Origin of the sequence: Chelatococcus sp. GCM10030263, from assembly GCF_042666455.1 — a bacterium.
Taxonomy (GTDB): Bacteria; Pseudomonadota; Alphaproteobacteria; order Rhizobiales; family Beijerinckiaceae; genus Chelatococcus.
In genome coordinates, this window is record NZ_JBHTDB010000009.1 from 168,966 (window position 1) to 282,486 (window position 113,521).

Below are 113,521 nucleotides of genomic sequence, written 5' to 3' on the forward strand. Positions count from 1 at the left end.
TGGTGAAGCGGCCCAGGCGCGTTCTGTTCTCCAGCCAGCAATGCCTCGTCTCGGCCGCGCTCCCGATGGCCGCGCCACCCTGCCGCGCATGCGGTTCTGGCGATACGGCGCTCTGCGTGTTCCGCCATACGCGCAGCGTTGGCCCTCTGGATGAATTCCGCGACGAGGAATGCTCAGGGCCGCTTTGCACAAAGAAGCGGAGTTCCTGATCCGATTGAGAGAGGCGGCGGGCACTTGTGGCGCGACTGCGGAGTGGCGTTCGGCCGGTCGGGAGTCTAGGCTCGAATGCCTGCCAGCACGAAGGGCGCGCCGCATGCCCCGCTTTCTCGCCGTCTACACCATGAAACCCGAAGACCTCGTCCATCGCGGCCTCCGCTTTGGGTGAGGACGTCCGCACCGGCCTGAATGCCCGCTCCGTGAATATTTGCAGTCGGGAGCTGCCGGTCCGCTCCCCGCCCCGTTCCGGAGATGTGGAACTCGGGTTGCGGTGACCACCTGGCGCGCTCCGCCGCCGACCGTCGCGCCCCCTCCCCAAAAAGAACTGCGCAGTTTCCGCCCGTTCCGCGTATAGTTTCGCTATCGCTGGAGTTGGGATGAGCATGACCATGGTGAAACGGCCCGCGGGACGTGTTCTGTTCTTCAGCTTCCCCTTACTGTTCAGTCCCCTCCTCCTCACCGCTGCCGCGCATGCGCAATCCGTGCCAGGGACGCGCGACAAGGTGATGGCCGCGCTCCCGAAGCTCGAGGACATGGCCCGACGCCTGACTGAGAGCAATCAGGTTCTGGGCCTCTCCATTGCCGTCGTCTACCGGGACGAGGTCGGAGAGAGAGGCGACCGCGGTAAGATTGAAGATCTGAATGATATGGGGCTCGGCGTGCTGGAGCGTACCGCACCTTGAGCTCAGCATCGGCCGCAAGTTGCAGAGGAGCGCCGGATGTCCAAGAAAATCGTGGTGGTCGGTGGTGGTTTCGCGGGGCTTTGGAGCGCGGCCAGCGCCGCCCGGGCACGCGATCTTTTTGGCGTACAGGATGAGCTGGAGATCGCGCTCGTCTCACCCGATCCGTTCCACACCATCCGCGTGCGCTGCTACGAGGCCGATCTCGGGCCCGTGCGGCTGCCCCTCGATGAGGTGCTCGCGCCGATCGGCGTCGCCCGCATCGAGGGGCGGGTGACGCGCATCAACCCCTCCGCCCGCACGCTGGCGGTGGAGGGCAGCATGGCGGATCTCGCCTATGACCGGCTCATTCTCGCACCAGGGAGCACGCTGGCGCGCCCGCCCATTCCCATCACCGGCGAGACCTTCGACGTCGACAGCTATGCGGGCGGCGAGCGCCTGGCGGCGCATCTCGCCGCTCTCGCCGCCGGCCCGCGCGACGAAAAAACCGCAACCGCCGTGGTGGTCGGCGGCGGCCTCGTCGGCATCGAGATCGCCTGCGAGCTGCCCGCCCGCCTGCGCGCCGCGCTCGGGCCGGATGCGGCCGTGCGGGTCGTCATCGTCGACCATCGCGAGATAGGCGCCGAGATGGGCGAGGGGCGGGGGGTGATCGACAAGGCGCTCGCGGCGCTCGGCGTCGAGACCCGGCCGCGCGCCCTCGTCGCCAGTGTGGACGCGGGCGGCGTCGCCCTTGCGGATGGGGAACGCATCGCCGCCGCCACCGTGGTCTTCGCCACCGGCATGCGGGCAAGCCCGCTGACGGCCGATCTCGGCGTCGCATGCGACCGGCTCGGCCGGCTTCCCGTCGATCAGTTCCTGGCGGTGGAGGGTGTAGAGGGCGTCTTTGCGGCCGGCGATTGCGCGAGCGCCGCTGCCGATGACGCCGGGCACAGGACGGTGATGTCCTGCCAGCATGCGCGCCCCATGGGCCGGCTCGCCGGGCATAATGCGGCCTGCGATCTCATGGGCCGCCCCGACGAGCGCATCCCGTTCTTCGCACCCGATTATGTGACGATCCTCGACCTCGGACCCATGGGCGCGCTCTATACGGCCGGCTGGGAGCGCGGCCGGCTCGTCGCGCAAGGGGCGGAGGCCAAGGTGACGAAGCAGACGATCAACGGCAGCCGCATCTATCCGCCGCGCGATGGCACCCGCGAGGCGATCTTTGCGGCGGCCGCCCCGGTCATCCAGGCCCGCCCGGCGGTGACGTAGCGGCTAAACCGGCTTCCGATCAAAAGGGATTCGCTGAAAACGCCTCCGTCACCCCCGGGCTTGTCCCGGGGATCCCGATAAGAAGCGCCCTACGAATCGGGATGGCCGGGACGAGCCCGGCCATGACGATGGAGATTTCCGCAGGTCCGACCGGCCGCTTTCGGGCTAAGCCGCCTCTGCCAACCCGGCGCGCATCTGGCCGCGCAGATCGTCGAGCGGAATGCGCCGGCCGTTGCGCTCCAGATACCAGAAGGTCCAGCCGTTGCACGACGGGAAGCCCTGCACGAGCGCGCCGATCTTATGGATCGACCCGACGGCGGGGCCGGCGCTCAAGGTGCCGTCGGCGCGCACGGTGGCGTGGTGGCGGCCGGCATTGTCGGTGACCGTCTCGCCGGGGGCGACGAGACCCGCCTCGACGAGCGAGAGAAAGGGCACGCGCGGCTCGGTGCGCTTGGCGGGGGCGGCAGCGATGGCGCCGGGGTCCAGCCTGCGAACGCCGGCGATGCGCTCGCGCGCCGCCGCCGCATAGGCCGGGTCGCGTTCGAGGCCCACGAAATGGCGGCCGAGGCGCTTGGCGACGGCGCCGGTCGTGCCGGTGCCGAAGAAGGGGTCGAGCACCACGTCGCCCGGATTGCTCGCGGCAAGCAGGACGCGGGCGAGCAGCGCCTCGGGCTTCTGCGTCGCGTGCAGCTTCTGGCCGGAGGCGTCCTTCAGGCGCTCCTCGCCGGTGCACAGCGGGAAGAACCAGTCCGAGCGCATCTGCACGTCCTCGTTGCCGGCCTTCAGCGCTTCATAGTGGAAGGTATAGTTCTTGGCGCCGGCGTCACGCGCCGCCCAGATCAGCGTCTCATGGGCATTCGTGAAGCGCCGGCCGCGGAAATTCGGCATCGGATTGGCCTTGCGCCAGACGATGTCGTTGAGGATCCAGTAGCCGAGATCCTGCAGCGACGCCCCGACGCGGAAAATATTGTGATAGGAGCCGATGACGAAGAGCGTGCCGTTCTTCTTGAGAACACGGCGGCAGGCCGCGAGCCAATCACGGGTGAACGCGTCATATTCGGCAAAACTACTGAACTTGTCCCAGTCGTCGTCGACCGCATCGACGAGACTGTTGTCCGGCCGCGTGAGCGCGCCTTCAAGCTGCAGATTATAGGGAGGGTCGGCGAAGATCAGATCGACGCTCTCGGCCGGCAGTCGGTTCAGCGAGGCGATGCAATCGCCGACAACCACTTGGTCGAGAGGAAGCGAAGCAACCTCAACCGGTTCCACCGATACCCTCGCCCCGGTACGCGAGACCTTTATCCGGGGCGAGGTACCAGCGGCATCGGTACGCATAATACCCATGACGCGATAATCCGGTTACGCAACTGACGCTCCGGAGAATGGCGCATTGAGGTAAAAATCGGGTTAGCTGAAGTATTTCGCAGTGTCCCGTTTTGGGGCTGCAAATTTTGCCGGGTCAGGCGCTCTCTTTGCCTCGCACGGCCCGCACGGGCTTGAAGGGCGCCATGCCGGCCCGCGCAAGGGCATCGACCCGCTCGTTCTCGGCATGGCCGGCATGGCCCTTCACCCAATGCCAGTTGACCTGGTGTCGGGCCTGGGCCTCATCGAGCCGCCGCCAGAGGTCCTCGTTCTTCACCGGCTTCTTGTCGGCGGTGCGCCAGCCGCGTCCCTTCCAGTTGGCGAGCCATTGGGTGACGCCGAGGCGCACATATTGCGAGTCGGTATAGAGGTCGACCGCGCAGGGCCGCTTCAGCGATTCAAGCGCCGAGATCGCGGCCATCAGCTCCATGCGGTTGTTGGTGGTCAGGGCTTCGCCGCCGGAGAGCTCCTTCTCGCGGCCCTTGTAGGCGAGCACCGCCCCCCAGCCGCCAGGCCCCGGATTGCCGGAACAGGCGCCGTCCGTATGGATGACGACGCGCTCGCCGGCGCCGCCCGCTGCCTCCTGCTCCGTCATGGTCATCGCGCGAGCCCATAGTCGCGCGCATCGGTGACGTGGCGGTGGAAGCCGAGCCGGCGGTCGTATTCGAGCGGGTCCTTGGGCTTCACCAGCGCGCCGGGCGGAACGTTCAGCCAGTCCACCAGCCGCGTGAGCATGAAGCGCAGCGCCGCCCCGCGGCAGAGCACCGGCAAGGCCTCCACCTCCCGGTCCGTCAGGGATCTCACCGTCTCGTAGCCGCCGATCATCGCCCGGCCCTTGGTGACATTGAAGGAGTTGTCGGCCTCGAAGCACCAGGCATTCAGGCAGATGGCGAGATCGTAGGCAAAGGCATCGGTGCAGGCGAAATAAAAGTCGATGAGGCCGGAAAGCCTCGGCCCGAGAAAGAAGACATTGTCGGGAAAGAGGTCGGCATGGATGACCCCCTGGGGCAGGTCCGCCGGCCAGTTCGCCTCAAGCGCGCCGATCAGATCGAGCGTTCGCGCGGTCAAGCCGCTCGCCACCCGCTCGGCTCCTTCTCCCGCCTGCTCGAACAGCTGCCGCCAGCTCGCGAGCGACAGGTTGTTCGGCCTCGCCAGCGCGAAATCGGCGCCGGCCTGGTGCAGGGCCGCGAGCGCCCTGCCGACCTCGCCGCAGTGGGCCGCGGTCGGCCGCTTCACCGAGACGCCGTCGAGGAAGGTGACGATCGCCGCCGGCCGGCCGGCGAGCCGCCCGAGCGTCTCGCCCGTCATCCGGCGCACGGGCTGCGGGCAGATGAGACCACGCGCCGCCAGATGTTCCATCAGGCCGAGGAAGAAGGGCAGGTCCGCCTCGCGCACGCGTTTTTCATAGAGCGTCAGGATGTAATGCCCACGCTCGGTATGCAGCATGAAATTGGAATTCTCGACGCCCTCGGCGATGCCCTTCACGGAGAGCACCTGGCCGATGTCGTAGCTGGCGACGAAAGCCGCAAGCTCCTCGTCGCTCACCTCGGTATAGACGGCCACGCAGCTACTCCGCCGCCTCTTCGCGCAGGGCGCGGGGGAGGGGAAAAAAGACGCTCTCGTCGGCAGTCGAGACGGTCTCGACGGTCACCTCGAAGCGCTCGGCGAAGGCGTCGATGATCTCCTCGACGAGGATTTCCGGCGCGGACGCGCCGGCGGTGAGCCCGAGGCTGCGGATCCCTGAGAAGACCGTCCAGTCGATCTCCTCGGCGCGCAGCACGAGGCGCGCGATGTGGCAGCCGGCGCGCTCGGCGACTTCTTTCAGGCGTTGCGAATTCGACGAATTCGGCGAGCCGACGACGATCATCGCGTCGACTTGCGGCGCCACACGCTTCACCGCCTCCTGGCGGTTGGTCGTGGCATAGCAGATGTCTTCCTTATGCGGACTGGCGATCGCCGGGAAGCGGCGCTTCAGCGCTGCGACGATAGCCTCGGTATCGTCCACCGAAAGGGTGGTCTGCGTCACATAAGCGAGATTGTCGGCAGGGGGCGGCACCAGCCGCTCGACATCGGCGATGGTCTCGACGAGCGAGATGGCGCCGGACGGCAATTGCCCCATGGTGCCGACGACCTCGGGATGACCGGCATGGCCGATGAGCACGATGTGGCGCCCGCGCTTGTGGTGCACCTCGGCCTCGCGATGCACCTTGGTCACGAGCGGGCAGGTCGCGTCGATGCCGAAGAGCCGGCGCCGCTCGGCCTCGTTCGGCACCGCTTTTGGCACGCCATGCGCGGAAAAGATGACGGGCGCGGTGGTGTCCGGCACCTCGTCCAATTCGTCGACGAAGACCGCGCCCTTACGCTTCAGGCTCTCGACCACATATTTGTTGTGGACGATCTCATGGCGCACATAGACTGGAGGTCCATAGACCGTCAGCGCCTTCTCCACCGCGTCGATGGCGCGCACCACGCCTGCGCAGAAGCCGCGCGGCGCGCAAATCAGCACGGTCAGCGGCGGTTTGGCGGCGGGCGTTGGCGCGAGAGGCATTATCGATCCCGGTGGGGCTGTCGGCTGGATGTGGCGGCAGGGGCCACCTCCTGTCAAGACGAGCCGGGTGCGGGTAGAAGGCGCGTGTGCGTCGAAGGCGGCGTAGAAGGATTGGCATGACCGGACTGCGGCTCGCGATCTTCGACATGGACGACGTGCTCTGCGTCTATGATCGCGATATCCGGATAGAGGCCCTCGCCCGCTTGAGCGGACGTTCGCCGGACCAGATTCTGCGCGCGATCTGGCATTCTGGCTTCGAAGCATTGTCCGATGCCGGGCGCCTCGATGCGGCCGCCTATCTCGCCGGCTTCGGCAAACGGCTCGGCTATCCCATTACGCGCGCGGAGTGGGTATCCATCCGCAAGCTCGGCATGCGGCCCTCGCCCGAGGTGCTCGCGCTGGTGAGGCGGGTGAAGGAACGGGCCGAGATCGCGCTCCTCAGCAATAACGGCCTGCTCGCCGCGGAGGAGATGGAACGCCTCTTTCCCGAGCTCCCGCCGCTCTTCGGCGAACGCATCTTCGTGTCCGGGATGTTCGGCACCAAGAAGCCGGATCCGGCGATCTACCGGGCCCTCACGGCCCGGCTCGGCTTTGCGCCCGAGGAGGCCTTCTTCACCGACGACAAGCCGCGGAATGTGCACGGCGCGGAGACGGCCGGCCTCACCGGACACATCTTTCGCAATGTGGCGGGGCTTCGGGAAGCCCTTGTCGATCACGGGCTTTTGGCTGAAGAGGGAGCGGCGCCTTTGCCAATCCTTGCAGCGGAGCGCTAAGCTCCGCCAATTCCGCCACGATCGTGACTATCGTTCCCGTCCCAGCCCCGTTCCGAGTCCCCGATGGCCGATGCAGCCTCCCACGCCAGTTTTCTGCCGCCTGTATTGGTGTTCTGCGCCGCGGCGGTCGTCGCCGTTCCGATCTTTCGGCGGATCGGCTTCGGCGCGGTTCTTGGCTACCTCTGCGCGGGCCTTGCGATCGGGCCGGACGGGCTCGGCCTCATCAGCGAGCCGGAAACGGCGGCCGGCGTCGCCGAGCTCGGCGTGGTGCTCCTCCTCTTCATCGTCGGGCTCGAGCTCAATCTGTCGCGGCTCGTGGCCATGCGCCGCAATATCTTCGGGCTCGGTCTGGCGCAGCTCGCACTGACTGCCGGAACGGTGGTCGGTGTGGTCACCATGTCCGGCGTGGCGACGCGCGGGGCCGTCATCATCGGCCTTGCGCTCGCCTTGTCGGCAACGGCGATCGCGCTGCAGACGCTCGAGGAGCGTGGGGACCTGCGCACCCCCTATGGCGAGCGCACCTTCGCGATCCTGCTCTTCCAGGACCTCTCGATCGTCCCGATCCTCGCCCTGGTGCCGCTGCTCGCGACCGCCGAGGATCTCGGCGCGACCGGCGGCAATCTCATCACCACGCTGCTCGCCATCGGGCGCGCCTTCGCGGCGGTCGCGGCGGTGATTCTCATCGGTCGCTATTTCCTGAACCCGTTCTTTCGGCTGCTCGCCACGAGCGGTGCGCGCGAGGTGATGACGGCGGCGGCGCTGCTCGTGGTCCTCGGGTCGGCGCTCGCGATGGAAAATGTCGGGCTGTCCATGGCCATGGGCGCCTTCCTCGCCGGCGTGCTGCTGGCCGAATCGAATTTCCGCCACCAGCTCGAAGCCGATATCGAGCCCTTCCGCGGGGTTCTCCTCGGCTTGTTCTTCATGAGCGTCGGCATGTCGATCGATATCAACGTCGTCTCGACCCATGCGATGCTGCTCGCCTTAGCCGCGCCCGCCCTGGTGGTGGGCAAGCTCGCCATAGGCGCGATCGCCGGGCGCGTCTTCGGTGCCCCCTGGCGCGACGCCCTGCGCATGGGCGCGCTCCTCGGCCCGGCGGGCGAATTCTCCTTCGTCGTCTTCCCGCTCGCGGCCTCACGCGGCGTTCTCGACGAGGAGGTTGTGCAGGTGCTCACGGCCCTGGCGGCGCTGACCATGCTCATCGGCCCGATTCTCGCCAAGCTGCTCGACAGGGTGACGGATCGGCTCCAGCCGCCGGAGCTCGCCGAAGCCGCCGACCTCGACGCCTTCGCCGATGCGAGCGGCAAGGTCATCGTCATCGGTTTCGGCCGTTTCGGCCAAGTGGTGAACCAGCTCCTCCTCGCCAAGCACGTCGACGTGACGGTGATCGATCATAACGTCGACCGCATCCGCGAGGCCGCGCGCTTCGGCTTCAAGATCTATTACGGCGACGGCATGCGGCTCGACGTGCTGCGCGCATCGGGCGCGGCGCATGCCAGCGTGATCTGCGTCTGCGTCGACGATGCCGACGTTTCGCTCAAGATCGTCGAGCTCCTGCGCGCCGAATTTCCGGGAGCCGCGATCTATGCCCGCGCCCTCGATCGGTCGCATGCCATCGCCCTCATGCAGCAGGATGTGGATTACCAACTGCGCGAGACCTTCGAATCGGCCTTGTCCTTCGGTCGCTCGACCCTGGAGGAGCTCGGCTTCTCGCGCGAAGAGGCGATCGCCGTCCAGGATGACGTCCGCCGACGCGATGTAGCCCGGCTGATGCTGCAGAAGAGCGAGGGCCTGCTCGGCGGCGCCGACCTTCTGCATCGCGGCCTCGCCACCGAACTGACGCCCGAGCCGCTGACGGAACCGACCGCCGCGCCGCACGGCATCAATGCCGAGACGCGTGGCATCATCGAGGAGACCGAGGCGGACAAGGAGGCCGCTGCCTGAGGCGGCTTTCGGTCAATCTGCAGCAGCGAGGATAGGCGCCAGCAGCCGTCGGGCCGCGTTGGCCGCGTCGTCCGGCGATTGCTGAACGACGGCGTCGAAGAGGGCCCGGTGTTCCCGCAGGTCGGGTTGCGATCTCCTTGCCTTGCTGCCCGTCTTCGCGAGAGGCCCGCGCCTGTGGTGGGCGGCGCCGGATGCGTAGGCCTGGTCGATGGATGAAGCGAGCAGCCGGTAGAGTGCGCCGAGGGCCGCGTTATGGGAGGCATCGGCGATCGCGAGATGAAACGCCCGGAAACGCTCGTCGAAGAGCATGTCGTGCAGGTTCGCCGGCTGTTCGCTCAAGGCGTCGAGCGTGGTCGCAATCCGCGCGATGTCTTCGAAATCGCGGCGCTCGGCGGCAAGCCGCGCCACGGCCTCGTCGAGGACGAGACGTAGTTCCAGGCGGTCGCGGAGTTTCGCTTCGCCGATCCTGCGGATCGCGTCGGCCGGATCGTTGATATTGCTGACATAGGTGCCGTCGCCCTGGCGGACGTCGAGGATCCCGGCATAGGCGAGGACGCGGACGGCTTCCCGGACGGTATTCCGGCTGACTTTGAGTAAAGCGGCAAGATCGGCTTCGGTCGGCACGCGTGTACCGACAGGCCAGGTGCCGTTTTCAACTTCCGTGCGCATCATGTCGATGGCATCGTCGACGAGCGAACGGCGACGTACATGTGTAAGCATCTGCACCACCCGACCGCTTCCGCGGCATGTTGATCGGTTCAGTCGATCATCGGACGGGTCAGCTTAAGGCTGGGACAAAACGATAGACGGGATTTGATTGGATTATATCGGCTTTATGCCTTTCGACTGTCGATTCGTGCCTTGGCAAGCACTTTGCGCATCAGGCTCGGCAGCGCCTCCTGTCCGAGCATCGTGGCAGCCACCCATCGCATGCCCTCCGGCGCCGGCGTGTCCTGGGGAACCTCGGCGCGAAACACCGTGAGCTCCAGGGGAAAATGCGTGAAGACATGGCGGACCTGGCCGGCAAGCGCCGTCCAGCGCGCCGGCAGTGGCGCCGTATCGAGCACGCTGCCCGCCGGCTCGCCGGCCTGCCAGGCGCTGCCGGGCAGTTCCGCCATGCCGCCGAGCAGGCCCTCGGGCGGGCGCGTGCGCAGGAGGACGGCGCCATCGTCGCGCACCGCGACGAAAGCGGCCCCCTTGCGCAACGCGCCTTCCTTCTTGGCGGTCTTGCGCGGAAAAGTCTCGGCCGTGCCTTCGGCGCGGGCGCGGCAGGCCGCTTGCCAAGGGCAGAGCACGCAGGCCGGCCGTTTCGGCGTGCAGATCGTCGCGCCGAGATCCATGAAAGCTTGCGCAAAATCCCCGGCGCGCTGTGCCGGCACGAGCGCGTCGGCCAGGCGCTGGAAGAGGGGCTTTGCCTTGGGCAAGGGCTCCTCGACGGCATAGACGCGCGCCAGCACCCGCTCGACATTGCCGTCGACGGCCGCCGCCGGAATTTCGAAGGCGATGGCGGCGATCGCCGCCGCCGTATAGGCCCCGATGCCGGGGAGCGCCCTGAGCTGTTCGACATCGGCGGGAAAGCGTCCACCGTGGCGGGCCGTCACCACCTGTGCACAGGCATGGAGATTGCGCGCCCGCGAGTAGTAGCCGAGGCCGGCCCAGGCCTGCATCACCGCGTCCTGCGGGGCCCGCGCCAATTGCTGCACGCTGGGAAAACGGGTGAGGAAGCGTTCGAAATAGGGCTTTACCGCCGTCACGGTGGTCTGCTGCAGCATGATTTCCGACAGCCACACGCGATAGGCGTCGGGGTGCTCGCCGGGCTTGGCCCGCCAGGGCAGGTCCCGCCGGTGGCGGTCATACCAGGCGACGAGGGCGGCGGGATCGACGGCGGCCACGCCTTCGGGCTTCACGCCGGGAACGAGGATGTCTACCATGGACATTCTCTAGTCCGAGACGGTTCAAGGCGGCAATCCATGGCAGACCCGAATTCACCGGCTCGCCCCTTCAGGCCGTCGCGGCAGATGGTGAAGCCGCTCGCCGAACTCATCGACGCCTGCATCGCCCCGGTGCTCGCCAAACAGGGCTTCGCCGCCTCCGACGTGGTGCTCGCCTGGCCGGAGATCGTGGGGGAACGGCTTGCGCGACATTGCGAGCCCGTGCGCCTCGACTGGCCGGGCGGCTCGCGGCGCCGCTATGACGAGGAGGTCGAGCCGGCGACCCTGGTCGTGCGGGTCACGGGCGCCTTCGCCCTGGAGTTGCAGCATATGGCGCCGGTCGTGGTGGAGAGGGTCAACAGCCATTTCGGCTGGCGCTGCATCGGGCGGCTTGCGCTTCGCCAGGGGCCGCTGCAGCGCCGTCCGGTGACGGTGCCGACGATTCGCACGCCGGATCCGGCCGCGGTGCGCATGGTGGATGAGCGGGTCGCGGACATCACGGACGAAGGGCTGCAGGAGGCGCTGCGGCGGCTCGGCCGAGCCGTGCTCTCCGGTTGATAGGCATATCGAAGTCTCGCCATCTTTCCGACAGTTAATGCACGCATCCGTGAGTGGCGGGGCGCTTGCCAGCGCGCCTCCGCTCACTATAGGTGATGGTCGATCAGCCCTGCCGGCAGAAGGCCGGCGACTTCGAGGAGACTGCCGCAATGACGCTCAGCCGTCGCACCTTTGTCACCTGTGTGCTCGGCGCCGTTCTGGTGGGCTCCGGCGCTTTATCCGCGGTGCTCTCGCCGGCTTTCGCCCAGACCGTCTCGGCGGCCGATCTTGCGGAGCAGGGCCCGCTCGGCGACGTGGTTCTCGGCTCGCCCGATGCCAAGGTCACTATTATCGAATATGCCTCGCTGACCTGCACGCACTGCGCGCATTTCCACGAGACGACCTATCCGACGCTCAAGTCGAAATATATCGACACGGGCAAGGTGAAGTTCATTCTGCGGGAATTCCCGCTCGACCCCTTGGCGACCGCGGGCTTCATGCTGGCGCGCTGCGCCGGCAAGGACAAATATTACCCGATGGTCGATCTGCTGTTCGATAAGCAGGCCAATTGGGCTTTCACCGACAAGCCGCTCGACGCGCTGCTGCAACTCGCCAAACAGGCCGGTTTCACACAGGAAAGTTTCGAGGCCTGCTTGAAGGACCAGAAGACCTATGATGCCGTGAACTGGGTGAAGGATCGCGGCGCGGAGAAATTCGGTGTCAATGCGACGCCGACCTTCTTCATCAATGGCAAGGCCGAAAACGGAGCGTTCACGGTTGAGCGTCTCGACCAGCTTCTCACGCCTCTCGTCGGGGGGTGAGGCGCGGCCTTCGTCAGGCCGGCCGCGCCCCGATCCGAGCGGCTGCCCATGGGCAGCTGGTGATGTGGGCGCATGAAGCTCACGCGGCTGAAGATTGCGGGCTTCAAGTCCTTTGTGGAGCCCGTCGAATTTCTGATCGAGCCGGGTCTGACGGGTGTCGTCGGGCCGAACGGCTGCGGCAAGTCGAATCTCGTCGAGGCCTTGCGCTGGGTCATGGGCGAGAGCTCGCACAAGTCGCTGCGCGCCTCGGGCATGGACGACGTCATCTTCGCCGGCACCACGGGCCGACCGGCGCGCAACAGCGCCGAGGTGATGCTCGTCCTGGACAATGGCGAGCGCACGGCGCCGGCCGCCTTTAACGACGCCGACATGCTTGAAATTGCCCGGCGCATCGAGCGCGAGTCGGGCTCGTCCTATCGCATCAATGGCCGCGAGGTGAGGGCGCGCGACGTCCAGCTCCTGTTCGCGGATGCCGCGACCGGCGCGCGCTCCCATGCCATGGTCCGCCAAGGTCAGATCGGCGAGATCATCGCCGCGAAGCCCTCCGCCCGCCGCCGCATTCTGGAGGATGCCGCGGGCGTTGCCGGCCTCCACACGCGCCGGCACGAGGCGGAACTGCGCCTCAAGGCTGCCGAGGACAATCTGCTTCGCCTGGAGGACGTCATCGGCGAAATCGACGGGCAGGTGGAGGCGCTGCGGCGCCAGAGCCGGCAGGCGCAACGCTACCGGGCGCTCTCGGCGGATGTCCGCAAGCTTGAGGCGCTGCTGCTGCTCATCGCCTTCACCGAGGCGCGCGATGCCGCCGCCGAGGCCGAACGGGCCTTGGAGGCGGATGTCCGGCTGGTCGCCGACCGCACACAGGCGCAGGCCGAAACGGCCAAGGCCCAGGCGATCGCTGCCCATGCGCTGCCGAAGCTGCGCCAGGCCGAGGTGGAAGCGGCGGCGGCCCTGCAGCGCCTGGTGCTGGCGCGCAACGAGCTTGATGGCGAGGAGCGCCGGGCGCGCGAGCGCCAGCACGAGCTCGAACGGCGGATCGTCGAAATCGACAAGGACCTGGCGCGCGAGCAGGCCTCTGCGCAAGATGCCGCAACAACCCTTGCGCGCCTCGTCAGCGAAGAGGCGAGCCTCGGCGAGCCGGATGCCGACCAGGCCGAGGCGGCCCAGGCGCTCGAGGTGCGGCTTGCCCAGAGCGGGGCCGAATTGTCCGCTGCGGAACAGGCGCTCGCCGCCTTGCAGGGCGAGGCGGCTGACGCGGCCGCCCGGCGCGCGGCCTTCGAGCGGGCGCTGGCCGACGAGAGGGCGCGGATGGAGCGCGCCGCTTCCGAGCGCGCCGCCATCGAGCGTCAGCTCGCGGCTCTCGACGAAGCCGGCGGCGGCAGCGAGGCCTTGGAACGGCTGCGCGAGGAGATGGCCTTCGCCGAAGAGGCCGTCCTCCTTGCGGAGGAGGCGATGGCCGCCGCCCGGTTGAGAACGGAGGCTGCCCGCGCCGCCGAGGCTGCGGCTGCGGTACCGGCTGCCGAAGCCGAGCGGCGCGCCCAGCGGCTGGAGACGGAAGCGCGCACGCTCGCAAAGCTCGTCGCGCCGCCGGCCGACGGCGAATGGTACGGCATCATCGATGCGGTCAAGGTCGCCAAAGGCTTCGAGACGGCGCTCGGCGCCGCGCTGGGCGAGGATCTCGACGCGCCGACAGACCCGGAGGCGCCCGTCCACTGGGCCGGCAGCGCGCCTGTGGTTGACGACGTGTTATTGCCGGATGGCGTGCGCCCCTTGGCCGAGGTGGTGCAGGCGCCGCCCGAGCTGACGCGGCGGCTCCGACAGATCGGCATCGTGGCGCAGGATGAAGGCGCCGCGCTCTCCCGGCAGCTCAAGCCCGGCCAACGGCTCGTCTCGCCGGAGGGCGCGCTGTGGCGCTGGGACGGCTTCACCGTGGCCGCCGATGCGCCGTCTGCCGCCGCGCGCCGGCTCACCGAGCGCAACCGGCTCGCCGAGCTCGAACAGGAGGCCGCCGAGGCTCGTTCCACTGCCGATAGTGCGACGGCTCAAGCGAAGGCCGCGGCTGCCACCGTAACTGATGCGGCCAGGTCCGAGGCTGCCGCGCTCGACGGCGAGCGCGCCGCTCGCCGCCGCCTCGACAAGGCGCGCGAGGACCTCACCGCGGCGGAGCGCCGGGCGGCCGAGATGGCGGCCAAGCGCTCCGGTTTGGTTGAGGCGCAGCAGCGTCTGATGACGAATGAAGCCGAGGCAGGCGCCAAGATCGATGAGATCCACGCTGCGCTCGAATCGCTGGTGCCGGCGCCGGACCTCGACGAGAAGCTCGCGGCGGCACGAGCCACCGTGGCCGAGAAGCGCACGGCAGTCGCCGATCTGCGCGCGGCGCTGCAGAGCCTGCAGCGCGAGGCGGACATGCGCCGGCAGCGCCAGGCCTCGCTCGCCGCCGAAATCGCGGCCTGGAAGGCACGCTCGGCCCGTGCGGCGGATGCCGCCGCCGAACTCGGCGAGCGTCGCGCCGCGGCAGAAACGGAGCTCGAGCTTCTCGCCGAGATGCCCGACACCTTTCTACTGCGACGCCGGGCACTCCTATCGGAGGTCGCCGACGCGGAAGAACGGCGCAAGGCGGCAGCCGATCGCCTGGCGGAGGCCGAGACCGAGCTCGCGGCGGCCGATCGGGCCGCCAAAGCGGCGCTCGATGCGCTCGGCAGCGCACGCGAGGCGCGGGCCGGCACCGAGGCGCGGCTCGAAGCCGCCAGGGCGAAGCTGGCGGAGGTGACCCGCGCGGTCGCCGAGACGCTCGAATCCTCGCCGGCTGCCCTGCGCGAGCAGGCCGGCGTTGCCGCGGAGGCCACGCTCCCGCCCGCACAGGCTGTCGAGAGCCGGCTCGCCGAATTGCGCGCCGATCGCGAGCGGCTCGGCGCAGTCAATCTGCGCGCTGAGACCGAATTGGCGGAAGCCGAAGGCAAGCGCGACAACCTCGCCGGCGAACGTGACGACCTCACCGAGGCGATCCGGCGGCTGCGGCAAGCCATCGCCAGCCTCAACCGAGAGGGCAGGGAGCGCCTGCTCGCCGCCTTCGAGGTGGTCAACGGCCATTTCCAGAAACTCTTCACCGAGCTCTTCGGCGGCGGCACCGCGGAACTGACCTTGATCGATTCCGACGATCCCCTGGAGGCCGGCCTGGAGATTCTCGTGCGGCCACCGGGCAAGAAGCCCCAGGTCATGACGCTTCTGTCGGGCGGCGAGCAGGCCTTGGCGGCAACCGCGCTCATCTTCGCGGTCTTCCTGACCAATCCCTCGCCGGTCTGCGTCCTCGACGAGGTCGACGCGCCTCTCGACGACGCCAATGTCGAGCGCTATTGCGAGCTGCTGCGCAACATGGCGCGCCAGACGGAGACCCGCTTCATCGTCATCACCCATAATCCGATCACCATGGCGCAGATGGATCGGCTGTTCGGGGTGACCATGGCCGAGCGCGGCGTCTCGCAGCTCGTCTCGGTCGACCTTGAGGTAGCGGAGCGTATCCTCGAAGCGGGGTAATCGGCGCACGCCACCCGGGCTTTTGTCACGATTCTCGCTCGCGACGCTGTTTCCGCTTTAAAATCAAGCGATTAAACTTTCCCGCCGCATTCTTGACACTCTCCGAAGTGGTCACTATTGTGCGCCGCGTTCATGGAGCGTTGAACGTCTTGCCGACACCCTTGACAAAGAGTGCCGGCTTGAGCTTTGCCTGCATGAACCGATTGGTCCGCGCCGTTGTGCGCCGTTCATCAAGGACCCGCCATGGCCGGTGACGAAAAGTCGCCAACCGGGAGCGAGCCTCCGGCCGGGTCCAGCGATCGCGAGCTTGCCAAACGGCTTGGCGATCTTGATAAGCGGCTCGCTGCGGCCGAGAAGGCGACCACGTCCTCTTCGGGAGGGGCTGGGTCTGGCGGTGCGGCGGATGCGTCGTCGCTTGCCGGTGCCTTGCGTCTCGCTGGGGAGTTCGTGGCCGGCGTCATCGTCGGAAGCCTGCTCGGTTGGGGTCTGGACTATGCCCTCGGAACCTCACCCTGGGGGCTCATCGTCTTTTTATTGCTCGGCTTTGCGGCCGGCGTGATGAACGTCATGCGCGCAGCCGGGTTCGTGCGATCGGGGCCGGATAAGCGGACCTGATCTTGGGAGCGGAGTGCGACGGCATCGCCGGCGCGTAAGGGAAGCGGGAGCCGAGCGGCCGATGGCCAGTCCCACCGAACAATTCGCGATCACGCCCCTGTCGGGCCCGCTTTTCCACGTCAACGACACGCCGATCCATTTCACCAATTCCGCCGGCTTCATGGTCGCGGTGGTGGCGATCGTCGCGGTCTTCTGCCTGATGACCTCCGCGCGCCGCGCGCTCGTGCCGGGTCGGCTGCAGAATGTGGGTGAGCTCTTCTACGAATTCGTCGCCAATACGGTACGCCAGTCGGCAGGCCATGACGCGATGGGCTTCGTGCCTTTCGTCTTCGCGCTGTTCAGCTTCGTGTTGGTCGCCAACCTCCTCGGCCTTCTGCCTTATTCCTTCACGGTGACGAGCCACATCGTCGTCACGGCGGCGCTGTCGCTGCTCGTGATCGGGACGGTCATCGTCTTCGGCTTCGCCAAGCATGGCCTCGGCTTCCTCAAGCTGTTCGTGCCCTCGGGCGTGCCGGGATGGCTTCTGCCGATGCTCGTCCTGATCGAAGTGATCTCGTTCCTGTCGCGGCCGATCAGCCTCTCGGTTCGTCTCTTCGCCAACATGCTGGCCGGGCATATCGCGCTCAAGATCTTCGCGGGCTTCGTGACTGCGCTGCTCGCCGCCGGCGCCTGGTCCGTCCTGTCGCCGCTGCCGTTGCTTCTGACTGTCGCGCTCACCGCGCTCGAGATGCTGGTGGCGGTTCTGCAGGCTTATGTTTTCGCCGTGCTGACCTCGATCTACCTGCACGACGCCCTGCATCCCGGCCACTGAAGACGACCGGCCGGCCTTTCCGTCACCCCTGAAGGAGTACGTCCATGGATCCTGTTGCAGCCAAGTACATCGGTGCGGGCCTTGCCTGCTTGGGCATGGCCGGTGCCGGCATCGGCCTCGGCAATCTGTTCGGCCAGTTTCTGTCCGGCTCTCTGCGCAACCCGTCTGCGGCCGATGGCCAGCGTCCGACGCTCCTTCTGGGCTTCGCTCTGACGGAAGCGCTCGGCATCTTCTCGCTGCTGATCGCTCTCCTGCTGCTCTTCGCGGTCTGACGCGCGAACACTGGCGGTGACGGCGGTTGGGCCTTCGGACGGGCAGACGTCCGAGGGCCTCAAGCGCGATTTGGAGTTGAGGAATGGCCGAAACGGTCACGACTGAAACCGGCGTTGCCCATGAGGGCGCGCATGAGAGCGGCGGTTTCCCGCCGTTTCAGACCGAGACATTCGCGTCGCAGCTGTTCTGGCTCGCGCTGACCTTCGCCTTCCTTTATTGGTTCGTGGCGAAAGTCGCCGTGCCGCGGCTCGGTGGCATCCTGACGCAACGGCACGACCGGATCCAGGGCGACCTGCGCGAAGCGATCGCCGCCAAGAAAGAGGCGGAGGCCGCCGGCCTCGCCTATGAAGCTGCCCTGTCGGACGCCAAGGCGCGCTCGCAGGCGATCGCAGCCGAGACCCATCAGCGTCTGCAGGCAGAGACCGAAGGCAAGCGCCGGGAACTCGATGCGGCACTTGCGCAGAAGCTCGCTTCGGCCGAGGAACTCATCGGCCAAACCAAGACAGCGGCGCTCACCCATGTCGAGGGCATCGCCAATGACGCTGCGGCAGCAATCCTGCAGCAGGTCCTCGGCGAACAGCCCCCGGCCGACGAGGTCGCGGCTGCCGTCAAGGCGGCGATGAAGGGCTAAGCCATGGACGCAGAATTTTGGGTTGCGGTCTCCTTCGTCGTCTTTCTCGGCGTGGCGATCTATTTCGGCGCCCACAAGACGGTTCTCGTCTCGCTCGATGCCCGCACCAAGCGGATCGCGGACGAGCTCGAGGAAGCCAAGCGCTTCCGCGCCGAGGCCGAGGCGCTCCTGAAGGAATATCAGGCCAAGCGCGCGGCGGCCGAGACGGAGGCGGAAGCCATCGTCACGAATGCCCGCGAAGAGGCTCAGCGCATCGCCGAGGAGGCGCACCGCCGCATGAACGACTTCGTGGTGCGCCGCACGGCCGCGGCCGAAGCCAAGATCGCCCAGGCGGAAGCCCAGGCGGCGGCGGAAGTGCGCGCTGCGGCCGCCGAGGCGGCGATCCGCGCATCGGAGACCGTGCTCAAGAAGGCCGTGCAGGGCGAGAGGGCCGATGCCATCTTCGAGGCGAGCCTCGCCGGTGTGCGCTCCAAGCTGAACTGAACGTCGCGCGGCCGCCGTAACGGGTGGCCGGTACAGAAAACCCGGTTCCGAGAGCTCGGAACCGGGTTTTTTGTTTGATCGGTACATGGTGCTGACGGGGAAGGCTGAGTGGACCTCCTTCGGGAGGGCCACAGCCATCCGCCAAGGCTCGCCTGGCTACCGCAGGTCCGACCCAGATGCGGCTCCGTAAGCGGTCAGCTCACGGACTTCACATAGTCCTGATAGGCTTCTTCGGTCATGAGTGCCTCGAACTCGGCAATGTCGGCGAGCTTCATCTTGAAGAACCAGCCCTTGCCGGTCGGATCCTCGTTGATCGTTCCGGGCGCCGCTTCGAGGTCGGGATTGACGGCGACGACCTCGCCGGCGAGCGGGGCATAGACCTCACTTGCCGCCTTCACGCTCTCGACCACGGCGGCATCGTCACCCTTGGCGAAGGTGGTGCCGACTTGCGGCAATTCCACATAGACCACGTCGCCGAGCTGCTCCTGGGCGTAGTCGGTGATGCCGACGGTCGCGGTATCGCCGTCGAGGCGGATATATTCGTGGTCTTTCGAGTAACGGGTGGTCATCGGGCTTCTCCGGAAGATTGGCTCAACGTTTATAGCGATGGGCGACGAAGGGCAGGGGGACGATGCTGGCGGGCATGAGCTTGCCGCGGACAGAGAGCTGCACCGTGGTGCCGACGCCGGCGAAGTCGCTCACCACATAGCCCATGGCGATCGGCCCGCCCGCCGTCGGCCCGAAACTGCCGGACGTCACCTCGCCGATGAGCTGGCCGGCTTCATCCACAATCTGCGTTCCCTCGCGCGCCGGAGCACGACCCTGCGGCAGGATGCCGACGCGCTGGCGCAGCGGCCCATCCGCGAGTTCCTGCACGATGCGAATGGCGCCGGGGAAACCGCCTTCCGTGCGCCGGCGTTTCTGGATCGACCAGGCGAGCCCGGCCTCGATGGGCGAGGTCTCCTGGTTGATATCGTGGCCATAAAGACAGAGGCCGGCTTCCAACCTGAGCGAATCGCGCGCGCCAAGGCCGATGGGCTCGACCTCCGCCTCCTTGGCGAGCAGATCCCAGAGCGCAGGCGCGTCGCTGTTGGACACCGAAATCTCGTAGCCGTCCTCGCCCGTATAGCCCGATCGCGAGATGACGGCGGGAATGCCCGCGATGCTCATGGAGGCGACCGCCATGAAGCCCATCGCTCCGGCCTCTGCGGCATGGCGGGCGAGAACCTCGGCGGCTTGCGGGCCTTGCAGCGCAATGAGCGCGCGATCATCGCGCCGTTCGAGCCTCACCTCCTCGGGCAGGTTCAGCGAAAAATGGACGTAGTCCGCCTCCTTGCAATCGGCATTGACGACGAGCATCAGCTTGCCGTCGTCGGCCGGGTCGGACGAGCGCGACACCATGAGGTCGTCGAGAATGCCGCCCTGCTCGTTCAGGAGCTGGGTATAGCGCTGGCGTCCCGGTGCGAGATTGACGATGTCGGCCGGCACGAGCGCTTCCAGCGCGCGGGCGGTCGTGGCGTGGTCGGGGCCGACGAGCACCGCCTGGCCCATATGCGACACGTCGAACAGGCCGGCGGCCGCGCGCGTGTGCAGATGCTCGGCGAGAATGCCCTTGGCATATTGGATGGGCATGTCATAGCCCGCGAAGGGCGCCATCCGCGCTCCATGGGCCACATGCCAGGCGTGAAGAGGTGTTTGCTTGGAGAGGTCGTCGCTAGACTGGCCCGCCATTCCAGATCCTTCCACAAAAGGGACGCTCGTGGACATCGCCGCCGAGATCGGCGACTTGACCCGCAGCCGGGCCCATGCGCACCCCCTCTGTCTCGGGACCTGAGAGATTTCCCGTGGGCGTCCACGGTTACCCCCGTCGGTGGATGGGCCTCCACAGGAGAACCATCTCTTTCCAGAGTGTCAAATCCCACGCGGTCCCTTGTGCCTGAGCGTTTCCGGGGTGGTTGCGCCTTCGGCGCCGGACCATCGGTCCGGGCTCTTCCGCGGGAATGAACGACCAGCACCGTCATAGGGGCTCGGTTCGATCTGTCAATCGCCCTCTGGCCGGCTCAACGCCGCCGCGGCCGGGCGGCGGCTTCTGCCGTATTGCCGAGGCCGACGGCAATCGTCACCGTACCTTCACCAGGCGGCACGGTGATGCCTTCCTCGACGACGTTGAAGATGGCGCGATCCTCGCCGGCGGGGATGCTGACGGCGACGGTCCGTGTGCGATTGGCGACGACTGTCGCGCCGCGCTTCACGAGCACATGCACCGGCACGGAGATGCGACCGACGGGAGCGCCGCCGACACCCAGCAGGGCGAGGCCTTCGACCCCGACCTTGAGCTGATAAGCGCCGTCGCCAGTCGCCGTGCATTCGCGGGCCGTGTCGTTGATCGAGACCTGATAACGCGGATTGTCGCCGCCGGCGCGAATCGCGGCGCCGCCGTCCGTGATGTCGACGGACGGACAATTGACTTCGTACTCCGGGGTCGCCATGGGGGCTGGAACGGTGGCGCCACCGTAGAACAGGAAGTTGCTGAGCTTCGATCCGCCTTCGCCCGTCGAGCCTGTGGACGAGCAGCCCCCGAGCGCCGCGGCCAAGGCCAGAACGATTGCGCTAGTCCGGAGCCCCGGCCCGTCGAGGTGCCACATCCGAGCCATCCCAAGCATACGCGACCTCCGTACGTTCATCAGAACCTTTGCCTTTAGCACTCCTCAGCGGAGAGCCATAGGCAGGCCGTATCGAAAATCGGGGCCGGGAAGGGGCGATTTGTCTCGGAGCGCTGCGGGACAGGCTGCGCAGAAGATCGCCTGGCTTCCGCGAGTGCGCGAACTCACGTGCGCGATGTCTCACGTGCGCAATGTCGGAGGGGGAACAGGTTCATGCGCCTGATCTGGGGCGCCGAACCATCGCGACGCGGCTTGAGCAGCTTCGTCGGCGTTCGGGGCGCCTTCACTGGCCCAGGCGACGAAGCCATCGGGGCGCACGAGCACAGCGCTCAAGCCCAGCCTGTCCTTGGCGTCACTGACTACATAGGTGATCCGATCACCCCAGCGGCTTGCCAGCGCCTCAAGCGGCGCACGAGCGTCAAAGTCCAGAAGAAGGCCTTTGCCGTTCTTGAGGAGCGCGCCAATTTTCGTCCCGTCGACCAGTTCGAACGCGGGAACGCTGCGCCCCACGAGCGGGTGGCCGTCGCCGAGATCGTAGCGGAGGGAAACACCCCACACACGCTCGGCGAAGTAGGTCGCACCGTCGCGCGTGTCGATGAGATCGCGGATAATTGCCTCGAGCGCGCGCGAACTCCGGCTCGGCCGCATGATCGCGACTTGGGCGCGCGACCAGTCGAGGATGTCCGCCCCTACCGGATGGCGTTCACTGAAGTAGCTGTCGAGCAGACCGGCCGGCGCGTCGCCACGAATGGTGGCAGCCAGCTTCCATCCAAGGTTCATGGCATCGCCAAGTCCGAGGTTGAGTCCCTGGCCGCCCAAAGGAGAATGGATGTGCGCGGCGTCGCCCGCGATCAGTACGCGCCCTCTCCGGTAAGCCGTCGCCTGGTAGGCGCGATCCGTCCACGTGGTGGCGAGCTTGAGTTCGGTGACTGTGACATCGATCCCGGAGACACGGCGCAACACCGCCTGCACATACTCGCGCGTGATCGGCTCGATTCGGTGGAATGCGCCCCCGTCGAACTCGACCATCGCGATCGTTCCGGGCCGCGCGTAGGTATACATTCCGGTCGGCGTGTAGTGGCGGCCCAAACGGAGCTTGTCCGGATCGGCCATCTCGACTTCAACGGAATAGCCGGTGAACTCGGGAGCGGTGCCGACGAACTCGAAGCCCCCGACGCGGCGAACGGTGCTGCGGCCGCCGTCACATCCAACGAGCCAACTTCCGCGGAACGTCTCGCCGCCGGCGCGAACGGTTACATTGTCGTCCGAGGGGTCGAGGTCCTCGACGCCGAGGCCGCGCTTGATCTCGGCTCCCATCGCGCTGGCCCGTCCGGCCAAAGCGGATTCGAGGGACTCCATGTCGACCGCCATGCTCGCGCCAGCCGGACTTGGCAAGCGGTAAGGCCACTTCGACGGGTCGATGTCGTCCTCGTAGAACTGTATGCCGGCGAAATGACCGGCGGGGCGGCGCGGCTGTTGCATCCAATGCGCACCCGCCAACGCACTTCTGCCAGAGGCATCCCTCGCGCGTTGCGCCGCGGCGATGTCGTCCAGCAACCCGCGACGGTAAAAGGCTTCGACGGTGGGCACCGAAAGACCGCGCATGCCCAACGGAAGCCGCTTCAAGGGCGAGTGCGGATCCTCGGCTCGTTCCAGCACCAAGACCGAGAGATCTGCAAGGCGCAGTTCACAGGCGAGAAACAAGCCGACGGGGCCGGCTCCGGCGATCACGACGTCATAAAGGGGGGAATGTCGATCGTGCATGGACTACTCCTGGTCGATGTTCGACCGGAGCGTTCCTCGAGCTTGAACACCACACGGACGAACGATTGGACGCTTGAGCAGCGTCCGATGTTCGTCGTGGGGATCTCGTGCACGAAGCCGAAGACCAGAGCTTTCGTTACCGAAAGGACTTGGGCTTACCAAACCAAGTCTGCCTTTTCCGACGCGGCTTTATAGCGTGGTGGCTATCGCTCTGCAACGGACACGGCTGCGACAGCTGGGTACTGCCGGTCATCACGGGCGGGCGCGGCCGGTGCCGAGATTCAAAACGATGCTACAGCACGACGGCGCCGAGGCACGCCGACCTATACACGTCAGGGCAGGCTGGTGAGGCCCTTGTCGAAGCCGTTGAGCGAGACGGGAATGCCGATCCCTTCTTCCGGCGTCTGGAAGACGATGAAGGTCGCCGCCTTGCCGTTCCGCAGCTGGTCGGTCAGCTTTTCGTCCATGACAACCTCTGCCACACAACCGGTGGTGAGGCATCGCACGAACCCGGCGCGGCCCACATCCGCCTGATCGATCTTGAGGCCGAGGCCGGCCGGGAGAAGCACACCCAGCGGCGCCACCACGCGCAGGAGCCTGCTTTTATTGTCGGCGGTCTTCAGCACGATCACGAGGAGCGTCACATTCGGCCGATCTTCGGCCGCGACGCTCTGCACGAGCGCACATTGTTCGTTCTTGGCGCCTGGGGGCACCTCGCAGCGCATCTGCCACTCGCCGAAGCTGCCGCGGACCACCCCCTGGGCGGCCGCGGGCGCGACGCTGCCGATGCTCGCGGCGAGCGCGAGAGTCACAAGAGAAAGGGCCAGTCGTGCCGTCGCCAATTGCGATCCCGATCCCATAAGCCGTCGAGCGACCCGGGCTTTCCAGCGGTGCATGATGGACTGGTCCCCTGATGCGCTTGAAGTCGAGATGGCGCGCCCGGAGCGAATCGCATCCGGGCGCGCCATGAAAGGTCATGACGTCAGTTCGGACCATGACGCAGGTCCGCTGTCAAGGAACAGAACCACCCGGTGATTGCGGCGCCAGCATGGCGACAGCACCGCGCGTGGCTAGGTCGCATCTGCCATTTTCGGCCGATGCCACCCTGCGCTGACCTTCGCGCTTTTATGCCGCATGAATGGCTGAAGCAATGGACATTGCGCCGCGCGCCCTCTTGTGATTTGTGAGCTCAGTCAAGTAGGTAGATGGCGCGGGAGCGTCTTGCATGCTCGCGGTCGGGAGTCGCGCAAGCGGCTCGACAACGACCGGTGTCGCGCTCCGCCAGCCATGGGAGCTCCGGACGACCGATGGGAATGGACAGTCTTCGTTTGCGGTGCCTCGCCGTTTTCGCTGCCGCGGCTGCGGTCCTTGCCGGGACCGGCACAGCCTTTGCGGCGATGGGGCAGCCTTCTCCCTGGCAGACGGGGCTGCAGGTGCCGGCCACGGAAGTGGCCGAATATATGCACTGGTTCCACGACGGCCTGTTGTGGATCATCACCGTCATCGTGCTCTTCGTGCTCGCGCTCATCGTCTATGTGGCGGTGCGCTTCAACGAGAAGCGGAATCCGGTCCCGTCGCGGACGACGCATAACGCCTTGCTCGAGGTCGCCTGGACGGTCCTGCCGGTGCTCATCCTCGTGGTGATCGCCGTGCCGTCCTTCCGGCTCCTGCGCGTCCAGCTCGTGACGCCGCCGTCGGACATCACCATCAAGGCGACCGGCCATCAATGGTATTGGTCGTTCGAATATGCGCAGGACCAGGCTGGCGGCTTCTCCTTTGATTCGAATCTGAACCCCGACGGGCAGCCGCGGCTGCTTGCTGTGGACAACGAGGTCGTTCTGCCGGTCGGCAAGACCATTCGCGTGCAGGTCACGGCGGCGGACGTCATCCACGCTTTCGCGATGCCGTCCTTCGGCCTGAAGATCGACGCCATTCCCGGCCGTTTGAACGAAACCTGGTTCAAGGCGGACAAGGAAGGCGTTTTTCATGGCCAGTGCTCCCTGATCTGCGGCCAGAACCATGCCTATATGCCGATCGTTATCCGGATCGTGAACGATCAGCAGTATGCGGCCTGGCTCGCCGAGGCGAAGCAGAAATTCGCGTCGAACAGCCGTGCGCCCGTGGCGGTCGCCGCGCGCGGCGATGCGGCGAAGGCGGAATAAACAGGTGTGATTGCGCGCCCCGGGTGCGGCGCAGCGAGAAGAAGATGGACGGAGTAATCTGATGGCTTCGACGGCGGCCCATGCCCACGACGGCCACGCCTATCCCACGGGATGGCGGCGGTGGCTGTTGTCCACGAATCACAAGGATATCGGCACGCTCTATCTTCTCTTCGCGCTCGGCGCGGGGCTCATCGGCGGTGCCTTGTCGATTCTCATGCGCATCGAGCTGCAGGAGCCCGGCCTGCAGATCTTCGCCAATGGTCAGGCCTATAACGTCGTCGTGACCGGCCATGGCCTGATCATGGTGTTCTTCGTCATCATGCCGGCGCTCATCGGCGGTTTCGGCAACTGGTTCGTGCCGCTCATGATCGGTGCTCCCGACATGGCCTTCCCGCGCATGAACAACGTGTCCTTCTGGCTGACTGTGGCCGGCTTCTGCCTCCTGATCCTCTCCCTCTTCGTGGAAGGCGCGCCGGGCACGCCGGGCTTCGGCGGCGGCTGGACGGTTTACCCGCCGCTGTCGGTGTCGGGGCATCCAGGGCCCGCGCTCGACTTCGGCATCCTGGCGCTGCATCTGGCCGGCGCCTCGTCGATCCTCGGCGCCATCAATTTCATCACCACCATCCTCAACATGCGTGCGCCGGGCATGACGCTGCACAAGATGCCGCTGTTCGCCTGGGGCGTGCTGGTGACCGCCTTCCTGCTGCTGCTGGCGCTGCCGGTGCTCGCCGGCGCGATCACCATGCTCCTGACGGACCGCAATTTCGGCACGACCTTCTTCGATCCGGCCGGCGGCGGCGACCCCGTGCTCTACCAGCATCTCTTCTGGTTCTTCGGGCATCCGGAAGTCTACATCATGATCCTGCCGGCCTTCGGCATCGTCAGCCACATCGTGTCGACCTTCTCGCGGAAGCCCGTCTTCGGCTATCTCGGCATGGCCTATGCGATGGTCGCCATCGGCCTCGTCGGCTTCATCGTCTGGGCGCACCACATGTATACGGTGGGGCTGTCGCTCGACACGCAGCGCTACTTCGTCTTCGCGACGATGGTGATCGCGGTGCCGACCGGCGTGAAGGTGTTTTCCTGGATCGCGACCATGTGGGGCGGCTCGATCCGCTTCACCGCGGCCATGTTGTGGGCGATCGGCTTCATCTTCCTCTTCACGGTCGGCGGTGTGACGGGCGTCGTGCTCGCCAATGCCGGCATCGACCGCGAACTGCACAACACCTATTACGTGGTGGCGCATTTCCACTATGTGCTGTCGCTTGGCGCGGTGTTCGGCATCTTCGCCGGCTGGTACTACTGGTTCCCGAAGATGACCGGCTACATGATCCCGGAATGGATCGGCAAGCTGCACTTCTGGCTCGCCTTCATCGGCGCCAACGTGCTCTTCTTCCCGATGCATTTCCTCGGCCTCGCCGGCATGCCCCGCCACTATGTCGATTATCCGGACGCTTTCGCCGGGTGGCATTTCGTGGCCTCGATGGGCTCCTATGTCTTCGCTTTCGGCCTGGTCGTCTTCTTCTACGGGATCTATGTCGCCTTCTCCCGCAAGGTGCGGGCGGCCGACAATCCGTGGGGCGAGGGTGCGACGACGCTCGAATGGACGCTGTCCTCGCCGCCGCCGTTCCACCAGTTCGAGACGCTCCCCCGGATCACCGGCTCGGGGCATTGAGAATGCGGCAGCGTCTGGCCCACAGGCCGGGCGCTGCGCTGGATGTCACTAGGAAATCCGCATCGGCGCTTTAGTCCGACGCGGTCGTGAGAGAGCAAGGGTCTTCGGGGCCGGCGCGAGCCGGCCTTGAGGTTTGATGCCATGGCGATGTTGAGGGATGATCTCGTGAATGTCGGCGGTGCGGCCGCACCCGGCGACGTAGCCGGGACGCAGACGACCCCCGCATCGCTGCCGGCGATGTCCACGGGCGAGATCGGCGATTTCGTAAGCCTGCTCAAGCCGCGGGTGATGTCGCTCGTGGTGTTCACGGCGCTCGTCGGCCTCGTGGTGACGCCGGGCCATGTCAATCCCGTGCTCGGCTTTGTCGCCATTCTCGCCATTGCTATCGGCGCCGGTGCCTCCGGCTGCCTCAACATGTGGTGGGACGCCGATATCGATGCGCTGATGACGCGCACCCGCAACCGGCCCATCCCGGCCGGCCGCATCGCACCGGGCGAGGCGCTCGTCTTCGGCCTGATGCTCGCCGGCGGCTCGGTCGTGGTGCTCGGGCTCGCGGCCAACTGGTTCTCGGCCGCCTTTCTCGCCTTCACGATCTTCTTCTATGCCGTGATCTATTCGATCTGGCTGAAGCGTTCGACGCCGCAGAACATCGTCATCGGCGGGGCTGCCGGCGCTTTCCCACCCATGATCGGCCAGGCGGTGGTGACGGGCAGCGTGACCTGGGATGGTCTGGCGCTCTTCCTCATCATCTTCCTGTGGACGCCGCCGCATTTCTGGGCGCTGGCGCTTTTGAAGTCCGACGACTACGCGCGCGCCGGCATTCCCATGCTGCCCAATGTGGCCGGCCCGGACGCCACCCGGCTGCAGATCCTCGTCTATACCCTTCTGCTCGTGCCGGCGGGCGTGCTGCCCGCGGTGCTCGGTTTCGGCAGCCTGATCTATACGGGCGTCGCGCTCGTCAGCGGCGCGGCCATGCTCGTGCTCGCATGGCGGGTGTTCACCCGCCGCGAGGGACAGGCTGCGACGCGGGCCGCACAGCACCTCTTCGCCTTCTCGATCCTCTATCTCTGCCTCTTGTTCGCGTCCTTGCTTGCCGAACATGCCTTCGGCCTCGGCCGGGAGCTCGGAGGAAGCGGCCCGGCGGTCGCCCATGCGGTCGCTGAGTGGCTGGCGGGGAGCGCGTCATGAGCGCCGAGCCCCCCGTCCGGCCGGATGCCGAGAAGAGCTCCAAGGAGCCGCCGGCTGGCGAGCGTGACGGCGTCGTCTTGAGCGCCGCCGAGCAGCGCCGCCGGCGCACGCGCAACATCGCGATCGGGGTGACGCTCGCGGCCCTCGTCGTGCTGTTTTACGTGATGACCTTGGCGCGGCTCGGGTCGAATGTATTCGACCGGCCGATGTGAGCATGCCGATGCCGGAGACCAATGCCATGGACAAACCCGATCGCGAAACGCCGGTTGCGATGACGCCCGAGCAGAAGCGCGCGACGCGTGATGCCGCCCAGCGGGCTGTGCGCCGCACCGCGGTGATCTGTTGCGTGGTCGTGGCCGGGATGGTCGGGCTCTCCTTCGCTGCCGTGCCGCTCTACAACCTCTTCTGTCGAACGACCGGCTTTGCGGGCACCCCGCGCGTCGGCACGGCGCCGGCCGAGACGGTCAGCAGCCGCTCGATGACGGTCCGCTTCGACGCCAATCTGTCGCAAGGCGTGCCTTGGCGCTTCCAGCCGGAGGTCGAGTCGGTCAAATTGAAGCTCGGTGAGACGAAGACGATCTTCTACAAGATCGCCAATACGTCGGACCGCGAGACCACCGGCATTGCCGCCTTCAATGTGCAGCCGGACCAGGCCGGCGCCTATTTCGTGAAGATTCAGTGCTTCTGCTTCACCGAGCAGACGCTGAAGCCGGGCGAGGTGATCGAGGCGCCGGTCGTCTTCTACGTCGACCCTGCGCTCGACAAGGATCCGGATCTGCGCGATCTCTCGACGATCACGCTGTCTTATACGATGTTCCCGTCCAAGGATGGCGCGCCGGTGGCCGCCGCCGAGGGCGACAAGTCGAAGTCCAAATTGTGAGGGCGCCGACCTCACGCTATCACGAGGCACCGGAGAACAAGGATCATGGCTGAGGCGCACGCCAAGCACCACGATTATCACCTGGTCAACCCGAGCCCTTGGCCGCTCGTGGGGTCGCTGAGCGCCTTCATCATGGCGGTTGGCGCGGTCCTGTGGATGAAGACGCTCGAAATCGGCGGTCTGCACCTCGGGCCCTATATCTTCGGAGCCGGCTTCCTCGGCGTTCTCTACACCATGCTCAGCTGGTGGACGGACGTGGTGCACGAGGCCAACACGGGCGACCACACTCGGGTGGTGCAGCTGCATCACCGCTATGGAATGATGATGTTCATCGCCTCCGAGGTGATGTTCTTCGTCGCCTGGTTCTGGGCCTATTTCGACGCGAGCCTCTTTCCGAACGAGCTGCATCAGGTCGCCCGTTCCGAGTTCACCGGGGGCGTCTGGCCGCCGAAGGGCATCGAGACCTTCGACCCCTGGCATCTGCCGCTGTTCAACACGCTGGTGCTCCTCACCTCCGGCACGACGGTGACCTGGGCGCATCATGCGATGTTGCATGGGGACCGCGCAGGCGTGAGGCAGGCACTGTGGATCACCGTCGTGCTCGGCCTTCTCTTCACCTGCGTGCAGGCGGTCGAGTACAGCCACGCCAGTTTCGATTTCTCGGGCAACATCTACGGCGCCACCTTCTTCATGGCGACCGGCTTCCATGGCGCCCATGTGATCATCGGAACGATCTTCCTGGCGATCTGCCTGCTGCGGGTCTATCTCGGCCACTTCACGCCGACCCAGCATCTCGGCTTCGAATTCGCAGCCTGGTATTGGCATTTCGTCGACGTGGTCTGGCTGTTCCTCTTCGCCGCCATCTACGTCTGGGGGGCAAGCCCCGGCCTATAGCGCGCGATAGATCGGCAAACTGGAGCTCCGCCCGTGCGGGCTCCATAGCTACCGACCGAAGCCGGCCTTTCCGGCTTCGGCTTTTTTGCGGCAGAGCGGCAGGCAGCCCTGGCACGCGAGGGGCCTCGTGCACCGGGATCGAATGCCGCCGTGGCGAGTTTCGCAACAAGCCGTCCGGTTTGAGCGGCGGCATCGATCGCGCAGCCGCGTTTTGAAGGAGATCCTGCGATGACTGATCCGTCGGGATCCGACTATCCGCCGCAGCCGCCGATCTCGACCGGGATCGCCGGGCGCTGCCCACGCTGCGGGCAGGGATCGCTTTTTCGCGGTTTTATCGATCTGCGCAAGTCCTGCGAGGTCTGTGGCCTCGATTATTCCTTCGCCGATTCGGCCGACGGTCCGGCGGTCTTCATCATGCTGATCGGCGGCTTCATCGTCTGCGGCCTCGCGCTGTGGCTCGAGGTCTACTACGAGCCGCCCTGGTGGGTGCACCTTCTCGTGACGCTTCCCTTCGGCCTCATCGTCTGCTTGGGCATGCTGCGGCCGCTCAAGGGCATGATGGTCGCCCTGCAATACTACAACAAGGCCGAAGAAGGCCGGATCGAGCGCTAGCCGAGAATGTCCGTAGCGCGCCTCAAGCCGCTTGTCCTTCCGGGCTTTTTCGCGCTGGTCGGCATGGCCATCCTCGTCGGGCTCGGGGCTTGGCAGCTGGAGCGGCTCGCCTGGAAGGAAGATCTGATCACGCGCATCGACGCGCGCATTCACGCCGCCCCGGTGCCGGCGCCGCGCGAGGCGAATTGGCCACGCTGGAACGCGGCCGAGGATGAATACCGGCCTGTTTCAGTCCAGGGCGAATTTCTCGACGAGAAGACGGTCTTCGTCACCGCCAATGCGTCGCTCGGACGGAATGCGGGGGCGACCCTCGGCTATATGGTGCTGACGCCGTTGCGTCTTGGCGATGGCAGCATCGTCATCGTCAACCGCGGCTTCGTGCCCCTGGAGCTGAAGGGCGAGCTCCGTCTCGGCGGGGAGGGGGAGGTTACGGTCACCGGCCTGATGCGCGCGCCGCAGGACCAGGGCTGGTTCGTGCCGAATGACGATCCGGCCAAGGGTGTGTGGTTCACGCGCGATCCGGCACGTATCGGAGCGGCGCTCGGCCTTTCCCGGGTCGCGCCTTTCACGATCGACCGGGCCGCCGATAGTGAGGGCGCGGCTGCAGGCAGCCCCTGGCCGCGCGGCGGGCTGACGGTGGTGAGCTTTCCGAACCGGCATCTGGAATATGCCTTCACCTGGTTCGGGCTCGCCGCCACCCTGCTCGTCGTCTTCGCGGCCTCGGCGGTCAAGCGGGTCAAGAGCCCTGAATCGTGAGACTTTCTTGTCTCGAATGGGACAGGAGCGTAGTGTCCGGCGAGCGTTGAGGAGGCCGATTGTGCTGCATATATCGACCCGTGGGGAAGCGCCCGCCATAGGCTTCACGGAGGCGTTGCTCGCTGGTCTTGCCCGCGACGGCGGCCTCTACATGCCCGAGCTCTGGCCGCAGATGGCAGCCGGCGACATCGCGGCGCTCGCGGGGCGCAGCTATGCGGAGTCGGCAACGGCCATCATCGGCCGGCTGATCGACGGCGAGATCGCCGAGCCTGATCTCGCGCCCATGATCACGGCGGCTTACGAAACCTTCCGCCATCCCGCCGTCTGCCCGCTCGTGCAGGTCGGCGACAATCTCTTCCTTCTCGAACTGTTCCATGGTCCGACGCTCGCCTTCAAGGACGTCGCCATGCAGCTCCTCGCGCGCATGATGGACCATGTGCTGAAGCAGCGCGGGACGCGGGCCACCATCGTTGGCGCAACGTCCGGCGATACCGGCTCGGCTGCGATCGAGGCCTTCCGCGGGCTCGATCAGGTTGATGTCTTCGTGCTCTTTCCGCAGGGGCGCGTCTCCGAGGTGCAGCGCCGCCAGATGACGACGGTCGATGCGCCGAACGTGCACGCCATCGCCGTGGAGGGCACATTCGACGATTGCCAAGCCATCCTGAAGGGGCTCTTCAACAACCACCCCTTCCGGGATGCCCTGCAGCTCTCGGGTGTGAATTCCATCAACTGGGCACGGATCGTCGCCCAGACCGTCTATTACTTCACCGCGGCGGTGAGCCTGGGCGGACCGCATCGTCCGGTCGCCTTCGCCGTCCCGACCGGCAACTTCGGCGACGTGCTCGCCGGCTATGTGGCCAAGCGCATGGGCCTGCCCATCGCCGGCTTCACCGTGGCGACCAATGCGAACGATATCCTCGCCCGCACACTGGCCGAGGGCAGTTATCGCCTGACAGAAGTCATGCCCACGTCCTCGCCCTCCATGGATATTCAGGTCTCCTCGAACTTCGAGCGCGTCCTGTTCGATGCCTATGGGCGGGATGCCGGCGAGATCCGCCGGCTCATGGCACGCTTGTCCCAGTCCGGCGCCTTCACCATCGCCGAGCCGGCGCTCGCCGCCATCCGCAAGGAATTTTCGGCAACGGCCGTTTCCGAGGAGGAGACGGCTGCCGAGATCGCCCGTACGTGGCGGGATGCGGACTATCTGCTCGATCCTCATACTGCGGTTGGGCTCGCCGCCGCGCGCCGCAGGCATCGCGTCGATCCGGCGGTGCCGACGGTCGTGCTGTCGACGGCTCATCCCGCGAAATTCCCCGATGCGGTGGAGCGCGCCTGCGGCGTCCGCCCGGCGCTTCCGGCGCATCTCGAAGACCTCCTCACGCGGCGCGAGCGCTTCACGGTGCTCGCCAATGACCAGGGGGCGGTCGAAACCTTCATCCGCGCCAATGCCAGGGCCGTGAAGGCGGGCGCCGCATGAAGCCCCTTCCTTCGTCGCCGGCGGAGATCGGCCTCGACGTGACGACATTGCCGAGCGGACTGCGCGTCGTCAGCGAGCGCTTCCCCCATGTGGCGACGGCGGCGGTCGGCGTCTGGGTGGGCACGGGGGCGCGGCACGAGGAAGACGGGGAGCATGGCCTGTCCCATCTCCTCGAGCATATGGCCTTCAAGGGCACCCGGCGGCGCACAGCGCGCGAGATCGCCGAGGCGATCGAAGCTGTCGGCGGCGATCTCAATGCGGAAACCGGCGTCGAGCACACCGCCTACACCGCCCGGGTGATGGCCGAGGACATCCCGCTCGCGCTCGACATTCTGGCCGACATCCTGACCGAGTCGATCATCGACGAAGGCGATTTGGAGCGCGAAAAGGCAGTCATCCTGCAGGAGATCGGCGCTGTCGAGGACACGCCCGACGATCTCATCAACGATGTCTTTCTCGAAGCGGCCTTTCCCGCCCAGCCTCTCGGCCGCCCCATTCTCGGCACGCCCGAAACAGTCGCAGGCTTCACGCCCGATGCGGTGAAGCGCTTCCTCGCGCGTGAATACCGCGCCGGACGCACGGTCGTCGCGGCAACGGGCGCCGTGGACCATGACCATCTGGTCGAAATGGCCGCGAAGCTTTTTGCGCCCTTGGCGCCGGGCGAACCGCCTCGGCCACAGCCGGCCGCCTATCGCGGCGGGACGGAGGCGCGGCTCGACCGCGATCTCGAACAGGCCCATGTCCTCCTCGGCTTTGCCGGTGCCTCCTTCCTGGATCGCGATTTCTATCCCTTGCAAGTCTTCGCCAATCTTCTTGGCGGGGGCATGTCGTCGCGTCTCTTCCAGGAGGTGCGGGAGGAGCGCGGGCTTGCCTATGCGGTGGACGCCTTTCACTGGTCCTTTGCCGACAGCGGCGTTTTCGGCCTGTCGGCCGCCACAGCGCCCGAGGATCTCGCCGAGCTCATGCCGGTGGCGCTCGATTGCCTGAGCGAGGCCGCCGAGACCGCCACCGAGGCCGAGATCGGCCGCGCCAAGGCCCAGCTTCGGGTTGCCCAGTTCACCGCCCTGGAATCGCCGACCAGCCGCGTCGAGCAGATCGCGCGCCAGCTCATCGCTTTGGGGCGTGTTCTGCCGCGCGCCGAAATTCTCGACCGCCTCGAAGCGGTCGGCACGGCCGATGTCCGGGCTGCGGCGGCTGCGCTCTTCCGCGCGCCTCCCATTCTCGCCGCCATCGGCCCGCTGCAGGCGCTGATGCCGCTTTCGGCCGTGGCGGAACGGTTGGCTGGGGGGCGGTGATGGCGCTGTTCCGCTTCTCCGCGCCACACGACATCACGCTCGTGGTGCGCGGGGAGGGCGTCTATCTCAGGCCCCCGCAGATGGCGGACCATGCCGCCTGGGCTGCGCTGCGCGAGGAGAGCCGCGCTTTCCTCGAGCCCTGGGAACCCCTGTGGCCGCCCGATGATCTGACGCGCGCAGCCTTCCGCCGGCGGGTCCGCCGCTATGCGGAAGATCTTCGGCGCGATCTTGCCTATCCCTTCCTGTTGTTTCGGCAGGATGACGACGAACTACTCGGCGGGCTGACGCTCGGGCTGGTGCGCCGCGGCGTCGCACAAGCCTGCACGCTCGGCTATTGGACGGGCATGCGCCATGCCCGCAAAGGCCATATGTCGCGCGGGGTACGCGCGGCCCTGCGCTTCGCTTTTCTCGATCTCGGGCTGCAGCGGGTAGAGGCGGCCTGCCTACCCAACAATATTGCTTCGATTACTCTTCTTGAAAAAGCCGGCTTTCAGCGTGAGGGCTATGCGCGGCGATATCTCTGCATCGCCGGTATGTGGCAAGACCATCTTCTTTTCGCCTGCCTCAAAGATGACCTCGTCCTGTAAGTCCCCGAATTCTGCCTTCAGCATGAGGTGGGGACCAATGCCGGGTTCCGCTTGCGCTGATTCGGTTGCACAGCTAGGACTTGGGCTATGAGCCGGGCGCCTATCCGCAAGAGAGTTCCGCATTGCGAGTGATCCGCCTCCTCACCCCATTGATCGCTGGCATCTGGCTCATGCTCGGGGTGCCGCAGGCGCAGGCGGTGGAAGCCGTGCGCGTCACTCTCGATGCCGCCGCCATCGACCTCACGTCGGTGGTGGAGCACTATCACTCCGAAAGCGACCTCATCCAGATTTCGACTGCGCCCGGACCGGACGGGATCGTGCGGCGCATCGCGGTGAAGGCGCGCGAAGGCGGCACGCGCCCGGACTGGATCGTCTTCGCGCTGACCAATGATACGGACGAGCAGATCGACCGGCTGCTCGTCGCGCCGCATTACCGGCTCGTCGGCTCGGGCGTCATCTGGCCGGACCTCGGGTCGAGCCGCATCGCCGCGATCACGGCGAGCCAGGGTATCCGTCCGGAGCGGGAGGAGGCGTCGGATGCCGACACCTTCACCATCACGCTCGACCCCGGCACGACCGTCACCTTCGTCGCGGAACTGCAGACGCCGAACCTGCCGCAGCTCTATCTGTGGGAGCCGGAGGCCTACAAGCACAAGGTCAATGGGCTGACCCTCTACAAGGGCATCATCATCGGCATCGCGGGGCTGCTCGCGCTCTTTCTCACCGTCGTCTTCGTCGTCAAGGGCGCGGTGATCTTTCCGGCCGCCGCGGCTCTCGCCTGGGCGGTGCTCGCCTATGCCTGCATCGATTTCGGCTTCTTCCAGCAGATCTTTCCCATAGCGGCCGCGACCGAGCGCATTTATCGGGCGGCCGCCGAGGCGGTCCTCGCCGCGACCTTGCTCGTCTTTCTCTTCGCCTATCTCAATCTAAGCCGATGGCACGTGCGCTACAGCCATGTGACGCTCGGCTGGCTCGTCTTCCTCGGCGCACTCGTCGGGCTTGCCGTCTTCGATGCCCCGATCGCCGCCGGCGTCGCGCGCATTTCCATCGCCGCCATCGCGGCGGTCGGCTTCGCGCTCGTCGTGCATCTGGCGAGCCACGGCTACGACCGCGCGGTCATGCTCATCCCGACCTGGCTGTTGCTGCTCGTCTGGGTGGCTGCAGCGAGTTTCACCGTGCTGGGTGAGTTGACGCGTGATCTCGTCTCGCCGGCCCTGATCGGCGGCCTCGTGCTCATCGTGTTGCTCATCGGCTTCACCGTCATGCAGCACGCCTTCGCGGGCGGGGCGCTGGCCCAGGGGCTCGTCAGCGACAGCGAGCGGAAAGCCCTGGCGCTCGCGGGCTCGGGCGATGTCGTCTTCGACTGGGATGTGATCGCCGATCGCATTTTCGTCAGCAACGAGGTCGAGCAGCAGCTCTCGCTCCGCCGTGGCAGCCTGGAGGGGCCAGCCTCGGCCTGGCTTGACGTGATCCACCCCTTCGACCGCGATCGCTACCGCGCCACGCTCGATGCCGTGCTCGAGCAGCGGCGTGGCCGCATCGCGCTCGACTTCCGCCTGCGCGCCTCCGACGGCCAGTATTTCTGGTTCAATCTCAAGGCGCGTCCGGTCGTCGGCAGCGACAACGAAGTGATCCGTGTCGTCGGCACGTTGAGCGACGTCACCGAAAGCCGCAATGCCGAGGAGCGATTGCTGCATGACGCGGTGCACGACAATCTGACCGGCTTGCCGAACCGCGAGTTGTTCCACGACCGGCTCGATGCCGCGCTCGTCTTCAGCCGCCGCGGCGGGCTGATCCGCCCGACGGTGATCGTCGTCGACATCGACCGCTTCAAGGGTGTGAATGAATCCGTCGGCCTGTCGGCCGGCGACTCGATCCTGCTCACCTTGTCGCGCCGCCTCGGCCGGCTCCTGCGCCCTCAGGACAGCCTCGCCCGGATTTCCGGCGACGAGCTGGCGCTCATCCTCGTCTCCGAGCGCGAGCCCGACCGCATCATCGCCTTCGCCGACATGATCCGGCGCGCGGTGACGACGCCCGTGACCTTCGCCGAGCGCGAAATCTTCCTCACCGCCTCGATCGGCATCGCGCTGCACGACTCCCAAGAGGACGTGAAAGGCGACGAGATGCTGCGCAACGCCGAGATTGCCATGATCCACGCCAAGCGCCAGGGCGGGGACCGCATCGAGGTCTTCCGGCCGGGCATGCACGGCCAGCGCAACGATCGGCTCGCCCTGGAGAGCGACCTCCGGCGTGCTCTCGAACGCGGCGAGATGAAGGTCTATTTCCAGCCGATCGTACGCCTGGAAGACCGCACCGTCGCCGGTTTCGAGACCCTCCTGCGCTGGGATCACCCGCGCCAGGGCCGCCTGATGCCGCATGATTTCATCCCGATTGCGGAGGAAAGCGGCCTCATTGCCGAGCTCGGCGCCTTCGCCTTGGAGCGCACGGCGCGCGAGCTCTCGGTCTGGCAGCGGGCGCTCGAGGTCGACCCGCCGATCTTCGCGAGCGTGAATATTTCGAGCCGCCAGCTGCTGCGCCACGACCTCCTGCACGACGTCAAGACCGTGCTCGCGCGCACGCCCGTCGAGCCCGGCTCGCTGAAGCTGGAGTTGACCGAGAGCCTCGTGATGGACAACCCGGAATATGCGGCGCAGATGATGAAGCGCATCCGGGATCTCGGCGCGGGCCTGACGCTCGATGATTTCGGCACGGGCTATTCGGCGCTCAACTATCTGCAGCGCTTCCCCTTCGACACCATCAAGATCGATCAGTCCTTCGTGCGCCAGCTCGGCAATGGTGGCCGGCCGGTGATTTTGCGCGCCATCGTCTCGCTGGCGCATGACCTCGGCATGGAGGTCGTGGCGGAGGGAGCGGAGAACGAGTCCGACGCGATCGAGCTCTACCAGCTCGGCTGCGAATATGCCCAGGGCTTTGCCTTCGGCGAGCCGATGACGGCTCATGATGCGCGCCGCCTCGTGGGTGCGGCGCCCGAGGCGGCCTGATAAGAGCGGCGAAAGATGTCGCCTCAGGCGTGACCGGCTTGGCCGGAGAGCATGCCGGGCTCGATGCCGAGCGCCCGCAGGGCGAGATCATAGCGGGCGTCGAGCGAGGCCTCGAAAAGAAGGTTGAGATGGGCGGGGCAGTTCAGCCAGCCATTCGCCTGGATCTCGCTTTCGAGCTGGCCGGGAGACCAGCCGGAATAGCCGAGCGCCAGCATGGCGCTGGCGGGACCCTCCCCACGCGCGATCGCCTTGAGGATATCCACGGTGGCCGTGAGGCAGACGCCGTCGTCGATGGGCAGCGTGGAATTGTCGATGAAGAAGTCGGCCGAATGCAGGACGAAGCCACGGCCCGTCTCTACGGGGCCGCCGCGCAGCACCTGCATGCGCTCGGCCTGGGTTGGAAGCCGGATGACGTCCTCGGGCGGGATGATGTCGAGCTGCACGAGCAGGTCCGGAAAGCTGAGGTCAGGCGCCGGGCGGTTGACGATGATGCCCATGGCGCCCTCGTCCGAATGCGCGCACACATAGATCACGCTCCGGGAGAAGCGCTCATCGCTCATCCCGGGCATGGCGATGAGCAACTGACCGTCGAGATAGCCGCTGGTCTCGCCGCTTCTTGCCTGCTCAGCTCGCATGGTGGGCCCCTTTTCGTTCTATGCTAAGACCATGGGTCAGCTTTTCAACGCATTTTGCACTCATAGGTTCGCGAGGCTCACCGGATCGTGCCTCGCGGGATCAAAATAGAGACGTTATGTCACTGAAATGAAAGATAGAGCAGACGGACTGCGGAAAGGCGTATCGGCATTGGCGGCCCTCTCCTGTGCTGCCTTTGCGATGTTTTTCTCCGGCGCGCGGGCAGAAGAGGCACGCCTCCAATCCCCGTCCCATTCCACCGTCCGGCTGGAGGCGATCGCCGTGCCGCCGGACAGCGGCGACCGCAAGGTGGCGCTCGATATCACGCTCGCACCGGGCTACAAGACCTATTGGCGCACGCCCGGCGATTCGGGGGTTCCGCCGAGCTTCGACTGGTCGAAATCGGATAATCTCGCCTCGGTGACGGTGCGCTGGCCCGCGCCAAAACGCTTTCCTGACGGCGACGGCTACGCCAATGGCTATGGCGGGCGCGTGCGCTTTCCCCTCAACGTCGTCGCGCGCGATAAGGACAAGCCGCTCCTTCTGGCGCTGAAGCTCGACTATGCCATCTGCAAGGACATTTGCATTCCGGCCACGGCCGAGATGACGCTGCGACTGCCGGCGGCTGGCGAGGGCGTCTCGATCCCGCTCAGCCGGGCGGAGGAGGCCGAATTGCCGCGGCGCGTGGCCTTGGGCGAGGCGCTCGACGGTCTCGCGATCACCGCCGCCGAGGGGCCCGTCGATTCCCTTCTCGTCAAGGCGCAACTGCCGAACGGATCTCCCGACGCCGATCTCTTCGTGGAAGGTCCCGATGGGTGGCTGTTCGGCAAACCCGACGTGACCATCAGCAATGACGGGACGGCGCTTTTCCGCGTGCCCCTGACGGATCGTCCCTCCGGGCCGTCGGCGCCCAAGGTGCCCTTGCTCTTCACGCTGGTCGACGCGGGCCGTGCGATCGAGGTGGTGGCGGACCTCGACGCGAGCGGCCCGGCGCGGTAACTCAATGGGGCAACACGACGGCGCAGCCCGATGAGGTCCGGGGCGCCGTTTCCTTCGTGATCCCCATCGTCCCTCAGGAGTCGAGCCCATGGCTATCAAAGTCGGTGATCCGCTGCCGCAAGTGACGTTTCGCATTCCGACCGCGGATGGTCCGGCCGCCAAGACCACGGATGATCTCTTCAAGGGACGTCGGGTCGTTCTTTTTGCCGTACCGGGCGCCTTCACGCCGACCTGCAACAACAATCACCTGCCCGGTTTCCTCGCCAAGGCCGACGCCATCAAGGCCAAGGGAATCGAGGCCATCTTGGTCACGGCGGTCAATGACGTCTTCGTGATGGGCGCCTGGGCCAAGGCGACCGGCGCCGAAGGAAAGATCGAGTTCCTGTCGGACGGCAGCGCCGACTTCGCCACCGCCGTTGGCCTCACCTTCGATGGCAAGGGCTTCGGCCTCGGCACCCGCTCGCAGCGCTATTCGATGGTCGTGAACGACGGCGCTGTCGAGATGCTCAATGTCGAGGACGCGCCCGGCAAGGCGGAGGTCTCAGGCGCCGACGCGCTCATCGAGAAGCTCTGAGTCTGACACAGCCATAGGACCTGGCGTCCCAAGGGGTCGCACCGGTGGGGCGCGCCAGACCGGCTGTTGCCGACCTCGACTCTATAGAAGCTGAACTCGGCAATAGTCCGGGTTCAGCTGCGAGGCGCCGGCTCCGAGAGCCGGCGTTCTCGAATGCCGGCGCTCGACTGCAAGCCCGGAACGCCTCAAGCCGTGATTGATGCGACCAGCGCAATATCCAGCTCGGCCGTGATCTCGACCTCCACCTCGACACCGGGTTTCAGCGGCGCGAAGCTCATGCGGTGGAAGGGGCAGGGGCCGTGGGCGGCGATGGCCGCCCGATGCTCGGGCGTCGCATAGCCCTTGTGCCGCGAAAAGCCATAGGCGGGAAAACGTGTGCACAGCCGGCGCATCATCCGGTCGCGTGTGACCTTCGCCACGATGGCGGCAGCCGCGATCGATGCAACGGTCGCATCACCCTTGACTACGGCCTCGACTGGGCAGGGGGCCGGAGGCCTGTCGATCCCGTCGACGAGGGCCATCATGGGCATCACCGGCAGCGCCCCGAGCGCCCGCCCCATGGCGGTGAGCGTCGCCTTACGGATATCGGTAGCGTCGATGTCGCGGGCCGGCACGCTCGCCACGGCCACATGGCTCGACATCAGGATAAGATCATAAAGCCGCTCGCGTTCCTCGGGCGGCAGCAACTTGGAATCGGCGAGCCCCTCCGGAATACGCTCGGGATCGAGCACGACGGCGGCAACCACGACCGGCCCGGCGAGCGGGCCCCGCCCGACCTCGTCCACACCGGCCACGGGCCAGAGGCCTCGCGCTCTCAGCCGCTCTTCCCGGTCGAAGGTGGGAAGAGCCGGAAGGACGAGCGACAGTTGCTCGATCGTGCTCCGCGACTTGGCCGACGGCTTAGCCGATCCCCTGGCAATCGCTTTTGCTGGCGGCTTGCCCGGCACCGTGGGTGTCTTCGCCTTGGTCTTGGCTGAAGCCTTGGCCGAGGCGGGCGATTCGGTGAGGGAGCGCTTCATGCGCCCATGGTGCCGGTTCCCAATCGATCCTCAACCGAAAAATGCCGCCGGCCTCGGACATTCTGCCTCAGGCCGGGAGCGTGACGCGTCCGGTGGCGTCGAGCGGGAAGAAGGGATTATGCGCGATTTCCCAGGGATGGCTGTCGAGATCGGCGAAATAACCGGAATAGCCGCCCCAGGAGGTGCGCGCGGCGGGCTTCAGGAGCCGCCCACCACCGGCCACGGCAGCAGCCAGCGCCGCATCGACCGCTTCTTCGCTCGGCTTGTTCTGGGCGAGCGCGAAGCCGCCGAAGCCGGGCGGAGTGTCGGCAAGACCGGCGTCGGCCGCGAGCTCGGCCCGCGACCAGAGCGCCAGAACGAGGCTCTCGAGCGCGAAGAAGCTGACCTCGTCGGTGCTCGCGCCGGCCGACCTGCGCCAGCCGAGCCGCTCGTAGAAGGCGGTGCTTCTCGCTACGTCGCTGACGCCGAGCGTGATCAGGCTGACTGATGCGGCAAAAGGCTGTGCCATGGCGAAACTCCCTATGTTCTTCGTCTGTGCCGGCCGCTCAGAACAGGCTGAGCTGCTCGGTCGCGGCTTTCGGGGGCGTGAAAAGATCGGTTCTGAGCCGCGTGCGCTGCTTGTTGAAGCCGATCCGGCTCGCAGCCATCTCGAAACGCCGGCCGATCATCCAGGCATAGGGGCCGCTGCCGACCATGCGCTGGCCCCAGCGGGAATCGTAGTCCTTGCCGCCGCGCGTCGAGCGCACGAGCGACAGCACGTGGCGGGCCTTCCCGGGATGATTGGCGAGAAGCCATTCGCTGACGATGTCCTTGATTTCGAGCGGTAGGCGCAGCAGCACATAGCCGGCTTCGCGGGCTCCCGCCGCATATGCGCGCTCCAGGATCGTCTCGATCTCCGCTTCGTTGATCGCCGGGATGATCGGGGCGACGAGCACGGTAACAGGAATGCCGGCGGCCGCGAGCGCTTCGATCGTCGCGAGCCGTTTGGCGGGTGTCGCCGCGCGTGGCTCCATGCTGCGGGCGAGCGCCGGGTCGAGCGTCGTCACGGAAATGGCGACCTTGGCGAGCCCGCGCGCCGCCATCGGGGCGAGTATGTCGATGTCGCGCGTCACCAGGCCCGATTTGGTGACGATGCCGACGGGATGGCCGAACTCGGCCAGGACTTCGAGCAGGCTGCGCATGATCTTGAACTTGCGCTCGATCGGCTGATACGGGTCCGTATTGGTGCCGATCGCGATTGTGCGCGGCTGATAGCCCGGCGCCGCCAGTTCCTTGGCGAGGAGGGCCGCGGCCTCCGGCTTGGCGAAGAGCTTCGATTCGAAATCGAGCCCCGGCGACAGGCCCATATAGGCGTGGGTCGGCCGCGCGAAACAATAGACGCAGCCATGCTCGCAGCCGCGATACGGGTTGATCGAGCGGTCGAAGGAGATATCCGGCGATTCGTTGCGGGTGATGATCTTGCGCGCCCGCTCGACGCTCACCTCCGTCTTGAACGGCGGAAGCTCCTCCAGACTGCCCCAGCCGTCATCGGCGTCCTCGCGCGTCAGAGGCTCATAACGTGCGGCGGGATTGGTGACGGCGCCGCGCCCCCGGCGGCGATCCTGATCGACCTGCATGTGGGCCAACGGGTCGTCCGGATTAAGTCCCGAGCCTTTGCGTGGCGGACGCCGATCCGCCTCGTCCAGTGCCTTGGACTGCACCCGCTCGGCAGCTTTTGAATGGCCCTTGATCAAGGCTCTTTGAGCCATGATGATCCCTCTTGATGACGTCGGATCTCGGTGAAGTCGGAGTGGTCTCATTATGGGAACAAAAAGAGAACATAGCAAGGGCGTGCTCTGCGGCGCTGGCTGGCGCGCAGCGACTTGCCCGCCGGTTGCGGCCGGTGCGCGATGATCTCTGCAGTCATTCGTGCCGGTGGTGACGGCGAGGCGCTCGGAGCGACGATTGCGGCGCTGGTGCCGGCGGTCGCCGATGGTGTGCTGCGTGATGCCGTCGTCGTGGACGAGGGCGGCGACGCGGAGATCTGGGAGATCGCCGATGCAGCGGGAACGCATTACCTCAAGCTGTCAGCGGGCGAGGATGCCTGGTGCCGCGGCGCGGCGGCGGTTAAAGGGCCCTGGCTTCTGCTGATCGCCGCCGGCGATCTGCCCGAGCCCGCCTGGGCGGTCGCCGCTGAGCGCTTCATCCGCAAGGTCAAGCCTGGAGACGTTTTGGGCGGCGCGCGCCTCACACGGTCCCGGAGCTCGGCCTGGGGCGGTCTGCTGCGTCGATTGGCTCCCCAGTCGCGTGTCACCTCCGGGGTTCTGGTGTCGAAGGACCTTGTCCTGCAGGGCCATCTCGGCCGGGCGCGGCTGAAGCGGCTGGCAGTGGCACTCGACCATTATGGGAGATGAGCAGAATTGGCGCTATTTTGAAGCGATGAGAACGCTATCTCCCGTTGATATCCTGCCATCATTTGGTCACCAGCCGTCAATACTGGCGCCAGCTGAATTGCAACGGAGGTGAGATGCGCGCCATAGAGATCAGCGACGCAAATGCTGTGACGGGTGCTTGGATCGGGGGGGCGAATATTGGGCGTCTAGACATCTTAGGAATCGTACGACCTAATCACTCGAAAGAAAATCTGAGCCCGCCGCTGATGGATCCGGCTTCCTATATCTGGCCAGATCCCAATATCAAGCCGGTCATTGTCGATTTTTCGAAAGCTGGGAAAGGCATCGGAATCACCGTGCCGACCGAAACGCTTCAGGACTGGTTCTGAGAGCGAGCAGAACAATTCGAACGGCCCGGCCTGCGGCGACGACGTCGGTAGCTTTGTATTGGTAGAACTCATGCCTGATGCCGTTCTACTCGGTACATCAGCACAGCGCATGTGTTTTGCACGGAAATGCTCGACTTATTTTTGTCGCAAGTTGCCCATAGAGCGGCCACGTTCCACGATTTTCACAGGAGAGGTGAGATGCGTACTTTGGATGAGACTGCGTCGGGCACAGTGATCGGCGGGCTTGGAAAGAGCACATCGATTGCCGGAGCCTTCGCGCAAGTGGACGGGCACGGAGGCCTCGGCTCCTATGCTAGTTTCAGACTGGTCCGCGAACTCGCCGATACTGCCGCCTTCCACCTGTCGACCGAGACCAAGCCAACGAGGAGGAAAAATTGTCGCGAGGGTGCGATATGGACCGTCATACCGCCGTTCGGGATTCACGTCAGATGCCCCCCCATGGCGACAAGTTAGGCCACGAACCGGTATTGCCGGTGCCGTCTCGCGGAGCCGCTTTCCCTGTGAACAACACTGGCGAGCCGATCAACCGTCGCCGTAGTCACGATCCCTCAATGGCTTGGGTGAGTTCCCTGCTTTACTTAGGATTACCATTCCGGAAAACTCACGTGTTCTTAGTAAGGCTGTTGCACCCTCTACGGAAGATGAAGAAGAAAAATAATTGGATCGAATGTATAGTATAAATCGGTTTAAATAAATATTTTGACTTATTGGCTTGCTTGACGGTAAGCAGCTCCAGGATGTGAGCTAAGGAACGTTCGGCATGAGAATTCTTGACGAAAGCAAAAGCGAACGCGTGGCGGGCGCTGGCGCGGACAGATACAGTTGCGGAACGCTCTCTGCGAGGATCGCAGGCCAGAGCAGGTCCCTTGACTGTCGCGGCTCGCGGCGGATCGTGCGGCAGATCGGAGAGAGGGGCTTTTCCGCTGCGATTGACGAGCGATCGCCGCTTGCCGACGGAGCGGGAACGGTGGCCTGGCAGCCAATGCGGTGATCTTGATCGGCGGGGGTCAGTGATAGCCCTCGCCCTCTGCCAGCTTTCCGCGGAAGGTCCAGTAGACGAAGACCGTGTAGCAGAGTACGAGCGGCAGCAGGAAGAGCGTGCCGATCAGGATGAAGATCTGCGAGGACGGCGCTGACGATGCCTCCCAGATCGTGACGGTCGGCGGAACGAGATAGGGAAAGTTGGAGATCGCGAGCCCCGCATAGCACAGGATGAAGATCCCGATCGTGCCGAAGAAGGGCAGCGCCGTATGTTCCCGCCCCAGCGCCCGCCACACCATGACGACGAGAACGGCCGTCAGTGCCGGGAAGATCCAGAGATAATAGATGTTCGGTGCGGTGAACCAGCGCTCGGCGATATGCGCGAAGATGATGGGCGTCCACAGGCTCACCAGCGCGGCGATTGCCGCCACGGCGAGCATGAGCGGCCGGGCCAGCTGGCGCGCGTGCGCGGCGGCCGGGCCGACCGTGCGCATCGTCAACCAGGTCGCGCCGAGAAGGGCATAGCCCGCCACGAGGCCCACGCCCGTGAGCAGCGGGAAAGGGGCGAACCACTCGAAGGAGCCGCCGGCATAGGCGCCGTTCTCGACGGTGATGCCCTGCAGCAGCCCGCCGAGGATGACGCCCTGGGCAAAGGCCGCGACGATCGAGCCGCCGGCGAAGGCGATGTCCCAGATCGCGTGTTTCGGCTTCGCCACCCAGCGGAATTCGAAGGAGACGCCGCGGAAGATGAGGGCGAGCAGCATCACGATGACCGGTAGATAGAGCGCCGGCATGATGATGCTGTAGGCGAGCGGAAAGGCGACCCACAGGCCTCCGCCGCCGAGCACGAGCCAGGTCTCGTTGCCGTCCCAGAAGGGGGCGACCGAATTCATCATCTGGTCGCGGGTCGCTTCATCCCGCGTGGTCGGGAAGAGAATGCCCACGCCGAGGTCGAAGCCGTCGAGGATGACATACATGCCGACCGCGAGCGCGATGATGGCGGCCCAGATTACCGGCAGATACCATTCCATGGCGAGCCTCCCTCCGCCGCTTCATTCGCCCGGGGTGAGAGCGGCCCGGGTCGCCCCTTCGGCCGCCGACAGCGGGCGGTTGGGCAGGCCCTCTTGTGGCCCGGTGACGTGGGGCACCGGCCCCTTGTTGATGAGCTTGTTGATGTAGCGGATGCCCATCGCGAACACGACGCCGTAGATGAGGACGAAGGCGACGAGGCTCACGAAGACGGTCATCGCCGGCACCGGCGAGCGCGCATCGATGGTCCGCAGCGCCCCCGTCACCACCCAGGGCTGGCGGCCGATTTCAGTCACCATCCAGCCGGAGACGATGGCGAGAAAGCCGAGCGGCCAGGACAGGGCCGCAACCCTGAGATAGAGCCGATTGGTGAAGAGCCTGCCGCGCCACCAAAGGTAGCCGCCGACGAAGGCGAGGAGGATGAGGAAGACGCCGATGCCGACCATGGCGCGGAAGGCGAAGAACACCGGCGGCACGGGCGGCCTGTCCTGCACCGGGAAGGCTTTGAGGCCGGGATAGATGCCGTCCCATTCGTGCAGGATGATGAAGCTGCCGAGATGCGGAATGGCAATCTGGAAGTCGTTGGTCTCCGTCGCCTCGTTCGGCCAGGCGAAGAGCACGAGTGGCGCAACCTCCTGCGCCGGCCAATGGCCCTCGATGGCGGCGAGCTTGGCCGGCTGATACTTGGCCGTGGCCTGGCCGTGGAAGTCGCCGATGAGGGCCTGGACGGGGGCGAGCACCAGGGCGAGGCCGAGGCCCATGCGCAGCATCGTCCGCCCGTCTTCCACATGTTTGCCGGCCAGCAGATAACGGGCGCCGACGGCCAGCACGACGATCGCGGTCGTCAGATAAGCCGCCACAACCATATGCGCCAGGCGATAGGGGAAGGTCGGATTGAAGACGATCTTGAACCAGTCCACCGGATAGGCGATGCCGTCCCGCATCTCGTGCCCGGTGGGATATTGCATCCAGCTGTTGGCCGAAAGGATCCAGAAGGCCGACATGCAGGTGCCGAGGGCGACCATGACGGCGGCGACGAGATGCAGCCAGCGTGGCACCCGGTCCCAGCCGAACAGCAAGACGCCGAGGAAGGTCGCTTCGAGGAAGAAGGCGGTGAGCACCTCATAGGCCATCAGCGGGGCAACGATATTGCCTGCCACGACCGAGAAGCGGCTCCAGTTCGTGCCGAACTGGTAGGAAAGCACGATCCCGGACACCACGCCCATGGCAAAGGACACGGCGAAGATCTTGGTCCAGAATCGCGCCAGCGTCCGATAGCGTTCCTCGCCCGTATAGAGATGGCGGGCGATCAATGTCGCGATGAAGGCCGACAGTCCGATGGTGAAGGCCGGGAAAATGATATGAAAGGTGATCGTGAAGGCGAATTGGATCCGTGCCAGAAGGCTCGCGTCGAACGGCATCCTCTCTCCTTCCGCGGGTAATCGTCATCCCGTATCGGACCAGATAACCTATTCGACCATAAAAGCGGGTTTCAGGCGACCTCTTCTGCTGCTAATCCGCTCGGCGTATTGTCTCACGGCAAAAATGCCGCAGTGCAAAATGCCGCAGCGTCAGTCAACGCGCGGCGGCAATTCCTGGAGAGCCTTCTGCAGGGCACGCAGGTCACGCCAGGCGAGCCGTTTCTGCAAGGGCTGGCGCAGGAGGTAGGCGGGGTGGAGCGTCGCCAGCGCGCGGATGGTGCGGCGTCCGGTGTCATAGGAGAACCATTTGCCGCGGCTGCGCAGAATACCCTCGGTCAGCCCGAGCAGGGCCTGGGCGGAAGGACCGCCGAGGCAGACCAGGATGTCGGGATCGCAGAGTTCGATCTGTCGCTTGAGGAAGGGCTGGCACATCGCCGATTCCTGCGGCGTCGGCGTGCGATTGCCCGGCGGCCGCCAGGGAACGATATTGGCGATATAAACCTGTGTGCGGTCGAGCCCGATGGTCGCCAGCATGCGATCGAGCAATTGCCCGGAACGGCCGACGAAGGGCAGGCCTTGGAGATCCTCGTCGCGGCCCGGTGCCTCGCCGACGAGCATGACACGGGCTTGCGGGTTGCCGTCAGCGAAGACGAGATTCTTGGCGGTACGTTTCAAGCCGCAGGCGTCGAAGGCGGCAAGGCGCTCCCGCAACTCCTCCATGCTCTGCGCCGCCCGTGCCTCGGCGCGGGCCGCAAGTGCTGCATCATCGGCGGTCTCGGCGCCCTGCGGGAAGGGCGGCGGACGGTTCGGCTCCGGGCTCGCCCCGGCCGGTGCGGCTCGCGCGCCGCGGTTGTCGCCGGCCGCCTCGCTCGCTCGCGCCGCCCGCGCGCGACCTTCCGCTTCCGTTTCGGCAAAACGGTCGTGCGGCTCCTCGTCCAAGGCGAACTCGATGCCCGCCTCGGCATAGAAGGCGATGAGCGCCTCGATGGCCTGAAGATCCTGAACGTGAAAGGACATGCCCTATGTTACGTCAGGTACGGCAGAAATGACCAGCGAGACTGCACCTCGATCAGCGCCGATCTGTCGTCGGCAATAGTGCGGCTCGATGGTTTCACTGGCATCGAAAATGTGGCAATCGAGTTTTCCCGGCAAGCGCTTGAGGACAGAAGGATAAAGGCATGGAGCTGCCCGCTCGGGAGGCAATGGACTACGACGTCGTCATCGTCGGGGCGGGGCCCGCGGGGCTCGCGGCGGCCATTCGTCTGAAACAGCTCGCCGCTGACGCGGGGCAGGAGGTCTCGGTCGTCGTGGTGGAGAAAGGCTCCGAAGTCGGCGCCCATATTCTGTCCGGCGCCGTGATCGATCCTTCCGGCCTCGACAATCTGTTGCCCGACTGGCGCGAGGATCCCGAGCGGCCTCTGAAAACAGAAGTGAGTGCAGACCGTTTCTATTGGCTCGGCCCGGCGGGCGGCGTCCGTCTGCCCAATGTGATGATGCCGCGGCTGATGAACAATCACGGCAATTTCGTCGGCTCGCTTGGCAATGTCGCGCGCTATCTCGCACAGCGCGCCGAGGCGCTCGGCGTCGAGATCTATCCCGGCTTCGCCGCCACCGAAGTGCTGTTCGGTGAAGGCGGCGAGGTCGCGGGCATTGCGACCGGTGACATGGGTGTCGGCCGCGACGGCGAACCGAAGGCGGATTTCACCCGCGGCATGGAGCTGCGCGGCCGCTACACGCTCTTCGGGGAAGGCGCGCGCGGCAGCTTGAGCAAGGAGCTCATCAAGCGCTTCGATCTGCAGGCAGGCCGGGAGCCGCAGAAATTCGGCATCGGCCTGAAGGAGCTCTGGCAGGTGGCGCCCGAGCAGTTCCGTCCGGGTCTGGTGCAGCACAGCTTCGGCTGGCCGCTCGACAACCGAACAGGCGGCGGCTCGTTCCTCTATCACTTCGACGACCACCTGGTGGCCGTGGGCTTCGTGGTCCATCTGAACTACGAGAATCCGACCCTGTCGCCCTTCGATGAATTCCAGCGCTTCAAGACGCATCCGATGATTCGCGAGGTCTTCGCGGGCGGCCGCCGTATCGCCTATGGTTCGCGTGCCATCACCGAGGGCGGCCTTCAGTCGGTGCCGAAGCTCGTCTTTCCTGGTGGCGCGCTGATCGGCTGCGCGGCCGGCTTCGTCAATGTGCCGCGCATCAAGGGCAGCCACAACGCGGTCCTCTCCGGCATGCAGGCGGCGGAGGAGGCCTTTGCCGCGCTCACCGCCGGGCGCAGCCACGACGAACTCGCCGGCTATGAGGAAGGCTGGCGCAACTCGGCCATCGGTCGCGATTTGAAGCGCGTGCGCAACGTCAAGCCGCTGTGGTCGCGCTTCGGCACGGCCGCCGGTGTCGCCCTCGGCGGGATGGACATGTGGACCAATGAGCTCTTCGGCTTTTCGCTCTTCGGCACGCTGAAGCACGGCAAGCCGGACCATGCCACGCTGAAGCCGATCGACCGGGTGCGGCCAATCGTCTATCCGAAGCCGGACGGCGTCCTCTCCTTCGACAAGCTGTCATCGGTCTTTCTGTCGAACACGAATCACGAGGAGAACCAGCCCGTTCACCTGAGGCTCGCCGACCCGAGCATCCCGGTGGCGCAGAACCTGCCGCTCTATGGCGAGCCGGCGCGGCTCTATTGCCCGGCCGGGGTCTATGAGATCGTCTATGACGACGAGGCCAACCGGAAGGATCCCCGTTTCGTCATCAATGCGCAGAATTGCGTGCACTGCAAAACCTGCGACATCAAGGACCCCGCCCAGAACATCACCTGGGTTCCACCGGAGGGTGGAGGCGGCCCGAACTATCCGAACATGTGAAGAGCGAAAGACCCCGGCGACAGAGCGGCGCCTTGCCCCCATCCGCCAAAACCGTCATGCTACCCGGGAACCCTATATTGGGCCCTTTGGGCGTGCGACTTCGGACAACACACGTGATCACATCGCTGGCGCGTCGGCGCCTTGTTGCCATAGCCTCCCTTCTCGTCGCCGCTGGCGTCGGCTTGCCCCTGCCTGCGGTAGCGGCGCGCGCCGCCGAGGAACCTCAGACGAATATCGAGCTTCCCAAGGCCGAGAGCCTGGAGGGCGATTTTCTCGCCGCCATCGTGGCCGGTTCGGCCGGCGACACCAATGCGGCCGCCACCTATTTCCGCGAAACCCTCAAGGACGACCCGCGCAATCCGGAACTCGTGGAGCGGGCCTTCGTCGCCTTTCTCGCGGATGGCGCCATGCCGGAAGCCTTCAAGGCGGCCGACTTCATCGTAAGGCGCGAACCGAACAACGGTCTCGCCCGGCTTACGCTCGGGGTGAAGAATATCGAGGCCAAGCGCTATGCCACCGCGCGACGCGAGCTGGCGCGCGGTGGGCGGGGCTATGCCGCCGATATTACTGCGACGCTCCTCACCGCCTGGAGCTGGGCGGGATCAGGCAATCTGAAGCAGGCAATCTCCACGGTCGAGCGGCTCAAGGGCGAGAGCTCCTATAACGTCTTCCGGGACTATCACGCCGGCCTGATCGCCGCGCTGCGCGGTGACGATAAGGAGGCCGAGCAGCGTCTCACCGCCGCCTATAATGCGGAGCGCACGACGTTGCGCGTCGTCGACGCCTATGCGCGGCTCGAAGCGGGCCGCGGCCAGAAGGACAATGCGATCGCCGCCTATGAGGCTTTCGAGAAGCTGATGCCGCGTCACCCGGTGGTGCGCGCAGCCCTCGCCGATCTCAAGGCGGGCAAGCCTTTGCGGCCGCTGGTCGAGACCCCCCAGCAGGGTGCGGCCGAAGTGCTCTACGGCTTGGGAGCCGCTGGCAACAGCCAGGGCGACGAGGTCGCCGCGATGATCTATCTGAGGCTCGCGCTGTTCCTTGCTCCGGATCACGAACTCGCGAAGATCACGCTGGGCGACATCCTCGAGCGCCTGAAACAATATGATGAGGCCATCGCGCTCTATAAGACGCTGCCTGGCGATTCGCCGCTCAAGGCGCATGCCGACGTCCAGGTCGCCATGTCCCTGGATGCGCTCGAAAAGCCGGACGAGGCGATCGCCTATCTCAAGGGCGATGTCGAGCGCAACCCGACCGATGTGGAGGCACTCTCGGCGCTCGGCGGCATCCTGCAGAAGCGCAAGCGCTACGCCGAATCGGCCGAAACCTATACCAAGGCGATCGACGCCCTCGGCACGCCCGATATGGGCAACTGGTCGCTGTTCTATTTCCGCGGCATCGCTTACGAACGCTCGAAGCGGTGGCCCAAGGCCGAGGCCGACTTCAAGAAGGCGCTGGATCTCGCGCCGGAGTCGATCGGGCGCGATCGCGCGCTCATCCTCAACTACCTCGGCTATTCCTGGGTCGATAAGGGCATGAATATCGACGAGGCCTTCCAGATGCTGAAACGCGCGGTGGAGCTGCGTCCCCGCGACGGCTTCATCGTCGACAGCCTCGGATGGGCCTACTATCGCATGGGCCGCTACGACGATGCCGTGCGCGAGCTGGAAAAGGCCATCGACCTCAAGCCCTCCGACCCCACCATCAACGACCATTTGGGCGATGCCTATTGGCGGGTTGGGCGCCGGCTCGAGGCCAAGTTCCAGTGGAACCATGCTCGCGATCTGAACCCCGAGCCCGAAGATCTCGCCAAGATCGTGCAGAAGATCAAGGACGGCTTGCCGGACGAGGAAAAGCCCGCTGCAGCCGAGGTCAAGGAACCTGCCGGTGGCGAGACGAAGGACAAGAACGGCGGCTGACGCCGCGGTCCTTCATGACCAGGGCCATTGTCCTTCAAACTGGTGATGGGCGGCTGGCGACACGTGCGCCGGCCAAGGTCAATCTGACGCTCCATGTCCTCGGTCGCCGTGCGGACGGCTACCACGCGCTCGAAAGCCTGGTGGCCTTTGCCGGCGTCTCGGACGATCTGACGCTCCGGTCCGGCAAAGGCTTGTCTTTGGCGCTTGCTGGTCCCCGCGCCGGCGAGATCGCGGCCGGCGACGGCAATCTCGTGCTCAGGGCCGCCCTCGCCTTGGCTGGAGAAGTGCCGGGGCTCGTGCTCGGCGCCTTTACCCTCCTGAAGCGCCTCCCCATCGCAGCCGGCATCGGCGGCGGTTCGGCCGATGCCGCGGCAGCGCTGCGCCTTCTTGCCGAAGTGAACGGCCTTGCGCGCGACGATCCGCGGCTCGTCGCGGCCGCGCGTGCCACGGGCGCCGATGTCCCCGTATGCCTTGCCGCAACGGCGCGAATGATGCGCGGCGCGGGTGAGGAGCTCGGCCCGGCACTCACGCTGCCGCCGCTCTTTGCGGTGCTCGTCAACCCCGGTGTGGTCTTGGAAACCGCAATGGTCTTTCGCGGGCTGGGCCTTGCACCCGGCGAGGAGAGGGCAGGGGCGGCTCATCCGCTCGTCGAAACGAAGCTGCCGCCCCCCACATTCATCGCAGCGCTTGCCGCCGGACGGAATGATCTCGAGGCGCCGGCGCTTGCCGCTGCTCCCGCGATCGGCGAAGCCTTGGCGCTGTTGCGTGAGCATTCCGACTGCCGCCTCGCACGGATGTCCGGCTCGGGTGCGACCGTCTTCGGCCTGTTCGACGACTGCCGAACCGCGAGCCGGGCTGCCCGGCATATCGCCGCACTTCGACCGGCATGGTGGGTCAAACCGACGGTGCTGCGGTAGGCTACAGGCGCGCGTCCACCAGATGGGCGGCCTGCGCGCCGACTTCGTAAAAAGCTTCCTTGAGCCGCCGCAGGGGTGCTTCGGTCGGTGCCGTCACCGGTAACGGCAGATCCTTTTCGGCGAGGCGACCGCCGATATGCTCGGCGAGGACGCGGCCGAAAGCCGTGCCGGGTGCGATACCGCGGCCGTTATAGCCGCTGAAGCTGATCACATTCGGCGCAAGCCGATGGAATTTCGGCAGGTTGTCGGCCGTCATGCCGATCTTGCCGTACCAGCGCGCGACGAAGCGCACCGGCCCGAGCTGCGGAAAGAGCTTGGCCAGCGCACGCTTCGCCCAGGCCTCGTGCACGGCGGTGCCCGTGCCGCGCAGCGCTCCCACGCTGCCGAAGACCAAGCGGCCATCGCGATCGAAGCGGAAGGAGCTCAGCACCTCCCGCGTATCCCAGGCGCCCTGGCGCTCCGGCAGGATCGTCCGCTGGAGATTATCGCCGAGGGGTTCGGTCGCCATGTTGAAATAGGGCAGATGCACGAGCTCGGTGCGGATCTCCGGCCAGGGCGTGCCGGTATAGGCATTGGTCGCCACGATCACCCAGTCGGCGCTGATCGTCGCCGCCGGCGTGCTGAGGCGACACCGTTCGCCGCTGCGCTCGGCGCCCGTTACCGGGCTGCCGGTGAAGAGCACGGCGCCGGCGTCGATGGCAGCCGCGGCAAGCCCGCGCACATAGGCGAGCGGCTGGATGGTGCCCGCCCGCCGGTCGAGCAGCGCCCCGCGATAGGCGGTGGAACCGGTCTTCTGCGCCGCCTCTGCCGCATCGAGCAGCTCGACCGGCGCGCCGCGCGCCTGCCACTGCGCCGCGCGCTGCTCGATCTCCTTGAGCCCTTCCTCACCGACGGCGCAATGCAGCGTCCCCCTCTGCACGGAATCGCAGGCGATGCCATGCTTATCGATGAGTGAAAAAACGAGCCGCGGGGCATCGCCGAGGAGGGTGAGCAGCCGCTCGCCATAGTCCGGGCCGAGGGCGGCCGGCAGATCGTCCGGCATCACCCACATCCCGGCATTGACGAGCCCGACATTGCGGCCGGAGCCGCCGAACCCGATCTCCGTCGCTTCCAGCACGACGACCCGCGCGCCGCCATCGGCGAGATGAAGCGCAGCCGACAGGCCGGTGAAGCCTGCCCCGACCACGACCACGTCCGCTTCGAGCGTGCCTTGCGCGCGCGTCGTGGGCGGTGCCTGCGGGGCTGTCTCTTCCCACAGGCCGTGGGAGCGAGGGTCGTTCAGCATGGGCTCTAACCGGCGTTGCACTGCCTGCCTTGATGACATCGAGGTCGTGCAACTTCAAATGCGAAAAGGGCAGGCGCACCAATGGCGCGGCAACCAGCCGCCTTATCGACGACGCTGATGTCGTCGCCGGTCACATGAGAGCGTCACAATCGCAAGGCGGGGAGGCTCGCCCGACTAGCTCCGCGGCGAGAAGGTCATCCTCCGTTTGGGCCGTCGGCAGGAATTCTGGCACTGCCGCCCCGGAAAACACCGCATCCGCCGCTCGCCTCAGTTCGACCGTCGAGCCGTCCGGTGCGATCACGTAAGTGCGGTCGCGCAGCTTGATGGTCACGATCTCATCATGCGGCGGCACTTCGAACATGGGCCCGGCCCAGGGGACCATGGAGACCGGTTGCCGCAGAAAGGCCGATTGTGCCACCTCCGTCAGAAGCGCCGGCAAGATCTCACCGATGGTGTCTTGCCGCTCGCCAGGCAGATAGGCGAGTCGCAACTCGCTCAGCGCCGCTCCGAGAACCGCATCGAGAATCGATGCCGCTGTCGGTGCATTGCCCGCGCCGTCGCTCTTCACCTCCGGCAGAAAAATCGGAATGCCGACACCACCGAAGGTCTCCGTTCTCAATGGCGTCTGCGTGTGCTGCGAAACCGCGTCGAGGCCTTCGGGCTCCACGCTCGCGCATGACTGCTGCGCCTCGCGGCCGGCCTGGAAAGCTGCTGCAACAGACTCACCGTCGTTCGCTCCGGCCTTGACCGCATCGCATAAAGTGATCTGCCCGATGGTCTCTTGCCATTCGCGGGAGGTGTTGCCGGCCCCCTCGACTGATGATGTGACCGTTTTTGTCCGCACCAAATTCAGGATGGCTTTGGTCGCGACGAGCGTTTCTGCGGAGAGCGCCTCGCCGGAGTCTCCCGTCGCCGCAACGAGCGCTCTGCCGATTCCGACCTGCCAGCCGAGGTCCTCGAGAGCATCGAAGATGGAGGTGGTCGGGGCGCTGCCCGACATGAATTTGAGCGGTACCCTCGCCATGACCGCGGCGAACAGATCGTCGAGCGTTAGTGCCTTGACGCTTTCGAGCCGGTCCTCGCCGACCAAACTCGCCAGCACCGCATCCACATGCGCCTCGATGTCGATCGGCTTTGCGAGCGTCACGACCTTGCCGTTGAAGAGGAGGCTGTCGTCCGTCCCGAAATTCTCGATCGTGAGCAGGGGCTTACCGTCTGTCCCGGCGCGGCAGCCGGCCAGTTCGACGACATAGGGGAGCGTACCGACGTCGACGGTTCGAGGCTCTGGGGCCCTGATGAGGTGATCGCGCAACTCTATAGCGGCCAGGAGCGATCGCTCATTTCCGAAGAAGGCCCAGTCGTCGCCGTAGATGCCGTCGCTGTCGGTTGAAGATCGCGCTGCAAGAATGAAATGCTTGTCTCGCCAGGAGAACAGATAAGGGGCTTCGGGGCTGATGAGCGTTTTCGCGGTCGCGACGGCTTGAGGGAAGGTCGCATGGCGGGCATCGAACGGGATCAAGGTCGGTACGGCCGAATCGAGATCGAGGACCTCACCCAGGTACATGGGCTTTGCGGTGACCGCCCTCAGTACGGGAACTCCGTTCGAAAGCCCCCAGTGAGCAAAGTCGGTGTAAAATGGTCCTTCACTTCCGTTCGCAAAATCCCAAGGGCGCGCGGAACCTATGAAGATCCGCACCAATTCGCTGACCAAGCTCCTGTCGACCTGAATCGGCATGGGACGGGGAGAACTGATCAGGCCGATGATCGGTTCGTCCGGTTCCGTGACATAACTCGCCCCAACCTCGGCAGATGTTTCCGAACCCATCCAGCCGCAAGCTGGCGGCTGGATGGCGATCGACAGATCGTGGGTATGCGCTAGGAAGACTTCCCGCCTGTCTGCGTCGATCTCGGTATATGACATATATGTCTCCCACGCGTTGCGCATGGGCGGGCAATATCACTTGCGGCTGTTGTCTCTGGAGAAGATTCAGCTTGCGATTTGCGCGGATGACGTAGCCTGTTCCGCAGAAGTACTTGGATAAAAACAGAATTACCTGCGTTTCTGAAAGGATTTCGGACGCAAGCGCATCGGCGGCCTCCTGCAAGCCGAAGGTTTGATCGTGCGCATGTGACGGACCGCGAAGGCCGCAGTCCGTGGTAGACGGCTGGAGCCAAACCATCCGAGCCATGCCGAAAACGGCTAATGCGCCCGGGCGATGCAGAAATCCACGGTGTCGAGCAGCGCCTTGCGCATAGGGCTGTCCTGGAAGAGTTCCAGCGCGTCGCGCGCCATCGCGCCATAGTGGCGGGCGCGCTCGATGGTGTCCTCCAGCGCCCTGTGCCGGCGCATGATGGCGATCGCCGTCTCCAGATCGCCGTCCTCCACCTGTCCCTGTTCGAGCGTACGCCGCCAGAAGCTGCGCTCCTCGCTCGTCCCGCGGCGGAAGGAGAGCACGACCGGCAGGGTGATCTTGCCCTCGCGGAAATCGTCGCCGACATTCTTGCCGAGTTGGGCCGCGGCGCCGCCATAATCGAGCGCATCGTCGACGAGCTGGAAGGCGATGCCGAGATTGGTCCCATAGCTGCGGCAGGCGGCCCGCTCGGGCTTGGGACGGTCGGCCAGGATGGGGCCAACTTCCGCTGCGGCGGCAAAGAGCGCCGCCGTCTTCGCCCTGACGACCGAAAGGTAGTCGTCTTCAGTAGTCGCCGTATTCTTGGCAGCTGCCAGTTGCCACACCTCGCCCTCGGCAATGACGGCAGCCGCATTGGCGAGCACGCCGAGCGCTTCGAGCGAGCCGACCTCGACCATCATCTTGAAAGCCTGGCCGAGCAGAAAATCACCGACGAGCACGCTCGCCTCGTTGCCCCAGAGCATGCGTGCGGCGAGCTTCCCGCGGCGCATATCGCTCTCGTCGACCACATCATCGTGAAGGAGCGTCGCGGTATGCATGAACTCGACGCTGGCCGCGAGCTTGACGTCGCCCTCGCCGTCGTAGCCGGATAAGACGGCGGTCGCCAGCGTCAGCATGGGCCGGAGTCGTTTGCCGCCGGACGAGATCAGGTGGTTCGCAACCTCGGGAATCATCGTGACGTCGGAGCCCGTGCGCGACAGGATGAGGCTGTTCACACGGTCCATGCGCTCGGCAACGAGCTCGATGAGGCCATCGATGCTACCGCGCTCCTGCGGCTTTTCCTCGAAAGGGACGACAACGCCCACGATCCCACCCTCCACCTGACATACGCCGCATAGGGCCGCGGCGCCCGTCGCGGCAGACCATGCACGCCGAGCGCCGTCATCGCAACCTCGCGCATTGCCGCAAGGCCCCCCCAACGCAGGCGAGGTGCTGCGATGCCGGCGGACTTTTCGCACGCGCCGTGGCACAAGGGTGGGATGATCGAACTGATCCGCACCAATGACATCGTGCTCCTCGGCGCCGTGGAGGCCCTGCTGCGCGGCGCCGGCTTTCAGGTCTTCGTGGCCGACGGCCATATGAGCGTTCTCGAAGGCTCGGTCGGCGCCTTGCAGCGGCGCCTGCTCGTCCGCCAGGACGAGGCGGAAGGCGCCCGCGCGCTCCTCGTCGAAGCGGGCTTCGCCGCGGAATTGCGTGATGGCTAGCGCCGTCGGTCCGGATGCATGCACCACCGATAGCCTGTTCGGCGGCCGATTGCGGCTGATCCAGCCGCGCCGTGGGCACCGCGCCGGCACCGATGCGGTGCTTCTGGCCGCGGCCGCGGGCGATGTGGGGGCGGCGCATGTGGTCGATCTCGGCGCAGGCGTCGGCACGGTCGGGCTTGCGGTGGCGCAGGCCTCACCGGCCGCCCGGGTGCGCCTCGTCGAGCGCGAGCCGGCGCTTGTGGCACTGGCTCGGGACAATGTCGCGGCGAACGGGCTCGACGGTCGGGTTGAGGTTGTGGAAGCGGACGTGCTTGCGCCGGCCGCGACACGCCGGGCAGGCGGGCTCCTGTCCCATTCGGCCGACATGGTCGTCACCAATCCGCCCTTCTTTGCGCGGGGGCGGGTCCGCGCCTCACCGGATGCCGGCCGGCGGGCGGCCCATGTGATGGACGAAGCGGCGCTCGAAGCTTGGCTGAGAACCGCCGCCGATCTCGCCGCTCCGGGCGGGCGGCTCGTCATGATCCACGAAGCGCCCGCGCTTCAGGCGATCCTCACCGGACTTGCCGGGCGCTTCGGGGCGATTGCCCTCAAGCCTGTCTATCCGCGTGCCGGGGAGCCGGCGACGCGTCTCCTCGTCGGCGGCGTCAAGGGAAGCCGCGCTCCCTTGCGCCTGCTCCACGGCCTCGTGCTGCACGAGCCGGATGGCCGCTTTACGGTCGAGGCCGAAGCGGTCCACCGTGGCGAGGCGTCGGTCGTACTCGCGTAAGCCCCACATCATGACCTGACGCTGTTGACTTGGGCTCGCCCCCGGCTAGGGTGCGCCGGCTTCGAGGCCACCGTCCAAAGATGCAAGGTTCGGCGATGAACGCGCCCGATTTCATGAATCCGACGCGCTCCTTCCAGGGGCTGATCCTCACGCTCCAGAGCTTCTGGGCGGGGCAGGGCTGCGCCATCCTGCAGCCCTACGACATGGAAGTCGGCGCCGGTACCTTCCATCCCGCAACGACCCTGCGCGCGCTCGGGCCGAGGCCCTGGAAAGCGGCCTATGTGCAGCCCTCGCGCCGGCCGAAGGACGGCCGCTACGGCGAGAACCCCAACCGCCTGCAGCACTACTACCAATTCCAGGTCATCCTGAAGCCGAACCCCCCGAACCTGCAGGAGCTCTATCTCGCCTCGCTCGAAGCCATCGGCGTCGATGCACGGCTGCACGACATCCGCTTCGTCGAGGACGACTGGGAGAGCCCGACGCTCGGCGCCTGGGGGCTCGGCTGGGAGTGCTGGTGCGACGGCATGGAGGTTTCGCAGTTCACTTATTTCCAGCAGGTGGCGGGCTTCGAATGCGCGCCGGTGGCCGGTGAACTGACATACGGGCTCGAGCGGCTCGCCATGTATGTGCAAGGCGTCGAGAACGTCTACGACCTCAATTTCAACGGCCGCAGCGGCGCCGAGAAGGTGACCTACGGCGACGTCTTCCTGCAGGCCGAGCAGGAATATTCGCGGCATAACTTCGAATATGCCGATACCGAGATGCTCTTTCGGCATTTCCGCGATGCCGAGGCCGAGTGCAAGCGGCTGCTGGAGGCCGGCGAGCCGAAGTCCGAGAGCGAGCGGCACATGCTCGCGTTGCCCGCCTATGACCAGTGCATCAAGGCGAGCCACGTCTTCAATCTGCTCGATGCGCGCGGCGTGATCTCCGTCACCGAACGGCAGAGCTACATCCTGCGCGTCCGCGATCTCGCCAAGGCCTGTGGCGCGGCCTGGCTCAAGACCGAAGCGGGTGGGGCGGCATGATGGCATCGCCGCTCCCCCACTCCTTACCCCTCCCCACAAGGGGGAGGGGCGACTGCAGCGCTGCGATCAATCCCGCTCACGGCGATAGCGAACCGCTGGACCCTATGTCGTTGAAACTCGACGCGCACTGCGCCCCTCCCCCTTGTGGGGAGGGGTAAGGAGTGGGGGAGCGGCGATGCCCAAACACTCGACCCCGAAAGAGGCCCTCGCATCGTCGCGCGAACGCGCGCGGCGGCTGCGCCGTGAGCAGACCGATGCGGAACGGGAGCTCTGGTGGCATTTGCGCCGCAAGATGCCGCTCATCGGCACGCATTTCCGGCGGCAGGTGGTGATCGGCCCCTATATCGCGGATTTCGCCTCGCATCGCCTGGGGCTCGTCGTCGAGCTCGACGGCAGCCAGCATGCGGAGGCCGATCACGCCCGGCGCGATGCGCTCCGCACCCGGGTGATCGAAAGCCACGGCTATCGCGTGCTGCGCTTCTGGAACGCCGATGTCCTATCCCACCCTGACAGCGTGCTGGAGACGATCCGCGCCGCTGTCGACAAGACTGACCCACCCCCACCCCTTACCCCTCCCCACGGAAATCGGGTTTACCCGATTTCCGCATGTCAAAAGGGCAACTCGGATGAATCCGAGTTGCCGGGGGGAGGGGCAACTGACAAGCGCTGAGCCATAAAGAAGCGCAGGATCCCATGCCCGATTTCCTTCTCGAACTCCTGTCCGAAGAAATCCCCGCCCGCATGCAGCGCCGGGCGGCGGAGGATCTGAAGAAGCGCGTCACCGATGCGCTCGTCGAGCGCGGGCTCCTTTATGAGGGCGCGCAGGGCTTTGCCACGCCGCGCCGGCTGGCGCTCCACATCGTCGGTCTGCCGGCCAAGCAGCCGGACGTGAAGGAGGAGCGCAAGGGCCCGCGCGTCGGCGCGCCGGAGCAGGCCCTCCAGGGCTTCCTGAAGAGCGCCGGGCTCACCTCCATCGACCAGGCCAAGATCGTCAGCGACGGCAAGAAGGGCGAGTTCTACGTCGCGGTCACCGAGCGGCCGGGACGCGAGACGCCGGAGGTGCTCGCCGAGATCCTGCCGGAGATTATCCGCGGCTTTCCCTGGCCGAAGTCCATGCGCTGGGGCGCGGCCTCCGCTGAGCCCGGCTCGCTCCGCTGGGTGCGCCCGCTCCAGTCGATTCTCGCCACCTTCGGCCCGGAGACCGAGGCGCCCGAGGTCGTCCGTTTCGAGGTCGACGGCATCGCGAGCTCCGATGTCACCCGCGGTCATCGCTTCATGGCCGGACCCGAGCCGATCCTGGTGCGTCGCTTCGACGACTATGTCGCGGCGCTCGAACGCGCCAAGGTCGTGCTCGACCTCGACGAGCGCAAGCGCCGCATCCTGAACGAGGCCAAGAACCTCGCCTTCGCCCAGGGGCTGGAAGTCGTCGAGGACGAGGGGCTGCTCGAAGAGGTCGCCGGGCTCGTCGAATGGCCTGTCGTGCTCGTCGGCACCTTCGAGGAAGCCTTTTTGGATATCCCGCCGGAGGTGATCCGCGCCACGATCCGCGCCAATCAGAAGTGCTTCGTGCTGAAGACCCTCCCCGCAGGGGGGAGGGGCGAAACCCTCGCCAACAAATTCATCCTCGTCGCCAATATCGAGGCGACGGACGGCGGCGCGGCCATCGCTGCCGGCAATGCCCGCGTCGTGCGCGCCCGGCTCTCCGACGCCAAGTTCTTCTGGGAGACGGACAAGAGGCCGCTGCCGGACGCTGCGACTTATGCCGCCGAGGCGGAGCGGCTCGGGCTCGATCTCGCCAAGCCCCTCGACCAGCGCATGGCGAAGCTCGCCCATCTCGGCGTGATCTTCCACGAGAAGCTTGGCACCCAGGGCGAGCGCGTGGAGCGCATCGTGGCGCTTGCCCGCGAGCTCGCGCCCGTCGTCGGCGCAGACGTCGTCAAGGTCGAGCGCGCCGCGCGCCTCGCCAAGGCCGATCTCGTCACGGAGATGGTCGGCGAGTTTCCGGAGCTGCAGGGCCTGATGGGCCGCTACTATGCCGAGGCCCAGGGCGAAGACCCGAGCGTCGCCGCGGCGATCGAGGATCACTACAAGCCGCAGGGCCCGTCCGACCGGGTGCCGACCGACCCGGTCGCCGTCGCCGTGGCGCTCGCCGATAAGCTCGACACCCTCGTCGGCTTCTGGGCGATCGACGAGAAGCCGACGGGGAGCAAGGATCCCTATGCGCTGAGAAGAGCGGCGCTGGGGGTAATCCGAATTCTGCTCGAGAGGAGCATTCGTGCTTCTCTTCCCGGAATTTTTGAGACGGCGCTTCGAATCGGACTGACCGGTCGCGGTGAGGTGCGAGGAGTTGTTCCGGACATCGATTTGGTTGCTGAAGCGTACTATGGCGATACTACTCTAATAGCTACTTCGGTGGGGCGCCGGTCCTCTGAAGAAGAAGCGCGTGGCGAACTTCAGAGTTACCTTGAAGAACACATTAAATGGGTCGTCGAGCGGGAGACAGAGGAGAATTTCAAGTTCTCTATTGACCGTTTAAAAGTCTATCTCCGCGAGAAGGGCGCGCGGCATGATCTCATCGACGCCGTGCTGGCCTTGGGCGCGACGCGGTCTTCCTCCCCCCTTGCGGGGGAGGTGGCTGCGCAGCGGCCGGAGGGGGGTGGTTCAAACCGAGGCGCTACCCCTGAGGCACCCCCACCCCTTACCCCTCCCCGCAAGGGGGAGGGGAGCGGTGGCCGTCAAGCCTCTCGATCGGGGGAGGGGAGCGGAAGTGGCGTGCAAGGCAGCATCCAAGACGACCTCCTCATGATCGTCCGGCGCGTGGAGGCGCTCGGGCGGTTCCTCGACACCGAAGACGGAAAGAATCTGCTCGCCGCAACCAAGCGTGCCGCCAATATCCTGCGGATCGAGGAGAAGAAGGACGGCCGCGCTTATGATGCGCCGCCTGACGCTGCGCTCATCCTCAACGCGGGTGAGGAGGAGGAGCGGGCGCTCATCGAGGCGCTGCGGGTGGCCGAGGAGGGGGCGCGTGCCGCGGTCGCCGAGGAGGATTTCGAGGGTGCCATGCGCGCCTTGAGCCGCCTGCGCAACCCGGTCGACCAGTTCTTCGACAAGGTCACCGTCAATGCCGATGATCCCGCGCTCCGCGAGAACCGGCTGAAGCTGTTGAATGCCATCCGCGCGGCAACGCGGACGGTGGCGGATTTCTCGCAAATCGCCGGATAGGGGTGGCATGGCGCGCATAAAGGCGCGCCGCCGCGCTCATTTCGTCTCAAATCGAGCGAAACTTAATCCTTCCTCGGCACGTTATTGTCGAGCTCGCGTCAGGCGCCGTGGCGGCGCCGGCCCGCGGGCTCGCTGCCCGCGAAGGAGCCTTGCATGGACGTCAATCTCATCGTCATTCAGCCGCTGGTCGCTTTGATCGCCGGCATTCTGATCCTGATCTTTCCGCGCCTGCTGAACATCGTGGTAGCGCTCTATCTTATTTTCATCGGCATCGTCGGCCTGTTCGGCGACCGCATCGGCCCGCTTCTCCAATGAGGCCCATTCCGGGCCGTTGCGTCCTCTGCGACGGCCCGGCATTGTCTTTTCGGCGAAGATGCGCCAAGCGTCATCAGCCGTTCGGTAGCTGTGAGTGAGAGGCGGACGATAACGATGGCGAAATGGGTTTACACCTTCGGTGACGGCAAGGCCGAGGGCGAGGCGGGCATGAAGAACCTGCTCGGCGGCAAGGGCGCCAACCTCGCGGAAATGTCCAATCTGGGCCTGCCGGTGCCCCCCGGCTTCACCATCACCACCGAGGTCTGCACCTATTTCTACGAGAACAAGAAAAGCTATCCGCCCGATTTCGCCGACCAGGTCAGTGCCGCGCTCGCCCATATCGGCGGGCTGACAGGCAAGACCTTCGGCGACCAGGCCAATCCGCTCCTCGTCTCCGTGCGCTCCGGCGCCCGCGCCTCCATGCCCGGCATGATGGACACGGTGCTCAATCTCGGCCTCAACGACACGACCGTCGAGGCCGTTGCCCGGTCGGCGGGCGATGCGCGCTTCGCCTGGGACAGCTACCGCCGCTTCATCACCATGTATTCCGACGTGGTGCTCGGCGTTGCCCATCATCACTTCGAGGAGGCGCTGGAAGCCTATAAGGAGCGCAAGGGCCTCGACCTCGATACCGACCTTTCCGCCGACGATTGGCGCGTGCTCGTTTCGCGCTACAAGGAGATCGTCCAGAAGGAGTTGGGAAAACCCTTCCCGCAGGATCCGCAGGAGCAGCTCTGGGGGGCGGTCGGCGCCGTCTTCGGCTCCTGGATGAATGCCCGCGCCATCAAATACCGTGAGCTGCACGGCATCCCCGCAAGCTGGGGCACGGCCGTCAACGTGCAGTCCATGGTCTTCGGCAATATGGGCGATACTTCCGCCACGGGCGTTGCCTTCACGCGCAATCCCTCGACCGGCGAGAGGGCGCTCTACGGCGAGTTCCTCATCAATGCCCAGGGCGAGGATGTGGTCGCCGGCATTCGCACCCCGCAGGACATCACGGAGGCCGCGCGCATCGCGTCCGGCTCCACCAAGCCCTCGCTCGAGAAGGAGATGCCCGAGGCCTATGCCGAGCTCGTGCGTATCTACGGCCTGCTCGAGAAGCATTACCGCGACATGCAGGATCTCGAATTCACCATCGAGAACGGCAAGTTGTGGATGCTGCAGACGCGTAACGGCAAGCGCACGGCCAAGGCCGCGCTCCGCATCGCGGTGGAGCTCGCGGCCGAAGGGGTGATCAGCGAGGAAGAGGCGGTGATGCGCGTCGAGCCCGCCGCGCTCGACCAGTTGCTGCACCCGACCATCGATCCGAAGGCCGAGCGCAAGCTCATCGCCTCCGGCCTCCCGGCCTCGCCCGGCGCGGCGTCCGGTGAGATCGTCTTCACGTCGGAGGAGGCGGAGGAGGCCAAGAAGGCCGGCCGCAAGGTCATTCTCGTGCGCGTCGAAACGAGCCCCGAGGATATCCACGGCATGCATGCCGCCGAAGGCATCCTGACGACCCGCGGCGGCATGACGTCCCATGCCGCGGTCGTGGCGCGCGGCATGGGCAAGCCCTGCGTGTCGGGCGCCGGCAGCCTGCGCGTCGACCACGCCGCGGGCACGATGTCGGCGGCGGGCGTCACGCTGAAGCGCGGCGAGGTCATCACCATCGACGGCGGCACCGGCCAGGTGCTCGCCGGCCGCGTCAAGATGCTGGAGCCGGAGCTCTCCGGCGAATTTGCCACCCTCATGGGCTGGGCCGACAAGGTGCGGCGCATGAAGGTGCGCGCCAATGCCGAGACGCCGCTCGATGCGCGCACCGCCCGCACCTTCGGCGCCGAGGGCATCGGGCTCTGCCGCACGGAGCACATGTTCTTCAACGGCGAGCGCATCCTCGCCGTGCGCGAGATGATCCTCGCCGACGATGAGGTCGGCCGCCGAGCGGCGCTCGCCAAGCTCCTGCCCATGCAGCGGGCCGATTTCGTCGAGCTCTTCACGATCATGCAGGGGCTGCCGGTGACGATCCGCCTGCTCGACCCGCCGCTGCACGAGTTCCTGCCGCGCACCGAGGAGGAGATCGCCGAAGTGGCGGCGGCGACCGGCACCAGCTCCGCCAAACTCAAGGCGCGTGCGCATGAGCTGCACGAGTTCAACCCTATGCTCGGCTTCCGCGGCGTGCGCTTGGCGGTGGCTTTCCCGGAAATCGCCGAGATGCAGGCGCGTGCCATCTTCGAGGCGGCCGTCGAGGCGGCCAAGACGAGCGGCGAGCCCGTGACGCCGGAAGTCATGGTGCCGCTCGTCATGACCAAGGCCGAGCTCGACATGACCAAGGCGCGCATCGTCGCCATGGCCGAGGCGGTCGCGACCGAGACCGGCACGAAAGTCGAGTACCAGGTGGGCACGATGATCGAGCTGCCGCGAGCGGCGCTCAAAGCCGGCGAGATCGCCGAGACGGCGGAGTTCTTCTCCTTCGGCACGAACGACCTCACCCAGACCACCCTCGGCATCTCGCGCGACGATGCCGCTTCCTTCCTCGGCACCTATACGGCCAAGGGCATCCTGCTGGCCGATCCCTTCGTCACCATCGATGTGGACGGCGTGGGCGAGCTCGTGCAGCTCGCTGTCGAGCGCGGCCGGGCGACGCGTGCCGGCATCAAGCTCGGCATTTGCGGCGAGCATGGCGGCGACCCCGCCTCTATCGCCTTCTGCGAGACGGCCGGGCTCGACTACGTCTCCTGCTCGCCCTATCGCGTGCCGATAGCCCGCCTCGCCGCGGCGCAGGCAGCCCTCAGCGCGAAGAGGTGAGGGAAGTCACCCTCTCGCAACTGCGACGCAGTCATCCCGGAAGCCGCGCAGCGGCTGTCCGGGATCCAGAGTCGATGCCGTGAAGCATTAAGCGAGGGTCTGCCGGCATTGCCGTTCTCGACCTTCATCGATTCTGGGTCCCGGACACCTCACTTCATTCGGTTCCGGGACGAACCCCTGCGCACGCCTTTGCAGCCCGCCCTTAACGCTCTTTCAACGTTACCCGGCGATAAAGGTATCCGAGGGATAGTGCTGCTTTCCTGTCACCGTTTGGCAACAACCGGAGGGCAGGTAGAGTACTACCGGGTGTAACTCGGACATAGTTGTGCCGGTATGCGTCTGCGTTTGCGTCGTCGATCCTTTTTGCCGTCGAATGTGACCTGGGCCTGCGCCACGGTCGCCCCGTGGATATTGGCAGGCGGCGTGCTCGTCTCTTTCACGGCGAGTGCGGGCCAGAGCCCGAATGCCGAGATCGGGATTTCGCCGCTGCGAGCGGCGCTCATCGACCAGTCCGCTGTGATCGTACCCGATGCCCGGCCGCGTCTCGTCGTGCCGATGATCGTGCCGCCCGGTATACGTCAGGCCGCGCTGCAGACGGCGAGCTTGTCCTTCGAGGCGCCCAAGGAACTCGTGCCGAGAGAGCCCGAAGCGCCGTTGAAGGACGAGCTGAAGCCGGCGCATGGCAGCTATCCGGCCATCGACCGCAGCAGCAAGGGCGATCCCCTCATTGCGCTGCGTCCGAGCCTCAGCCGCCGGGGTCTCGAATTGCCCCATGGGGCGCAGGTCGCCTTCAATGTGGTCTTTGCCCAGAGCGAGCGCGTCCTGCCACAGACGATCTTCATGCCGGGATCGGTCGAAATCCCGGCGCCGGACGCCATGCACGCCTTCGAGCCGCTGACGCCGGAGGATCTGACCTTGACCGAGCAGGCGACAGCGCCGCGATCGCCGGAAGCGCTCGCCAGCGTCGGCACGGCGGCGGTTGCCGACGACGGCTCGACGCCCGCCGCACCGCGTGCCGTCGCGCTGGCCTCGACGACGCCGGCGCCGGCCGATGCTGTTCCCATGGAGATAGCCGCCGCTCCCGTCTCGCTGCTGGGCATCCCCGAACATGGTGCGCAGGAGGGCGTATCGAGCGTCGCCAAATCGGAACTCTCGCGTCCCGATTACGCGAGCCTCGTCGAGGCAGACCGCGTCGGCAGCGAGGAGCGTTGCCTTGCCGAGGCCGTCTATTTCGAGGCGCGCAGCGAATCCGAGGATGGGCAGGCGGCCGTCGCGCAGGTCGTGCTGAACCGCGTGAAGAGCGGTCTTTATCCCTCGACGATCTGCGGCGTCGTGTTCCAGAACCGCAACCGCTACAAGGCCTGCCAGTTCTCCTTCGCCTGCGAGGGCCGCTCGCTGCGCATCACCGAGCAGCCCGCCTGGGACCGCGCCCGGCGGATCGCCGACCAGGTGCTTAACGGGAAGATCTATCTGTCGGAAGTCGGCGGCGCGACGCATTATCACGCGAACTACGTGCGGCCCTTTTGGGCAAAGCGCCTGAAGAAGATGGACGTCATCGGCCGGCACATCTTCTACAAGCTTCGGCCCGGGCAGACGTGATCCGATAATCACCGCCGTCATCCTGGAACCGAGCGGAGCGAGGTGTCCGGGATCCAGAACCATTACGGTGCCACGAGAAAGCCGTCCGGCTCGGCTGTCCCACCTGTCGGGTCAGCCGGTGAGGAGCCGATCCTCCGTGAGGTCTTCGTTGCGGACGCGGCGGAAAGCGGCGAGGAGGTCCTCGACGCCGAGGCGCGCCCGTTCGGGTCCGGCGACATCGAACACGATGGCGCCCTCGTGCAGCATCAGCGTGCGCGAACCGATGTCGAGCGCCTGGCGCATGGAATGGGTCACCATGAGCACGGTCAGGCCGAAGCGGTCGGCGAGCTTGCGGGTGAGATCCATGACGAATTCGGCATTGCGCGGGTCGAGTGCCGCCGTGTGCTCGTCGAGGAGCAGAATGCTCGACGGGGCGAGCGTCGCCATCACCAGGGCGAGCGACTGGCGCTGCCCGCCGGAGAGGCTGCCCATCGGCTGATCGAGCCGCGCCTCGAGCCCGAGGCCGAGCTCGCTCACGCGATCACGCATCTGCGCCAGCCGGTCGCGCCGCAGCGCCGAGGCCAGTCCCCGCCGCCGGCCGCGCGCCATGGCGAGGGCCAGATTGTCGGCGATCGAGAGCTCGCTGCAGCTTCCGGCGAGCGGATCCTGGAACACGCGCGCCACATAGCGGGCGCGTGCTTCCGCCGGCATGGAGGTGACGTCGTGGCCGTCGAGCAGAATGCGTCCACGGCTTGCCGCCACATCGCCGGCAATGGCGCCCAGCAGCGTCGACTTTCCGGCCCCGTTCGAGCCGATCACCGCGATGAACTCGCCCTTCTCCAGGCGCAGTGACAGGCCGTTGAGCGCGCGCCGCTCGATAGGCGTGCCGCGGTTGAAGACGACGGAGAGATCCTCGATCGCGATCACGCGAAGACCTTTCGCCGAAGGCGCGGCAGCACCAGCGCAGCGAGCACCAGCAAGGCCGTCGCGAGGTTGAGATCGGAGGCCTGCAAGCCGAGCACATCCGCCGAGAGCGCGGCCTGCACGGCGATGCGGTAGATCACGGAGCCGAGCACGCAGGCGGCGAGGATCACCGGGATGCGCCGCGACGGCACCAGCGTTTCACCGACGATCACCGCTGCGAGGCCGACGACGATGGTGCCGACGCCGGCGGTCACGTCCGCAAAGCCGTTCGTCTGTGCAAAAAGGGCGCCGGCGAGACCGACGAGCCCGTTCGACAGCATCACGCCGGCGATCACCTGGGTGCCGGTCGCCACGCCTTGCGCCCGCGCCATCCGCGCGTTGGCGCCGGTCGCGCGCATGGCAAGCCCCGCCTCGCTGGTGAGGAAGACCGCAAGGGCGGCCCCCACGGCCACGACGATGGCAAGCACGGCGAGGAGGCGCACCGTCTCATCCTCCAGCCCATGACCATAGAAGGGAGTGAGGATCGTGTTCTCGCCGAGGATCGCGATGTTCGGCCGCCCCATCACGCGCAGGTTGACCGAGAACAGCGCGATCATGGTGAGGATCGAGGCGAGCAGATGCAGGACCCCGAAACGCACCGAGACGAAAGCGGTGACGAAGCCGGCCATCGCGCCCGCCAGGAAGGCGGCGAGCGTAGCGCTCCAGGGGTCGATCCCGCCGACGATCAGCGTCGCCGTTACGGCGGCGCCGAGCGGGAAGGAGCCGTCAACCGTCAGGTCCGGGAAATCGAGCACCCGGAAGGACAGGAAGACGCCGAGGGCAACGAGCGCATAGATGAGCCCGAGCTCGACGGCGCCGAGAAAAGCGAACATCGACATGGAGCCGAGACATAGAGCCTTTTCTCGGCCCAGGAAAGCGCAGGGCCTGCTCCCATTCGCGCCCGACGGGCATGATCGTGCCTCACTCCGCCCGCACCATGGGGGATCAGTCGACCACCTTGGAGGCGCGCTTCAGCACGGCTTGGGGCAAGGTGACACCGATCGCCTGCGCCGTCGCGCGGTTGACCGCGAGGTCGCTGCCCGCCGCGAAGACCACCGGAATGTCGCTCGGCTTCTCGCCCTTGAGGATCCGCGCGACGACCCCCGCGGTTTCGAGGCCGACCTGGTGGTAGTTGAAGCCGACCGCGGCGAGGGCGCCGCGCGGCACGCTGTCCGTATCGGCTGCGTAGAGCGGCAGCTTTGCTCCATTGGCGACGCTGACCACGCCCTCGAAGGCCGAGACGATCGTATTGTCCGTGGGCACGAAGAGCGCATCCACCCGGCCGACGAGCCCGCGCGCGGTCGTCTGCACGTCGGCCGATTTGGTCGCCGGCCCCTCGACGACCGTGATGCCCTTGGCCGCGGCCGCTTCCCGGATCGCGGCGAGCGAGGCGACGGAATTCGACTCGCCCGGATTGTAGAGCACGCCGAGGCGCTTCACGTCTGGCGTGAGCTCCGTCACCAGCGCGATCTGATCGGTGACGGGCGAGCGGTCCGATACGCCGGTCACGTTGCCGCCGGGCTTCTGCACATCGGCCACCAGCTTGGAGCCGAGGGGATCGGTCACCGCGCTGAAGACGATCGGAATGTCCTTCGTGGCCGATGCTGCGGCTTGGGCCGAGGGCGTGGAGATGGCGACGATCACCGAGGGCTTGCGGCCCACGAACTGGCGCGCGATCTGCACGGCGGTCGCCGCCTGGCCCTGGGCGCTCTCGTAGGTGAAGTCGGCGTTGATGCCGGCTTTGGCGAGCCCCTCTTTCACCCCGTCGCGAACCGCATTGAGCGCGGGGTGATCGACGATGGCGGTGATGGCGACGCTCGGCGTCTCCGCCTGCGCCGTCGTCAGTCCCGCGATGAGCACCGCTGCAGCAGCGACAATTCCTTTGCGCATGGTCACGTTCTACCTCCCCCGTACGGCTGATGCCGTTTTGGCCGGATTACATCGGCACGACAATATGGCACCGGCGCGCGCGCGAAAAGGCGGGGCTTTCGTGTCCGTCACCCCACGGTCACGTCGAGGCCGAGGTCCATGACCGGCGCCGAATGGGTCAAGGCACCGACCGAGATCATGTCGACGCCCGCTTCCGCGATGGCTTTGACCGTGTCGAGATTGATGCCGCCGGAGGCCTCGGTCAGCATGCGCCGATCGATCATGGCGACGGCCTCGCGCAGGACATCCGGCCCCATATTATCGAGGAGGACGGCGTCGGCGCCCTCGTCGATCACCTCGGCAAGCTGGGCGAGGGTGTCAACCTCGATCTCGATCTTCACCATATGGCCGACCGTCGCCTTGACGGCGCGGAGCGCGGCGGCGATCGAGCCGGCAACCGCGATGTGGTTGTCCTTGATCAGCACGGCATCGTCGAGGCCGAAGCGGTGGTTCATGCCGCCGCCGCAGCGGACCGCATGTTTCTCGAAGGCGCGCAGGAGCGGCGTGGTTTTCCGCGTGTCGACGATCCGCGCCTTGGTGTGGGCGACGCGCTCGACATAGCGGGCGGTGAGCGAAGCCACCCCGGACAGACGGCCGAGAAAATTGAGCGCCACGCGCTCGGCGGAGAGGATGGAGCGGGCAGGCCCCGCCACCCGCGCCACGACGGTGCCGCGTTCGACCTTCGCGCCGTCGGCAACCTTTGCCTCGAAGCGCACTTGCCCGTCGATCTGGCGGAAGGCCTCTTCGGCCAGGCTGAGGCCGGCGATCACGCCGGGGCCACGCGAGGCGATGACGAGTTCGGCCGGTCTGCCCGCTGGAATGCAGGCCATGGTGGTGATGTCGCCGGCGCGGCCGAGATCCTCGGCCAGCGCACGCGCCACCGCGTCCTGCACCAGGAGGGGATTGAGGGGAAGATCGTGCATGGTCATGCTCCCGCCGCCTGCCGTTGTGGAGCGCCGAGCTCGGCTGCGGTGACCGCCTCGAGCGCTTTGAGCGTGGTTGTCGTGCGCCGCGCCAAGGCGGGCTGAGGCGTCGGATAATCCGACCGGTAATGGCCGCCGCGGCTTTCCTCGCGCAAAAGCGCGGTGCCGGCGACGAGAAAGGCGGCTGTCGTCATATGGTCGAGCATCGCGCTTTCTGCGGCCGCGCCGAGGTCGACGATCCGGTGAAGCGCGCCGACGAGCCCGTCGCGTTCGCGGACGACGCCGACATGGCCCTGCATGGTCGCGCGCAGGGTCGCGATTGCGGCCCGGTCGCGCTCTGTCGGCAGGAAGGGAAGGGCAGGGCGGGGCGGTTGCAGCGCGCGGCGCGTGGACGCGAGATCGGCACCGGCGAGGTCCGCCGCCACCCGCGCGCCGTAGACGACGGCCTCGAGCAGCGAGTTCGAGGCGAGCCGGTTGGCGCCGTGCACGCCGGTGGAGGCGACTTCGCCGGCCGCCCACAGGCCCGGCAGCGACGTGCGGCCGTTCGCGTCCGTCATCACGCCGCCCATGTGGTAATGTGCTGCCGGCGCGATCGGGATCGGCGTGACGGCGGGGTCGATGCCAGCTGCCTTGCAGGCGGCGTCAGCCGTCGGGAAGCGCTCGGCGAAATGCGTGCCGATGGCGGCGCGCGCATCGATGAAGGCGCCGCGCCCGGCGGCGATCTCGGCGAAGACGCCGCGCGCGACGACGTCGCGGGGCGCGAGTTCCGCATCCGGGTGCAGCGCCAGCATGAAACGCTCGCCGGCGGCATTGATCAGGGTCGCGCCCTCGCCGCGGATCGCCTCGCTCGCGAGCGGCGCGGGATCGCGGCCGATGTCGATGCCGGTCGGGTGGAACTGCACGAATTCCGTATCGGCGATGACGGCGCCGGCCCGTGCGGCAAGTGAGAGGCCGATGCCGTTGGCATCGGGGGGATTGGTGGTGACCTTGTAGAGATGGCCGATGCCGCCGGTGGCGAGCACGGTCGCGCGCGCCGGAAAGAACTCCGGCCGCTCCGCCGCGCCGCCTTCGCCGCGGGCGAAGACGCCGGTGACGCGGCCGTCCGCGACGGCAAGATCTTCGGCGACATAGCCCTCGCGGACGGTGATCGAGGGCGTCTTGCGCACGGTCGCTATGAGCGCCTGCATCACGGCGCGGCCAGCGGTGTCGCCGCCGACGCGCACGATGCGTCGCGCAGAATGAGCGGCCTCGCGCGACTGCACGAGCCTGCCTTCGAGGTCGCGGTCGAAAGGCACGCCATAGGCGAGGAGCTCATAGATGCGCTCAGGCGCTTCGCGGGCGAGCGCCAGCGCCGCGGCTTCGTCGACGATGCCCGCACCGGCCGCAACCGTGTCGGCCGCATGGCTCTCCGGACTGTCGCCCTCGGCGATCGCGGCGGCGATGCCGCCCTGCGCCCAGGCCGAGGCGGCACCCTCGCCGAGCGGGCGTGGCGACAGCACGAGGACGGGCAGGGGGCTGAGCTTCAGGGCCGCGAACAGCCCGGCAAGCCCCCCGCCGACGATGACGATCTCGGGCTCGGACATGAGGTGCCTTTCCGGTGTTGGCGAGCCGGTTCACCTCTCCCCGCTTACGGGGAGAGGTCGGACGCGAAGCGGCCGGGTGAGGGGCTTCAAATCCCCCTCACCCTGTCCCTCTCCCCACATGCGGGGCGAGGGGACGCACCGCACGCGCGATTGCCCATCCTCGAGGGGAGGGTAGGGGCCCACTCAGCTCTTCAGATTGACCATCCGCTCCACGGAGCGGCGGGCGCGCTCGGCGAGCTCGGGCTCGATCACGACCTCCTCCTTCATGTAGAGCAGGCTGTCGAGGATCTTCGGCAGCGTGATGCGCTTCATATGCGGGCAGAGATTGCAGGGGCGCACGAATTCGACCCCGGGCGTTTCCGCCGCCACATTGTCGGCCATCGAGCATTCCGTGACCATGACGACCCGGCGCGGGCGCTTGGTCTTCACCCAGTCGATCATATGCGCGGTGGAGCCGGCGAAGTCGGCCTCGGCGATCACGTCCGGCGGGCATTCGGGATGCGCGATGATGCTGACGGACGGGTCCGCCTGGCGATAGGCGCGCAGCTCCTCGCCGGTGAAGCGCTCGTGCACCTCGCAGGCGCCCTTCCAGGCGATGATTTCGACCTTGGTCTGCGCGGCGACATATTTCGCGAGATACTGGTCCGGCACGAAGATCACCCGGTCGACGCCCAGGCTCTCGACCACCTGGACGGCATTCGACGAGGTGCAGCAGATGTCGACCTCGGCCTTCACCTCTGCGGAGGTGTTGACATAGGCGACGACCGGCACGCCGGGATAGCGCTCACGCAGCAGGCGCACGTCCGCACCGGTGATCGAGGAGGCGAGCGAGCAGCCGGCTCTGGAATCCGGGATGAGGACGACCTTGTCCGGATTGAGCAGCTTCGAAGTCTCGGCCATGAAATGCACGCCGCCCTGGACGATCACGTCGGCGTCGGTCTTGGTCGCGAGTTTGGCGAGCTGCAGGCTGTCGCCGACGACGTCGGCCACGCAGTTGTAGATCTCCGGCGTCTGGTAGTTATGCGCCAGGATGACGGCGTTGCGCTCTTTCTTGAGCGCATTGATGGCCTTCACGTAAGGCGCAAAGAACGGCCATTCGACCGGGGGGATCACCGTTTTCACACGCTCGTAGAGATGGGCGGTTTCCGCCTCCACCTCGGGCGTATAGGTGAGATCCGGCACGGCGATCGGCGCGAAGCGCCGCCCCTCCCGCTTGGGGGGCCGGGCGACGTCGAGCCGGGTTGCGAGATGTCCGGTCATGGCGTTTCCTTTTGCTCATTTTGAGCATATGTAGGTACGAAAAACATGCGACTACAAGCGTGGTCGCGAGCATTATGCTCATTTCGAGCATAAGGATTGTAGCATTCTGTCCTGGGCTTTTCCAGTGGCAAACAAATCGCGCGCATGCGGAGGATGCGCTGGAGCCATGCCCCTCGTGCAGGTACCGGCAACACTTCTGGCCCCCATTTATCGCATCGCGATCGGTGATGCGAAGCACAATGAATATTCATTATGGTGATGCGACCAGCTAAGAGTATGTTTTGGTCGGCGACCGCAGGCTGTCCCAATCCAGCTCGGGATAGCTGTGCTTCGTGCGGGTGCGAATAATACGGGTCGAATTCCCCAGGTCAGTCCGAGACAACGCTCATGGCTCAACCGTCTCTGTCCGCCGCGTCCCCGCGCCGATTATCGCCTGAGGCGATCGTGTTGGCGGGCTGTATCATCGCCGTCATCTCCTTCGGCCCGCGCGCCTCCGCCGGCCTCTTCCTCCTGCCGATGTCGACTGATTACGGCTGGGGGCGAGATGTCTTTGGGCTAGCTCTGGCCATCCAGAACCTGCTCTGGGGCATCGGCTCGCCCTTCGCCGGCGCCATCGCCGACCGCTTCGGCGTCGTGCGGGTGCTATGTGCGGGCACTGTGCTCTACATGGCCGGCCTCATTCTCATGACGCAGGCCGCAACCCCCGGCATGCTCGACCTCAGCGCCGGCGTGCTCATCGGTTTCGGCCTCTCCGGCTGCTCGTTCAATCTGGTGCTCGGCGCTTTCGGCAAGCTTCTGCCCGAGCGCTGGCGGCCGATGGCCTTCGGCGCGGGAACGGCGGCCGGGTCTTTCGGCCAGTTCCTTTTTCCGCCGCTCGGACATTTCTTCATCGAGAGCTTCGGCTGGCAGGCAACTCTGCTGATCTTTGCGGCGAGCCTCCTGCCGATCCTGCCGTTGTCCATGGCCCTTGCCACCCGCGGCACGGACACGGTCGGGGCTGTCGGTGCGGCAGCCGGGCAGTCGATCCGCCAGGCTCTGTCGGAAGCCTTTCGCCACCCGAGCTATGTGCTGCTCGTGCTCGGCTTCTTCACCTGCGGCTTCCAGCTTGCCTTCATCACCGTGCATCTTCCGGCTTATCTGGAAGACACGGGCCTGCCCGCCTGGGTCGGTGGCTGGACGCTCGCCGTCATCGGCCTCGCCAATATCGCGGGCTCGCTGTCGGCTGGCTGGCTGTCGACGCGCATGCCCAAGCGCTGGCTGCTTTCGATCATCTATCTCGCCCGCTCGGTCGTCACGACGGCTTTCATTCTGTTGCCGGCATCGCCGGCGGCGGCGATCACCTTCGGCCTGCTGACCGGCTTTCTCTGGCTCTCGACGGTGCCGCCGACCTCGGCGCTCGTTATGTTGATGTTCGGCACGCGCTATATGGCGATGCTGTTCGGCTTCGCCTTCTTCTCCCATCAGGTCGGCGGCTTCCTGGGTGTGTGGCTGGGCGGCGAGCTTTATGAGAGCTACGGTTCCTACGCGATCGTCTGGTGGCTCTCGGTTGCGCTTGGCATCGCCTCGGCTGCCATCAATCTGCCGATCAAGGAGCAGGCCGTGGTTCGCCCGCAGCCAGCTTAGCTCAAGACTTATTGTTTGCATCCCTGCAAGCCTTGGCTTGCAAGGATGGCGCTCGCATTGCGCCCATGAGCGCGTATCTGTGGTATGGGAGCCGTGCTTCACGGTTCGACAGGTTACGGAGCTCCATCGATGGCGAAAGTTCTCGTCCTTTACTATTCCTCCTACGGGCATATCGAAACGATGGCCCAGGCAGTGGCCGAAGGCGCGCGCGAGGCGGGAGCCGAGGTGGCCGTGAAGCGCGTGCCCGAAACGGCGCCGGAAGAGGTCGCCCGCGGCGCGGGCTTCAAGCTCGACCAGGCCGCGCCCATCGCGACCGTGGCCGAACTCCCCGAATATGACGCCATCATATTCGGCGCCCCGACGCGCTATGGCAGCGTCGCCTCGCAGATGCGCGCCTTCATCGACCAGACGGGCGGCCTGTGGATGAAGGGCGCCCTCGTCGGCAAGGTCGGCTCGGTCTTCACGTCGTCTGCCACCCAGCACGGCGGTCAGGAATCGACCATCCTCACCTTCATTCCGACGCTCATGCACCACGGCATGGTGGTCGTAGGCCTGCCCTACGCCTTCGCCGGGCAGATGGGCCTCGAGGAGATCAAGGGCGGCTCGCCCTATGGCGCCTCCACCATTGCCGGTGCCGACGGCAGCCGCCAGCCTTCCGCCGTCGAGCTCGAAGGCGCGCGCTACCAGGGCCGGCATGTGGCGAGCATCGCCGCCAAGCTCGCGCGGTAAATCTGACTTACAGTCGCGTAAAGCCGCCGCATAGCACCCCGCCGTACCCCCCTTAACGGCAGGGCTTCACATATCAGCGGCGGGCGCTGGTTTACCTCTCCCCGCAGGCGGGGAGAGGGGACGCGGCTGCCTCGAGCGATCACTTCACATGAAGGTAGGATCAACTCGCGTTGCGTTATCACCGCGGTGCGGCGGCACGGCGCAGGCGATCATTGATCGCCTCGCCAAGCTCCTCCTGCGGAACCGGCGTCGCCGCAATTGCCGCCGCGCCGGTGATGTCGAGCCGGCGCAGATAGGCGAAAAGATTGGCGGCGGCTTCGATGAGATCGCCGTCCTCGCTCAGATTGAGCACAACCGAGGCCCCGTCGATCCCGGCGGGCCGCTCCCTCCCGAACAGCAAGACCGCTTCACCAGGTCTTATCTCCCTGGCATCCATTCTGAGCTGCGCCCGCGGCGCATAATGCGAGGCGAGCATGCCCGGTCCCTGCGGGGCATCCGGCACACTCTCGGGAGCATCGGCGAGCGGCATCCCGACAACCCGCTCGATCGCACCGCGCGTGATGCCGCCCGGCCGCAGCAGCCGCGCGACGCCGCCGAGGCAGGCAACGACCGTCGATTCCACCCCGACCACCGTCGCCCCGCCATCGACGACCGCAGCAATGCGGCCGCTCAAATCCGCGAGCACATGCTCCGCCGTCGTCGGGCTGACGCCGCCCGAGCGATTGGCCGAGGGCGCCACGATCGGCCGCCCGACGTCGCGCAGAAGGTCGAGCGCCACGGGATGGGCGGGAACCCGCAGGGCGATGCTCGTGAGCCCGGCCGTGGCGAGCGCCGATACGGGGCAGCCGGGGGCTTGTTCAACGACGAGCGTCAGCGGTCCCGGCCAAAAAGCCTCCGCCAAGGCCTCCGCAATCGGGTCGAAGCCACCGAGCCGGCGCGCCATCGCGACGTCGCTCACATGGGAGATGAGCGGATTGAAGGCCGGGCGCCCCTTGGCGGCATAGACGGCCGCGACCGCTTCGCCGTTGGTGGCGTCACCGCCGAGGCCATAGACCGTCTCCGTGGGGAAGGCGACGAGCCGGCCGGCGAGCAGGAGCTCGGCAGCGCGCGCCATACCCACCTCGTCTGGCCGCAAATGTTCCGTCGCGGCACGGGTCGCCGTTGATCGCTCTGTCATTATCGTAAGGGCTATCGTGTTATGAGGGTGGGGCTTACGCGCCCGCGTGAGCGCCCGTCAAGCAGGGGTAGCGCCACCATGACGATCTATCGCGCGCCATTGGCCGATATCACCGCCGCCATGCGCCACGCCGCGGGCCTCGACGCGGCCTTGGCCGAGGGACTTTACGGCGATTTGACCGCCGAGGACATCGCAGCCGTCCTGGCCGAGGCCGGCAAATTCGCCGAGGAGGTGATCGCCCCTCTCAATCGTGTGGGCGACCTCCAGGGCGCGCGGCTGGTCGATGGCGGCGTCGTCACCGCCCCCGGCTGGAAGGAGGCCTACACGGCCTGGGCAGCTGCCGGGTGGAACGGCTTGCCAGCGCCGGAGGGCTGGGGAGGGCAGGGCCTGCCGATGATCGTGCAGGCTGCCTGCCTTGAGATCTGGAACGCTGCCTCCATGGCCTTCGCCATCGGCCCGGTGCTTACCGCGGCCGCCGTCGAGGCGCTCGTCGCCCATGGCACGGATGAATTGCGGCGGCTCTATCTGCCCAAGCTCGTCTCGGGCGAGTGGATGGGCACGATGAACATGACGGAGCCGCAGGCGGGCTCAGACTTGAGCACGCTGGCGACACGCGCCGAGCGCGCCGGCGACGGCACATACCGCATCAGCGGCCAAAAAATCTTCATCACCTATGGCGAGCACGATCTCACCGAGAACATCGTCCATATGGTGCTCGCGCGCTTGACGGACGCGCCGCCCGGCACGCGCGGCATTTCCCTGTTCCTCGTGCCGAAATTCCTGGTGAACGCCGACGGCAGTCTCGGCGCGCGCAACGATCTCCACTGCCATTCGCTCGAACACAAGCTCGGCATCCACGGCTCGCCGACCTGCACCATGATCTTCGGCGACGCGGGCGGCGCCACCGGCTATCTGGTCGGCGAGGAGAATCGTGGCCTCGCCTGCATGTTCACCATGATGAACCATGCGCGTCTCGCGGTCGGACTCCAGGGCGTCGGCGCCGCCGAGCGCGCCTACCAGCAGGCGCTTGCCTATGCGCGCGAGCGCCGGCAGGGGCGGCTGCCGCATAGCTCCTCGGACAGCCCGCCCACGGCCATCATCCGCCACGCCGATATCCGCCGCATGCTGATGACCATGAAGGCGCTCACCGAAGCGGCGCGGTCTATCTGCTATCTGACGGCGATCGAGATCGATCGCGCGCGGCTCGCGAGCGATTCCGATATCCGCCGCCGCGCCAATGAGGCGGCCTCGCTGCTCACGCCGGTGGCCAAGGCCTTTGCCACGGATGTCGGTTTCGAGGTGGCTTCGCTCGGCATCCAGGTGCATGGCGGGCTCGGCTTCATCGAGGAAACGGGCGCCGCCCAACATCTGCGCGATGCGCGCATCGCCATGATCTATGAGGGCACGAACGGCATCCAGGCCATCGATCTCGTCACCCGCAAGATCGGGCTGTCGGGCGGCACGGCGATGCGCGCGCGCATCGCGGCCATCCGTCGCACGGCGGTGCGACTGCTGACGGAGGGCAGTCCGGCTTTCGGCAACGCCGCGGCGCGCCTGCGCAGTGGCGCCGAGAGCCTCGACCGCGCGACCAGCGCGGTGCTCACCTCCCTTGCCAACGACCGTCTCGACGATGCGCTGGCGGTCGCGACCCCCTATCTGCGCCTCTTTGCGATCGTCCAGGGGCTGGCTGCCCTCGCCGATACGGCGCTCGCCGCGGAACCGGAGGAGGCCATCGCGAGGGTCGCGCTTACCCGGTTCTTTGCGGAGGCCATTGCAGTCGAGGCCGCCGGGCTGGAAGCGACTGTCATGGCCGGGGCAGGGGGACTGGCCGGCGCCGAGGCGGTATTGGGCAACTGACGCCGTGCCACGTTGACCGCGCGCCGACGGTCGCCTACAGCGGCGGTGGTCACGGAAGGTTCATTCCCAAGCTCCTAATGCTGGACGGCGGCGGCCCGGTCGGCTGCGCCGGCTCGCCCCACACGTCCACCGGATCTCGTCGGGAGAAGCCATGCTCATTGCCTATAAGGCTCCGCCGGAGCGTGTTTCCGGCAGGGACATGCGGCTCGATCGCCAAGTCGTCTCCCCCGATGACGTCATCGTCCCCGGCACGCTGTGGCTTGATCTCGTTTCTCCGACGAACAGCGAGGAGGCTCTTGTCGAGCAATATCTCGGCATCGAGGTGCCGACCCGAGAGGACATGGAGGATATCGAGCCGTCGGAACTGCTCTATGTCGAACACGGCGCGCGCTATATGACGGCGCGCCTTCTCTTCAACGTGGCCGCCGAGCCGCAGATGACGGGTGTCACCTTCATCCTGAAGGACAATGCGCTCGTGACGGTGCGCTATGACGAGCCGAAGGCCTTCGCCATGTTCGCCAATCGCGCCTCCCGGCCCGGTGGCTGCGGGCCGACGGCCGAGGCAATCGTCGTCGGGCTCTTCGAGACGGTCATCGATCGCGCGGCGGAGGTGCTGCAGGGTACGGCCGACCAGATCGACCGAATTTCCAAGGAGATCTTCGAGAAGGAACCTGCCAGCGTGCGCCGGCGCAGCGACTATCAGGAGACGCTGCGTTCGCTCGGACGCTACGGCACGCTGATTTCGATGAGCCGCGAAAGCCTTGTCTCGATCGAGCGGGTTCTGTTGTTCACCTCGGCGAGCTATCGGACCGCCAAGGCGCCCAAGGAATTGCGCGAGCAGGTGCGCACGACGTTACGCGACCTGCAGTCGCTCGAAGAGCATGCAACGTTTCAGGCGAACAAGATCCAATTTCTGCTCGACGCATCGCTCGGCCTCGTCAATCTCGAGCAGAACAACATCATCAAGCTCTTCTCGGTTATGGCGGTGGTGTTCATGCCGCCGACGCTGATCGCGTCCATCTACGGCATGAATTTTCAGTTCATGCCGGAGCTCAACTGGCGCCTGGGCTATCCCATGGCGCTCCTGATGATGGTGGCCGCCGCTATTGCGCCCTATCTCTTCTTCCGCTGGAAGCGCTGGTTGTAGAGCAGGCCGTAGCAGCCGTAGATCGAGCGTCGAACTTCGTGTTTTTGCAACGATTTGCCGGCAAATCCGGAATCAATGTCGCCGAGGTGGCGCCGGTGAATCAAGATATTCGAGATTCGACCTAAGCCCTTAGCGTGGCTTGCAGATTCTGGTGGATCGGCAGAGCTGCGGGCCTTCGAGTTCCGAGTGAGCGAGGTGCTCGGTGCAGAGCTTGCGCGGTGGAAAGCCCTTGCCGGGCGATATCATCGCGCAGCTGCTGACGACCTCCCGCACCGGCCGCATGACGGGCTGACAGACGCGCTCCATCCGGCAGCTCACTTTCTTGGACGGCGTGGACTGGGCCGCCTCGCCGGTCGATGCGCCGGCGCAGGTCAAGGCCGCGATCGCGACGATACGCAACATACTCATGGGCGATATGCTTACGCGCGAACTACTCACCGGCGAACTCCTGAGCAGCCCAGTGGTCAGGCTGGGCTACGGGAGGTCGAGGCTAGTCGCGGGGTGCCAGGCGGACGCGGGAACACGCGCCAAAATGCACGCAGTTGGCGAATCGGGGCGGCTATAACGATCGGATTATTAAAGGATTACCCCGGGATTCAGCAGATTCTTGGGGTCGAGCGCGGTCTTGAGGCTGCGCATCAGATCCATCGCGACCGGGTCCTTGACCCTCGGCAAGGCGGCCCGCTTCAGCCGCCCAATGCCATGTTCGGCCGAGATCGACCCGCCGAGCTTGAGCACGACGCCGTGCACCAGCGCGTTCACTTCGTCCCAGCGGTCGAGAAAGGCCTGCTTGTCCGCCCCGACAGGCTGGCTGAAGTTGAAATGGACATTGCCGTCGCCGAGATGCCCGAAGGGTACGGGGCGAACGCCCGGAATGAGCGCCTCCACCGCCGTGTTCGCCTCGGAAATCAGCGTCGGGATTGCGGCGATCGGCACGGAAACGTCGTGCTTGATGGAACCGCCCTCGCGCCCCTGAACCTCCGACAGGGCCTCCCGCAGCTTCCAGAGGTCCTGGCGCTGGTCGAGCGAGGCGGCGAGTGCTGCATCGGCGACGAGCCCTTCCTCGAAGGCTGCACCGAGGCAGTGTTCGAACCGCGCGTCGAGATCGCCCTCGATCTGCGAGGACAATTCGATCAGCGCGTACCAGGGATGGGCGTCGGCGAGCGGATCGCGTGTGCCGGGGGCATGGCGCAAAACGAGCTCCAGGCCGAAACGCGACATGAACTCGAAGGTCGTGAGGCTCGCGCCGATCTCCGATTTGATCTTCGCGAGCAGCGCAACGGCCGCCTCCGGCGAGGGCATCCCGCAGAAGACGGTGACGCGCTGGCGCGGCAGGGGAAAGAGCTTCAGCACCGCCCCGGTGACGATGCCGAGCGTGCCCTCCGAGCCGATGAAAAGGCTCTTCAGGTCATAGCCGGTATTGTCTTTGCGCAGCTTGCCCAGACCGTTGAGGACACGCCCGTCGGCCAGCACCACCTCCAGGCCGAGCACGAGGTCGCGCATATTGCCATAGGCGAGCACGGCGGTGCCGCCGGCATTGGTCGCGATATTGCCGCCGATCGTGCAGGAGCCTTCGGAGGCGAGCGAGAGCGGAAAGAGCCGGTCGACCGCAGAAGCCGCGTCCTGGGCTTTGAGCAGCGTGACGCCCGCATCGACGGTCATCGTGTCGGTCAGAACGTCGACCTCGCGGATCCTGTCGAGGCGCTGCAGCGACAGGATGATGGCCGGGTGGTTCGCCTCGGGTGTCTGGCCGCCGACCAGGCCGGTGTTTCCCCCCTGCGGCACCACCGCGATGCCGTGCTCCTGCGCGAGGCGCATGACCGCGGCGACCTCCTCGGTCGAGCCGGGGCGCACGATAGCCCTGGTCGTTCCGTGAAACAGGCCGCGCGGCTCGTGGAGATAAGGCTCCATATCCTCGTGGGCCGTCACCACGGCGTTCGCACCGACGATAGCCTTCAGGGCATCGATCAAAGCTTCGTTGTCCATCGCGCGACCAAGGCTGCTCTTACCGTTCAAGGATGCCGACGATCTCCATATGCGGCGAATGGCGGAACTGGTCCAGCACTATGATGTTTCGCACCCGGAAGCCGGCCACGATCAGAATCGCGAGGTCGCGCGTAAAGCTGCCGGCGTCGCAGGACACAGCCAACACGTGCCGGAGCTTGCTCGCGGCAATCTGGCGCGCCTGCGCCTCCGCACCGGCGCGGGGCGGGTCGAAGACGACCGCATCGAAGCGGTCGAGCTCCAGCGGCAGGAGCGGTCGACGGAACAGGTCGCGCACTTCCGTCGTGATGGGCTTGAGCCCTTGGATCGCCCTGACGGCCTTGTCGAGGGCAGCAAGCGCCGGCGCATGCGACTCGACGGCGTGGACCTCCGCCCGTTCGGCGAGGCGCAGCGTAAAGGTGCCGCAGCCGGCAAAAAGGTCTGCTACGCGTTTGCGGCCGGTGAAGGCTTCGGTGACGATCCGCGCGAGCGCCTCCTCGCCCGCTGCCGTCGCCTGCAGGAAGCCGCCGGGTGGCGGCACCACCCGCGCCCGCCCCATGACGAGCGCCGGCGGGCGCCGCTCGACGACGAGTTCGCCGTGGTGCGAGAGCCGCGCGAGATCGAGCCGCTCGGCAAGCCCGACCAGCGCCTGCCGCTCCCGGTTCGCAAGGGGCCCCAAGCCCCGCAGGTCGACATCAAGCCCGCCTTCGGTCGCGGTGATCTGGATGTCGAGCGGCTTGCGCAGGTTGACGGCCGCGGCGAGCGCCCGCCCGACCGCTGGAGCGCGCGCGAGTGCCGGCAGCGAGATCGGGCAATGATCGATCGCAACCAGCTCATGGCTGCGCGCGGCCATGAAGCCGACGGCAGGCCGGCCGTCGATGCGCCGCGCATGCAGGATGAGCCGGCGTCGCCCCGCGCCATGGGCATCGATCAATTCGCCGACCGGCGCCTCGATGCCGGCGCGGGTGAGCGCGGTCATCAGCATGTCGCGCTTCCAGCGGCGATAGAGCTCCGCGTCCATATGCTGGGTGGCGCAGCCGCCGCAGCGGCCGAAATAGGGGCAGAAAGGCTCGCGCCGCTCGGGGGCGGGTGCCTCGACGGCGACAAGTCGCGCCCGGTCCCCCGCGATCTCGGCGATGACCACCTCGCCGGGCAAGGCATAGGGCACATGCACGAGGCCCTCGTCCGTCTCGGCCACGCCGTCGCCGCGCCGGCCGAGCCGCGTGATGGTGAGCTGCTCGCTCATATCGCGCCTCGGCGCGCGCCGATGAGGAATTCTCGATTGCCGTCGCCGCCGGCGATCGGCGAGGGGATGATCCCCAGCACGGCAAAGCCGAGCCCCTGCACCAAACCGGCAATCTCGTCGCAGACCCGCGCGTGCACGGCCGCGTCACGCACGATGCCCTTCGCCACATGGGCGCGCCCGGCCTCGAATTGCGGCTTGATCAGCGCGACGAGCTCGGCTTTCGCAGCGAGCAGCGGGATCACCGTGGGGAGCACGAGCTTCAGCGAGATGAAGCTGACGTCTGCAACCAGGAGTTCGGCTTGCTCGGGAATGTGAGCGCGCGTCAGTCGCCGCGCGTCCGTGCCTTCGAGCGTCACGACCCGCGGGTCGCCGGCGATGCTCGGATGCAGCTGGCCATGGCCGACATCGACCGCATAGACGCGGGCGGCCCCCCGGCCGAGCAGCACCTCCGTGAAGCCGCCGGTCGAGGCGCCAATGTCGAGGCAGACGCGGCCCGCCGGATCGATCGCGAAGGCGTCGAGCCCCGCCTCAAGCTTCACGCCGCCGCGGGATACGTAAGGGTAGGCTGGCTGCGCCTCGATGACGGCATCGGCGGCGATCATGTCGGATGGACGTGCCACGACGACACCGTCCGCCCTCACGAGGCCGGCGGCGATAGCCGCCTGGGCCTTGGCTCGGCTGTCGAAGATCCCCTGCGCCGTGAGAACCTTGTCGGCGCGGTCGCGCGTGCCGGCGGTCATGCCTTGTCTGTCGCGAGGCGCACGGCCCCGCCCTGCGGAAAGGCGCGCATCATCCAGAGCAGCAGGAGAAGGCCCGGCAGCGCGGCAGCCGTCGAGATCAGGAAATAGGTCACCCAGTCCACCCGGTCGGCGAGCCAGCCGCCGCCCGAAGCGAAGATGGTGCGGGTAAAGGCCATGAAGGAACTCACGAGCGCATATTGCGTCGCCGTATAGGCGACATTGCACAGGGAGGAGAGATAGGCGACGAAGGCCGCCGTTCCCATGCCACCGGCAAGATTTTCCACGCTCATGGTGACGACGAAGACCGAAAGGTCGGCGCCCGCCATGGCCTGTGCCACGAAGACGAGATTGCTCGCCGCCTGTAGCACGCCGCAGATGAGGAGCGCGCGCATGATGCCGAGGCGTGCGACGATGACCCCGCCGGCGAGGCCGCCGACGATAGTCATGATCACGCCATAGGACTTCGACACCAGGCCGATCTCGGCCTTGGTGAAGCCGATGTCGAGGTAGAACGGATTGGCCATGACGCCGAGCAGCGCATCGCCGTATTTATAGAGCGCAATGAAGAGCAGGATGAGGAGCCAATGCGGCCGCTGCATGAAATCCGTGAGCGGGGCGGCGACCGCCGTTCGAATCCAGCCGATCGGATCGCGTGTCAGCGAGGCTTCGTCCACCTCAGGGCGGGCCGGCTCCTTGCTGAGGAGCGCTGTTCCCAAGCCAATGCTCATCAGCGCCGCCATCACGGCATAGGCGGCGAACCAGCCAAAGAGATCGGCGATGACGAGCGCGCCGCCACCCGAGACGATCATGCCAAGCCGGTAGCCCAGCACGATATTGCCGGCGCCGGCGCCCAGCTCGCGCTCCTTGAGGATCTCGACCCGGTAGGCGTCGATCACGATATCCTGGGTGGCCGAGGTGAAGGCGAGCGCCACCGCCCAGGCCGCCGTGCCGACGAGGCTCTCGGACGGGTCGGTCGAGCCGAGGCCGATCATGCAGATGGCGGTCGCGACTTGCGACAGCACCATCCAGCCCCGTCGCTGCCCGAGAAGCGGCGTGAGCAGCGGGATCGGCAGCCGGTCGACGAGCGGCGACCACAGCCATTTGAAGCCGTAGGCCGTCGAGGCCCAGGAGAACAGGCCGATCATCGTCATCGACACGCCGGCCTCGGCGAGCCGCGCCGAGAGCGTCGCATAGACGAGCGAGAGCGGCAGACCCGAGGAGAAGCCGAGAAAGAGAATGGCGATGATGCGCCGGTCCGCATAAACGGCGAGCGACCGCAGCCAGGAATTCATCGCAACAGGACCCCGAATCGCCGACACCGGCGGATGGTACGAAAGCCGGGCAGGGTGGCGATGAGCGTCGCGGTGGTCAAGCGCCGGACGAGGCGGTGTCAGGGCGCGAGCGCGGAACGCACATCCGTCTGCGCGAAATCGCTGCCTTTATACAGCAGCGGCACGTCCAGCGACTTGGCGAGCGCATAGGACGCGCAGTCTGCCAGATTGAGTTTGGCGGGATGGCCTGTGCCACGGCCGAAATGCTCGTAGGCGGCACTGGCGATGTCACCTTGACGGCGGTCGAACGAATATTGTTCGACCGTGCCCCACGCGAGCAGTTCCTCGAATGGCGGAAGATAACGCGTGTCCGCGCGTCTGAGCAGGACCGTTCGTGTCTCGTAGACGGTAACTGCCGACGCCAGACGTTGCCCGGCTTCTTCGAAAGCAGCCGCGATCGGGCCCGCATCAGGCTCGCCGAAGAGGATGGCGAGAAAGGCCGAGCTGTCGACGACGATCACGTCTCGTCCGACTCGTCGAGTTCGCCCCACAGCTCGTCGAAGTCACGTTTCGTGATCTTCGGCAGGGGACCGAGCCGTCGCACCCGCTCCTGTATATCCTTCAGCGCCCGCCGCCTGCGTTCGATCTCGTCCTCCCGCTCGGCGCGCGCCTGTTCCAGACGCAGCTCAAGCGCCTTGCGCACGGCTTCCGTAATGGTCTCGCCCGTGAGCGTCGCGACCTCGCGGGCGAGCCGCTCCGTTTCGGCGGATTTGATGTTGAGAGCCATCGCTTTCTTCCTCGGTCTCAGGAGGAAGAATGGGCCTGCAAGGAAGAAAGCACAAGAGGCTGGCTTCGGGGCGACAGGCCTCGCGGGATCTTTCAGTAAGATCGCCGTGTCGTTTCTCGCGTGATCCCCGCCTTGTGCGGAGGATCTCCATCGGAAGGTTTTTTCTTCGAATCGGGATGGCCGGGGCAAGCCCGGCCATGACGAAGAGAAATATCAGTGGCAAATACCCCGCCGGGACATTCAGGCGCTACGCGCCACCTCGGTCTGGCCCAGCGCCGCAAAGACCGTCGCGACGATGCCCGCCGCATCGAGACCTGCCTCGGCATACATACGTTCGGGCTTGTCGTGGTCGATGAAGCGGTCGGGCAGCGCCATCGTGCGGATCTTGAGACCTTGGTCGAGCAGCCCCTCCGCCGCGAGTGCCTGCAGCACATAGGCACCGAACCCGCCCATGGAGCCTTCCTCGATCGTAATCAGGCATTCGTGGTCGCGCGCGAGCCGGCGGATGAGGTCGAGATCGAGCGGCTTGGCGAAGCGCGCATCGGCGACCGTGGTCGAGAGGCCGCGCGCTTCGAGCGTCTCGGCCGCTTTCAGGCATTCGCCGAGCCGCGTGCCGAGGGCGAGAAGCGCCACGCGCGTGCCTTCGCGCAGGACGCGGCCCTTGCCGATGGGAAGCGACACGCCCCGCTCGGGCATGTCGACGCCGACCCCCTCGCCGCGCGGATAACGGAAGGCGATGGGGCCCTCGTCATAGGCCGCGGCTGTCGCGATCATATGCACGAGCTCCGCCTCGTCGGCGGCCGCCATGATCACGAAATCGGGCAGGCAGCCGAGGAAGGCGATGTCGAAGGACCCCGCATGGGTCGGCCCGTCCGCACCGACGAGGCCTGCACGGTCGAGCGCAAAGCGCACCGGCAGCTTCTGGATGGCGACGTCGTGCACAACCTGATCGTAGGCGCGCTGCAGGAAGGTGGAATAGATGGCGCAGAAGGGCTTGTAGCCTTCGGTGGCGAGGCCGGCCGCGAAGGTCACGGCATGCTGCTCGGCGATGCCGACATCGAAGGTCCGCGCCGGAAAAGCCTCGCCGAAGAGATCGAGCCCCGTGCCGGACGGCATGGCGGCGGTAACGGCGACGATCTTCTCGTCCGTCTCGGCGGCCTTGATGAGTTGCTCCGCGAAGACGCGCGTATAGGCGGGCGCATTGGCCTTGGGCTTTGCCTGCGCCCCCGTCACCACGTCGAAGGTGGTGACGCCGTGATACTTGTCGGCCGAGGCCTCCGCCGGGGCATAGCCTTTGCCCTTCTGGGTGACCACATGGACGAGGATGGGCCCGGAGGTCGCGTCGCGCGCGTTCTTGAGCACGGGCAGGAGATGGTCGAGATTGTGACCGTCGATCGGCCCGACATAATAGAAGCCGAGCTCCTCGAAGAGCGTACCGCCTGTCCAGAAGCCGCGCGCGAATTCCTCGGCGCGCTGGGCCTTCTCATAGAAGAACTTCGGCAGGTGCTTGGCGAGCTGCTTGCCGACTTCGCGCAGCGAGCGGTAGGTGCCGCCGGAGACGAGGCGGGCGAGATAGGCCGACATGGCGCCGGTCGGCGGGGCGATCGACATGTCGTTGTCGTTGAGGATGACGATCAGCCGGGCATTCATGGCGCCAGCATTGTTCATGGCCTCATAGGCCATGCCCGCCGACATCGCGCCGTCGCCGATCACCGCGACGACGTTGCGCCTGTCGGCAGGTCCCTTGCCATCGAGCTCCTGTGCCACCGCCATGCCGAGACCGGCGGAGATCGAAGTGGACGAATGGGCCGCGCCGAAGGGGTCGAATTCGCTTTCCGACCGTTTGGTGAAGCCGGAGAGGCCGCCGCCCTTGCGCAGGGTCCGGATCCGGTCGCGCCGTCCCGTCAGGATCTTGTGCGGATAGGCCTGGTGGCCGACATCCCAGATGATGCGGTCGCCGGGCGTGTCGAAGACATAATGCAGCGCCACCGTCAGCTCGACGACGCCGAGCCCCGCCCCGAGATGCCCGCCCGTGACCGAGACCGCGTCGATCGTCTCGGCGCGGAGCTCGTCGACGACCTGCCTGAGTGCCGTCTCCGGCAGGCGGCGGAGGTCTTGCGGCAGGGCGACGGTGTCGAGGAGGGGCGTTTTGACCGGCACGGGGGAACCTCAGGTGAACCGACGGTGCAAGTGAGACATCCCGACCGGGCCGGGCTCAGTTTTCCACGTCGAGGGGCGCGACGCCCGTGGGACGGCCGTCGGCCGAGAGCGTGATCTTCTCGATGCGCTGCTCGGCCCGCTTCAGGAGCGCCTCGCAATGGGCTTTCAGCGCTTCGCCCCGCTCATAGATGGCAAGCGACTCCTCGAGCGGCACGTCGCCACGCTCGAGGCGCTGCACGATCTGCTCGAGTTCCGCCAACGCCCGTTCGAAGGGAAGCGCGGCGATTTCGGCTTTGGACGCGTCGTTGGTCATGGCGGGGTTATCACCCGGTCGGCAGCGAGTTGCAAGGGAAACGGGGCAGTCCGAAAGCAGCGATCGAAGGCCGCTTTCACGAAGGCGCAGGCGGCGCGGCGCGCGTGCGGGCGAGAAGCTTTTGATAGGCGAAGCCTATCCCGACGAGCACGAGACCGAGCCCGATGAAGGACAAGGCCCTGAGCGCGCCTTCCAGGCTGGAGAGGTCGATCAGGAAGACCTTCAGGACCGCGACGAGGATATAGGCGGCCGAGAGCAGCCGTGCGAGGCGGATATTCCACAGGAGGCCGAGGGCAAGCAGGATGACGCCCATGCCGACGAGCGCCACCGAATAGACCCAGAGCTCCGTCTCGCCGGTCGGCTGGTTGAAGCCGATCGTCGGCCCCTGGAACAGACGGCGGATCTCCGTGAGCATGTAGAGAAGCTGGAGCAACAGGCCGAGGCCGGCGGCGAGTTGCACATACCAGCGCGGCCGCGTGCGGCGCGCAGACCAGGCAAGCGCGAGCGCCGCGACGGCCGGTATGAGATAGCCGAGCAGAAGCCCGTTGATGACCGGGCCGCCGGCGATGACCATGCCGGTGATATAGGGATTTTTGGTGATCGCCAGCAGTAACAAGGCCACCACCAGCGTGAAGGCGCCGAAGGCGAGCGAGGCGATGCGATAGACCGCGTCCGGACGCCGCGCATCGAGCCGCACCATGACGAGCGAGAAGAGGAGGCCTGCCGTCGCCATCAGGCCGGCCTCGACGAAGCCGGAGGCCGGCCGAAGAATGTCCCCGTCGTTGATCCAATGGCGGATTTCGAAGAAGACGAGCAGCGCGGAAAAGACGATCGCCAGGCTCTCGCTGAGGCGCGTGATGCGGTCGCGTGCCTCGCGCGCCAGAATGCGCGCCGAGAGGGCGAAGCTCAGCGCCGGCACGCCATAGCCCCAGAGAAGCCAGTTGAAGATGGGCGTCGTGCCGAGATCACCACCGGCAATCGCCGGATCCCAGACGATGCGGCCGAGAACGAGAACGCCGAGTGCGCCCACCACATAGCGCAGAACCCAGATGCGTGTTTGTGCGGCGACCCAGGCCGTGCCCAGCGCGGCGAGCGCGAAGGCCACCGTCAGCATGCCCTTTTCGAGGGCGAAGGTGAGGCCGAGCGCAAGTGCTGCGACCGTTGCCGCGGCGAAAGCGGCGACGCCGAGCGGCAAGGCGCGGGCCTCGCCCTGATGGGCCCTGAGGAAGCCGGCGACGACGGTGGCGCCGAGTGCGAGCGCGCCGGCCGCGAAGGCGAAGGGGATGCTCGCCGCGAAAGCCTCGACACGCCAGTAGGCGACGACGAGGAGCGCGAGCGGCCCGAGCGTCGCGGCCGCGGCGTAGCAGGCCGCCGGCAGGAAGGCGAGCCCGCGTCCGCGTACCAGCCGCCACAAGCAGGCGCCGGCGAGCGCCGCGCCGATCAGGATGCCGAAGCCGAGATAAAGATGAAGCGCGTCCGGCAGCGGCACGCCGCCCGGACCGCCGGGCAGCACGTTCTGCGGCTCGCCCTCGGCGATCCGCACGACCGGCCACAGCGCGAGCGTCGCTGTCGCGATCGCGGCCGCGAGCAAGGCGGCGCCGGCGGCCGGTGCGACAAGGACGGCGATGGCGAGATGCAGGAGCGTCATTCCGCCACCGAACCAGGCCCAGCCCGCGCCTTGAGTGATATTCGTGCTCGCGAGCACCGCGAGCAGGGCAAAGGCGGCGAGCACCCCGAGCGCCAGGAGATCGGGATGAGCCTCCTCGTCGCTCACGCCGCGATTGGGGTCGACCACCAGCATGATGGCGGCGAGCAAGGTTTGAATGATGACGTTGCAGAGCGCCGGCGCGACCTGATCCGCGAAATTGAGGGCGATGACCACGCCCCAGAGCGCCGCTCCGAGCGCCGCCGCCACGGCGAGCCAGCGCCACTGCCGCAGGCGGGCGAGCGCATAGGCCGCGCCGACCGGGAAGACGAGATAGATGACGAGGGCCCAGGGGGCGGGCTCCTGCGTAGAGACGAGCAGTGGCGAGGCGAGGGCGGCAAGGAGGCCGAGCGCCGCGAGCGCCGGCCCGTGCAGCACGGCGGCCGTCAGGGTGGCAAGCGAGATGACGCCGAGCAGCACGAAGGCCGTTGCCGGACTGATGAACGCATAGAGGCCATAGGCCGCGTAAACGGTCGCGAAGGCGGTCGCCGTGCCGGCCGCGGTGAGCACGCTCGGCACATGGGCGGAGGGGATGCCGACGAAGCCCTCGGCGCGTTCGCGCCGCCGGAACCATTCGCCGGCGGCGATGAGGGCAAGAGCGAGAACGGCAGCGCCGAAGAGGCGCATCTCCGGGCCGAAATAGCCCTGCTCGACGGAAAAGCGCACGAGCAGGAAACCGCCGAGGGCGAGCGCGACGCCGCCGACCCAGACCGCCCAGCGCGAGCCGAGGCGCTCTTCGAGGCCAGGACGGGGCGGCTGAGGTAAAACGACATCCGGCGCGGGTGGGGCGGGGGGCTCCTCCAGCGCGTCGTCGGGCTCGTCCGCCTCCTCGACGTCGTCGACATCGGCTTCCGCGGCTTCGGGCGATTCGGCCGGCGCAGGCTCGGCTGCTGCCTCCCGAGGCGCCAGCGTGCCGGCCGCCAGCGCGCGTTCCAGAACCCCGAGACGCTCCTCGAGCTGGCGGGTGCGCGCCCGCAATCCGAGCGCCATGACGAACCCGGCAATGGTCATGATTGGCAGGGCGAGGACGATCAGCCCGAGGAATATATAGTCCATCGATCAGCGGCCCCACGCGAAACAGTCACGCTCAAGAGAGCATCTTGGGCGTGCCGAGGCAATCAGCCCCGCCCCCCGACCCTGAGCCCAAGCGATGGCCGTTCCTGCAGAACCTCCCGCCGGAAGCGAAAAACCGCGGCCGGTCGCCCCGCCGTCTTCGCCACGGCGCCGGTTGGCTCGACGAGCGCCGTGGCCTCCACGAAGCGCCGAAAGTTCTGCTTGTGCAGATGGCGTCCGGCGATCGCCTCGACGGTCCGCTGCAACGCTGTCAGTGTGAAGGTCGGCGGCATCAGCTCGAAGATCAGCGGCCGGTATTTCAGCTTGGCGCGCAGCCGGCTGATGGCGGTCGCGAGAATGCGGCGATGGTCGAAGCGCATCATGGCGCCGGCGGGCGGCAGGCTGGCACGCACCCGTGCGGCGGGGCGGCCGTCGCGTAGCGCTTCCTCCACCAGCCCCGCTTCATAAAGCAGCTCATAGCGGTCGAGCGCGCGCTCCTCGTCCCAGGGAATGCCGCCCTGGCCGAAGCTCAGCCGCAGCCGTTCCTGGCGCGACAGCGCGCGCCGCTCGCGATCCTGCTGGTCTGCGAGGGTGTCGGCGGCCCATTCGGTGAGGGCGGCGATCAGCGCGTCGAGGCACTCGGGCCGGCCATGGCGCCAATCCTCCCACGGGAAGAAGTGGTACCAGGGCCTGAGCGAGGCGGTCTTCGGCAATTCGTTCATGCCCTCGCCGATGCGCGTCAGGGCGAGATAGCCGACCGAGACCGCATGCGCCTCCGCATCGCCTCGCTGGGCATGGCGACCACGGTCGCCGAAGGTGTAGAGCTGCTCGGCATATCCAAGGCGAAGCCCGGTTTGCTCGGCCACCCAGGCGCGCAGGCCGATCTCGAAGGTGCGATGCGCCAGAGGATTGAAGACGCCGAAGGGCAGCCCCGGCTCCGCCTCGCTGCCGCGCGTCACCAGGATCTGCGGCATGTCGCCGGCGACTGCGACGATGGCTGCGGCGAGGCCGATCTCGATGGCCGGTGCGGGTGGGGACGTCGTCTTCATGCGCGCCGTCAATCGAACGCCAGGATGAAGGGTTCGGCCTCGAAGGCCTCCTGGCCGCGGCCGATGCCGGCTGCCGCCGTGACCAGGCGCCCGCCGTAACCGAGGCGCGCGTCCGCTACTTCGATGAAGCGGATATTAGGCGTTGCCGAAGGTGAGACCTCGCGAAGCCTGGTGGCAATGGCGAGGGGATCGCGCTCGGGATGGACGACGCAGGCCGCGACGAGCGCTGCCGCCGTCGACCGGCTGATGCCGGCGAAGCAGTGAATGACCATCGGTTTTTCACGCGGCCAGGCGCGGACGAATTCCACCAGCTTGTCGACATGCTCCTCCGCCGGCAGGATATGGCCGTCGAGAGGGGCCACGATATCGCTCATGCGAATGAGGAGATGGCATTCGGACTTCACCAGCAACGGCCGCATCACCACGGTCCCGGCACCAATCAGCGTCACGACATGGCTGGCTTCAGCGGCCTCCACTGTGGCCGCAAGGCGGGAAAGCGGGCAGACATGAATGGCGGACATGGGCTGTGACCGTGTTGCTCTGCGATCGAGCGCCGAGACCCTCAGCGATGAAGGCTCCTTTTACGCGATTCGAGTGACGTGCGTTCCGGCTCCGCTGCAACTGCCGGTTTGTCCCCGGCATTCCCGCCGTCGAGGAGGCCTGAAACGCGGGCGAGAAAGCGCGCTTCGGCCATCTCCGCGCCCCAGGGCTCGAGATAGGTGAAGACCGCGCGCGGCAGCGGCACCGGCCTGCCGAAGAATTTGAGCGCCTCCTCGCGCTGGAAGCCCGCAAGCTGCGTCGCCTCCAGAAAAGCCGCCTGCCTGTCGGCGCGCTTGGCGAGGCTAGACACAGCTCCGGGCAGCACGGCCGGCAGGCCGAAGCGCAGATGGATCGCGGCGAGCAGGCGCGCCTCCACCTCCCGGTAGGTGCCGCCCAGCACCGTCTTGAACGGCGAGATCATGTCGCCGATCACATATTCCGCCGCATCATGCAGCAGCACGCCGAGCCGCCAATTGTGTAGCGGCGGAGGCTTCGTCCCCGCAAGATGATCGGCGATCGCATCGACCAGCAGTGAGTGCTGCGCGACCGAAAAGATATGCGGGCCGCTCGTCTGCCCGTTCCAGCGGGCGACGCGCGCCAGCCCATGGGCGATATCCTCGATTTCGATGTCGAGCGGTGAGGGGTCGAGCAGGTCGAGCCGGCGGCCGGACAGCATGCGTTGCCAGGCGCGTGGCGGGGCCTCGCGCCTCACCATCACCGCATCCCCGCAGGCGCGGCGTCAGCAAGCGACGCGCATTCGGTGTGGCGATAGCAGCCGACGAGATGGTCGTTGACCATGCCGACCGCCTGCATGAAGGCATAGACGATCGTCGGTCCGCAGAAGGTGAAGCCGGCAGCCTTCAGGGCCTTCGACATCTTGCGCGACGTCTCTGTTTCCGCCGGCACCTCGGCCCGCGACCGGAAGTCGTTCTGGGCGGGGCGCCCGCCGGCCATGTCCCAAAGCCACTGCGCGAAGCTGCCGCGTTCCATGATGGCGAGATAGGCGCGGGCGCTCGTCACCGTCCCGACGATCTTGGCGCGGTTGCGGATGATGCCCGTGTCGGCCATCAGCGCTGCGATGCGCGCCTCGTCGAAGCGCACGATCGCCTCCGGTTCGAAGCCGTCGAAGGCGCGGCGGAAGCCTTCGCGGCGCCTCAGAATGGTGATCCAGGAGAGGCCCGCCTGGAAGCCGTCCAGGATGAGCTTTTCGAAGAGCGCCCGGTCGTCGTATTCGGGCACGCCCCATTCGGTGTCGTGGTAGGTGACATAGACCGGGTCGAAGCCGGGCCAGGCACAGCGGGTCTTGCCGTCGGGATGGTCGAGAAGATCGTTCATTGCGCCATTTGGCCCGCGAGAGGTTCTCCAGGGAAGGGGAAGCGCACGAAGGAGGGCTTCTCCAGCGTCAGAGCCCGACCTTCGGCGAGGATCGGTGTGCCTTCAGCCATTGCATCCGCGACCCGGTCGAGGCGCAGCATGGCGAGCGCCCTTCGGCCGGCGCGCGAGCCGAGATGGCCGACAGGCTTGCCGCCCGCCTCCACCGTCGTGCCCGGCGCGGGCGCCTCATCCGCGAAGACGACCGGCACGATGCGCGTGCGCGCCGTGCCGCGATGCTGCATGCGCGAGACGACCTCCTGGCCGATGTAACAGCCCTTGTCGAAGGCGACGCCGTCGATCTGGTCCATCAGCGCTTCGTGCGGGAAGGCATCGCCGAAGGCGAAGTCCTTGCCGCCCTCCGGGATCCCCAGAGCGATGCGATGGGCATGATAGGCCTCCTCGCCCGCCGAATCGGTCGAGGCGAAGGCAGCTCTCTCGCCGATGAAACGGCGCCCGAGCGCCGCCAGCCGCGGATCGTCATAGCCGAGGAGCGCGCCAGTAGGGGAAGCAAACTCGCCCCAGCCGGCCGCGATGCCGAGATCGTCCGAGCGGTCTGCGACGACCACCTTGCTGCGCAGCTTGTAGAGCGTGAGCCGCTTGACGAAGTCGGCTGCCGTCGCGCGTGGGGTATCGATGAGGAAGCCGCCGCCGAGCGCCTCCGGCGCGGCAACGACCAGGCCGTCGAAAAGAATCTTGCCCTGTGGAGAGAGCAGGGCGCCAAGGCGCGCCTCGCCCGGGCCGAGATCATCGACGTTGCAGGTGAGGATATTTTGGAGAAACGCCGGCGCATCAGTGCCGCTTACGGCCAGTACGCTCCGGTCCGCCAGATAAGCCAACGGCATAGCTTCCTCCGCTGCCATGACACCGCATGACATAGGCGAGGCCATGCCCCACCTCAAGCTGCAAGGCGGGAGGAGGTTGATCGGCTGTGTACGCGGGGCGGGTCGAGCTTAGTGTCGCAGGCCGCTCGAGAAGCCGCCACCGCGGATGCGTGTCGGCAGGTTCTCGGCAAAACGCGCGACCGCTTCTTCGCCATAGGTGGTGACGAGTTCGTGGAAGGCCGTGAACAACGCGGCATGCGCCACGCAATCGCCGTCGAGACCGTCGAGCTGGGCTTCCGCAAAAGCCTCGCTGAGATAAGCCAGCGCGGCACGCTTCTCTTCGCTCGCTTCGGTCAGATCGAGATCACTTTGAGTGTCGTCCATGCGCAAGACCGAGGACCTGTAGATTGAAGATACGCGACGAATCGAGCTTACGCAGGATACCGAGCCGGTGCCAGCCGGTTGTGCCAGGGCGGTTAACAACGCACAGGAAAATCGGCCCGGCGAAGGTTTTTCCGTTAACCTAACCGCCGTAGCGCGAGCTGATCGTGGTGGCGAGCCGCTCGCCTTCGGCAAGGAATCGCGCAACCGCCGTTTCCGCCGAATCGTTGCACCGGCGATAGGTGAGCGCAAAGCCGTTGAAGCCGCGATTATAGGCGCCGGCGAGCCGCTCGCGATCTTCCTGCGTCACGGCCTCCGCATCGATCAGCGCACGCATCTTCTGCTGCCAAAGTGGCGCGTCGTTTGCCCCGCAGAGACTGCGCAGGAAGGAGAGCGCGCCGAGAACCTCTGCCAGCCGCAGCATCTGCGCCTCATATAAGGGACGCTCTTCGGGCGCGGGCTCGGAAGAGCCGGCCTCCGGCGCGGCCGCGCCGTTTTGCGGTTTCCCGCCGGCCGGAGGAGTGGCCTTCTGTGATTTCTGCGCCAGATGCAGACCGGCCGGCGCCGGATCATGCGCCGACGGGGCCGGCGCTGCCGAGGCACTCGTTGCCGAGGCAAAGGCCAAGGCCAGTGCCAATCCGGCCGCTAACAGCCGCGTCGCGAGGGAGCGATCTGTCTTCACGGGCTCCGCCGTCGAGACCTGGGGGACGTGTTCTCTCACCGCACGTTCTCTTGTCTGACGCGCTCTTGCCCGACGAGCCCTTGAGCGCGCGCCACGATCGCCGCGAGCCCCGGCGTGGTCGGCCGCTCGCCAAGGCAGGCGGGATCGAGCCACTCGACCGCCGAAACCTCGGCGATCGCCGCCGCTTCGCCACCCGTCCAGCTTGCCGCAAAGGCGGCGACGACGAAATGGCGTTTTACGCCGCTCTCGTCGCGTTCGATGACCTCGGCATGACCCGCGAAGCCGATGATCCGGGCGCTGATGCCCACCTCTTCCGCAAGCTCCCGAAGGGCTGCCGCCTCCAGGCTCTCACCCAGCTCGACGAGGCCCCCCGGCAGGCTCCAGACCGCCTCCATGGGCGGCCGTGCGCGCGAAGCCAGAAGCACCCGGCCGTCGCGGAAGACGGCGGCACTGGCCGCGAGCAGCGGGCGGTCCGGATAAAGGCGCGAAGCGGTCATCGATGCGGTTCAGACGTGCTGGCCGCCGTTGATATGGAGTTCCGCCCCGGCGACATAGGACGAGGCCTCGGTGCAGAGGAAGTAAATGGCCTTTGCCACTTCGTCCGGCGTCCCGAGCCGCCGCAGCGGTATCTGCCCGACCATCTTCTCCGTCCCGGGCGAGAGGATGGCGGTATCGATCTCGCCGGGGGAAATGGCGTTGACACGAATGCCGAGCGGGCCGAAATCGGCCGCCATTTCGCGGGTGAGGGACGCCAGCGCCGCCTTGGAGGTCGCATAGGCGGAGCCCGCGAAGGGATGCACGCGGCTGCCGGCGATGGAGGTGACATTCACCACCGAGCCATGGGCACGCGTCAATTCGTCGAGCAGGCCCCGCGCCAGCATGATGGGCGCGAAGAAATTGACCTGGAAGACACGCTGCCAGTCCTCGACGGACGTCTCGATCGCGCCGAGCCGGCTGCCGCCCTCGCCCTTGGGCGAGATCGCGGCATTGTTGACCAGCGCATGAAGAAGTTCGCCTTCGGCCTTGAGACGATTCCGGATTTCGCCGATCGCGGCATGCGTATTGTCGACGTCGGCGAGGTCCACCTGGATATGGTCTTCCGGGCCCATCTCCCAGGGACACTGCTCCGGAAAGCCATGCCGCGAACAGGTGATCACGCGCCAGCCTGCCGCCGAGAAGCGCTTGACGGTCGCATGACCGATGCCGCGGCTCGCACCGGTCAAGAGCATAACGCGCCGTGGCTGATTGGATGTCTGGGACACGTCTGTCGTCTCGCTGGCGGTTGGCTGAGCCGTTAAGATGGATAGGCCCTGTCGCGACTCAAGGATAGAGCCTCTCTTTTGTCCAAGGCCCTTCGGGCGCGGCACGGCTGAAGCGAATGCGGTCGTGCAGGCGGAATGGACGGTCCTGCCAGAACTCGATGGCAACCGGCCGCACACGGTAGCCGTGCCAATGCGGCGGGCGCGGAATGGCTCCCAGGCCGAACTTGGCCGTATAGGCGGCAACCGACTTTTCCAGCGCGAAACGGCTCTCCAGCGCCCGCGACTGCAGCGAGGCCCAGGCGCCGATCTGGCTGCCGCGCGGGCGTGATGCAAAATAGGCGTCCGATTCGGCATCCGGGACGACGACCACCGGACCGCGAACCCGCACCTGCCGCCGAAGGCTCTTCCAGTGAAAGAGAAGCGCCGCGCGCGGCTGGCCGGTGAGTTCGCGCCCCTTGGCGCTTTCCTCGTTCGTATAGAAGACGAAACCCTCGTGATCGTGACCCTTCAACAGCACCATACGCAGGTTCGGCAATCCGTCCGCATCCACCGTCGCCAGCGCCATGGCATTGGCGTCGTTCGGCTCGCTCGCGCCGGCTTCCGCAAGCCACGCCGTAAAGAGCGTGAAAGGGTCTTTCTCATCGGAAAAGTCACGGCTCGTTAACGGTTCCAAAGCCAAAAATCCCTCAAGCGTAGAGTTTGCGGAAGGGCGCGTGCATGCGCGGTGTGTCACCAGTGAAGTATAGGGGAAACCTCACGCGTGGCGAAGCTGTGCAGACGATTCGGCAATTGCTTCTGGCGCTGTGTGTTTCCGGTGTCGCGCTGGCGACGGCCGGATGCAGCATAACCTTTCCGGTCGGCTCTTTGTTGGGGGGCGGCGACGACAGCGACGCCGATGTGACGGCCGCTCTCCCATCGGGGGATCAGCCTTCGCCACTCTCGCCGGAACTGACGGCCGAGGATTGGCGGCAGGCGAAGGCCGCGATGGCGATCGCCCTCGATCCCGTCGGCAACGGCGCGAGCGCGCCCTGGGCCAATCCGGAAACCGCGTTGCGTGGCGAATTCGTCCCGGCCGGGCAGCCCTTCGTCAAGAACGACGAGATCTGCCGCGACTTTTTTGCCGACCTCGTCTTGCAGACAGGAACGCAGAAGCTGCAAGGTACCGCATGCCGTCCCTCGGGGGAGGAATGGTCCGTGGTTGCGGTCGAGCCCCGAAAAAAGGGCAGCTAGCGCGCGCGCCATAGTTGCAAATGTGCAACATCGCCCCCATATGGGCTACCGGTGTTCGACCCCTGAGGTTCGCACCGGAGTGAGGACCTATGCGCGACCCTTATGAAATTCTCGGGCTGCAGCGTGCGGCGAGCGAAGCCGACATCAAGAAGGCGTTTCGCCGGCTTGCGAAGACCTATCACCCCGATCGCAACAAGAACGATCCGCAGGCGCAGGAAAAATTTGCCGAGGTGACCACGGCCTACGAGATTCTCGGCGATGCCGAGAAGCGCGCGCAATTCGATCGCGGTGAGATCGACGCCGACGGTAAGCCGCGCTTTCAGGGGTTCGAGGGCTTCGGCGCCGGTGCAGGCGGCGCCGGTTACGAGGGGTTCAACTTCTCCACGGGCGGTCAAGGCTTCCGCCGGACCGCCGGTTTCGACCCGCAGGACATCTTCTCGGAATTGTTCAGGGAAGGCATGCGCGCCGACCAGATGGGGGGCGCACGCCGCTCGCGCCGGCAGGCGCCGCGCGGACAGGATGTCGCAGCGACCCTGACTATCTCCCTGGAGGAGGCTGTTGCCGGCGGCAAGCGCCGCATCGTGTTGCCGCCCGGGCGCGAGATCGAGGTCACCATCCCGACCGGCATCAGCGATGGAAAGGTCATTCGGCTGAAGGGCCTCGGCGAGGAGAGCCCCTTCGGCGGCGAGTCGGGCGACGCCCTGCTCACCGTGCGCATCGCGCCGCATGAACGGTTCGCGCTCGACGGAAGCACGCTGCGCACCCGGCTGCCGGTGAAGCTCGAAGACGCCGTACTCGGCGCCACGGTCCGGGTGCCGACGCTCGACGGCGCGGTCGACATGACGATCCCGCCCCGCTCGAGCGGCGGGCGCAAATTTCGCCTGCGCGGCAAGGGTTTGAAGACGAAGGACGGGGCCGGCGATCTCATCGTGACGATCGATATCGAATTGCCGAAGGAGCCCGACCCCGAACTCGAAAGCCTGATGCGCAAGCGCCGTGCCGCGACCGCCGATCTCGGCGAGTAACGCTACAGCGGCACCTGCACGCCGACCTCCAGCGTACGTCCCGTCGGAATCTGGAAATAATCGGTCGCATCGTCGGCGTTGCGGGCGAGCAGCATGAAGAGCTTCGCCTGCCAGCGTGGCAGCTGCGAGTTCGGTGCGCGCCGCAGCGAGCGCCGTGACAGGAAGAACGACGTCGACATGATGTCGAAGCGCCAGCCGCAGCTGCGCGCCAGCGCCAGCCCCTGCGGCACGTTCGGCGTCTCGGCATAGCCAAAGGCCATCGCGACGCGGGTGAAATCCTCCGTCACCGGCTCGATGCTGATCCGTTCGCTGTCCGGCACGCGCGGGCGATCGTCCGTGGTCAGCGTCAGGATGACGTTCTTCTCGTGCAAAACCCTGTTGTGTTTGAGGTTGTGCAGGAGCGCGCGGGGCGCCGTGGCGGAATCGCCGGTGAGGAAGACGGCCGTGCCGGCCACGCGGTGCGGCGGCCTCGCCGCCAGAATGCGGGCGAGTTCGTCCATGGAGACTTCGGCACGGCGAGTCTTTTCGGCCACCACCGCGACGCCGCGACGCCACGACACCATTACCAGGACGAGAACTGCGCCGAAGGCGAGCGGGAACAGGCCGCCGTCCGCGATCTTCGTAAGATTGGCGGTGAGGAAGGTCAGGTCCACGGCCAATAGCGGCAGCGTCAGCGCAAGGGCTGCAACGATATTCCACCGCCAGACGCGCCGGACGACGAAATAGGCGAGCAGCGTGGTGATCACCATCGTCCCGGTCACGGCAATGCCGTAGGCCGAGGCGAGATCGCCCGAGGTCCGAAAATAGGAGACCGCCAGGAGGACGCCCAGGAGGAGCAGCATGTTGATGCGCGGCACATAGATCTGCCCGGCGTGGCAATCCGACGTATAGCGGATCGACAGGCGCGGCAGCATGCCGAGCTGGATGGCCTGGCGGCTGAGCGAGAAGGCACCCGTGATCACCGCCTGCGAGGCGATGACGGTGGCAGCGGTCGCAAGCCCCACCACCGGAACGAGAGCCCAGCTCGGAAAGAGCAGGAAGAACGGATCGGCGGCGCTTGCCGGATTGGCCAGAACGAGCGCCGCCTGGCCGCAATAGTTGAGCGCAAGCGCCGGGAAAACGAGCCCGAGCCAAGCGGTGCGGATCGGGCGGCGGCCGAAGTGGCCGAGGTCGGCATAGAGCGCCTCGGCGCCGGTCACGGCCAGGAACACAGCCCCGAGCGTGACGAAGCCGATGGTGCCGTGTTGGACCAGAAAGGCGAGGCCATAGCGGGGATCGACGGCTGCGAGCACGCTTGGGTCGCCGAGAAGTCCCATCAGGCCACCCACGGCCATGAGCGCGAACCAGACGACCATCACCGGGCCGAAGAAGGTCGCCACCCGCGCCGTTCCATAGGCCTGTACGAGAAAGAGGGCGACCAGCACCGTGACCGCGATCGGCAGGACATAGGGCTCGAACATGGGCGTAACCAGCTTCAGCCCCTCGACGGCCGAGAGCACGGAAATGGCCGGCGTGATCACGGCATCGCCATAGAAGAGGGCGGCGCCCAGGATGCCGAGCCCGATGACCAGCGCGCTGGAGCGGCCGAGCGCGTGGTGCAGCAGGGCCACCAGGGACAGCGTCCCTCCTTCGCCGTTGTTATCGGCCCGGAGAAGCACGATGACATATTTGACGGTGACGACGAGGGCGAGCGTCCACAGCATCAGCGAGAGCACGCCGAGCACGGCAGGGCGCTCGACGCCGCCGCCCGAGGCGGCCAGCGCTTCGCGGAAAGCGTAGAGGGGGCTCGTGCCGATGTCGCCATAGACGACCCCGGTGCTGCCGAGAACGAGGCCCCAGTACGTGTTGGAGCGCACATGCCTCGTTTCGGGCGTCGCACGGACCGATGATTGCTCATCGGCAACTGCTATGGACATGATATTCCACATGTTGCTGCACCGCACAATGGCGATGGCGCGGGCTTATAGCACCATGTGGAGAGGCGTCGTCTGCAGTGGGCGCATGACTGCTCTGGGCTCAGCGGGCTTGAAAAACTAATAAAGGGTTGCGCAGTGCAATCTCCGCCTGTTCCGTTGCGGCACAGGCCCTAACCGCTGTTTATGGTTGATGGCATCGTCTCCGAGGGGCCAATGGACGGGCCGAGACTTCCGTCGCCTGCGGCGCTCGGCTAATGATGCATAGCGTTCATACAGACCGACGATTCCCTTTCCCCCGATTCTAAAGCGTTTCAAGGCCATGGCAGATAACACGAAGAGCCCTGCAACCATCCTGTCCGGCAAGCGCGGGTTGATCATGGGGGTCGCCAACAACCGTTCCATCGCCTGGGGGATCGCCAAGGCCGCGCATGCCCATGGCGCCGAGCTTGCGCTGACCTATCAGGGGGACGCGCTGAAGAAGCGGGTGGAGCCGCTCGCCGCCGAACTCGGGGCTTTCGTCGCCGGCCATTGCGATGTGACGGACGGTGCGACCATCGATGCGGTCTTTGCAGCCGTCGAGCGCCAATGGGGCAAGCTCGACTTTCTCGTCCATGCCATCGCCTTCTCCGACAAGGACCAGCTCACCGGCCGCTATATCGAGACGACCGAGGACAATTTCACCAAGTCGCTCCTCATCTCCTGCTATTCGCTGACGGCGGTCGCGCAGCGCGCGGAAAAGCTGATGACGGACGGCGGCTCGCTCCTGACATTAACCTATTACGGCGCCGAGAAATGGATGCCCCACTACAATGTCATGGGTGTCGCCAAGGCCGCGCTCGAGGCGAGCGTGCGCTATCTCGCCGCCGATCTCGGTCCGCAGGGAATCCGGGTCAATGCGATCTCGGCCGGCCCCATCAAGACGCTCGCTGCCTCCGGCATCGGTGACTTCCGCTACATCCTGAAGTGGAACGAATATAACTCGCCGCTCCGGCGCACCGTCACCATCGAGGAGGTCGGGGAAAGCGCCGCCTTCCTGCTCTCCGACATGGGGCGCGGCATCACCGGCGAGATCACTCATGTCGACGCCGGCTATCACGTCGTCGGCATGAAAAATCCGGATGCGCCCGACATCGTCCTCGGGAAGGAATGAGGCGTGGCGCCGACGATCTATTTCGTTCGCCACGGTGAGACCGACTGGAATGCCGAAGGCCGGCTGCAGGGCCAGCGTGATACATCCCTCAATGCACGCGGCCGCCTGCAGGCCGACGAGGTCGGTGCCCTCCTGAAGTCTCTCGTGCCCGGTCCCGCGGCGCTCGACTATATCGCAAGCCCGCTCGCCCGTACGCGCGAGACCATGGATCGACTGCGCCTCGGGGCGGGCTTGCCGCCGGACGGTTACAAGCTCGATCCGCGTCTGCGCGAGATCGCCTTCGGCGCCTGGGAAGGCATGACTTGGAAGGAAATCCGCGCTCGCGACGGCGCGCGTGCCGCTGCCCGCGACCGCGACCGTTTCGGCTATGTTTCGCCGGACGGTGAAAGCTATGCCATGGTCGTCGAGCGCCTGCGGCCGCTCGTCGCGGCCATCGACCACGACACGGTGATCGTCTCGCATGGCGGTGTCGCCCGCGCCCTGCTGACCATGCTGGCGGGACTTGTGCCCAAGGAAGCGCCGGATGTGCCGATCTGGCAGGGGCGCATTCTGATCTTTGCCGAGGGCACCGCGCGCTGGTGGCCGGCAAGCTGAATGCGTTGCCCGTCCGGCACTTTGGCTCCCCACGCCATAGCGCTCCGCCTTCCTGAGCATCTCCGATAAACGGCGTTCATGCGCCGTTCAGCCGGCCAAGCTCAAACATGATGCTCGGCTCCCGCACAATGGGGGCGATTTGCATTAGGCGTGGCCCTGCGGACGACATGTGAGGTGGATCGCGTGATCTGCGAAGGTCTTCGAGAGCAATCGCCAAAGATCATGCAATGCAGCAACGGGACGAGGCTCTGGTCGGGGGCTGGGCGAACGCGATCGAAGCGTGACCTCGGACCGGGACTGCAGCACGTCTTCTCCCATTATTTGGCGCGCATAGCGCCCTAAGCTTCATCGCTCGCGTTGCGATGGGAAGCGCCGCGTGTCACGCGCGGGCGAGCGATCGCGCTTGTCCGGAGTTCGCTCGTCTGGATTGCGCTCCGGCTTGGATTTGGAAGACAGGCAGAACAATGAACAAGATCACGCCGATACTGTCGCCGACACGAGAGAGTGTCGCAGTCGACTTTCCGAATTCTTCTCTTATCGGCGACCCGCGCCCTGACCTTTTGCGTGACGAGACGCTCGCCGACATCTTTGCCGCGACTGCTCGCCTGCGCGGCTTCCGGATCGCTTTCATCGACGATGCCGAGGTCTGGACCTATGCGCGCGTCGACGAGGCGGCCTGCGCCATTGCCCGCGGATTGATCGCGCGGGGCTGCGGCCCGGGTGATGTCGTCGGACTGTGGATGCCGCGCGGCGCGGCGCTCCTCATCGCCCAGATCGCCATCGCCAAGGCATGCGCCGCCTGGCTCCCCTTCGATGTCGACGCGCCCATCGAGCGCATCGCCGTCTGTCTCGCCGACGCCGGCGCCAAGGGGCTGCTCACCGCGCCTGAATGGACGTCGCGCTGCACGGCCATGGGCTGTCCGGTGTGGACATCGACTGATGTCGCGGACGGGGGAGGCGATGCGCCGGTCGAGCCGCGCCGGCGCGGGCTGACCCCCGACCATCCGGCCTATCTCATCTATACCTCCGGCTCGACGGGCACGCCCAAGGGCATCGTCATCTCGCACCGGAACATCTGCCATTTCCTGCGGGCCGCGAACGAGATCTACGGCATCGAGGACGAGGATGTGATCTTCCAGGGCGCCTCCGTCGCCTTCGATCTGTCCATGGAAGAGATCTGGATTCCCTATCTCGTCGGCGCGAGCCTCTTCATCGCCAACCGCGCCATAATGGAGGACATCGAGTGCCTGCCCGACCTCCTCGCCGAGAACGGAGTGACGGTGCTCGACACCGTGCCGACGCTGCTCTCCATGATCGCGCGCGACGTGCCGAGCCTCAAGCTGATCATCCTCGGCGGCGAGGCATGCCCGCCCGGTCTCGTCGCGCGTTGGGCCAAGCCCGGCCGGCGCCTCGTCAACAGCTACGGCCCGACCGAGGCGACGGTGGTCGCCACCGTCGCCGATCTCCGGCCGAACGAGCCGGTGACCATCGGCCGGCCGCTGCCGAACTACAGCTGCTACGTCGTCGACGAGGACCTCAACCTTCTGCCGGTCGGCCTGCCGGGCGAGCTCCTGATCGGCGGCCCGGGCGTGGCGCAGGGCTATCTCGGCCGGCCGGACCTGACGGCCGCCAAATTCGTCCCCAATCCCTTCGCCGGTCCCGATCCCGTTCTCTATCGGTCCGGCGATGCGGTCGTCATGGATGAGGCCGGCCGGATCCATTTTCACGGCCGCATCGACGACCAGGTGAAGATCCGCGGCTTTCGCGTCGAGCTCGGCGAGATCGGGGCCAAGCTGATTGATCAGCCCGGCGTTGCCCGCGCGGCCGTCGTCCTGCGCAACGACGACGGTCTCGACCGGCTCGTCGCCTTCGTCGTGGCGGAGGCGGGCCAAGACGTGACCGGCGCCGCGTTGCGTCAGGCGCTGGCCGCAAGCTTGCCGCCCTATATGGTGCCTTCGCATGTGGAGTGTGTGCGCGAGCTGCCGATGCTCGCATCTGGCAAGGTCGACCGCAAGGTGCTACGCGCCATGCCGCTCGCGACCGCGCTCGCCACGGGCGATGAGGAGCCGACGACCGAAACGGAGGCGGTGCTGCTCGCCGCCGCCCGGCGTGTCTTCCCCAATATGGCCTTGCCGCTCGATGCCGATTTCTTCATGGAGCTCGGCGGCCATTCGTTGATCGCCGCGCATTTCGTCTCGGCGGTGCGCGCGACGCCGGGCTTCGCCGGCCTCACCCTGCAAGACGTCTATGGCGCCCGCAGCCTTCGCGCGATGGCCGTCCTGCTCGACGAGCGCCGCTCGACCACCACAAGCGCCGAGGACCTCACCTTCACGCCGCCGCCGCTTTTCAGGCGCTTCCTCTGTGGGCTGGCGCAAGCCGCCGTTCTGCCCTTCGTGCTCGCGCTCATGACCGCGCAATGGCTCGGCGTCTTCGTGAGCTACATGCTGATCACGGCCGTCGATGCCCCGTTCCTCACCGACGCTCTGACCTTCCTTGCGGTCTATGTGGCAATCGAGATCGCGACCGTCGTCGTGGCAATCGCCGGCAAATGGCTCATCCTCGGCCGTACCAAGCCCGGCCGCCACCCGCTCTGGGGCGCCTATTACTTCCGCTGGTGGCTGGTGCAGCGCCTGGTAAGCCTGGTCCATATGAAATGGCTGCAGGGCACGCCGGTGATGCGCGCCTATCTCCGGGCGCTTGGTGCCAAGGTGGGCGAGGGGGTGCTGATCGGCGAATTCGAGAGCGGCGCCATCGATCTTCTCGCTATCGGCGCAGGCGCCTCGATCGGCGGCAAGGTGAAATTCGCCAATGCGGAGATCATCGGCAACGAACTCGTCATCGGCACGGTCGAGGTCGGGGAGGGGGCGGTCGTCGGCACCTCCGCGATCGTCGGGCGCGATGCGCGCATCGGAGCGGGCGCCGAGATCGCCGATCTGACCGCCGTCGGCGATGGTGTCGCCGTTCCCGCGGGCGAGGCCTGGGAGGGCTCGCCCGCGCGGCCTGCGGGCGCTGCCTCGCGTGAGGATCTGCCTCCGCCCGCGGCCGGCCGCCTGCGTCGGGGCTTCAGCACGGCCGTCTATGCGCTGGCGCTGCTGGTGCTGCCGCCGATCGGGCTTCTGCCGATCTTTCCGGCCTTCTATCTGTTCGACAAGCTCGACGCGCTCATCGGCTCCGCCGTCCACGTCAGCTATCTCTACTACGTGCCGCTGCTCGCCTGGCCGACGGCTATGGTGCTGATCGGCCTGACGGTGCTGCTGATCGTGGCGCTACGCTGGACCCTGCTGCCGCGCGTGCGCGCCGGCGTCTATTCCGTTCACGGCGGCTTCTATATCCGCAAATGGATCGTGGCGCTTGCCGCAGAGGTGACGCTCGATACGCTCTCCTCGCTCTATGCCACGGTCTATATGCGCGGCTGGTATCGGCTGATGGGCGCCAAGATCGGCAAGGGCGCGGAAATCTCCACCAATCTCGCCGGTCGCTACGACCTGACGGAGATCGGCGAGAAATGCTTCATCGCTGACGAGGTGGTGCTCGGCGACGAGGACATCCGCGGCGGCTGGATGACGCTGAAGCCCGTAAAGACCGGCGCGCGTGTCTTCGTCGGCAACGAGGCGGTGGTGCCGCCCGGCACGGTGATTCCCGAGGGCGCGCTCATCGGCATCAAGTCGAGGCCGCCGGCGAACGAGGCCATGTCGCCAGGTGAGACCTGGTTCGGCAGTCCGGCGATGAAACTGCCGGTGCGCCAGACCTTCGGCGACATCGGCGCGAATTGGACCTATGAGCCGACGCGCCTGCGGCGGCTCGGGCGGGCGGTCTTCGAGGCCTTCACCGTCTCGCTGCCGATGATGCTCTTCATCACCTTCGGCACCTATGCCGTCGAGGTGCTCGCACCCTCCGTGCTCGACCAGCGCTTCGGCACGGCGGCAGCCTTGTTCGTCGCCGCCAGCGTGGTCATCGCGATCGCTATGACGCTCGTCGTGATCGGCGTGAAATGGGCGCTGATGGGCGTCTACCGGCCGGTGTCGAAGCCCATGTGGTCGTGGTGGGCGCTCCGCACCGAAGCCGTGGCGGTGATGTATTGGGGGCTCGCCGGCAAGGTGCTGCTCGACCATTTGCGCGGCACACCCTTTCTGCCCTGGGTGCTCCGGCTCTTCGGCTGCAAGATCGGCAAGGGCGTCCTGCTCGACTCGACGGATGTCACCGAGTTCGACTGCGTGCATATCGGCGACTACTCGGTCGTCAATGCGCTCTCGGCCCTGCAGACCCATCTCTACGAGGACCGGGTGATGAAGGTCGGCTGCGTGCGCGTCGGCAAGGGCGTCACGGTCGGCGCCGGAGCGACGGTGCTCTATGCCACGCAAGTGGGCGATTTCGCGCGCCTTGCTCCGCTGACGCTCGTGATGAAGGGCGAGACCATTCCGGCCGGCACCGCCTGGTGCGGCGCCCCCGCCGAGCCGCAGCCCTGATCATCGGCCGCCGCGTTGATAGAACATCAGCTGGGCGCAGCGTTGATAGAACATCAGCTGGGCGCAGCGTTCTCAAGGTTGCGCTCGCGCTCACGGTCGCCGCTGGTGACGATTTGGAGGTAAAACGAACGTATATTTTAATATTTGCAACGGAAGACTTCCTTTGCTACGCAATGCTGCATCCGTTGCTATGTGCAACGGCGCACTGCAAGCGCATCACGTGCAGTTGTCTCGGGGGGCGAGTTCCCGTTGAGCGGGCCGGCTTTTCCTCCGGGAGAGCTGCCGACAAAAGCTGCCGCTTGTGAATCCGCAGCGCTGACTTGAGCTGACACGGCCAGACCGTATCACCGGCGGAATTCTGCCGTTCCGATCGGCTGTACGCTCGGGTATCGGCAAAGAACGGTGCGAGCCTAAGAGAAGAGGAAGGAAAGACGTTGAATCAATTGAACTGTGAGTCGCTCGAAGCGATCTCCGGCGGCTATTGGATTGGCGGACTTCGGGGAACCATCTCTCGGGTCTATCGGCAATCCAAGGAGGCGAGCAAGTCCTTCGTTTCCGAGCCTCAAAGCCTCGTTCCGGAGATCGTTGCGCCGCCGCCGCCGGAGCCGAAGAAAAAGAAAGTCGATTGGCCGGCCCAGATCAGGTTTGGATAAGATGAATCGAGCGCTTAGCGATTGTCCTTTCGCTGTGACATCGAAGACGGGCAACAGTGCCCGCCTTCACAGAGGCTTCCGGCAATCTTCGCCCCGGAGTTTATTGGCAGACGTGGCGCCGGCCGTCATAGCCGAGATAGGTGCCGCTCGCCGGGTCGAAGGAGCGATATTTGGACGAGCAATAGGCCAGCCAGGCATCGCCACGCGCTGGTGCCGCATTCTGGGAAGCGATGGCACCGCCGATGATCGCGCCGGCCGCAATCCCGGCAACGCCAGCCGCCGCGGCGGCGCCCGGGTTATAATAGCGACCGCGATAAGGCCGGCCATAGTAATAGCCGCGGCGCGGGCCATAATAGGGCCGGCCACGATAGCCCGGTCTCCCGTAATAGCGGCCCCGGTAGGGTCCACCATAGTGGCGACCCCGATATTGCACCGTAGTCACCTCTGGTGCCGGTGCGACCTGGGCGAGACCCGGATTGATGAACTGTGCGGCGGCCGGGGTGACGCTTCCCTCGGCCATGAGCGCCACGGAGCCCATGGCGAGAGCGGCGAGCCCGGTCAGAAGCCCTTTACGCATCGTCGTCTCCTGTGTTCCTGACGGCACTCGACCGCCATATGCTTTTAACATGGGGCGGTGCCCCCCGTTATTCAACCCGACCGCTTTCGGGCGTGAGCAGTTTTGGTATGCCTTCGGCTCAGTGAGCGGCCGATCTCTGGTTCATAAGATCAGGTTTAGGTAAGTGAAAGCCTATCGCCGCAAGTGGTTTGCGGATCGCCCGCACGATGAGAAGGTGAGGAGAGAGATGATGCATTTGCACAATGATGTGACCAGTCGCGTGGGGGGAGGAACTTGGACCTACTTTCCTGGAGCGCTGAGCTTCTTGGATGCGCAAGAGGGCGGCGATTGCGCCTATCGGAACTGTCGTGGCTTCGATATCGACCCGGCAATGCCGTGGCTTGCCATGCACGGATGGGACGACCTTCGCGATGACCATCAGAGCGCTCTCGCTATTGGCTGACCGCGAATGGACGGTGGCATCTGCAAGGCGAATTTTAAGACAGGAAGCGTTTGAACAGGGCGGATCAGGATATGAGACGGTTGGGACCAGAAGCATTGGACCAGGTTTCGGGCGGATTCCGACCAGGTGAGTATAGCTGGACCATCGCGCAGACCTGGGGAGCACTGCGGCGGCGGCGGCCGTCGCGACATCGCAAACCGGCGAGCACGGAATGCGCGGAGGGCGTGAACGCTAGCTGCCGTGCGCGCGCTTTGCGCGGCGGCCTCCTCACATTCCGGTGAGTGGAGCGTCCCGCCTTCGGTCATCGGCCCTCCCGGGGGGCCGCTCCGGGGTCGTCCTGAGGCCGCATTTGACCCTCATGCCCTTGCGTGGCTAAGAAGCGGGTGCATCGCTCGAGGATCGCATGTCCCACAACAGCTTCGGCCATCTCTTCCGCGTCACGACCTTCGGCGAGAGCCACGGTCCGGCGATAGGCTGCGTCGTGGACGGCTGTCCGCCGCGCATCCCGCTGACCGAAGCCGATATCCAGGCCGAGCTCGACCGCCGGCGACCGGGCCAGTCGCGCTTCACGACGCAGCGCCGCGAGCCCGATACGGTCAAAATTCTCTCCGGCGTCTTTGAGGACGAGGCGACGGGCCAGCAGGTGACCACCGGGACGCCGATTGCCCTTCTCATTGAGAATGTCGATCAGCGCTCGAAAGACTACGGCGAGATCAAGAACAGCTATCGCCCGGGTCACGCCGATTTCACCTATGACATTAAATACGGCATCCGTGATTATCGCGGTGGTGGCCGCTCCTCGGCGCGTGAGACGGCGATGCGGGTTGCCGCCGGCGCCATCGCGCGGCGTGTCCTGCCCGGCCTCCTGGTGCGCGGCGCGCTCGTCCAGGTAGGCCCGCATGCGATCGATCGGGCGGGGTGGGATTGGGAGGAGGTCGGCCGCAATCCCTTCTTCTGCCCGGATGCGAAGGCGGCGGAGCGCTTCGCCGACTATCTCGACGGCGTACGCAAGCGCGGATCCTCGGTAGGCGCCGTCATCGAGATCGTGGCGGAGGGCGTGCCGCCTGGCCTCGGTGCGCCCATCTATGGCAAGCTCGACAGCGATATCGCCGCCGCGCTCATGAGCATCAATGCCGTCAAGGGAGTGGAAATCGGCGAGGGCTTCGCTGCCGCCGCCCTCTCGGGGGAAGAGAATGCCGACGAGATGCGCCCCGGCAACGATGGCCCCTCGTTCCTTTCCAATCACGCCGGTGGCATTCTCGGCGGCATCTCGACGGGTCAGCCGGTGGTCGCCCGCTTCGCAGTCAAGCCGACCTCCTCCATATTGAGCCCGCGCCGGTCGCTCAACCGCTTCGGGCGCGAGGTCGAGGTCATGACCAAGGGGCGGCACGATCCCTGCGTCGGCATCCGCGCCGTTCCGGTTGGGGAAGCCATGGTGGCCTGCGTGATGGCAGACCACTTTTTGCGCCATCGCGGGCAGGTGGGGACGACTTTCCCCTGGCCGCGCGAGGCGAGCATTTAGCCATACTAAATGCTTATACCGGGAAGGCTTGGCAGGAATTCATTTGCATTAAATGGGGCGTGGACGTAGCGTCCCGCCATGAAGCTGATGAATTGGCTTTCCCGACATGGCGTGAGCCGCGCGGAGTTCGCGCGGCGCATTGGCCTGACGCCGGGGGCGGTCACCCAGCTTTGTAACAACGAAGCGGCCTGGCTCAGCCGGGAGACGGCGCTGCTGATCGTGCGGGAGACCCGGGGCGCGGTCACGCCGAACGACTTTCTGATGAACAAGTCCGGTGCGAAGGAGGCTTTCGTGGCCGATAGCGTGATTGAGGCGATCGAGGCATTCGGTCGTGGCGAAATCGTCGTCGTAATGGACGACGACGATCGGGAGAACGAAGGCGATCTCTTCGTTGCTGCCAGCCTATGCACCCCGGAGAAGATGGCCTTCATCGTCCGGCACACCTCAGGCATTGTCTGTGCGCCGCTGTCCCAGGACGAAGCGCGACGCCTGCGCCTCGATCCGATGGTCGCCTTCAACGACGCGCCGCTCGGCACCGCCTTCACCGTCTCCGTGGACGTGCGCGTCGGAACGACCACCGGCATTTCCGCCGAGGAGCGGACCAATACCGTCCGCGCGCTCGCCAACAACAACATAGGGGCGGAGGACTTCGTCCGGCCCGGCCATGTTTTCCCCTTGATCGCCAAGGATGGTGGTGTGCTCATGCGCTCCGGCCACACCGAGGCCTGCGTGGACCTGTGCCGGCTCGCCGGCCTGCCGGCCGTCGGCGTGCTCGCCGAACTCGTCAATGACGATGGCACGGTGATGCGCGGGCCCCAGGTCGAGGCTTTCGCGCAGATCCATCGGTTGCGCCGCATTTCGGTTGCCGATCTCATCGCCTATCGCCGCACGCGCGAAAAGCTGGTCGAGCGGGTCGCGACCTTTTCGGTCGATACCGATATCGGGCAGCTGACGGCCTATGCTTATCGCACCTCATTCGATCCGGTGCAGCACTACGCATTCGTCTACGGCAGCATCGGCGACGGGCGAAGCATTCCCACCCGCCTGCATCGCTGCGACGTGATTGCGGATGTTCTCGGCGGAGCCCGCGTCATCCATACCTCGCTGCAGCGTTTCAAGGAGGCCGGGCGCGGCGTGCTCGTCTATCTGCGTGACGGAACGGCCGGTGTGCCGACGCTCGTGCCGCAGGAGGCAAAGGCTCGGTCGGAAGAACAGCGCTTGCAGCAGTGGCGCGAGATCGGGCTCGGCGCTCAGATCCTCAAGGACCTCGGCGTCTCCTCCATCCGCCATCTCACCTCGGGACCGCGCACCTATGTCGGGGTTGCCGGATTCGATATCGAGATCGAATCGACGGAAACGGTGTGAGGCAGGCGAGCACGGATCCGTGGCTCGCGCCGGTCAGTGCTCCACCACGGTCAGTGCTCCATGAGTGCCGCCACATGCGCTGCGGCCGAGAGTGCAAGCCCTTGAAGGTCATAGCCGCCTTCCAGGACTGAAACGACACGACCGCCGCACTGGCGGTCGGCAATCGCCAGCACCTCGCGTGTGGCCCAGGCGAAATCCTCTTCGGTCAAATTGAGGCCGGCCAGGGGATCGCGCCAATGGGCATCGAAGCCGGCGGAGATGATGATCAAATCCGGCCTGAAGGCGGAGATCCGCGGAAAGATCGCCACCTCGAGCGCCTCCCGGAAGATTTCGCCGCCATCGCCCGGCGCAAGTGGCGCGTTGATGATGGTGTCGTGTTCGCCGCGTTCCGAGGCCGCGCCGGTTCCCGGATAGAGCGGCATCTGGTGGGTCGAGCAATAGAGCACGCTGGCATCGTCCCAGAAGATATCCTGGGTGCCGTTGCCGTGATGCACGTCCCAATCAAGGATCGCGACCCGTTCGAGACCATGCACGCGCTGGGCGTGCCGTGCCGCCACAGCCGCATTGTTGAAGAAGCAAAAGCCCATGGCGGTCGCCCGTTCGGCATGGTGGCCCGGCGGGCGCACCGCGCAGAAGGCGTTCGCTGCTTGTCCGCGCGCGATCTCGTCGACGGCGAGCACCGCCGCCCCGGCCGCGCGAAGGGCTGCTTCGTAGCTCCCCGGCGACATAAAGGTGTCGGCATCGATCTGGGCAATGCCTTCGCTCGGCGAACGCGCCGCGATCTCGGCGACAAAGGCGGCGGGGTGGACGAGCGTCAGGCTGTCGTCCGAGGCGGTTGGGGCGGAAAGTCGCTGCAGCCCGGTGAAGCGCTCCTGCGCAAGGGCGTCCTCAATCGCGACGAGGCGGTCAGGCCGCTCCGCATGACCGGGGGGCACCGCGTGACCTTGGAA

103 protein-coding genes and 1 riboswitch (2 of these 104 only partly in view) are annotated in these 113,521 nt (G+C 66.4%); of the genes, 51 read left to right on the forward strand and 52 right to left on the reverse strand.

From position 1 onward, the window contains the following. On the reverse strand, nt 1-364 hold the 5' end (the start) of the coding sequence (locus ACFQU1_RS19645; RefSeq protein ID WP_378135815.1) for an ABC-three component system protein. The gene continues 1,538 nt to the left of window position 1, outside the view; the window shows 364 of its 1,902 coding nt (coding positions 1-364); it begins with the start codon at nt 362-364; the stop codon falls past the left edge of the window. A gap of 229 nt (nt 365-593) precedes the next feature. On the opposite strand from ACFQU1_RS19645, the gene ACFQU1_RS19650 reads away from it, so the two are divergent. Both ACFQU1_RS19650 and ACFQU1_RS19655 read left to right on the forward strand, forming a co-directional pair. Then, nucleotides 594-899 (forward strand): hypothetical protein, encoded by a 306-nt coding sequence (locus ACFQU1_RS19650; RefSeq protein WP_378135817.1) that lies wholly within the window; start codon nt 594-596, stop codon nt 897-899. 36 nt (nt 900-935) lie between these two features. Then, a complete protein-coding gene (locus ACFQU1_RS19655; protein ID WP_378135819.1) occupies nt 936-2,147 on the forward strand; it encodes an NAD(P)/FAD-dependent oxidoreductase in 1,212 nt (403 codons plus the stop codon). A gap of 165 nt (nt 2,148-2,312) precedes the next feature. Here ACFQU1_RS19655 and ACFQU1_RS19660 read toward each other — a convergent pair whose 3' ends face one another. From ACFQU1_RS19660 to ispH, 4 genes are all read right to left on the reverse strand, one after another. Beyond that, on the reverse strand, nt 2,313-3,491 hold the full coding sequence (locus tag ACFQU1_RS19660; RefSeq protein WP_378135821.1) for a site-specific DNA-methyltransferase: 1,179 nt from the start codon (nt 3,489-3,491) through the stop codon (nt 2,313-2,315). Nucleotides 3,492-3,606: 115 nt separating this feature from the next. Further along, nucleotides 3,607-4,110, reverse strand: a complete 504-nt coding sequence (gene rnhA, locus ACFQU1_RS19665) for a ribonuclease HI (RefSeq protein WP_378135823.1) — start codon at nt 4,108-4,110, stop codon at nt 3,607-3,609. Beyond that, nucleotides 4,107-5,072 (reverse strand): homoserine kinase, encoded by a 966-nt coding sequence (locus ACFQU1_RS19670; RefSeq protein WP_378135825.1) that lies wholly within the window; start codon nt 5,070-5,072, stop codon nt 4,107-4,109. Before ACFQU1_RS19670 ends, rnhA begins: the two co-directional genes overlap by 4 nt. 4 nt (nt 5,073-5,076) lie before the next feature. Next, nucleotides 5,077-6,057, reverse strand: a complete 981-nt coding sequence (gene ispH / locus ACFQU1_RS19675; RefSeq protein WP_378135827.1) for a 4-hydroxy-3-methylbut-2-enyl diphosphate reductase — start codon at nt 6,055-6,057, stop codon at nt 5,077-5,079. A 116-nt stretch (nt 6,058-6,173) separates the two neighbouring features. Between ispH and ACFQU1_RS19680 the strand changes: the two genes are divergently transcribed. Together ACFQU1_RS19680 and ACFQU1_RS19685 are read left to right on the forward strand one after the other, a co-directional pair. Further along, nucleotides 6,174-6,830 carry an HAD family hydrolase gene (locus tag ACFQU1_RS19680; RefSeq protein ID WP_378135829.1) on the forward strand — a complete coding sequence of 219 codons (657 nt, stop codon included), beginning with the start codon at nt 6,174-6,176 and terminating at the stop codon, nt 6,828-6,830. Between the two features lie 63 nt (nt 6,831-6,893). Next, a complete protein-coding gene (locus ACFQU1_RS19685; RefSeq protein WP_378135831.1) occupies nt 6,894-8,771 on the forward strand; it encodes a monovalent cation:proton antiporter-2 (CPA2) family protein in 1,878 nt (625 codons plus the stop codon). 12 nt (nt 8,772-8,783) lie between these two features. Here the strand turns inward: ACFQU1_RS19685 and ACFQU1_RS19690 are convergent, their stop codons facing one another. Next, a complete protein-coding gene (locus ACFQU1_RS19690) occupies nt 8,784-9,491 on the reverse strand; it encodes a FadR/GntR family transcriptional regulator (RefSeq protein WP_378136777.1) in 708 nt (235 codons plus the stop codon). Nucleotides 9,492-9,604: 113 nt separating this feature from the next. Next, on the reverse strand, nt 9,605-10,663 hold the full coding sequence (gene mutY / locus ACFQU1_RS19695) for an A/G-specific adenine glycosylase (RefSeq protein WP_378136779.1): 1,059 nt from the start codon (nt 10,661-10,663) through the stop codon (nt 9,605-9,607). 78 nt (nt 10,664-10,741) lie between these two features. Between mutY and ACFQU1_RS19700 the strand changes: the two genes are divergently transcribed. From ACFQU1_RS19700 to ACFQU1_RS19735, 8 genes are all read left to right on the forward strand, one after another. Further along, nucleotides 10,742-11,260: a DUF721 domain-containing protein gene (locus tag ACFQU1_RS19700; protein WP_378135833.1), complete on the forward strand. Its 519-nt coding sequence runs from the start codon at nt 10,742-10,744 to the stop codon at nt 11,258-11,260. Nucleotides 11,261-11,409: 149 nt separating this feature from the next. Beyond that, complete coding sequence (locus ACFQU1_RS19705) at nt 11,410-12,060, forward strand: DsbA family protein (RefSeq protein WP_378135835.1); 651 nt, start codon at nt 11,410-11,412, stop codon at nt 12,058-12,060. A 72-nt stretch (nt 12,061-12,132) separates the two neighbouring features. Next, nucleotides 12,133-15,591 carry a chromosome segregation SMC family protein gene (locus tag ACFQU1_RS19710; protein ID WP_378135837.1) on the forward strand — a complete coding sequence of 1,153 codons (3,459 nt, stop codon included), beginning with the start codon at nt 12,133-12,135 and terminating at the stop codon, nt 15,589-15,591. A 243-nt stretch (nt 15,592-15,834) separates the two neighbouring features. Continuing rightward, nucleotides 15,835-16,206 (forward strand): AtpZ/AtpI family protein, encoded by a 372-nt coding sequence (locus ACFQU1_RS19715; protein WP_378135840.1) that lies wholly within the window; start codon nt 15,835-15,837, stop codon nt 16,204-16,206. A gap of 61 nt (nt 16,207-16,267) precedes the next feature. Beyond that, on the forward strand, nt 16,268-17,017 hold the full coding sequence (locus ACFQU1_RS19720) for a F0F1 ATP synthase subunit A (protein WP_378135842.1): 750 nt from the start codon (nt 16,268-16,270) through the stop codon (nt 17,015-17,017). Between the two features lie 44 nt (nt 17,018-17,061). Next, nucleotides 17,062-17,289 carry a F0F1 ATP synthase subunit C gene (locus ACFQU1_RS19725; RefSeq protein WP_378135844.1) on the forward strand — a complete coding sequence of 76 codons (228 nt, stop codon included), beginning with the start codon at nt 17,062-17,064 and terminating at the stop codon, nt 17,287-17,289. An 83-nt stretch (nt 17,290-17,372) separates the two neighbouring features. Next, nucleotides 17,373-17,921 carry a F0F1 ATP synthase subunit B gene (locus ACFQU1_RS19730; protein ID WP_378135846.1) on the forward strand — a complete coding sequence of 183 codons (549 nt, stop codon included), beginning with the start codon at nt 17,373-17,375 and terminating at the stop codon, nt 17,919-17,921. 3 nt (nt 17,922-17,924) lie between these two features. Next, nucleotides 17,925-18,404 (forward strand): ATP F0F1 synthase subunit B, encoded by a 480-nt coding sequence (locus tag ACFQU1_RS19735; RefSeq protein ID WP_378135848.1) that lies wholly within the window; start codon nt 17,925-17,927, stop codon nt 18,402-18,404. 194 nt (nt 18,405-18,598) lie between these two features. On the opposite strand, the gene gcvH is transcribed toward ACFQU1_RS19735, so the two are convergent. The 5 genes from gcvH to ACFQU1_RS19760 form a co-directional block, all read right to left on the reverse strand. Beyond that, the gene (gcvH, locus tag ACFQU1_RS19740) at nt 18,599-18,973 is read right to left on the reverse strand and encodes a glycine cleavage system protein GcvH (RefSeq protein WP_378135850.1); all 375 of its coding nucleotides are present in this window, start codon (nt 18,971-18,973) and stop codon (nt 18,599-18,601) included. Nucleotides 18,974-18,995: 22 nt separating this feature from the next. Further along, entirely contained in the window at nt 18,996-20,135 is a 1,140-nt protein-coding gene (gcvT, locus tag ACFQU1_RS19745) for a glycine cleavage system aminomethyltransferase GcvT (protein ID WP_378135852.1), read from the reverse strand. Between the two features lie 182 nt (nt 20,136-20,317). Then, nucleotides 20,318-20,409, reverse strand: a riboswitch (glycine riboswitch). Nucleotides 20,410-20,464: 55 nt separating this feature from the next. Then, nucleotides 20,465-21,049, reverse strand: coding sequence for a hypothetical protein (locus tag ACFQU1_RS19750; RefSeq protein ID WP_378135854.1), 585 nt, complete (start codon nt 21,047-21,049; stop codon nt 20,465-20,467). Nucleotides 21,050-21,247: 198 nt separating this feature from the next. Beyond that, nucleotides 21,248-22,831 (reverse strand): FAD-dependent monooxygenase, encoded by a 1,584-nt coding sequence (locus ACFQU1_RS19755; RefSeq protein WP_378135856.1) that lies wholly within the window; start codon nt 22,829-22,831, stop codon nt 21,248-21,250. A gap of 332 nt (nt 22,832-23,163) precedes the next feature. Then, nucleotides 23,164-23,691 carry an invasion associated locus B family protein gene (locus ACFQU1_RS19760; protein WP_378135858.1) on the reverse strand — a complete coding sequence of 176 codons (528 nt, stop codon included), beginning with the start codon at nt 23,689-23,691 and terminating at the stop codon, nt 23,164-23,166. A 447-nt stretch (nt 23,692-24,138) separates the two neighbouring features. On the opposite strand from ACFQU1_RS19760, the gene coxB reads away from it, so the two are divergent. The 12 genes from coxB (at nt 24,139) to ACFQU1_RS19820 (ending at nt 37,359) form a co-directional block, all read left to right on the forward strand. Continuing rightward, on the forward strand, nt 24,139-24,993 hold the full coding sequence (gene coxB / locus ACFQU1_RS19765; RefSeq protein WP_378135860.1) for a cytochrome c oxidase subunit II: 855 nt from the start codon (nt 24,139-24,141) through the stop codon (nt 24,991-24,993). Nucleotides 24,994-25,054: 61 nt separating this feature from the next. Beyond that, nucleotides 25,055-26,668, forward strand: a complete 1,614-nt coding sequence (gene ctaD, locus ACFQU1_RS19770) for a cytochrome c oxidase subunit I (protein WP_378135862.1) — start codon at nt 25,055-25,057, stop codon at nt 26,666-26,668. Nucleotides 26,669-26,809: 141 nt separating this feature from the next. Further along, nucleotides 26,810-27,856 carry a heme o synthase gene (locus ACFQU1_RS19775; protein ID WP_378135864.1) on the forward strand — a complete coding sequence of 349 codons (1,047 nt, stop codon included), beginning with the start codon at nt 26,810-26,812 and terminating at the stop codon, nt 27,854-27,856. After that, entirely contained in the window at nt 27,853-28,068 is a 216-nt protein-coding gene (locus tag ACFQU1_RS19780) for a hypothetical protein (RefSeq protein WP_378135866.1), read from the forward strand. Before ACFQU1_RS19775 ends, ACFQU1_RS19780 begins: the two co-directional genes overlap by 4 nt. 59 nt (nt 28,069-28,127) lie before the next feature. Then, entirely contained in the window at nt 28,128-28,736 is a 609-nt protein-coding gene (locus tag ACFQU1_RS19785) for a cytochrome c oxidase assembly protein (RefSeq protein ID WP_378136781.1), read from the forward strand. Nucleotides 28,737-28,781: 45 nt separating this feature from the next. Then, entirely contained in the window at nt 28,782-29,630 is an 849-nt protein-coding gene (locus tag ACFQU1_RS19790) for a cytochrome c oxidase subunit 3 (RefSeq protein WP_378135869.1), read from the forward strand. Between the two features lie 228 nt (nt 29,631-29,858). Continuing rightward, nucleotides 29,859-30,242: a DUF983 domain-containing protein gene (locus ACFQU1_RS19795; protein ID WP_378135871.1), complete on the forward strand. Its 384-nt coding sequence runs from the start codon at nt 29,859-29,861 to the stop codon at nt 30,240-30,242. Between the two features lie 6 nt (nt 30,243-30,248). After that, a complete protein-coding gene (locus tag ACFQU1_RS19800) occupies nt 30,249-30,998 on the forward strand; it encodes an SURF1 family protein (protein WP_378135873.1) in 750 nt (249 codons plus the stop codon). 61 nt (nt 30,999-31,059) lie between these two features. Continuing rightward, on the forward strand, nt 31,060-32,475 hold the full coding sequence (gene thrC / locus ACFQU1_RS19805) for a threonine synthase (protein ID WP_378135875.1): 1,416 nt from the start codon (nt 31,060-31,062) through the stop codon (nt 32,473-32,475). After that, nucleotides 32,472-33,770 (forward strand): M16 family metallopeptidase, encoded by a 1,299-nt coding sequence (locus ACFQU1_RS19810; protein ID WP_378135877.1) that lies wholly within the window; start codon nt 32,472-32,474, stop codon nt 33,768-33,770. The genes thrC and ACFQU1_RS19810 overlap by 4 nt, the downstream gene beginning before the upstream one ends. After that, nucleotides 33,770-34,357, forward strand: a complete 588-nt coding sequence (locus tag ACFQU1_RS19815; RefSeq protein ID WP_378135879.1) for a GNAT family N-acetyltransferase — start codon at nt 33,770-33,772, stop codon at nt 34,355-34,357. The genes ACFQU1_RS19810 and ACFQU1_RS19815 overlap by 1 nt, the downstream gene beginning before the upstream one ends. Before the next feature lie 170 nt (nt 34,358-34,527). Next, nucleotides 34,528-37,359 (forward strand): EAL domain-containing protein, encoded by a 2,832-nt coding sequence (locus tag ACFQU1_RS19820; protein WP_378136783.1) that lies wholly within the window; start codon nt 34,528-34,530, stop codon nt 37,357-37,359. Between the two features lie 23 nt (nt 37,360-37,382). On the opposite strand, the gene ACFQU1_RS19825 is transcribed toward ACFQU1_RS19820, so the two are convergent. Further along, a complete protein-coding gene (locus tag ACFQU1_RS19825) occupies nt 37,383-37,994 on the reverse strand; it encodes a YqgE/AlgH family protein (RefSeq protein ID WP_378135881.1) in 612 nt (203 codons plus the stop codon). A 169-nt stretch (nt 37,995-38,163) separates the two neighbouring features. Between ACFQU1_RS19825 and ACFQU1_RS19830 the strand changes: the two genes are divergently transcribed. Beyond that, nucleotides 38,164-38,991 (forward strand): protein-disulfide reductase DsbD domain-containing protein, encoded by an 828-nt coding sequence (locus ACFQU1_RS19830; protein WP_378135883.1) that lies wholly within the window; start codon nt 38,164-38,166, stop codon nt 38,989-38,991. An 88-nt stretch (nt 38,992-39,079) separates the two neighbouring features. Beyond that, nucleotides 39,080-39,565, forward strand: a complete 486-nt coding sequence (locus tag ACFQU1_RS19835; protein ID WP_378135885.1) for a peroxiredoxin — start codon at nt 39,080-39,082, stop codon at nt 39,563-39,565. Nucleotides 39,566-39,750: 185 nt separating this feature from the next. Here the strand turns inward: ACFQU1_RS19835 and ACFQU1_RS19840 are convergent, their stop codons facing one another. From ACFQU1_RS19840 to ACFQU1_RS19850, 3 genes are all read right to left on the reverse strand, one after another. Continuing rightward, a complete protein-coding gene (locus ACFQU1_RS19840) occupies nt 39,751-40,584 on the reverse strand; it encodes a ribonuclease HII (protein WP_378135887.1) in 834 nt (277 codons plus the stop codon). A 67-nt stretch (nt 40,585-40,651) separates the two neighbouring features. After that, on the reverse strand, nt 40,652-41,092 hold the full coding sequence (locus ACFQU1_RS19845; RefSeq protein ID WP_378135889.1) for a VOC family protein: 441 nt from the start codon (nt 41,090-41,092) through the stop codon (nt 40,652-40,654). Between the two features lie 37 nt (nt 41,093-41,129). Beyond that, on the reverse strand, nt 41,130-42,332 hold the full coding sequence (locus tag ACFQU1_RS19850) for a PA0069 family radical SAM protein (RefSeq protein WP_378135891.1): 1,203 nt from the start codon (nt 42,330-42,332) through the stop codon (nt 41,130-41,132). Nucleotides 42,333-42,473: 141 nt separating this feature from the next. On the opposite strand from ACFQU1_RS19850, the gene ACFQU1_RS19855 reads away from it, so the two are divergent. Next, a complete protein-coding gene (locus ACFQU1_RS19855) occupies nt 42,474-42,977 on the forward strand; it encodes a hypothetical protein (protein WP_378135893.1) in 504 nt (167 codons plus the stop codon). Nucleotides 42,978-43,090: 113 nt separating this feature from the next. Next, nucleotides 43,091-43,345: a hypothetical protein gene (locus ACFQU1_RS19860; RefSeq protein WP_378135895.1), complete on the forward strand. Its 255-nt coding sequence runs from the start codon at nt 43,091-43,093 to the stop codon at nt 43,343-43,345. 1,028 nt (nt 43,346-44,373) lie between these two features. Here ACFQU1_RS19860 and cydB read toward each other — a convergent pair. The 3 genes from cydB to ACFQU1_RS19875 form a co-directional block, all read right to left on the reverse strand. Then, nucleotides 44,374-45,378: a cytochrome d ubiquinol oxidase subunit II gene (gene cydB, locus ACFQU1_RS19865; RefSeq protein WP_378135897.1), complete on the reverse strand. Its 1,005-nt coding sequence runs from the start codon at nt 45,376-45,378 to the stop codon at nt 44,374-44,376. A gap of 21 nt (nt 45,379-45,399) precedes the next feature. Further along, nucleotides 45,400-46,797 (reverse strand): cytochrome ubiquinol oxidase subunit I, encoded by a 1,398-nt coding sequence (locus ACFQU1_RS19870; RefSeq protein WP_378135899.1) that lies wholly within the window; start codon nt 46,795-46,797, stop codon nt 45,400-45,402. Nucleotides 46,798-46,947: 150 nt separating this feature from the next. Next, nucleotides 46,948-47,814 carry a uracil-DNA glycosylase family protein gene (locus ACFQU1_RS19875; protein WP_378135901.1) on the reverse strand — a complete coding sequence of 289 codons (867 nt, stop codon included), beginning with the start codon at nt 47,812-47,814 and terminating at the stop codon, nt 46,948-46,950. A gap of 161 nt (nt 47,815-47,975) precedes the next feature. On the opposite strand from ACFQU1_RS19875, the gene ACFQU1_RS19880 reads away from it, so the two are divergent. From ACFQU1_RS19880 to ACFQU1_RS19890, 3 genes are all read left to right on the forward strand, one after another. Then, nucleotides 47,976-49,652, forward strand: a complete 1,677-nt coding sequence (locus ACFQU1_RS19880; protein WP_378135903.1) for an electron transfer flavoprotein-ubiquinone oxidoreductase — start codon at nt 47,976-47,978, stop codon at nt 49,650-49,652. Nucleotides 49,653-49,765: 113 nt separating this feature from the next. Next, the gene (locus ACFQU1_RS19885; protein WP_378135905.1) at nt 49,766-51,568 is read left to right on the forward strand and encodes a tetratricopeptide repeat protein; all 1,803 of its coding nucleotides are present in this window, start codon (nt 49,766-49,768) and stop codon (nt 51,566-51,568) included. A 14-nt stretch (nt 51,569-51,582) separates the two neighbouring features. Continuing rightward, nucleotides 51,583-52,485: a 4-(cytidine 5'-diphospho)-2-C-methyl-D-erythritol kinase gene (locus ACFQU1_RS19890; RefSeq protein WP_378135907.1), complete on the forward strand. Its 903-nt coding sequence runs from the start codon at nt 51,583-51,585 to the stop codon at nt 52,483-52,485. Nucleotide 52,486: 1 nt separating this feature from the next. Here the strand turns inward: ACFQU1_RS19890 and ACFQU1_RS19895 are convergent, their stop codons facing one another. The 3 genes from ACFQU1_RS19895 to ACFQU1_RS19905 form a co-directional block, all read right to left on the reverse strand. Beyond that, nucleotides 52,487-53,770 carry an NAD(P)/FAD-dependent oxidoreductase gene (locus tag ACFQU1_RS19895; protein WP_378135909.1) on the reverse strand — a complete coding sequence of 428 codons (1,284 nt, stop codon included), beginning with the start codon at nt 53,768-53,770 and terminating at the stop codon, nt 52,487-52,489. Between the two features lie 130 nt (nt 53,771-53,900). Further along, the gene (locus ACFQU1_RS19900; RefSeq protein ID WP_378135911.1) at nt 53,901-55,334 is read right to left on the reverse strand and encodes a hypothetical protein; all 1,434 of its coding nucleotides are present in this window, start codon (nt 55,332-55,334) and stop codon (nt 53,901-53,903) included. 636 nt (nt 55,335-55,970) lie between these two features. Beyond that, a complete protein-coding gene (locus ACFQU1_RS19905) occupies nt 55,971-56,987 on the reverse strand; it encodes a polyprenyl synthetase family protein (RefSeq protein ID WP_378135913.1) in 1,017 nt (338 codons plus the stop codon). 174 nt (nt 56,988-57,161) lie between these two features. Here ACFQU1_RS19905 and ACFQU1_RS19910 point away from each other — a divergent pair, with 174 nt between their 5' ends. The 8 genes from ACFQU1_RS19910 to ACFQU1_RS19945 all read left to right on the forward strand — a co-directional run bounded on the left by ACFQU1_RS19910 (nt 57,162) and on the right by ACFQU1_RS19945 (nt 67,094). After that, nucleotides 57,162-57,386 carry a DUF2007 domain-containing protein gene (locus tag ACFQU1_RS19910; protein WP_378135915.1) on the forward strand — a complete coding sequence of 75 codons (225 nt, stop codon included), beginning with the start codon at nt 57,162-57,164 and terminating at the stop codon, nt 57,384-57,386. Beyond that, nucleotides 57,379-58,152 (forward strand): tRNA1(Val) (adenine(37)-N6)-methyltransferase, encoded by a 774-nt coding sequence (locus ACFQU1_RS19915; protein ID WP_378135917.1) that lies wholly within the window; start codon nt 57,379-57,381, stop codon nt 58,150-58,152. Before ACFQU1_RS19910 ends, ACFQU1_RS19915 begins: the two co-directional genes overlap by 8 nt. Before the next feature lie 113 nt (nt 58,153-58,265). Then, complete coding sequence (locus tag ACFQU1_RS19920) at nt 58,266-59,177, forward strand: glycine--tRNA ligase subunit alpha (RefSeq protein ID WP_378136785.1); 912 nt, start codon at nt 58,266-58,268, stop codon at nt 59,175-59,177. Between the two features lie 175 nt (nt 59,178-59,352). Continuing rightward, the gene (locus ACFQU1_RS19925; protein ID WP_378135919.1) at nt 59,353-59,847 is read left to right on the forward strand and encodes an endonuclease domain-containing protein; all 495 of its coding nucleotides are present in this window, start codon (nt 59,353-59,355) and stop codon (nt 59,845-59,847) included. Nucleotides 59,848-59,870: 23 nt separating this feature from the next. Beyond that, the gene (gene glyS, locus ACFQU1_RS19930; protein ID WP_378135921.1) at nt 59,871-62,399 is read left to right on the forward strand and encodes a glycine--tRNA ligase subunit beta; all 2,529 of its coding nucleotides are present in this window, start codon (nt 59,871-59,873) and stop codon (nt 62,397-62,399) included. A gap of 153 nt (nt 62,400-62,552) precedes the next feature. Then, nucleotides 62,553-62,714 carry a DUF3096 domain-containing protein gene (locus ACFQU1_RS19935; RefSeq protein ID WP_378135923.1) on the forward strand — a complete coding sequence of 54 codons (162 nt, stop codon included), beginning with the start codon at nt 62,553-62,555 and terminating at the stop codon, nt 62,712-62,714. Between the two features lie 114 nt (nt 62,715-62,828). Further along, on the forward strand, nt 62,829-65,495 hold the full coding sequence (ppdK, locus tag ACFQU1_RS19940) for a pyruvate, phosphate dikinase (RefSeq protein WP_378135925.1): 2,667 nt from the start codon (nt 62,829-62,831) through the stop codon (nt 65,493-65,495). A gap of 363 nt (nt 65,496-65,858) precedes the next feature. Beyond that, nucleotides 65,859-67,094, forward strand: coding sequence for a cell wall hydrolase (locus tag ACFQU1_RS19945; RefSeq protein WP_378135927.1), 1,236 nt, complete (start codon nt 65,859-65,861; stop codon nt 67,092-67,094). 111 nt (nt 67,095-67,205) lie between these two features. On the opposite strand, the gene ACFQU1_RS19950 is transcribed toward ACFQU1_RS19945, so the two are convergent. The 6 genes from ACFQU1_RS19950 to nadA all read right to left on the reverse strand — a co-directional run bounded on the left by ACFQU1_RS19950 (nt 67,206) and on the right by nadA (nt 73,731). Next, nucleotides 67,206-68,000: an ABC transporter ATP-binding protein gene (locus tag ACFQU1_RS19950; RefSeq protein WP_378135929.1), complete on the reverse strand. Its 795-nt coding sequence runs from the start codon at nt 67,998-68,000 to the stop codon at nt 67,206-67,208. Then, nucleotides 67,997-68,875 (reverse strand): ABC transporter permease, encoded by an 879-nt coding sequence (locus tag ACFQU1_RS19955; protein WP_378135931.1) that lies wholly within the window; start codon nt 68,873-68,875, stop codon nt 67,997-67,999. The genes ACFQU1_RS19950 and ACFQU1_RS19955 overlap by 4 nt, the downstream gene beginning before the upstream one ends. Before the next feature lie 106 nt (nt 68,876-68,981). Then, complete coding sequence (locus ACFQU1_RS19960) at nt 68,982-69,926, reverse strand: ABC transporter substrate-binding protein (protein WP_378136787.1); 945 nt, start codon at nt 69,924-69,926, stop codon at nt 68,982-68,984. 107 nt (nt 69,927-70,033) lie between these two features. Next, nucleotides 70,034-70,888: a carboxylating nicotinate-nucleotide diphosphorylase gene (gene nadC, locus ACFQU1_RS19965; RefSeq protein ID WP_378135934.1), complete on the reverse strand. Its 855-nt coding sequence runs from the start codon at nt 70,886-70,888 to the stop codon at nt 70,034-70,036. Nucleotides 70,889-70,890: 2 nt separating this feature from the next. Continuing rightward, nucleotides 70,891-72,471 carry an L-aspartate oxidase gene (locus ACFQU1_RS19970; RefSeq protein WP_378135936.1) on the reverse strand — a complete coding sequence of 527 codons (1,581 nt, stop codon included), beginning with the start codon at nt 72,469-72,471 and terminating at the stop codon, nt 70,891-70,893. A gap of 183 nt (nt 72,472-72,654) precedes the next feature. Continuing rightward, a complete protein-coding gene (nadA, locus tag ACFQU1_RS19975; protein ID WP_378135938.1) occupies nt 72,655-73,731 on the reverse strand; it encodes a quinolinate synthase NadA in 1,077 nt (358 codons plus the stop codon). A gap of 387 nt (nt 73,732-74,118) precedes the next feature. Here nadA and ACFQU1_RS19980 point away from each other — a divergent pair, with 387 nt between their 5' ends. Together ACFQU1_RS19980 and wrbA are read left to right on the forward strand one after the other, a co-directional pair. Next, complete coding sequence (locus ACFQU1_RS19980) at nt 74,119-75,354, forward strand: MFS transporter (RefSeq protein WP_378135940.1); 1,236 nt, start codon at nt 74,119-74,121, stop codon at nt 75,352-75,354. A gap of 129 nt (nt 75,355-75,483) precedes the next feature. Continuing rightward, nucleotides 75,484-76,083 (forward strand): NAD(P)H:quinone oxidoreductase, encoded by a 600-nt coding sequence (gene wrbA / locus ACFQU1_RS19985; protein ID WP_378135942.1) that lies wholly within the window; start codon nt 75,484-75,486, stop codon nt 76,081-76,083. Between the two features lie 178 nt (nt 76,084-76,261). On the opposite strand, the gene ACFQU1_RS19990 is transcribed toward wrbA, so the two are convergent. Then, nucleotides 76,262-77,260, reverse strand: coding sequence for an L-threonylcarbamoyladenylate synthase (locus ACFQU1_RS19990; RefSeq protein ID WP_378135945.1), 999 nt, complete (start codon nt 77,258-77,260; stop codon nt 76,262-76,264). 78 nt (nt 77,261-77,338) lie between these two features. Between ACFQU1_RS19990 and ACFQU1_RS19995 the strand changes: the two genes are divergently transcribed. Beyond that, on the forward strand, nt 77,339-79,117 hold the full coding sequence (locus ACFQU1_RS19995) for an acyl-CoA dehydrogenase (RefSeq protein ID WP_378135947.1): 1,779 nt from the start codon (nt 77,339-77,341) through the stop codon (nt 79,115-79,117). A gap of 151 nt (nt 79,118-79,268) precedes the next feature. Beyond that, nucleotides 79,269-80,264, forward strand: a complete 996-nt coding sequence (corA, locus tag ACFQU1_RS20000) for a magnesium/cobalt transporter CorA (RefSeq protein WP_378135949.1) — start codon at nt 79,269-79,271, stop codon at nt 80,262-80,264. Between the two features lie 129 nt (nt 80,265-80,393). On the opposite strand, the gene ACFQU1_RS20005 is transcribed toward corA, so the two are convergent. The 20 genes from ACFQU1_RS20005 to pdxH form a co-directional block, all read right to left on the reverse strand. Further along, nucleotides 80,394-80,672 carry a hypothetical protein gene (locus tag ACFQU1_RS20005; RefSeq protein WP_378135951.1) on the reverse strand — a complete coding sequence of 93 codons (279 nt, stop codon included), beginning with the start codon at nt 80,670-80,672 and terminating at the stop codon, nt 80,394-80,396. 168 nt (nt 80,673-80,840) lie between these two features. Then, nucleotides 80,841-82,250: an FAD-binding oxidoreductase gene (locus ACFQU1_RS20010; protein WP_378135953.1), complete on the reverse strand. Its 1,410-nt coding sequence runs from the start codon at nt 82,248-82,250 to the stop codon at nt 80,841-80,843. A gap of 19 nt (nt 82,251-82,269) precedes the next feature. Next, nucleotides 82,270-83,493, reverse strand: a complete 1,224-nt coding sequence (locus tag ACFQU1_RS20015; protein WP_378135955.1) for a class I SAM-dependent RNA methyltransferase — start codon at nt 83,491-83,493, stop codon at nt 82,270-82,272. Beyond that, nucleotides 83,490-84,233: a TlyA family RNA methyltransferase gene (locus tag ACFQU1_RS20020; protein ID WP_378135957.1), complete on the reverse strand. Its 744-nt coding sequence runs from the start codon at nt 84,231-84,233 to the stop codon at nt 83,490-83,492. Before ACFQU1_RS20020 ends, ACFQU1_RS20015 begins: the two co-directional genes overlap by 4 nt. Then, nucleotides 84,230-85,525, reverse strand: a complete 1,296-nt coding sequence (locus ACFQU1_RS20025; protein WP_378135959.1) for an AmpG family muropeptide MFS transporter — start codon at nt 85,523-85,525, stop codon at nt 84,230-84,232. The genes ACFQU1_RS20020 and ACFQU1_RS20025 overlap by 4 nt, the downstream gene beginning before the upstream one ends. A gap of 98 nt (nt 85,526-85,623) precedes the next feature. Further along, nucleotides 85,624-86,025 carry a type II toxin-antitoxin system VapC family toxin gene (locus ACFQU1_RS20030; RefSeq protein ID WP_378135961.1) on the reverse strand — a complete coding sequence of 134 codons (402 nt, stop codon included), beginning with the start codon at nt 86,023-86,025 and terminating at the stop codon, nt 85,624-85,626. Next, nucleotides 86,022-86,291: a type II toxin-antitoxin system VapB family antitoxin gene (locus tag ACFQU1_RS20035; protein ID WP_378135963.1), complete on the reverse strand. Its 270-nt coding sequence runs from the start codon at nt 86,289-86,291 to the stop codon at nt 86,022-86,024. Before ACFQU1_RS20035 ends, ACFQU1_RS20030 begins: the two co-directional genes overlap by 4 nt. 240 nt (nt 86,292-86,531) lie before the next feature. Continuing rightward, nucleotides 86,532-88,451: a 1-deoxy-D-xylulose-5-phosphate synthase gene (dxs, locus tag ACFQU1_RS20040; protein ID WP_378135966.1), complete on the reverse strand. Its 1,920-nt coding sequence runs from the start codon at nt 88,449-88,451 to the stop codon at nt 86,532-86,534. 55 nt (nt 88,452-88,506) lie between these two features. After that, nucleotides 88,507-88,764 (reverse strand): exodeoxyribonuclease VII small subunit, encoded by a 258-nt coding sequence (locus tag ACFQU1_RS20045; protein WP_378135968.1) that lies wholly within the window; start codon nt 88,762-88,764, stop codon nt 88,507-88,509. Nucleotides 88,765-88,840: 76 nt separating this feature from the next. After that, the gene (locus ACFQU1_RS20050; protein ID WP_378135970.1) at nt 88,841-91,525 is read right to left on the reverse strand and encodes a DUF2339 domain-containing protein; all 2,685 of its coding nucleotides are present in this window, start codon (nt 91,523-91,525) and stop codon (nt 88,841-88,843) included. 62 nt (nt 91,526-91,587) lie between these two features. Beyond that, nucleotides 91,588-92,571, reverse strand: coding sequence for an NAD regulator (locus ACFQU1_RS20055; RefSeq protein WP_378135972.1), 984 nt, complete (start codon nt 92,569-92,571; stop codon nt 91,588-91,590). An 8-nt stretch (nt 92,572-92,579) separates the two neighbouring features. Beyond that, nucleotides 92,580-93,092 (reverse strand): tyrosine phosphatase family protein, encoded by a 513-nt coding sequence (locus ACFQU1_RS20060; RefSeq protein ID WP_378135974.1) that lies wholly within the window; start codon nt 93,090-93,092, stop codon nt 92,580-92,582. Between the two features lie 41 nt (nt 93,093-93,133). After that, nucleotides 93,134-93,826 (reverse strand): hydrolase, encoded by a 693-nt coding sequence (locus ACFQU1_RS20065; protein WP_378135977.1) that lies wholly within the window; start codon nt 93,824-93,826, stop codon nt 93,134-93,136. Beyond that, nucleotides 93,826-94,446: a DNA-3-methyladenine glycosylase I gene (locus ACFQU1_RS20070; protein ID WP_378135979.1), complete on the reverse strand. Its 621-nt coding sequence runs from the start codon at nt 94,444-94,446 to the stop codon at nt 93,826-93,828. Before ACFQU1_RS20070 ends, ACFQU1_RS20065 begins: the two co-directional genes overlap by 1 nt. Continuing rightward, entirely contained in the window at nt 94,443-95,327 is an 885-nt protein-coding gene (locus tag ACFQU1_RS20075; protein WP_378135981.1) for a YgfZ/GcvT domain-containing protein, read from the reverse strand. Before ACFQU1_RS20075 ends, ACFQU1_RS20070 begins: the two co-directional genes overlap by 4 nt. A 108-nt stretch (nt 95,328-95,435) precedes the next feature. Further along, nucleotides 95,436-95,690, reverse strand: coding sequence for a hypothetical protein (locus ACFQU1_RS20080; RefSeq protein ID WP_378135983.1), 255 nt, complete (start codon nt 95,688-95,690; stop codon nt 95,436-95,438). A 139-nt stretch (nt 95,691-95,829) separates the two neighbouring features. Next, nucleotides 95,830-96,522 (reverse strand): TIGR02301 family protein, encoded by a 693-nt coding sequence (locus ACFQU1_RS20085; RefSeq protein WP_378135985.1) that lies wholly within the window; start codon nt 96,520-96,522, stop codon nt 95,830-95,832. After that, nucleotides 96,405-96,866 (reverse strand): NUDIX hydrolase, encoded by a 462-nt coding sequence (locus ACFQU1_RS20090; protein WP_378135988.1) that lies wholly within the window; start codon nt 96,864-96,866, stop codon nt 96,405-96,407. Before ACFQU1_RS20090 ends, ACFQU1_RS20085 begins: the two co-directional genes overlap by 118 nt. Nucleotides 96,867-96,875: 9 nt before the next feature. After that, nucleotides 96,876-97,598 carry an SDR family NAD(P)-dependent oxidoreductase gene (locus ACFQU1_RS20095; RefSeq protein WP_378136789.1) on the reverse strand — a complete coding sequence of 241 codons (723 nt, stop codon included), beginning with the start codon at nt 97,596-97,598 and terminating at the stop codon, nt 96,876-96,878. Between the two features lie 91 nt (nt 97,599-97,689). Further along, nucleotides 97,690-98,304, reverse strand: a complete 615-nt coding sequence (pdxH, locus tag ACFQU1_RS20100; protein ID WP_378135990.1) for a pyridoxamine 5'-phosphate oxidase — start codon at nt 98,302-98,304, stop codon at nt 97,690-97,692. Nucleotides 98,305-98,528: 224 nt separating this feature from the next. Here pdxH and ACFQU1_RS20105 point away from each other — a divergent pair, with 224 nt between their 5' ends. Together ACFQU1_RS20105 and ACFQU1_RS20110 are read left to right on the forward strand one after the other, a co-directional pair. Then, nucleotides 98,529-98,861, forward strand: coding sequence for an RT0821/Lpp0805 family surface protein (locus tag ACFQU1_RS20105; protein ID WP_378135992.1), 333 nt, complete (start codon nt 98,529-98,531; stop codon nt 98,859-98,861). A gap of 89 nt (nt 98,862-98,950) precedes the next feature. Further along, a complete protein-coding gene (locus ACFQU1_RS20110; protein ID WP_378135994.1) occupies nt 98,951-99,886 on the forward strand; it encodes a DnaJ C-terminal domain-containing protein in 936 nt (311 codons plus the stop codon). 2 nt (nt 99,887-99,888) lie between these two features. On the opposite strand, the gene ACFQU1_RS20115 is transcribed toward ACFQU1_RS20110, so the two are convergent. After that, a complete protein-coding gene (locus tag ACFQU1_RS20115; protein WP_378135996.1) occupies nt 99,889-101,802 on the reverse strand; it encodes a potassium transporter Kup in 1,914 nt (637 codons plus the stop codon). Nucleotides 101,803-102,121: 319 nt separating this feature from the next. Between ACFQU1_RS20115 and fabI the strand changes: the two genes are divergently transcribed. From fabI to ACFQU1_RS20130, 3 genes are all read left to right on the forward strand, one after another. Next, a complete protein-coding gene (gene fabI, locus ACFQU1_RS20120) occupies nt 102,122-102,952 on the forward strand; it encodes an enoyl-ACP reductase FabI (RefSeq protein WP_378135998.1) in 831 nt (276 codons plus the stop codon). A 3-nt stretch (nt 102,953-102,955) separates the two neighbouring features. Then, a complete protein-coding gene (locus ACFQU1_RS20125) occupies nt 102,956-103,546 on the forward strand; it encodes a histidine phosphatase family protein (protein WP_378136000.1) in 591 nt (196 codons plus the stop codon). Between the two features lie 464 nt (nt 103,547-104,010). Continuing rightward, nucleotides 104,011-108,012, forward strand: a complete 4,002-nt coding sequence (locus ACFQU1_RS20130) for a Pls/PosA family non-ribosomal peptide synthetase (protein WP_378136002.1) — start codon at nt 104,011-104,013, stop codon at nt 108,010-108,012. 753 nt (nt 108,013-108,765) lie between these two features. Here the strand turns inward: ACFQU1_RS20130 and ACFQU1_RS20135 are convergent. Beyond that, entirely contained in the window at nt 108,766-109,242 is a 477-nt protein-coding gene (locus ACFQU1_RS20135) for a BA14K family protein (protein WP_378136004.1), read from the reverse strand. A gap of 163 nt (nt 109,243-109,405) precedes the next feature. On the opposite strand from ACFQU1_RS20135, the gene ACFQU1_RS20140 reads away from it, so the two are divergent. From ACFQU1_RS20140 to ribB, 3 genes are all read left to right on the forward strand, one after another. Beyond that, the gene (locus ACFQU1_RS20140) at nt 109,406-109,684 is read left to right on the forward strand and encodes a hypothetical protein (protein WP_378136006.1); all 279 of its coding nucleotides are present in this window, start codon (nt 109,406-109,408) and stop codon (nt 109,682-109,684) included. A 403-nt stretch (nt 109,685-110,087) separates the two neighbouring features. Continuing rightward, nucleotides 110,088-111,206, forward strand: coding sequence for a chorismate synthase (gene aroC / locus ACFQU1_RS20145; RefSeq protein WP_378136008.1), 1,119 nt, complete (start codon nt 110,088-110,090; stop codon nt 111,204-111,206). A 78-nt stretch (nt 111,207-111,284) separates the two neighbouring features. Continuing rightward, nucleotides 111,285-112,571 (forward strand): 3,4-dihydroxy-2-butanone-4-phosphate synthase, encoded by a 1,287-nt coding sequence (ribB, locus tag ACFQU1_RS20150; protein ID WP_378136010.1) that lies wholly within the window; start codon nt 111,285-111,287, stop codon nt 112,569-112,571. Between the two features lie 50 nt (nt 112,572-112,621). Here the strand turns inward: ribB and ACFQU1_RS20155 are convergent, their stop codons facing one another. Further along, a protein-coding gene (locus ACFQU1_RS20155; protein WP_378136012.1) for a histone deacetylase family protein crosses the window boundary here: on the reverse strand, nt 112,622-113,521 show its 3' portion. Its footprint extends 30 nt past the window's final position; the window shows 900 of its 930 coding nt (coding positions 31-930); its start codon lies off the right edge, out of view; the stop codon is at nt 112,622-112,624.

Bases quoted from the DNA above. Each gene is read 5' to 3' on its own strand.
- ACFQU1_RS19850 (WP_378135891.1), bottom strand. From the start codon at position 42,332: ATGGCTCAAAGAGCCTTGATCAAGGGCCATTCAAAAGCTGCCGAGCGG.
- corA (WP_378135949.1), top strand. From the start codon at position 79,269: ATGCTCATTGCCTATAAGGCTCCGCCGGAGCGTGTTTCCGGCAGGGAC.
- ACFQU1_RS19970 (WP_378135936.1), bottom strand. From the start codon at position 72,471: ATGTCCGAGCCCGAGATCGTCATCGTCGGCGGGGGGCTTGCCGGGCTG.
- ACFQU1_RS19685 (WP_378135831.1), top strand. From the start codon at position 6,894: ATGGCCGATGCAGCCTCCCACGCCAGTTTTCTGCCGCCTGTATTGGTG.
- ACFQU1_RS19700 (WP_378135833.1), top strand. From the start codon at position 10,742: ATGGCAGACCCGAATTCACCGGCTCGCCCCTTCAGGCCGTCGCGGCAG.
- rnhA (WP_378135823.1), bottom strand. From the start codon at position 4,110: ATGACCATGACGGAGCAGGAGGCAGCGGGCGGCGCCGGCGAGCGCGTC.
- ACFQU1_RS20135 (WP_378136004.1), bottom strand. From the start codon at position 109,242: ATGCGTAAAGGGCTTCTGACCGGGCTCGCCGCTCTCGCCATGGGCTCC.
- ACFQU1_RS19880 (WP_378135903.1), top strand. From the start codon at position 47,976: ATGGAGCTGCCCGCTCGGGAGGCAATGGACTACGACGTCGTCATCGTC.
- ACFQU1_RS19650 (WP_378135817.1), top strand. From the start codon at position 594: ATGAGCATGACCATGGTGAAACGGCCCGCGGGACGTGTTCTGTTCTTC.
- ribB (WP_378136010.1), top strand. From the start codon at position 111,285: ATGAAGCTGATGAATTGGCTTTCCCGACATGGCGTGAGCCGCGCGGAG.
- nadC (WP_378135934.1), bottom strand. From the start codon at position 70,888: ATGCACGATCTTCCCCTCAATCCCCTCCTGGTGCAGGACGCGGTGGCG.
- ACFQU1_RS19920 (WP_378136785.1), top strand. From the start codon at position 58,266: ATGAATCCGACGCGCTCCTTCCAGGGGCTGATCCTCACGCTCCAGAGC.
- ACFQU1_RS19925 (WP_378135919.1), top strand. From the start codon at position 59,353: ATGCCCAAACACTCGACCCCGAAAGAGGCCCTCGCATCGTCGCGCGAA.
- ACFQU1_RS20090 (WP_378135988.1), bottom strand. From the start codon at position 96,866: ATGACCGCTTCGCGCCTTTATCCGGACCGCCCGCTGCTCGCGGCCAGT.
- ACFQU1_RS20060 (WP_378135974.1), bottom strand. From the start codon at position 93,092: ATGTCCGCCATTCATGTCTGCCCGCTTTCCCGCCTTGCGGCCACAGTG.
- ACFQU1_RS19775 (WP_378135864.1), top strand. From the start codon at position 26,810: ATGGCGATGTTGAGGGATGATCTCGTGAATGTCGGCGGTGCGGCCGCA.
- ACFQU1_RS19705 (WP_378135835.1), top strand. From the start codon at position 11,410: ATGACGCTCAGCCGTCGCACCTTTGTCACCTGTGTGCTCGGCGCCGTT.
- ACFQU1_RS20055 (WP_378135972.1), bottom strand. From the start codon at position 92,571: ATGAAGACGACGTCCCCACCCGCACCGGCCATCGAGATCGGCCTCGCC.
- ACFQU1_RS19860 (WP_378135895.1), top strand. From the start codon at position 43,091: ATGCGCGCCATAGAGATCAGCGACGCAAATGCTGTGACGGGTGCTTGG.
- ACFQU1_RS19780 (WP_378135866.1), top strand. From the start codon at position 27,853: ATGAGCGCCGAGCCCCCCGTCCGGCCGGATGCCGAGAAGAGCTCCAAG.
- ACFQU1_RS19810 (WP_378135877.1), top strand. From the start codon at position 32,472: ATGAAGCCCCTTCCTTCGTCGCCGGCGGAGATCGGCCTCGACGTGACG.
- wrbA (WP_378135942.1), top strand. From the start codon at position 75,484: ATGGCGAAAGTTCTCGTCCTTTACTATTCCTCCTACGGGCATATCGAA.
- ACFQU1_RS19690 (WP_378136777.1), bottom strand. From the start codon at position 9,491: ATGCTTACACATGTACGTCGCCGTTCGCTCGTCGACGATGCCATCGAC.
- ACFQU1_RS19990 (WP_378135945.1), bottom strand. From the start codon at position 77,260: ATGACAGAGCGATCAACGGCGACCCGTGCCGCGACGGAACATTTGCGG.
- ACFQU1_RS19720 (WP_378135842.1), top strand. From the start codon at position 16,268: ATGGCCAGTCCCACCGAACAATTCGCGATCACGCCCCTGTCGGGCCCG.
- ACFQU1_RS19795 (WP_378135871.1), top strand. From the start codon at position 29,859: ATGACTGATCCGTCGGGATCCGACTATCCGCCGCAGCCGCCGATCTCG.
- ACFQU1_RS19910 (WP_378135915.1), top strand. From the start codon at position 57,162: ATGATCGAACTGATCCGCACCAATGACATCGTGCTCCTCGGCGCCGTG.
- ACFQU1_RS19890 (WP_378135907.1), top strand. From the start codon at position 51,583: ATGACCAGGGCCATTGTCCTTCAAACTGGTGATGGGCGGCTGGCGACA.
- ACFQU1_RS19870 (WP_378135899.1), bottom strand. From the start codon at position 46,797: ATGCCGTTCGACGCGAGCCTTCTGGCACGGATCCAATTCGCCTTCACG.
- ACFQU1_RS20075 (WP_378135981.1), bottom strand. From the start codon at position 95,327: ATGCCGTTGGCTTATCTGGCGGACCGGAGCGTACTGGCCGTAAGCGGC.
- ACFQU1_RS19815 (WP_378135879.1), top strand. From the start codon at position 33,770: ATGGCGCTGTTCCGCTTCTCCGCGCCACACGACATCACGCTCGTGGTG.
- ACFQU1_RS20010 (WP_378135953.1), bottom strand. From the start codon at position 82,250: ATGGACAACGAAGCTTTGATCGATGCCCTGAAGGCTATCGTCGGTGCG.
- ACFQU1_RS20020 (WP_378135957.1), bottom strand. From the start codon at position 84,233: ATGACCGCCGGCACGCGCGACCGCGCCGACAAGGTTCTCACGGCGCAG.
- ACFQU1_RS20025 (WP_378135959.1), bottom strand. From the start codon at position 85,525: ATGAATTCCTGGCTGCGGTCGCTCGCCGTTTATGCGGACCGGCGCATC.
- cydB (WP_378135897.1), bottom strand. From the start codon at position 45,378: ATGGAATGGTATCTGCCGGTAATCTGGGCCGCCATCATCGCGCTCGCG.
- ACFQU1_RS20035 (WP_378135963.1), bottom strand. From the start codon at position 86,291: ATGGCTCTCAACATCAAATCCGCCGAAACGGAGCGGCTCGCCCGCGAG.
- ACFQU1_RS19655 (WP_378135819.1), top strand. From the start codon at position 936: ATGTCCAAGAAAATCGTGGTGGTCGGTGGTGGTTTCGCGGGGCTTTGG.
- ACFQU1_RS20080 (WP_378135983.1), bottom strand. From the start codon at position 95,690: ATGGACGACACTCAAAGTGATCTCGATCTGACCGAAGCGAGCGAAGAG.
- ispH (WP_378135827.1), bottom strand. From the start codon at position 6,057: ATGCCTCTCGCGCCAACGCCCGCCGCCAAACCGCCGCTGACCGTGCTG.
- ACFQU1_RS19845 (WP_378135889.1), bottom strand. From the start codon at position 41,092: ATGGCACAGCCTTTTGCCGCATCAGTCAGCCTGATCACGCTCGGCGTC.
- ACFQU1_RS20130 (WP_378136002.1), top strand. From the start codon at position 104,011: ATGAACAAGATCACGCCGATACTGTCGCCGACACGAGAGAGTGTCGCA.
- gcvT (WP_378135852.1), bottom strand. From the start codon at position 20,135: ATGGCGGGCCAGTCTAGCGACGACCTCTCCAAGCAAACACCTCTTCAC.
- coxB (WP_378135860.1), top strand. From the start codon at position 24,139: ATGGGAATGGACAGTCTTCGTTTGCGGTGCCTCGCCGTTTTCGCTGCC.
- ACFQU1_RS20095 (WP_378136789.1), bottom strand. From the start codon at position 97,598: ATGCTCTTGACCGGTGCGAGCCGCGGCATCGGTCATGCGACCGTCAAG.
- ACFQU1_RS19825 (WP_378135881.1), bottom strand. From the start codon at position 37,994: ATGCGAGCTGAGCAGGCAAGAAGCGGCGAGACCAGCGGCTATCTCGAC.
- ACFQU1_RS19995 (WP_378135947.1), top strand. From the start codon at position 77,339: ATGACGATCTATCGCGCGCCATTGGCCGATATCACCGCCGCCATGCGC.
- ACFQU1_RS20065 (WP_378135977.1), bottom strand. From the start codon at position 93,826: ATGGTGAGGCGCGAGGCCCCGCCACGCGCCTGGCAACGCATGCTGTCC.
- ACFQU1_RS19735 (WP_378135848.1), top strand. From the start codon at position 17,925: ATGGACGCAGAATTTTGGGTTGCGGTCTCCTTCGTCGTCTTTCTCGGC.
- ACFQU1_RS20050 (WP_378135970.1), bottom strand. From the start codon at position 91,525: ATGGACTATATATTCCTCGGGCTGATCGTCCTCGCCCTGCCAATCATG.
- ACFQU1_RS19755 (WP_378135856.1), bottom strand. From the start codon at position 22,831: ATGCACGATCGACATTCCCCCCTTTATGACGTCGTGATCGCCGGAGCC.
- ACFQU1_RS20045 (WP_378135968.1), bottom strand. From the start codon at position 88,764: ATGACCAACGACGCGTCCAAAGCCGAAATCGCCGCGCTTCCCTTCGAA.
- ACFQU1_RS19855 (WP_378135893.1), top strand. From the start codon at position 42,474: ATGATCTCTGCAGTCATTCGTGCCGGTGGTGACGGCGAGGCGCTCGGA.
- aroC (WP_378136008.1), top strand. From the start codon at position 110,088: ATGTCCCACAACAGCTTCGGCCATCTCTTCCGCGTCACGACCTTCGGC.
- ACFQU1_RS19935 (WP_378135923.1), top strand. From the start codon at position 62,553: ATGGACGTCAATCTCATCGTCATTCAGCCGCTGGTCGCTTTGATCGCC.
- ACFQU1_RS19955 (WP_378135931.1), bottom strand. From the start codon at position 68,875: ATGTCGATGTTCGCTTTTCTCGGCGCCGTCGAGCTCGGGCTCATCTAT.
- ACFQU1_RS20015 (WP_378135955.1), bottom strand. From the start codon at position 83,493: ATGAGCGAGCAGCTCACCATCACGCGGCTCGGCCGGCGCGGCGACGGC.
- ACFQU1_RS19760 (WP_378135858.1), bottom strand. From the start codon at position 23,691: ATGGGATCGGGATCGCAATTGGCGACGGCACGACTGGCCCTTTCTCTT.
- ACFQU1_RS19895 (WP_378135909.1), bottom strand. From the start codon at position 53,770: ATGCTGAACGACCCTCGCTCCCACGGCCTGTGGGAAGAGACAGCCCCG.
- gcvH (WP_378135850.1), bottom strand. From the start codon at position 18,973: ATGACCACCCGTTACTCGAAAGACCACGAATATATCCGCCTCGACGGC.
- ACFQU1_RS19710 (WP_378135837.1), top strand. From the start codon at position 12,133: ATGAAGCTCACGCGGCTGAAGATTGCGGGCTTCAAGTCCTTTGTGGAG.
- ACFQU1_RS19660 (WP_378135821.1), bottom strand. From the start codon at position 3,491: ATGGGTATTATGCGTACCGATGCCGCTGGTACCTCGCCCCGGATAAAG.
- ppdK (WP_378135925.1), top strand. From the start codon at position 62,829: ATGGCGAAATGGGTTTACACCTTCGGTGACGGCAAGGCCGAGGGCGAG.
- ACFQU1_RS19730 (WP_378135846.1), top strand. From the start codon at position 17,373: ATGGCCGAAACGGTCACGACTGAAACCGGCGTTGCCCATGAGGGCGCG.
- ACFQU1_RS19915 (WP_378135917.1), top strand. From the start codon at position 57,379: ATGGCTAGCGCCGTCGGTCCGGATGCATGCACCACCGATAGCCTGTTC.
- ACFQU1_RS20005 (WP_378135951.1), bottom strand. From the start codon at position 80,672: ATGAGTATGTTGCGTATCGTCGCGATCGCGGCCTTGACCTGCGCCGGC.
- ACFQU1_RS19960 (WP_378136787.1), bottom strand. From the start codon at position 69,926: ATGCGCAAAGGAATTGTCGCTGCTGCAGCGGTGCTCATCGCGGGACTG.
- ACFQU1_RS19790 (WP_378135869.1), top strand. From the start codon at position 28,782: ATGGCTGAGGCGCACGCCAAGCACCACGATTATCACCTGGTCAACCCG.
- ACFQU1_RS19820 (WP_378136783.1), top strand. From the start codon at position 34,528: ATGCTCGGGGTGCCGCAGGCGCAGGCGGTGGAAGCCGTGCGCGTCACT.
- ACFQU1_RS19900 (WP_378135911.1), bottom strand. From the start codon at position 55,334: ATGTACCTGGGTGAGGTCCTCGATCTCGATTCGGCCGTACCGACCTTG.
- ACFQU1_RS19875 (WP_378135901.1), bottom strand. From the start codon at position 47,814: ATGTCCTTTCACGTTCAGGATCTTCAGGCCATCGAGGCGCTCATCGCC.
- nadA (WP_378135938.1), bottom strand. From the start codon at position 73,731: ATGACCGGACATCTCGCAACCCGGCTCGACGTCGCCCGGCCCCCCAAG.
- ACFQU1_RS19725 (WP_378135844.1), top strand. From the start codon at position 17,062: ATGGATCCTGTTGCAGCCAAGTACATCGGTGCGGGCCTTGCCTGCTTG.
- ACFQU1_RS19980 (WP_378135940.1), top strand. From the start codon at position 74,119: ATGGCTCAACCGTCTCTGTCCGCCGCGTCCCCGCGCCGATTATCGCCT.
- ACFQU1_RS20115 (WP_378135996.1), bottom strand. From the start codon at position 101,802: ATGTCCATAGCAGTTGCCGATGAGCAATCATCGGTCCGTGCGACGCCC.
- ACFQU1_RS19715 (WP_378135840.1), top strand. From the start codon at position 15,835: ATGGCCGGTGACGAAAAGTCGCCAACCGGGAGCGAGCCTCCGGCCGGG.
- ACFQU1_RS19840 (WP_378135887.1), bottom strand. From the start codon at position 40,584: ATGAAGCGCTCCCTCACCGAATCGCCCGCCTCGGCCAAGGCTTCAGCC.
- ACFQU1_RS19785 (WP_378136781.1), top strand. From the start codon at position 28,128: ATGACGCCCGAGCAGAAGCGCGCGACGCGTGATGCCGCCCAGCGGGCT.
- ctaD (WP_378135862.1), top strand. From the start codon at position 25,055: ATGGCTTCGACGGCGGCCCATGCCCACGACGGCCACGCCTATCCCACG.
- ACFQU1_RS20070 (WP_378135979.1), bottom strand. From the start codon at position 94,446: ATGAACGATCTTCTCGACCATCCCGACGGCAAGACCCGCTGTGCCTGG.
- glyS (WP_378135921.1), top strand. From the start codon at position 59,871: ATGCCCGATTTCCTTCTCGAACTCCTGTCCGAAGAAATCCCCGCCCGC.
- ACFQU1_RS19680 (WP_378135829.1), top strand. From the start codon at position 6,174: ATGACCGGACTGCGGCTCGCGATCTTCGACATGGACGACGTGCTCTGC.
- ACFQU1_RS19800 (WP_378135873.1), top strand. From the start codon at position 30,249: ATGTCCGTAGCGCGCCTCAAGCCGCTTGTCCTTCCGGGCTTTTTCGCG.
- ACFQU1_RS19835 (WP_378135885.1), top strand. From the start codon at position 39,080: ATGGCTATCAAAGTCGGTGATCCGCTGCCGCAAGTGACGTTTCGCATT.
- fabI (WP_378135998.1), top strand. From the start codon at position 102,122: ATGGCAGATAACACGAAGAGCCCTGCAACCATCCTGTCCGGCAAGCGC.
- ACFQU1_RS20110 (WP_378135994.1), top strand. From the start codon at position 98,951: ATGCGCGACCCTTATGAAATTCTCGGGCTGCAGCGTGCGGCGAGCGAA.
- ACFQU1_RS19750 (WP_378135854.1), bottom strand. From the start codon at position 21,049: ATGTGGCACCTCGACGGGCCGGGGCTCCGGACTAGCGCAATCGTTCTG.